This is a genomic window from Desulfogranum marinum (genome assembly GCF_963675105.2).
Lineage (GTDB): Bacteria > Desulfobacterota > Desulfobulbia > Desulfobulbales > Desulfobulbaceae > Desulfogranum > Desulfogranum marinum.
The window spans coordinates 407,501-522,843 of the sequence record NZ_CAXXRO010000005.1 but is presented as its reverse complement, the minus strand read 5'-3'; the positions used below and the strand labels follow the sequence as shown (position 1 = coordinate 522,843).

At 47.6% G+C, this 115,343-nt stretch carries 93 protein-coding genes, 3 tRNA genes, 1 rRNA gene and 1 pseudogene; 46 read left to right on the top strand and 52 right to left on the bottom strand.

The features are described from left to right. Positions 1-60: 60 nt before the first annotated feature. The 21 genes from ftsA to recN form a co-directional block, all read right to left on the bottom strand. Complete coding sequence (gene ftsA, locus ACHZCY_RS22820) at positions 61-1,284, bottom strand: cell division protein FtsA (RefSeq protein ID WP_205220793.1); 1,224 nt, start codon at positions 1,282-1,284, stop codon at positions 61-63. A 6-nt stretch (positions 1,285-1,290) separates the two neighbouring features. Then, the gene (locus ACHZCY_RS22815) at positions 1,291-2,235 is read right to left on the bottom strand and encodes a cell division protein FtsQ/DivIB (RefSeq protein ID WP_319550518.1); all 945 of its coding nucleotides are present in this window, start codon (positions 2,233-2,235) and stop codon (positions 1,291-1,293) included. 16 nt (positions 2,236-2,251) lie between these two features. Beyond that, positions 2,252-3,181, bottom strand: a complete 930-nt coding sequence (murB, locus tag ACHZCY_RS22810) for a UDP-N-acetylmuramate dehydrogenase (protein ID WP_319550517.1) — start codon at positions 3,179-3,181, stop codon at positions 2,252-2,254. Beyond that, on the bottom strand, positions 3,181-4,572 hold the full coding sequence (gene murC / locus ACHZCY_RS22805) for a UDP-N-acetylmuramate--L-alanine ligase (RefSeq protein WP_319550516.1): 1,392 nt from the start codon (positions 4,570-4,572) through the stop codon (positions 3,181-3,183). The genes murB and murC overlap by 1 nt, the downstream gene beginning before the upstream one ends. A gap of 5 nt (positions 4,573-4,577) precedes the next feature. Then, positions 4,578-5,684, bottom strand: coding sequence for an undecaprenyldiphospho-muramoylpentapeptide beta-N-acetylglucosaminyltransferase (gene murG, locus ACHZCY_RS22800; protein WP_319550515.1), 1,107 nt, complete (start codon positions 5,682-5,684; stop codon positions 4,578-4,580). Then, on the bottom strand, positions 5,675-5,887 hold the full coding sequence (locus ACHZCY_RS22795; RefSeq protein WP_319550514.1) for a hypothetical protein: 213 nt from the start codon (positions 5,885-5,887) through the stop codon (positions 5,675-5,677). Before ACHZCY_RS22795 ends, murG begins: the two co-directional genes overlap by 10 nt. After that, the gene (gene murD, locus ACHZCY_RS22790) at positions 5,884-7,269 is read right to left on the bottom strand and encodes a UDP-N-acetylmuramoyl-L-alanine--D-glutamate ligase (protein WP_319550513.1); all 1,386 of its coding nucleotides are present in this window, start codon (positions 7,267-7,269) and stop codon (positions 5,884-5,886) included. The genes ACHZCY_RS22795 and murD overlap by 4 nt, the downstream gene beginning before the upstream one ends. Before the next feature lie 2 nt (positions 7,270-7,271). Continuing rightward, complete coding sequence (gene mraY / locus ACHZCY_RS22785) at positions 7,272-8,351, bottom strand: phospho-N-acetylmuramoyl-pentapeptide-transferase (protein ID WP_205220800.1); 1,080 nt, start codon at positions 8,349-8,351, stop codon at positions 7,272-7,274. Positions 8,352-8,362: 11 nt separating this feature from the next. Further along, entirely contained in the window at positions 8,363-11,380 is a 3,018-nt protein-coding gene (locus ACHZCY_RS22780; RefSeq protein WP_319550512.1) for a UDP-N-acetylmuramoyl-L-alanyl-D-glutamate--2,6-diaminopimelate ligase, read from the bottom strand. 6 nt (positions 11,381-11,386) lie between these two features. Beyond that, positions 11,387-13,096: a PASTA domain-containing protein gene (locus ACHZCY_RS22775; RefSeq protein ID WP_205220802.1), complete on the bottom strand. Its 1,710-nt coding sequence runs from the start codon at positions 13,094-13,096 to the stop codon at positions 11,387-11,389. Positions 13,097-13,242: 146 nt separating this feature from the next. Next, positions 13,243-13,611, bottom strand: coding sequence for a cell division protein FtsL (locus ACHZCY_RS22770; RefSeq protein WP_205220803.1), 369 nt, complete (start codon positions 13,609-13,611; stop codon positions 13,243-13,245). A 41-nt stretch (positions 13,612-13,652) separates the two neighbouring features. Next, entirely contained in the window at positions 13,653-14,549 is an 897-nt protein-coding gene (gene rsmH, locus ACHZCY_RS22765) for a 16S rRNA (cytosine(1402)-N(4))-methyltransferase RsmH (RefSeq protein ID WP_319550511.1), read from the bottom strand. A gap of 7 nt (positions 14,550-14,556) precedes the next feature. Next, positions 14,557-15,045, bottom strand: coding sequence for a division/cell wall cluster transcriptional repressor MraZ (mraZ, locus tag ACHZCY_RS22760; protein ID WP_319550510.1), 489 nt, complete (start codon positions 15,043-15,045; stop codon positions 14,557-14,559). 357 nt (positions 15,046-15,402) lie between these two features. Next, positions 15,403-16,449: a Holliday junction branch migration DNA helicase RuvB gene (gene ruvB / locus ACHZCY_RS22755; RefSeq protein WP_205220805.1), complete on the bottom strand. Its 1,047-nt coding sequence runs from the start codon at positions 16,447-16,449 to the stop codon at positions 15,403-15,405. A 35-nt stretch (positions 16,450-16,484) separates the two neighbouring features. Then, complete coding sequence (gene ruvA / locus ACHZCY_RS22750) at positions 16,485-17,105, bottom strand: Holliday junction branch migration protein RuvA (RefSeq protein WP_319550509.1); 621 nt, start codon at positions 17,103-17,105, stop codon at positions 16,485-16,487. Between the two features lie 109 nt (positions 17,106-17,214). Further along, a complete protein-coding gene (ruvC, locus tag ACHZCY_RS22745) occupies positions 17,215-17,718 on the bottom strand; it encodes a crossover junction endodeoxyribonuclease RuvC (RefSeq protein WP_319550508.1) in 504 nt (167 codons plus the stop codon). Positions 17,719-17,720: 2 nt separating this feature from the next. Then, entirely contained in the window at positions 17,721-18,470 is a 750-nt protein-coding gene (locus tag ACHZCY_RS22740) for a YebC/PmpR family DNA-binding transcriptional regulator (protein WP_205220807.1), read from the bottom strand. 128 nt (positions 18,471-18,598) lie between these two features. Beyond that, positions 18,599-19,210: an SAM-dependent methyltransferase gene (locus ACHZCY_RS22735; RefSeq protein WP_205220808.1), complete on the bottom strand. Its 612-nt coding sequence runs from the start codon at positions 19,208-19,210 to the stop codon at positions 18,599-18,601. Positions 19,211-19,541: 331 nt separating this feature from the next. Continuing rightward, positions 19,542-21,062, bottom strand: a complete 1,521-nt coding sequence (locus ACHZCY_RS22730) for an HDIG domain-containing metalloprotein (RefSeq protein WP_319550507.1) — start codon at positions 21,060-21,062, stop codon at positions 19,542-19,544. Between the two features lie 12 nt (positions 21,063-21,074). Beyond that, positions 21,075-22,121: a thiamine biosynthesis protein gene (locus tag ACHZCY_RS22725; RefSeq protein ID WP_319550506.1), complete on the bottom strand. Its 1,047-nt coding sequence runs from the start codon at positions 22,119-22,121 to the stop codon at positions 21,075-21,077. Next, positions 22,118-23,812, bottom strand: coding sequence for a DNA repair protein RecN (recN, locus tag ACHZCY_RS22720; RefSeq protein ID WP_205220811.1), 1,695 nt, complete (start codon positions 23,810-23,812; stop codon positions 22,118-22,120). Before recN ends, ACHZCY_RS22725 begins: the two co-directional genes overlap by 4 nt. 716 nt (positions 23,813-24,528) lie before the next feature. Between recN and ACHZCY_RS22715 the strand changes: the two genes are divergently transcribed. Next, complete coding sequence (locus ACHZCY_RS22715; protein ID WP_319550505.1) at positions 24,529-25,032, top strand: metal-dependent transcriptional regulator; 504 nt, start codon at positions 24,529-24,531, stop codon at positions 25,030-25,032. Between the two features lie 19 nt (positions 25,033-25,051). Here the strand turns inward: ACHZCY_RS22715 and ACHZCY_RS22710 are convergent. Then, a pseudogene (locus ACHZCY_RS22710) lies at positions 25,052-25,237 on the bottom strand (Rdx family protein); the annotation flags it as partial. A gap of 212 nt (positions 25,238-25,449) precedes the next feature. Between ACHZCY_RS22710 and gspF the strand changes: the two are divergent. Further along, complete coding sequence (gene gspF, locus ACHZCY_RS22705; RefSeq protein WP_319550504.1) at positions 25,450-26,673, top strand: type II secretion system inner membrane protein GspF; 1,224 nt, start codon at positions 25,450-25,452, stop codon at positions 26,671-26,673. Here gspF and gspE read toward each other — a convergent pair. The 13 genes from gspE to ACHZCY_RS22640 all read right to left on the bottom strand — a co-directional run bounded on the left by gspE (position 26,666) and on the right by ACHZCY_RS22640 (position 41,796). Next, a complete protein-coding gene (gene gspE / locus ACHZCY_RS22700; protein WP_319550503.1) occupies positions 26,666-28,390 on the bottom strand; it encodes a type II secretion system ATPase GspE in 1,725 nt (574 codons plus the stop codon). The genes gspF and gspE overlap by 8 nt on opposite strands. Positions 28,391-28,441: 51 nt before the next feature. Then, positions 28,442-30,670 carry a type II secretion system secretin GspD gene (gspD, locus tag ACHZCY_RS22695; protein ID WP_319550502.1) on the bottom strand — a complete coding sequence of 743 codons (2,229 nt, stop codon included), beginning with the start codon at positions 30,668-30,670 and terminating at the stop codon, positions 28,442-28,444. A gap of 105 nt (positions 30,671-30,775) precedes the next feature. Further along, positions 30,776-31,537 (bottom strand): type II secretion system protein N, encoded by a 762-nt coding sequence (locus tag ACHZCY_RS22690; protein WP_319550501.1) that lies wholly within the window; start codon positions 31,535-31,537, stop codon positions 30,776-30,778. A gap of 2 nt (positions 31,538-31,539) precedes the next feature. Next, on the bottom strand, positions 31,540-32,472 hold the full coding sequence (gspN, locus tag ACHZCY_RS22685) for a type II secretion system protein GspN (protein WP_319550500.1): 933 nt from the start codon (positions 32,470-32,472) through the stop codon (positions 31,540-31,542). A gap of 73 nt (positions 32,473-32,545) precedes the next feature. Further along, entirely contained in the window at positions 32,546-33,082 is a 537-nt protein-coding gene (gspM, locus tag ACHZCY_RS22680; protein WP_394713458.1) for a type II secretion system protein GspM, read from the bottom strand. Further along, positions 33,082-34,548, bottom strand: a complete 1,467-nt coding sequence (gene gspL / locus ACHZCY_RS22675; protein ID WP_319550499.1) for a type II secretion system protein GspL — start codon at positions 34,546-34,548, stop codon at positions 33,082-33,084. The genes gspM and gspL overlap by 1 nt, the downstream gene beginning before the upstream one ends. A gap of 23 nt (positions 34,549-34,571) precedes the next feature. After that, positions 34,572-35,621: a type II secretion system minor pseudopilin gene (locus tag ACHZCY_RS22670; protein ID WP_319550498.1), complete on the bottom strand. Its 1,050-nt coding sequence runs from the start codon at positions 35,619-35,621 to the stop codon at positions 34,572-34,574. Further along, positions 35,611-36,291: a prepilin-type N-terminal cleavage/methylation domain-containing protein gene (locus tag ACHZCY_RS22665; RefSeq protein WP_205220820.1), complete on the bottom strand. Its 681-nt coding sequence runs from the start codon at positions 36,289-36,291 to the stop codon at positions 35,611-35,613. Before ACHZCY_RS22665 ends, ACHZCY_RS22670 begins: the two co-directional genes overlap by 11 nt. After that, positions 36,275-36,700, bottom strand: coding sequence for a type IV pilus modification PilV family protein (locus ACHZCY_RS22660; RefSeq protein WP_319550497.1), 426 nt, complete (start codon positions 36,698-36,700; stop codon positions 36,275-36,277). Before ACHZCY_RS22660 ends, ACHZCY_RS22665 begins: the two co-directional genes overlap by 17 nt. Positions 36,701-36,707: 7 nt before the next feature. Next, positions 36,708-37,244, bottom strand: coding sequence for a pilus assembly FimT family protein (locus tag ACHZCY_RS22655; RefSeq protein WP_205220822.1), 537 nt, complete (start codon positions 37,242-37,244; stop codon positions 36,708-36,710). A 29-nt stretch (positions 37,245-37,273) separates the two neighbouring features. Next, positions 37,274-37,735: a type II secretion system major pseudopilin GspG gene (gene gspG, locus ACHZCY_RS22650; RefSeq protein WP_205220823.1), complete on the bottom strand. Its 462-nt coding sequence runs from the start codon at positions 37,733-37,735 to the stop codon at positions 37,274-37,276. Positions 37,736-37,777: 42 nt separating this feature from the next. Then, positions 37,778-40,471: a delta-60 repeat domain-containing protein gene (locus tag ACHZCY_RS22645; RefSeq protein ID WP_319550496.1), complete on the bottom strand. Its 2,694-nt coding sequence runs from the start codon at positions 40,469-40,471 to the stop codon at positions 37,778-37,780. Positions 40,472-40,755: 284 nt separating this feature from the next. Then, positions 40,756-41,796: a molybdopterin-binding protein gene (locus tag ACHZCY_RS22640; protein ID WP_205220825.1), complete on the bottom strand. Its 1,041-nt coding sequence runs from the start codon at positions 41,794-41,796 to the stop codon at positions 40,756-40,758. 352 nt (positions 41,797-42,148) lie between these two features. On the opposite strand from ACHZCY_RS22640, the gene ACHZCY_RS22635 reads away from it, so the two are divergent. Then, on the top strand, positions 42,149-43,222 hold the full coding sequence (locus ACHZCY_RS22635; protein WP_319550495.1) for an esterase/lipase family protein: 1,074 nt from the start codon (positions 42,149-42,151) through the stop codon (positions 43,220-43,222). A gap of 69 nt (positions 43,223-43,291) precedes the next feature. Here ACHZCY_RS22635 and phnE (ACHZCY_RS22630) read toward each other — a convergent pair whose 3' ends face one another. The 5 genes from phnE (ACHZCY_RS22630) to ACHZCY_RS22610 form a co-directional block, all read right to left on the bottom strand. Next, positions 43,292-44,092, bottom strand: coding sequence for a phosphonate ABC transporter, permease protein PhnE (gene phnE / locus ACHZCY_RS22630; RefSeq protein WP_205220827.1), 801 nt, complete (start codon positions 44,090-44,092; stop codon positions 43,292-43,294). After that, entirely contained in the window at positions 44,089-44,880 is a 792-nt protein-coding gene (gene phnE / locus ACHZCY_RS22625; protein WP_205220828.1) for a phosphonate ABC transporter, permease protein PhnE, read from the bottom strand. Before phnE (ACHZCY_RS22625) ends, phnE (ACHZCY_RS22630) begins: the two co-directional genes overlap by 4 nt. After that, positions 44,877-45,641, bottom strand: coding sequence for a phosphonate ABC transporter ATP-binding protein (phnC, locus tag ACHZCY_RS22620; RefSeq protein WP_205220829.1), 765 nt, complete (start codon positions 45,639-45,641; stop codon positions 44,877-44,879). The genes phnE (ACHZCY_RS22625) and phnC overlap by 4 nt, the downstream gene beginning before the upstream one ends. A gap of 127 nt (positions 45,642-45,768) precedes the next feature. Beyond that, the gene (phnD, locus tag ACHZCY_RS22615; RefSeq protein WP_394713465.1) at positions 45,769-46,776 is read right to left on the bottom strand and encodes a phosphate/phosphite/phosphonate ABC transporter substrate-binding protein; all 1,008 of its coding nucleotides are present in this window, start codon (positions 46,774-46,776) and stop codon (positions 45,769-45,771) included. Between the two features lie 254 nt (positions 46,777-47,030). Next, on the bottom strand, positions 47,031-48,359 hold the full coding sequence (locus ACHZCY_RS22610) for a sn-glycerol-1-phosphate dehydrogenase (protein WP_319550493.1): 1,329 nt from the start codon (positions 48,357-48,359) through the stop codon (positions 47,031-47,033). Between the two features lie 774 nt (positions 48,360-49,133). Here ACHZCY_RS22610 and ACHZCY_RS22605 point away from each other — a divergent pair. The 8 genes from ACHZCY_RS22605 (at position 49,134) to ACHZCY_RS22570 (ending at position 55,480) form a co-directional block, all read left to right on the top strand. Then, the gene (locus ACHZCY_RS22605; RefSeq protein WP_205220832.1) at positions 49,134-49,304 is read left to right on the top strand and encodes a hypothetical protein; all 171 of its coding nucleotides are present in this window, start codon (positions 49,134-49,136) and stop codon (positions 49,302-49,304) included. Between the two features lie 244 nt (positions 49,305-49,548). Further along, on the top strand, positions 49,549-49,728 hold the full coding sequence (locus ACHZCY_RS22600; RefSeq protein ID WP_319550492.1) for a twitching motility protein: 180 nt from the start codon (positions 49,549-49,551) through the stop codon (positions 49,726-49,728). Positions 49,729-50,342: 614 nt separating this feature from the next. Next, positions 50,343-50,783: a thermonuclease family protein gene (locus ACHZCY_RS22595; RefSeq protein ID WP_319550491.1), complete on the top strand. Its 441-nt coding sequence runs from the start codon at positions 50,343-50,345 to the stop codon at positions 50,781-50,783. A gap of 283 nt (positions 50,784-51,066) precedes the next feature. Then, on the top strand, positions 51,067-52,212 hold the full coding sequence (locus ACHZCY_RS22590; protein WP_319550490.1) for a two-component system sensor histidine kinase NtrB: 1,146 nt from the start codon (positions 51,067-51,069) through the stop codon (positions 52,210-52,212). A 21-nt stretch (positions 52,213-52,233) separates the two neighbouring features. Further along, a complete protein-coding gene (locus tag ACHZCY_RS22585; protein ID WP_205220836.1) occupies positions 52,234-53,328 on the top strand; it encodes a response regulator in 1,095 nt (364 codons plus the stop codon). A gap of 38 nt (positions 53,329-53,366) precedes the next feature. Next, positions 53,367-53,987 (top strand): hypothetical protein, encoded by a 621-nt coding sequence (locus tag ACHZCY_RS22580; RefSeq protein ID WP_319550489.1) that lies wholly within the window; start codon positions 53,367-53,369, stop codon positions 53,985-53,987. A 5-nt stretch (positions 53,988-53,992) separates the two neighbouring features. Further along, positions 53,993-54,346: a roadblock/LC7 domain-containing protein gene (locus tag ACHZCY_RS22575; protein ID WP_319550488.1), complete on the top strand. Its 354-nt coding sequence runs from the start codon at positions 53,993-53,995 to the stop codon at positions 54,344-54,346. A gap of 57 nt (positions 54,347-54,403) precedes the next feature. Next, entirely contained in the window at positions 54,404-55,480 is a 1,077-nt protein-coding gene (locus tag ACHZCY_RS22570) for a cache domain-containing protein (protein WP_205223882.1), read from the top strand. A gap of 286 nt (positions 55,481-55,766) precedes the next feature. On the opposite strand, the gene ACHZCY_RS22565 is transcribed toward ACHZCY_RS22570, so the two are convergent. The 5 genes from ACHZCY_RS22565 to ACHZCY_RS22545 all read right to left on the bottom strand — a co-directional run bounded on the left by ACHZCY_RS22565 (position 55,767) and on the right by ACHZCY_RS22545 (position 59,172). Next, positions 55,767-55,843 (bottom strand) — tRNA-Met (locus ACHZCY_RS22565). A gap of 182 nt (positions 55,844-56,025) precedes the next feature. Then, positions 56,026-56,102 (bottom strand) — tRNA-Met (locus tag ACHZCY_RS22560). A gap of 55 nt (positions 56,103-56,157) precedes the next feature. Continuing rightward, the gene (locus ACHZCY_RS22555) at positions 56,158-56,616 is read right to left on the bottom strand and encodes an acyl-CoA thioesterase (protein WP_319550487.1); all 459 of its coding nucleotides are present in this window, start codon (positions 56,614-56,616) and stop codon (positions 56,158-56,160) included. Continuing rightward, entirely contained in the window at positions 56,609-57,841 is a 1,233-nt protein-coding gene (locus tag ACHZCY_RS22550; RefSeq protein ID WP_319550486.1) for a cofactor-independent phosphoglycerate mutase, read from the bottom strand. The genes ACHZCY_RS22555 and ACHZCY_RS22550 overlap by 8 nt, the downstream gene beginning before the upstream one ends. A gap of 20 nt (positions 57,842-57,861) precedes the next feature. Next, positions 57,862-59,172, bottom strand: coding sequence for a homoserine dehydrogenase (locus ACHZCY_RS22545; protein WP_319550485.1), 1,311 nt, complete (start codon positions 59,170-59,172; stop codon positions 57,862-57,864). Positions 59,173-59,636: 464 nt separating this feature from the next. Between ACHZCY_RS22545 and ACHZCY_RS22540 the strand changes: the two genes are divergently transcribed. The 6 genes from ACHZCY_RS22540 (at position 59,637) to ACHZCY_RS22515 (ending at position 65,012) form a co-directional block, all read left to right on the top strand. Then, complete coding sequence (locus ACHZCY_RS22540) at positions 59,637-60,311, top strand: adenylate kinase (RefSeq protein WP_205223878.1); 675 nt, start codon at positions 59,637-59,639, stop codon at positions 60,309-60,311. Positions 60,312-60,413: 102 nt separating this feature from the next. Then, on the top strand, positions 60,414-60,998 hold the full coding sequence (locus ACHZCY_RS22535) for a D-sedoheptulose-7-phosphate isomerase (RefSeq protein WP_205223877.1): 585 nt from the start codon (positions 60,414-60,416) through the stop codon (positions 60,996-60,998). Positions 60,999-61,046: 48 nt separating this feature from the next. Further along, the gene (locus tag ACHZCY_RS22530) at positions 61,047-62,006 is read left to right on the top strand and encodes a GSU2086 family protein (RefSeq protein WP_319550484.1); all 960 of its coding nucleotides are present in this window, start codon (positions 61,047-61,049) and stop codon (positions 62,004-62,006) included. A gap of 60 nt (positions 62,007-62,066) precedes the next feature. Continuing rightward, positions 62,067-62,999 carry a hydroxymethylbilane synthase gene (gene hemC / locus ACHZCY_RS22525; protein WP_319550483.1) on the top strand — a complete coding sequence of 311 codons (933 nt, stop codon included), beginning with the start codon at positions 62,067-62,069 and terminating at the stop codon, positions 62,997-62,999. Between the two features lie 55 nt (positions 63,000-63,054). Continuing rightward, entirely contained in the window at positions 63,055-64,638 is a 1,584-nt protein-coding gene (gene cobA / locus ACHZCY_RS22520) for a uroporphyrinogen-III C-methyltransferase (RefSeq protein ID WP_205223874.1), read from the top strand. Positions 64,639-64,730: 92 nt separating this feature from the next. Beyond that, positions 64,731-65,012 carry a hypothetical protein gene (locus ACHZCY_RS22515; RefSeq protein WP_319550482.1) on the top strand — a complete coding sequence of 94 codons (282 nt, stop codon included), beginning with the start codon at positions 64,731-64,733 and terminating at the stop codon, positions 65,010-65,012. A gap of 27 nt (positions 65,013-65,039) precedes the next feature. Here the strand turns inward: ACHZCY_RS22515 and ACHZCY_RS22510 are convergent, their stop codons facing one another. Then, positions 65,040-66,233: a glycosyltransferase family protein gene (locus tag ACHZCY_RS22510; RefSeq protein ID WP_319550481.1), complete on the bottom strand. Its 1,194-nt coding sequence runs from the start codon at positions 66,231-66,233 to the stop codon at positions 65,040-65,042. A 446-nt stretch (positions 66,234-66,679) separates the two neighbouring features. On the opposite strand from ACHZCY_RS22510, the gene ACHZCY_RS22505 reads away from it, so the two are divergent. From ACHZCY_RS22505 to ACHZCY_RS22495, 3 genes are all read left to right on the top strand, one after another. After that, positions 66,680-67,162: a hypothetical protein gene (locus ACHZCY_RS22505; RefSeq protein WP_319550480.1), complete on the top strand. Its 483-nt coding sequence runs from the start codon at positions 66,680-66,682 to the stop codon at positions 67,160-67,162. 520 nt (positions 67,163-67,682) lie between these two features. Next, entirely contained in the window at positions 67,683-69,422 is a 1,740-nt protein-coding gene (locus ACHZCY_RS22500; RefSeq protein WP_319550479.1) for an FG-GAP repeat domain-containing protein, read from the top strand. 415 nt (positions 69,423-69,837) lie between these two features. After that, positions 69,838-71,085, top strand: a complete 1,248-nt coding sequence (locus ACHZCY_RS22495) for a porin family protein (RefSeq protein ID WP_319550478.1) — start codon at positions 69,838-69,840, stop codon at positions 71,083-71,085. Positions 71,086-71,211: 126 nt separating this feature from the next. Here ACHZCY_RS22495 and ACHZCY_RS22490 read toward each other — a convergent pair whose 3' ends face one another. Then, positions 71,212-73,032 carry a response regulator gene (locus ACHZCY_RS22490; protein ID WP_319550477.1) on the bottom strand — a complete coding sequence of 607 codons (1,821 nt, stop codon included), beginning with the start codon at positions 73,030-73,032 and terminating at the stop codon, positions 71,212-71,214. Positions 73,033-73,652: 620 nt separating this feature from the next. On the opposite strand from ACHZCY_RS22490, the gene ACHZCY_RS22485 reads away from it, so the two are divergent. From ACHZCY_RS22485 to ACHZCY_RS22445, 9 genes are all read left to right on the top strand, one after another. Further along, positions 73,653-74,096, top strand: a complete 444-nt coding sequence (locus tag ACHZCY_RS22485) for a HEAT repeat domain-containing protein (protein WP_319550476.1) — start codon at positions 73,653-73,655, stop codon at positions 74,094-74,096. Continuing rightward, positions 74,089-76,068, top strand: coding sequence for an ATP-dependent DNA helicase (locus tag ACHZCY_RS22480; RefSeq protein WP_319550475.1), 1,980 nt, complete (start codon positions 74,089-74,091; stop codon positions 76,066-76,068). The genes ACHZCY_RS22485 and ACHZCY_RS22480 overlap by 8 nt, the downstream gene beginning before the upstream one ends. Then, complete coding sequence (locus ACHZCY_RS22475; protein WP_319550474.1) at positions 76,055-77,068, top strand: polyprenyl synthetase family protein; 1,014 nt, start codon at positions 76,055-76,057, stop codon at positions 77,066-77,068. Before ACHZCY_RS22480 ends, ACHZCY_RS22475 begins: the two co-directional genes overlap by 14 nt. 9 nt (positions 77,069-77,077) lie before the next feature. Continuing rightward, positions 77,078-78,004, top strand: a complete 927-nt coding sequence (locus tag ACHZCY_RS22470; RefSeq protein ID WP_319550473.1) for a divergent polysaccharide deacetylase family protein — start codon at positions 77,078-77,080, stop codon at positions 78,002-78,004. Between the two features lie 2 nt (positions 78,005-78,006). Continuing rightward, positions 78,007-79,281, top strand: a complete 1,275-nt coding sequence (locus tag ACHZCY_RS22465; protein WP_319550472.1) for a glycosyltransferase family 4 protein — start codon at positions 78,007-78,009, stop codon at positions 79,279-79,281. A 145-nt stretch (positions 79,282-79,426) separates the two neighbouring features. After that, a complete protein-coding gene (locus tag ACHZCY_RS22460; RefSeq protein ID WP_319550471.1) occupies positions 79,427-80,563 on the top strand; it encodes a glycosyltransferase family 4 protein in 1,137 nt (378 codons plus the stop codon). Then, entirely contained in the window at positions 80,560-81,177 is a 618-nt protein-coding gene (locus ACHZCY_RS22455; RefSeq protein WP_319550470.1) for a histidine phosphatase family protein, read from the top strand. The genes ACHZCY_RS22460 and ACHZCY_RS22455 overlap by 4 nt, the downstream gene beginning before the upstream one ends. Positions 81,178-81,183: 6 nt before the next feature. Beyond that, positions 81,184-82,335, top strand: coding sequence for a glycosyltransferase family protein (locus tag ACHZCY_RS22450; RefSeq protein WP_319550469.1), 1,152 nt, complete (start codon positions 81,184-81,186; stop codon positions 82,333-82,335). Beyond that, positions 82,332-83,123 carry a DUF2334 domain-containing protein gene (locus ACHZCY_RS22445; protein WP_319550468.1) on the top strand — a complete coding sequence of 264 codons (792 nt, stop codon included), beginning with the start codon at positions 82,332-82,334 and terminating at the stop codon, positions 83,121-83,123. The genes ACHZCY_RS22450 and ACHZCY_RS22445 overlap by 4 nt, the downstream gene beginning before the upstream one ends. Here ACHZCY_RS22445 and ispH read toward each other — a convergent pair. Beyond that, the gene (gene ispH / locus ACHZCY_RS22440; RefSeq protein WP_205223857.1) at positions 83,120-84,040 is read right to left on the bottom strand and encodes a 4-hydroxy-3-methylbut-2-enyl diphosphate reductase; all 921 of its coding nucleotides are present in this window, start codon (positions 84,038-84,040) and stop codon (positions 83,120-83,122) included. The two genes, ACHZCY_RS22445 and ispH, sit on opposite strands and share 4 nt — an antisense overlap. Before the next feature lie 135 nt (positions 84,041-84,175). On the opposite strand from ispH, the gene ACHZCY_RS22435 reads away from it, so the two are divergent. From ACHZCY_RS22435 to ACHZCY_RS22410, 6 genes are all read left to right on the top strand, one after another. Then, positions 84,176-85,492 (top strand): BamA/TamA family outer membrane protein, encoded by a 1,317-nt coding sequence (locus ACHZCY_RS22435; protein WP_319550467.1) that lies wholly within the window; start codon positions 84,176-84,178, stop codon positions 85,490-85,492. An 83-nt stretch (positions 85,493-85,575) separates the two neighbouring features. Further along, positions 85,576-86,226 (top strand): ABC transporter permease, encoded by a 651-nt coding sequence (locus tag ACHZCY_RS22430; protein ID WP_319550466.1) that lies wholly within the window; start codon positions 85,576-85,578, stop codon positions 86,224-86,226. A 79-nt stretch (positions 86,227-86,305) separates the two neighbouring features. Further along, on the top strand, positions 86,306-87,034 hold the full coding sequence (locus tag ACHZCY_RS22425; RefSeq protein WP_205223854.1) for an ABC transporter ATP-binding protein: 729 nt from the start codon (positions 86,306-86,308) through the stop codon (positions 87,032-87,034). Further along, positions 87,024-91,874 (top strand): FtsX-like permease family protein, encoded by a 4,851-nt coding sequence (locus ACHZCY_RS22420; protein ID WP_319550465.1) that lies wholly within the window; start codon positions 87,024-87,026, stop codon positions 91,872-91,874. Before ACHZCY_RS22425 ends, ACHZCY_RS22420 begins: the two co-directional genes overlap by 11 nt. Beyond that, on the top strand, positions 91,871-93,862 hold the full coding sequence (locus ACHZCY_RS22415; protein ID WP_319550464.1) for a DUF6785 family protein: 1,992 nt from the start codon (positions 91,871-91,873) through the stop codon (positions 93,860-93,862). The genes ACHZCY_RS22420 and ACHZCY_RS22415 overlap by 4 nt, the downstream gene beginning before the upstream one ends. A gap of 42 nt (positions 93,863-93,904) precedes the next feature. After that, the gene (locus tag ACHZCY_RS22410; RefSeq protein ID WP_205223851.1) at positions 93,905-95,863 is read left to right on the top strand and encodes a peptide transporter; all 1,959 of its coding nucleotides are present in this window, start codon (positions 93,905-93,907) and stop codon (positions 95,861-95,863) included. A gap of 130 nt (positions 95,864-95,993) precedes the next feature. Here the strand turns inward: ACHZCY_RS22410 and ACHZCY_RS22405 are convergent, their stop codons facing one another. Continuing rightward, entirely contained in the window at positions 95,994-97,724 is a 1,731-nt protein-coding gene (locus ACHZCY_RS22405) for an AAA family ATPase (protein ID WP_319550463.1), read from the bottom strand. 1,045 nt (positions 97,725-98,769) lie between these two features. On the opposite strand from ACHZCY_RS22405, the gene ACHZCY_RS22400 reads away from it, so the two are divergent. Together ACHZCY_RS22400 and aat are read left to right on the top strand one after the other, a co-directional pair. Continuing rightward, positions 98,770-99,426 (top strand): PEP-CTERM sorting domain-containing protein, encoded by a 657-nt coding sequence (locus tag ACHZCY_RS22400; protein WP_319550462.1) that lies wholly within the window; start codon positions 98,770-98,772, stop codon positions 99,424-99,426. A gap of 168 nt (positions 99,427-99,594) precedes the next feature. Beyond that, positions 99,595-100,275 carry a leucyl/phenylalanyl-tRNA--protein transferase gene (gene aat, locus ACHZCY_RS22395; protein ID WP_319550461.1) on the top strand — a complete coding sequence of 227 codons (681 nt, stop codon included), beginning with the start codon at positions 99,595-99,597 and terminating at the stop codon, positions 100,273-100,275. A gap of 208 nt (positions 100,276-100,483) precedes the next feature. On the opposite strand, the gene ACHZCY_RS22390 is transcribed toward aat, so the two are convergent. Next, positions 100,484-102,592, bottom strand: a complete 2,109-nt coding sequence (locus ACHZCY_RS22390) for a RelA/SpoT family protein (protein ID WP_319550460.1) — start codon at positions 102,590-102,592, stop codon at positions 100,484-100,486. 163 nt (positions 102,593-102,755) lie between these two features. Between ACHZCY_RS22390 and rnr the strand changes: the two genes are divergently transcribed. From rnr to ACHZCY_RS22375, 3 genes are all read left to right on the top strand, one after another. Next, on the top strand, positions 102,756-104,960 hold the full coding sequence (gene rnr, locus ACHZCY_RS22385; RefSeq protein ID WP_319550459.1) for a ribonuclease R: 2,205 nt from the start codon (positions 102,756-102,758) through the stop codon (positions 104,958-104,960). 276 nt (positions 104,961-105,236) lie between these two features. Beyond that, entirely contained in the window at positions 105,237-105,743 is a 507-nt protein-coding gene (locus tag ACHZCY_RS22380; RefSeq protein WP_205223848.1) for a hypothetical protein, read from the top strand. Positions 105,744-105,858: 115 nt separating this feature from the next. Further along, positions 105,859-106,614, top strand: a complete 756-nt coding sequence (locus tag ACHZCY_RS22375) for an RNA methyltransferase (RefSeq protein WP_319550458.1) — start codon at positions 105,859-105,861, stop codon at positions 106,612-106,614. Here ACHZCY_RS22375 and ACHZCY_RS22370 read toward each other — a convergent pair. Both ACHZCY_RS22370 and ACHZCY_RS22365 read right to left on the bottom strand, forming a co-directional pair. Then, positions 106,600-107,241, bottom strand: a complete 642-nt coding sequence (locus ACHZCY_RS22370) for an endonuclease III domain-containing protein (RefSeq protein WP_319550457.1) — start codon at positions 107,239-107,241, stop codon at positions 106,600-106,602. The two genes, ACHZCY_RS22375 and ACHZCY_RS22370, sit on opposite strands and share 15 nt — an antisense overlap. Positions 107,242-107,249: 8 nt before the next feature. Further along, positions 107,250-108,338: a 6-phosphofructokinase gene (locus ACHZCY_RS22365; protein WP_205223845.1), complete on the bottom strand. Its 1,089-nt coding sequence runs from the start codon at positions 108,336-108,338 to the stop codon at positions 107,250-107,252. Positions 108,339-108,702: 364 nt separating this feature from the next. Between ACHZCY_RS22365 and ACHZCY_RS22360 the strand changes: the two genes are divergently transcribed. From ACHZCY_RS22360 to ACHZCY_RS22335, 6 genes are all read left to right on the top strand, one after another. Next, positions 108,703-109,035 (top strand): IscA/HesB family protein, encoded by a 333-nt coding sequence (locus tag ACHZCY_RS22360; RefSeq protein WP_369125065.1) that lies wholly within the window; start codon positions 108,703-108,705, stop codon positions 109,033-109,035. A gap of 365 nt (positions 109,036-109,400) precedes the next feature. Further along, complete coding sequence (locus ACHZCY_RS22355; protein WP_205223842.1) at positions 109,401-109,736, top strand: IscA/HesB family protein; 336 nt, start codon at positions 109,401-109,403, stop codon at positions 109,734-109,736. Positions 109,737-109,913: 177 nt separating this feature from the next. Continuing rightward, the gene (gene clpB, locus ACHZCY_RS22350) at positions 109,914-112,505 is read left to right on the top strand and encodes an ATP-dependent chaperone ClpB (protein ID WP_319550456.1); all 2,592 of its coding nucleotides are present in this window, start codon (positions 109,914-109,916) and stop codon (positions 112,503-112,505) included. 228 nt (positions 112,506-112,733) lie between these two features. Further along, positions 112,734-113,021 (top strand): hypothetical protein, encoded by a 288-nt coding sequence (locus ACHZCY_RS22345; protein ID WP_205223840.1) that lies wholly within the window; start codon positions 112,734-112,736, stop codon positions 113,019-113,021. A gap of 284 nt (positions 113,022-113,305) precedes the next feature. After that, a 16S ribosomal RNA gene (locus ACHZCY_RS22340) occupies positions 113,306-114,862 on the top strand. A 241-nt stretch (positions 114,863-115,103) separates the two neighbouring features. Beyond that, a tRNA-Ile gene (locus ACHZCY_RS22335) sits at positions 115,104-115,181 on the top strand. The last annotated feature ends 162 nt before the right edge of the window (positions 115,182-115,343 follow it).

The following is a 115,343-nucleotide window of genomic DNA, read 5'->3' as shown; positions in this document are numbered from 1 at the left end:
GATTAATTGCACTCGAATATACCATTAATTGTTCTTAGACCAAAGGTATTTTAAGGAAATCTATACAATTTGTTTCAACCAATTTTTCAACTTACTCACCATCGTGCTGCTCTCTTTCGGCACGTAGTGATTTGCCTTACTGCCATACAGAACCAACCCTACTCCGGTGGTGCAACGAGGGGAATTAACATCCTCCATTCGACCCTCCATCCCACTGGGATAACCAATCCGCACCGGCAGATCAAAAATCTGTTCGGCCATCTCGACAATATTGGCTAACAAAGCGGTACCGCCGGTTATTACCACCCCGGCATTTATCCGGTTACGATACCCTGAGCCACAGATATTTTTGTTAACCATCTGCAGAATTTCTTCCATCCTGGCTTCAAGAATTTCGACCATCACCCGCTGTGAAACCTTTCTCGGCTTACGGTCGCCCACAGTCGGAACTTCAATGATCTGATTTTCTTTTATCATTGACGACAAAGCACCACCGTACAGGTATTTTAATTCTTCCGCCTCCTGGAGGGGCGTACGCAGCCCCACACTCAGATCACTGGTTAAATTGTTCCCCCCAAGGGCCAGTTCCCAGGTATGTTTGATGGTGCCGTTACAAAAAATGGCCAGATCAGTTGTTCCGCCGCCGACATCAATCAAGACAACACCCAACTCCATCTCATCCCGAGTTAAAACCGCATGGGACGAAGCCACTGATTCCAATACAATCTCTGATACGGCCAAACCGGAACGATTGCAGCTTGTAACCAGATTATGCAGAGCAGTAACATCAGCGGTAACGATATGGACATTGGTCACCAAACGAACACCGGTCATACCAAGAGGATTTTGAATACCAGTATGGTCATCGACCATGTATTCCTGCGGCAGAACATGAACTATCTGCTGATTATCGGATATTTTGACGGTCTGGGCAGCCCTGATAACCGCCTCAATATCCTTTTCCTTTATTTCCTGATTATTAACGGCAATGATCCCTGGAGAATTAAAGCCCTTGATATGATTGCCGGCAATACCGACGTAAACTGTCTCAATATCACACCCAGCTTGATCTGAAGCAGCGGCAACAGCCTGGCGAATCGCCTTGACCGTTGCCTCAATATTGACGACAACACCATTCTTCAGCCCAGATGACGCAGCAGTGCCCACCCCAACCACTTCAATCCTGTCTTCAAAAATTTCGCCGACAACAGCCAGGACCTTTGTTGTACCTATATCCAGCCCGGCTATCAGCTCACCGGATCCACGTACTTCGATTTCTTCCATGCTACCCTACCTGTCAAGTTCAGCTCGAGCGACTAAGACCTTATTTTCCATGTAATCCATCCGGATGGATGCAATCCCTTCTATCTTTTTTTTGCGGTACAGCCGTTCCAGAATTTTTACTAGACGGTAGTACCTGGTATAAATTTTTTCTGTCCCGAAGTAGATAGGAAAAGGCTGATCAACCAAATAAACTATCAACCCCTGCCGATTATCCACATGTACTTCAGATATTGATTGTATAGGGAGAATAGCATTCCCCTTGGCGGCCAGCTTCAGCAATACTAGTGCCGATTCCGCCAAGGTACCTTGAGGCAGTTGGTTTGCCGATTTTACTGTTCCCCACTTAATACCGGTAATGACAGGATAATCAAAATCCTGCCCCAAAAGCAAGGGCGCAAACAACGCCCCCTTATTATTAAGATAAAACAACTTACTGCCGGAAGCATTTTCGATATTCACCAGTGCCAGCGGTCGATGCTCCCTGACCTTGATTTCAATTGCCGATGGCCATCGCTTTGTAAGAGTAACCCGCTCTACCCAAGGCAAACTGCTGATCGCCCTTTCGGCTGCTTTGGTATTCACGGCAAACAGACTCTGCCCCTGCTCAATGTTTCCCTTTTTTAAAATCTGTGGCAGAGCACTTACCCTTTGCCCTTTTACCTGTATGTCGGTGAGTCGAAAAACATCTGAGCGCATGAGGAGCGCATAGGCCCCCCAGGAAAAAAAACCGGCAATAACGCAAAGAAAAACCAGAGTCGCCACGCCCCGTGAGTACCACTTAATCTGTGCCTGACGCTGGGCACCCACAATAGAATGCTGCATTCCCGGCGGCGAGGGATTGTGCTTTTTCCTGGTAATTTTTCTTTTCAAGCGATCCAGTATGCGCACCAATACCCCCTTCTTTTTCTTTGGTGGGCGGGGAGAAAAGCCTCCTGGTGTGTAGGCGACCATACTGTTTCGATATCCTTTAATAAATGTGTACTTCCGGTTCCAGCTGAACCCCTATTTCTGTTTCGACCTTTTCCTGTATAAGTTCCATGAGATTGATGATATCCTGCGGTACGGCACCACCATTATTTATGATGAAATTAGCATGTTTGTCGGAAATTTTTGCTCCACCCAACTGAAAACCTTTTAAGCCAACCGCCTCTATCAATCGCCCGGCTGAATCGTCCTTCGGGTTTTTAAAAAAAGACCCTGCAGATCCCGATCCGCCTGGCTGGTGTAACTTCCGCCAATGGGCGTATTCTCTGCATCGTTGCTGAACCTGTTGTACTTCCCCTGATGTTAACTGCAAAGTACAACCGGTTATAACATATCGCTGCCCTGCTGATTCACGGGGCAAACAAGTTGTCCGATACCCAAAAGTAATCTCTTCTGCAGGCACTTCCCACTCCTGCCCTGTGTGGTCCATCAGCATCACCGAATGCACGATATCGGCCATTTGACTTCCATGGGCACCTGCATTCATACGAATCGCGCCCCCCACTGTTCCGGGAATGCCTGTCGCCCATTCCATGCCGGTCAACGCCTTTTGCGAACAAAAGGAAACCAGCTTGCCTAACCTGCATCCAGCGCCAACACTAACAAAAATATTGCCGGCAGTTTCCCTTTTTCCCGCCACTTGAATTTCCGTGAAACGGTCACCAAGCTGGAAAAACATACCTTTTACATGCCTGGTTACAACAAGGATGTTCGACCCGCCGCCAAGTATTGTCCATGATATGCCTTCTGCTTCTGCCCAGACCAAAAAAGCGGCAAGTTCGCCTCGTGTTTTCACTTTCACCAACGCATCCACCCTACCGCCGACTTTAAAGGTCGAATGAATCCCCATATCCACATGCCACTGCACATGCGAAACGCGCTGCTCTAATTGTCTGCGCTGGTTGCTGGTCATTAATCCCTTCTATTTTTTTCGGTAATAAGGTGCAGCATTTGTTCGCCGGTACGCACAATATTGCCTGCTCCCAAGGTTAACAGCAAATCATTTTCCTGCAAAAGAGGAAGCAGTTCGGACGGTGCATCAATGAGCCTTGGAATATAGAAAGTGTTGCGTTGTCCATGCTTTTTTATTGCTTCCTGCAAGGCCAAAGCAGTTACGCCCTCAATCGGCGCCTCACTTGCCGGATAAATATCAGTAAGAATCAATACGTCCGCCCGGTGGAAAGCTGTAGTAAACTCATCAAACAAGCCCTGCGTCCTGCTGTAACGATGGGGCTGAAAAGCTACCACCAGCCTCTTCTCCGGCCAGGCTTCTCGTACCGCATCGAGGGTTGCCCGAATTTCTGTCGGGTGATGCCCGTAATCATCTACCACCAGCACCCCCCCGGACTCGCCTTTAACCTCTATACGTCGCTCAACCCCTTGAAAACCTTGCAGTGCAGTGGCGATAATGGAAAAATCAATTTCAAGTTCCAGCCCCACTGCGATAGCTGCCAGACTGTTGTAGATAGTGTGTCGTCCCGGCCGGTTGAGGGTTACCTGACCCAATTCCTCCTGCCGTCTCTTGACGGTAAAACTGGTACCACCATCGGCAGAGACAATCCGAGTAGCATACAGATCAGCCTGTTCAGTCAGCCCGTACGTTATGGTTCTTTTATGGATCTCCGGTAGCAACGCAGCGACATTTTTATCGTCAAAACAAACAATTGCAACGCCATAAAAGGGTAATCGGTTAATAAACTCCAAAAAGACATCTTTGATATGCTCTATGTCACGGTAGTAATCCAAATGCTCCAAATCAATATTGGTTACCACTTCAATCACAGGAGACAATTTCAAGAAAGAACCATCGCTTTCATCAGCCTCCGCCACCAGGAACTCACCTTCGCCCAGCTTTGCATTACCTCCCAGGCTTGCAACCTTGCCCCCAACCACTATGGTCGGATCCAATGCAGCCTCACCTAAGATAGTAGCAACTAAAGAAGTAGTAGATGTCTTACCATGACTGCCGGCAATTGCTATACCGTATTTTTTTAACCGCATCAGCTCGGCAAGCATCTCTGCCCGCTGAATCACGGGTATATGTTCTTCCAGGGCTTGAGCGACTTCCGGGTTGTCTTCTGCAATAGCGGTAGAGGTGACGACAACATCAGCACCACCCACCCATTGGCGTTCATGTCCACGATAGATTTTAGCGCCAAGTTGCTCCAGTTTTGCGGTTATATCTGTTACCTGCAGGTCAGACCCACTTACGGTATAGCCAAGATTCAAAAGCAGTTCGGCGATCCCGGACATACCAATCCCACCGATTCCGACAAAATGAATATGTTTTGTTTTTCTGTACATAGCTTTTAATACTCGTTTTGCTTGCCCTGCTTTTTATTTTCAATAAGGCGCAAACACTGTTCCACGATTCGATCAGTAGCTTCCGGCACTCCCATTTCCCGCATATTGGCTGCCATTGCACACAACTCATCTTCCGGCTTGAGCAATAAACTTCGCAGCAACGTTGCCAATTCATCCCCTGAAAGAGTATCCTGGTGTCGTACTAGACATCCCCCTCCATTGGCGTAATATTCTGCATTAGTTTGCTGATGATTATCCGCTGCGTAGGGATAAGGGATCAGCACTGCCGGCAGTCCTACCACGGCAAGTTCAGCCAAGGTTGTGGCACCCGCTCTCGATACCACAAAATGAGCACGCCTGTAAAGCTTTGCCATATCTCTAAAAAAAGGCTGTACCTCGGCCTCCACATCCAAGTCATCATAAGCTCCGGCAACCATCTGGTAATCCTGCTGACCTGTTTGATGTATAACATGGAAGCGGTGTCCTTTTTCTACCATTTTCCTGACTGCTTCAAGAAATAAAACATTGATCCTGTGCGCGCCTTGACTGCCCCCTAAAACAAGTAATGTTAACGGTTCCTGATACACTTTGGAAACTTTGGCTATATCCAGGATTTCCCGGCGTACCGGGTTACCGGTCTGCACGACCTTTGCCGCAGGAAAGCTATCACCGCATGGAATTGAAGTGCAAATAGTATCAGCTATCCTTCCGGCAAGCCTGTTTGCAAGTCCCGGCACAGAATTCTGTTCATGAATGCACACTGGTATAGCCAGTAATTTTGCGGCAACCATCACAGGTCCGGTAACATACCCACCAACTGCAAAAACCAGATCGGCTTTAAATCGTCTTAAAATTTTGATAGCGCTTAGCACAGCTGCGGGCTGTTGAACCAGGCTGCGAGCCTTCTCGATAACCGTTGACCCTTTCAATCCACTGCAGTTGAGTACCACTGTCTCCATATTCGTCCCGGCCAGGACCTGCTGATCAATCGCCCTTGAAGTTCCAATAAACAAAACCTCTGTTTTCGCAACAGCTTGCTGCATTGCCTTTGCCAGAGCTAACCCTGGAAACAAGTGCCCTCCAGTTCCCCCACCAGTAACAACTAAACGCATTCGCCACATCCGCCATGGTGCAATTGCAAGCTACTGCCATCGAGATCCGGAGCAAACATTTTCTCAATTTCCGCCATGGTTTCTTGAAAACACTGCGGACAATAGCCATGACTGACAACAGCCCCTTCGACGAAACGATTGCTATACCTCCATATGCCGTTACGCTCTACCCTGTTGCAGAGACAGCACACTTTGATTGTCATTGCACCCCCTTTTCTTTCTTCTCATGCTGCAATCGATGCACACTCTCCATGAACACCCTTCCCCGCTCTTCATATCCGGCATACATGTCAAAGCTTGCACATCCCGGGGCAAGCAAAACCAAGTCTCCACGCTGTGCACACCTGCGAGCTACCTGAACGGCATCATCCATTGACTCTGCAATGGCAACAGGCACTATATCGCCAAACACCTGCTTCATTTTTTCTGCAGCCTCTCCAAGCAGTATAAGCCGGCGCACTTTTTGTGCTACGACATCGCGCAACAACTGCCAGTCGCCACCTTTTTCTCTGCCTCCCGCGATCAATACCACCGGCTCCGTGCACCCTTTGAGTGCAGCATGCATTGCACCATAGTTGGTTGCCTTCGAATCATTTATGTATCGAACACCTTCTATCACTGCGACTTCAGTCATTCTATGTAGGGGAGGCTCAAATACCTTGAGTCCACCTTGAACCTCCTCTCGTTTACAACCGGCAAGCCTAACTGCAAGAATGGCTGCTGCTGCATTGAGGCGATTAACAGAAGAGGTAAGATGCGTATCTTGCAGGTTATAGGTTTCCTGCCTCAACACCCCGTTCTCCTTGAAGTTCAACTCTACTGCATCTCCGTTAACGACTGCCTCGAACCGCTTGCCTGTCCCAAACCGATAGACGTCAACATTATCCACGCTGGTAATTTCAGCCAAGCGCTGATCATCTCCCCCCAAAATAAGTCGATCACCTGGACGCTGATGGCTGACCAGCTTGAGTTTGGCGTCGACATAAGCGTCTATTGTATGATGACGATCCAAATGGTCTGGCGAAATATTTAAAACCAGGCCGATATCAGGTCTAAAAGCTCCAGCCATGTCCAATTGAAAACTTGAAAGCTCTAACACAACTACACTCGATTGCTCTTTGCTTGAAAAATACTCAAGCAAGGGGGTACCGATATTACCTCCAACAAACACCTGCTGCTGAGCATAAGCCAACAACGAGCCGACTAGAGACGTCACAGTTGTTTTGCCATTGGAACCAGTAACTGCAATTACAGGGACTTGAAATAGTCCGGCGGCCAATCCGAGCTCCCCTACAATCTTAATCCCCTTTTGCCTCACTGCATGCAATACAGGCAGATCAAGTGGGATACCAGGACTGGGCACTACAAAATCAAATGAACTTAAAAATTCTTCTGTATGCCCTCCAAACTCAAACTGCACCCCTTTGCTCTGCAAATCAGCAGTCAAAGCAGCGTCCAGTTGATCTGCAGTCCTTCCTTCAGATACCCCTACGCAAACATCACGATCCAGCAAAAATCGAACAGCAGACAAGCCGGCCTTTCCGCAACCGACCACGACACCTTTCATTCCTGGAAGAAGCAGCACTGTTACCTCAACTTTAAAGTAGCCAGCCCAATCAGGCCAAGTATGATCGAAATTATCCAGAACCTGACCACTACTTTGGGTTCAACCCACCCCTTTTTCTCAAAATGGTGATGAATTGGAGCCATGAGAAAAATCCGTTTCCCTGCTGTGAGCTTAAAATATCCCACCTGAAGGATGACGGAAACCGCTTCCAGCACAAATATACCGCCAACAATGGCCAGCAGTAATTCTTGTTTGGTAATAATGGAAACAGCACCAAGTGTTCCCCCAAGAGAAAGTGAACCGACATCACCCATAAAAATCTGGGCAGGATAGGCATTAAACCAGAGAAAACCAAGACATGCGCCGACCAAAGTGCCGCAATACACGGCAACTTCACCAGCACCCTGGACAAAAGGAATCTGTAAATACTGGGCAACGACCATGTTTCCTGCAACATAGGAGAAAACAAGATACACCGCCCCGGTAATAACAATCGGACCGGCAGCCAGTCCATCAAGGCCATCGGTCAGATTGACGGCGTTGGAAGCACCCACAATCACCAGCACTGCTAAAGGAATGTACCACCAACCCAAATCCGGCAGAATGGCCTTAAAAAAAGGTAAACTCAACACCCCGTCGTAGACTGGATGCAAGATAAGATACAAGCCGACAATAGAAGCACCCACCACCTGTAGCGCTAGCTTTTCCCTGGCTGTCAACCCCCTGGAGTTGCCCTTTCGGATCTTTTTCCAATCATCAACTGATCCGATAATGCCAAAAAAAATGCTAACCCCGAGCAACAACCAAACCAGGCCATTGGTTAAATCAGCCCAAATGAAGGTTGAAAAGATCATGGCCGCTAATATGAGCACGCCTCCCATGGTGGGTACGCCCTGTTTTGAAAAATGTGATTCAGGGCCGTCCTCCCTTATTACCTGGCCGATTTGTTTCTTTTTTAGCCAGGCGATAAAAATCGGGCCGACTATAATCACAAAAAGAAGGGCCGTAATAGAACTGCCAATGGCCCTAAAAGTAATATAACGAAAAACATTGAGCCAGCTGTAGTCGATATGAAGAGGATAGAGAAAGTTATAGAGCATAGCGCATCCCGTTAAAGTTTCAGGAGCTGTTCCAGCTCTTCGATAATAGTTTCCATCCTCATTCCCCGCGACCCTTTGGCAAGAAGCCAGTCATTTTCGGCAACCACTCCATTGGAGATCAGGTGATACAACCAGGTAGCAATAGCCTTGGGATCGGCGAAAATATGAATGCTCGATTCTGCCATACCGCCAGCCAGCGCCCCTTTTGAAACAGTAGTTGCGTATTCTCCGGTAACGGCAAGCTCGTTGTAACCAAGTTCAGCTGCCAGACGTCCTACCTGTTCGTGAGCTGTCTCTGCGAGCTCACCCAGCTCAAGCATATCTCCCAGCGCAGCAATACGCTTTCCCTGCTCGCCAAAAGAAGCGACCGTTTGCAAGGCAGCCGCCATAGAGGCTGGATTTGCATTATAGGTATCGTTTACAACCTGCAGGCCTCCAGGCAACGTAACAGTAACCATACGCTTATCATAGGCAGCATAGGACTCGAGCCCGGTCACGATATCTGCAACAGGAATACCTGCAGCAACAGCTATCGCTGCTGCCGCCGCTGCATTACTCACATTGTGGTTGCCGGGCACCTGTAACGAAACCGGTTTTTTTTCACCCTTGACATCCAGGGTGAAATTGGTTCCCAAATGCCCTTTATTAAAAATACGTGTTACCTGCACAGCAGGTTTGTACCTTCTCCCTGTTGCGGTAACGGCAAACCCGATTTTTTTTCCTTGGTCGCCCTTTACTAATCTGCGAACGTGTGGGTCGTCATAATTAACCACCTTAGTGCTCTCTGGTCGCATGCCGGCAAACAATTCGCCCTTGGCAGCAGCGACCCCTTCAACGGTTCCCAGCCCAAGGAGATGTGCCGGCTGCACATTATTGATACAACCAATATCAGGATCGGCAATGGCTGTCAGCTTTGCAATCTCGCCGAAAGAATTCATGCCCATCTCCAGAATGGCTGCTCTGTGGGCGGAGGTAACCGGCAGCAGTGACAATGGGAGCCCAATTAAGTTATTGAAATTGCCTTCGGTTTTCAGCACCGAGTCTCCGTATGCTTGTTTTTGTCCATCGCAGGCAGCAAAAATAGCAGCGGTCATCTCCTTTACTGTTGTTTTGCCGGAGCTGCCGGTTATAGACGCCACAAGCAACCTCTTTCCCAGCAACCTGCGTCGGTAAGCAGCAAGTGCGCCCAAAGCAACCAGTGTATCAGCAACCTTTATGACAAGAACACCAGGATTGACAGGACCACACTCCCGATCAACCACAACCGCGGCAGCGCCGTTTTCAACGGCTACCTCAATAAAATTATGACCATCAAAGTGTTCACCATGAAGGGCCACGAAGATATCGCCGGGCTGTATTTTTCGGGAGTCGGTTGACACTCGCTTATAGCAATCTTTCCGGCTCCCTGAAACTATCTGTCCTTTGGTCGCAGCCAGCAAATGTTTAACAGACCAAACCAATAACCCCTGTAATGCTTCGAATCGATCATCAAAATAATGTTTTTCACGACCAACTATCTGGTATGTTTCATGCCCCTTTCCGGCAATAACAACCCAATCTTTATTTTCAGCTTGACTACAGGCAAAGCTAATGGCTTCGTGCCTGTCAGTGACCACGGAAAAACTTTTTGTATCTTGTGACCGTTCAAAAAGCTCTTCAGGTGAAACCATGATTGCTCCCGATGCTTGCACACCGGGAATAATATCTTGTATTATTTGCTCTGGATCTTCCGTTCTCGGATTGTCGGAAGTGACTACAATACAATCTGCCCATTGACCAACTATCTTGCCCATTTCGGGCCGTTTACCGCGATCACGATCACCCCCGCAACCAAACACGCAAACTAACCGGCCCCTGCAGAGTTGTTTGACTGTCCTTAAAACATTATCCAGCGCGTCAGGCGTGTGCGCATAATCAACAAAAACTGCAGGCTGTTGCTCTGGGTGTTGTTCATTTAGCACCACTTGTTCCATTCTCCCGGGAACGCTTTCAAGAGCGGCCAACCCATTGCGTACCTGTTGGCAACTCAGTCCCAAGGCATGACTGACTCCCCCTGCAGTGAGCATATTGAGGATATTAAACTCTCCAGTCAAAACAGATTCCACTTGCACCTCTCGATCAACAACGTGAAGGGTACAACTCGTCCCGCTTTTCCCCTGTACTGTTTCAGTGGGCCAGATATCATTTGTAGAGTCCAAACCGCATCGATACACTTGCAAAGACGGGAGAGCATCAGCAAGTCGTGCTCCCCAGTTTCGTCCTTCCGCGTTTTCCCTATTAACGATGACAGCAGCGCCATCAGTTTTGAGATGCAACTGAAATAGACGCTTTTTTACCGCGAAATACTCCTCCAAATCATGGTGGTAATCAAGGTGATCCCTGCTCAAATTTGTAAATGCAGCAACATCAAACAACAGGGAGCCCAATCGCTTCTGATCAAGAGCATGGGAGGAAACCTCGATGAGTACATGTGTCACCCCATTATCAGCCATGCGTCGTAGCGTCTTCTGCAATGTCACTGGGTCTGGAGTGGTAAGGGGTGCCTCTTGCAGCACTGTTGTTTCTTTTTGTCTTACATACCGGTAGTTTACCGTACCAATTACACCAGGAACGTATCCGGCTTCCGCCAATATTTTCTCCAGCAACCATGTGCAGGTTGTTTTGCCGTTGGTCCCAGTCAACCCAATCAGCACCATCTCATCAGCCGGTTTTCCATAAAAAACAGCAGCCAACTCCGCTAAAGCAGCTCGCGGATCGTCAACCAACACAACCAGTTGTTTTTCCCTCGCGGCTTTAACCGGTATAGTGCAACCTTCCTGAGCAACCACCAGGATCGCTCCCCTGGAAATCGCATCAGCGATAAATGTATGCCCGTCTTGATGCACACCTTTTACTGCTATAAAAACACTACCAGGACGCACCTCTTTACTGTTGCAGGTCAAGAGGGTAACCTCTTGCTCCATATCAACATCTTTGCCGTTCAGGACAGATGGCTCAAGTACTGCAAGTATTTTTTTTAGAGTCGGCATGGGTGGCTAAATCTCTTTTTGTAGAGTTAAAGAACACTCATCAACACTTGCCAGAGGTTCTCCCGGCGCCGGATCCTGTGCGACAATTTTTCCGGTTCCACTTATCCGCACCCTGATATTCTGCGTATTGATTCTCTGCAGCCCCTTGCGTAAGCTCAACCCTATCAGCTCCGGCATATGCACGGTTGCGGCAACGGCTGTTTCCACAGGTTCTTGGAAATCAAGTCGCTTGCTAATAAAAAACTGATGAAAATTCTCAGGATTTTTTTGTTGCGGATAGGGTGGTCTCTCCACATGCGGCTTATTCATTAATTGGCTCAGCACATCCTTACCGATATTGGCCAACTTCTCTTTTTTCTTGTTTCCGGGAGATGGCAGCAGGGTGTCTTTTTCAACAGCCATCACCAACATATAACGCGGCATTTTTACAGGTAAAAGTCCCATGTAGAATTCTTGCATCAGATACTGTGACAACCCATTGTTCACGTTTAAGGCTACATGCGATGTAGTAAAATCAACCAACCCTTCCATCTCACCTTTTTTGGGATTTTGATTGCGAAACAATTCTCTTCGTACAATGACCCCTGAGGCAGGGTCAAGAATATGTTCACGCTCCGTAAACTCCTGATCTCTTACATATTCCCTCTTAGTGCCGTGATCATAGATTCCCTCCAGAATATATGGCGCTATTCTCCACCCTCCATTAACAAGACTGGCCAGCGCAACGCTCATTTGCGCGCCGGTCAGTGTGTCTTCTGCGGGACTTCCTGCCGATTCTTTTTCTAATTGTTGATCCTTGGTGTTCGTTCCCCACTGGTCAAGCACATGCTTTTCCAACCCTAACCGCGTTTCAAACTGTTGCAGAGTCTGTTCATCAACACCGTACCTGGGCGCAGCAACGGTGGGAGGCAACATTTTTTTGATTGTCAGGCCTTCTCTGGCTATGGCTGCAGCTTTAGCAATGATCGGCTCAATCAGTGCCTTATGAAAATCGTGCCGATAGACCCTGTTCAACCGAACTTGATCATCAGCCTGCCAGAAATAATTGGGATTAAAAGAGGGGTAGTTCATTACCGCCAGAACCTTACCAGTCAATGGCTCGAGTAAAACCCCCATACCCTTGACGGCTCCCTGTTGATCCAGATAACTGCGAAAACGCTTTTCAAGCTGCTTTTGAATGTCGATGTCAAGGGTCAACACCACATCCGTCGCTTTTCTGCCTAAAATTGGTTGATCTGACAAATCAATCTCTTGTACATCCTCCTTTCTAAAAGCCCCCGGCTGCAGCAGTGTATCATATCTTCCTTCCACCCCGGCCAGTCCAATTCCCTCGCCCACGAAACCCAGCACATGGGATGCGGCAGTATGCGCCGGGTAAAAACGCACCTCTTCGGATTTACAGTAGACCCCCGGCAAATCTGCTTTATTGACCGCCTCCGCCTGCTCTTTATCCAGATCATCTGCCAACTCGATAACGCGTTGACGACTTTTAAGTTGAACTTCCAGTATATCCGGGCTTTCTTCCAACACCTGCCCTAAAAGCGCAGCGGCCTCTTTTCGGTCCTTAATTTCAGCAGGATGGACAAACAAGGAAAACAAGTGATACGAGACAGCCAGTTCCTTCAAGGATCTGTCGTAAATAGTACCTCTTAAAACAGGTTCAGCGAACGATTCGCCCGCTGAAAACCATGCATTTTTATCTATCAAAGCAGCCATTTTTCCACCCAAATCCTGAATTACCACAGGATTTCGGTAGAAAAACACACCGCCTATTATCAGCAAAACGCAAACTATGGTACCAAGGCACCGTCGTCGTCTTCGCTGCTTTATTATTCGTGGAGAAACTGTGCTTACCATTTCACCTACATCTTGTGCACCTGCCCCTGGGAGGGCACGTAAAGTTCCAGACGTGCCCCTGCCAAAGCCTGGATATGGCTTTCCGACGTGAGCTGTGCCCTTTTGGCCAACAGTATCATGTGTGAGTCATCAAGCACTTTCCGTTGCTGTTGTACCTGTTGCAGTGTTTTTTGAGCACGTTGAATCTGCCAACTGAAAAGCTGACTTACACCGGCAACCAAAACCACCGCGGCAATCAAGATAACAGCCAAAGGTCTCTGCAAATGTTTAAGTGGCGAAATCGCCAAAGGTTTACGCCTGACTTTTCGCCTTGCCACGGAAGTAGTACATACCGTTCCTGGTCTATAAGGCCTAACACTTACATTTGTAATCATACTCCTGCCTCCACAGTTCAATGAGAGCTAAAGTCGTTATATTAATGACATCGCGTAGCCACTCTCATCTTGGCACTGCGTGCTCTCGGATTACTTGTTATTTCTTCTTGGGAAGCCTGCACCGGTTTCTTGGTTATCACCTGATACGCATCGCTCTTTGCAAAAGCCTGTTTTACAATCCTGTCTTCGATGGAATGAAAACTAATCATGCAAATCCTAGCGTCTTCTGCGAGCACCTGAGGAGCCGTGCTGATCAACTTCGTTATATTTTCAAACTCACGATTGACCGCTATGCGCAAAGCCTGGAAAACCTTGGTTGCCACATGAATCTTTTTTGGATGATATTTAACAGGGACGGCACGCGAGATTACATCAGCCAGTTGTGCTGTCGTATATATGGGTTCCCTTTCCCTTGCTTCGACAACAAACCGCGCTATGCGACGGGCCTGACGCTCCTCTCCGTAATGATAAAAGATGTCGGCCAACTCTGCCTCGCTCAACTCTGCAATAAGTTTTGCCGCCGTCAGGGTAATGTCCTTGTTCATGCGCATGTCCAACGGAGCATCAGCTTTAAAGGTAAACCCCCTTTCACTACGATCCAAATGAAGCGACGAAACCCCCAAGTCCGCAACTAAACCGTTGATGCGGTCTACACCGATACGATCCAGTTCCTCCTGCAGATGGGCATACGATGCCTGAACCAAAACAAATTGACTGCCAAAAGAAGCCAGCCGCTCTGCAGCAAGCTCTGCAGCATCACCATCCCACTCAAACCCGATTACCTTTGCGATGCCGGGCTCAAAGGTCAACAAAGCTTCGGTATGCCCGCCAAGCCCCAACGTGGCGTCCACATACACGCCCCCAGGCACCGGTGACATCCAGTACAAAACCTCTTGGGTGAGTACCGGAACATGTATTTCTCGGCCTCGATTACCCATAATAGCCTTAAAGAATTCCTAAAGAAGAAAGTCCGGAATTGAAATCCGGAAAACGATTTCTGGTCTTGCGGGTCTGCTCAATCCAAGCAGTTTTATCCCATATTTCGAAATGGTGGAGCATACCGTTCAACACGACATCTTTGTCAATTTCAAATTCTGACCGCAGCGTTGCAGGCACTAGAATTCTACCTTGCTTATCTAACGTACACTCTGTCACACCTGAGATAACGTAGCGGACAAAATCTCCAAAGCCAGGCTCCATCTGCCCTTGCCCAAGGAGCTTTTCTTCAAGTTCTTCCCATTCGGAAACAGGATAGGCTCGGAGGCATTTTTCCCAGTTGGTCACAACAAGAGTCTCTGTATACACTTCGCGTAATACTTCCCTGAATCTAGTAGGAATATTGAGGCGCCCCTTGCTGTCAAGCGTGTGCTCGGAACGGCTGCGAAATCTGTATTCTGAAATATTGCCTTTCAATGCACCTACCGTAGTTACCACGCAACCCTTTTAAACCACTTTACACCACTTATAACCATTTTTTATACCAAGGAGGTGGGTGCGTCAAGGAAATTTCTCAGAAGATCAATGGCTTGTCACCCCACCCTAAACAAAGAGAGCACAACATATTGTATGCCAACCACTCACGAGGCACAAAAATTAATCTAAACGAACATCCTTAACAGTGGCATACAACAGCTTCTGGGCGTGCGATCAGTGATCAACACGTTGATATAAAGATACTTTTTCAGGCGAAGTTGGAGAAAAACAGAAGGGGAGAAAAATCACAAAAAAACGAGGGGGCAAAGTGGGGAAAAATTACCAGCAATAGAAAAACAGTCTACTTAAGGAAGTAAATCAGTCAAAGAGTCGCGACTGCCGCAACGGTGTTGGTGCTGTATAATCAAAATGTTTATAGGCCGCTTCGGTGGCCATCCTGCCGCGGGGTGTACGGATTAAAAAACCAGACTGGATAAGAAAAGGTTCGTAAACATCTTCCAAGGTGTTTTTTTCTTCACACACTGCAGTGGCAAGCGTTTCCAGGCCAATAGGGCCACCCTGAAACTTATCTATCAAGGTCAACAAAATCCGGCGATCCATGTCGTCGAGACCCAACCGATCGACGTTAAGCATATGCAATGCCTTATCTGCGATGGGACCGGTAATAATTTCCTGACCAGCCACTTCAGCAAAGTCGCGAACCCTCCGTAAAAGACGATTGGCAATCCTCGGCGTACCACGAGAGCGCCTGCCAAGCTCCAGCGCTCCTTCCTGGTCGATACTGACTTGAAACAAACCGGCAGCCCGTTGAACAATTGTCTTCAATTCTTCCGGGGCATAAAACTCAAGACGTAAAATCACGCCAAACCTATCGCGAAGTGGCGGGGTCAACAAACCGGTTCTTGTCGTTGCTCCAACCAAAGTAAACCGGGGCAGATCCATTTTGACCGAACGGGCTCCAGGCCCCTGGCCGATGACCAGATCCAGTTGATAATCTTCCATGGCCGGATAGAGTATTTCTTCCACCACATGGTTCAACCGGTGTATTTCATCAATGAAAAGCACATCCCCAGCCTGCAAGCTGGTAAGAATAGCAGCCAGGTCGCCGGGACGCTCAATAACCGGGCCTGAAGTAACCTTGATGTTTGCCTGCATTTCATTGGCAATAATATAGGCAAGAGTTGTTTTTCCCAGGCCAGGAAAGCCATGGAAGAGCACGTGGTCCAAAGGTTCTCCACGCCTGCGCGCCGCCTCGATAAAAACGCGCAGGCTTTGCTTCAACTGTTCCTGGCCGATATACTGATCAAGCCTGTCAGGACGCAACTCCAGCCCTGGCTGTTGATCCGCCTGCAACTCGGAACTTGACACCAGGCGCTTACCGGTGAGGTCTTCTTCAAAATTCATAACTCACCTATTGTCTCTCCAATTACCATTGTCGGTCATGCCAAACCCTGTAAAGCAAGACGGATAAGCTCTTCCACTGCCATGGCATCAGCCCCCTCACCATGCTGTTTCTGTACACGACGCAAGGCCTGCCATGCAAGGTGTTGTGGATAGCCAAGATTAATCAGGGCCGACACAGCATCCTGGACAGCATTCCCCTGAGCGGGACTTCCTGATACCACAGATGGCTGCCCTTCAACTCCAGAAGGCGCTAAACGACCTACCTTCTCGCCCAATTCAACGCACAATCGTTGCGCTGTTTTCTTACCAACTCCGGAAATTGCAGTTAACCGAGCATAGTCCTCCATACTTATCGCCGTGGTCAATTCTTCACTCCCAAGCCCGGAAAGAATTGCCAACGCCAGCTTAGGGCCGATGCCGGATACAGTTACCAGCAAAAGAAATAACTTCTTGGTCTCCTGCTTTTCAAACCCAAAAAGAGTAATTGCGTCCTCGCGGACATTGGTCTGAATCAGCAGAAAACACTCTTCACCGATTGCCGGCAGCAAATCATAGGTCCTGGAAGAGATAAACACCTCATACCCGACACCCTGCACATCAAGTACAATGGAACCAGGCGACTTAGAACGTACAATACCGTTGAGCGAAGCAATCATGAACGTATGGCGAAAATGCCAAAGAAATCAAACCAACATGTCGCCGAGCTTGCTAAAAAAGGACTAGCAACCTCGGCACCAAAATACCCTGTATCAACCATTGCACCTCTCAACAATTCAACCGCTCCCCATATCTTAAATGATGAGCATGGCAAATGGCCACCGCAAGGGCATCGGCTGCGTCACTGGAAGGACTTTTCTCCAACTCAAGCAACACTTTGACCATATGCTGCACTTGTTTTTTATCAGCCTGGCCATAGCCGGAGATAGCCTGCTTGACCTTCCTTGCTGTATAATCAAAAGCCTCCATGGAATGCTGCATAATGGCAACAATGGCTGCACCTCTCGCATGTCCGAGCTTCAGGGCCGATCGAGGATTACGATCGACAAAAACATCTTCAATGGCAGCAACCTCGGGCTTATGGGTAAGAATGACCTCATTCAAACCGTTAAAAATAACAGAAAGGCGTCTAGAAAAGTCCTTTTCATGGGTAGTGCGTATCGTCCCGCATGCGATAAACCCAATATTTTGTCCCTCGGTAGCTATCACCCCATATCCGGTTATTCTGGACCCGGGGTCTACCCCAAGGATACGCACCACCTTTGCCGACACGCTCAGGAAAGAGCCTCTATCAACTCATCCGGGATATCAAAGTTGGCATGCACTTTCTGCACGTCATCATGGTCTTCAAGGTTTTCCAACAATTTCAACAATGATTTGGCAGGCTTTTCTTCATCTACCTCAACCACATTTTTAGGAATCATGGAAATGGTGGCCTCGCTGCATACCACTTTATTTTTCTCGAGTTCGTCAACCACTTCGCTGAAGTCTTCAGGCTCGGTGAGAATCTGGAAGTTATCTTCTTCCTCAACCACGTCTTCTGCACCCGCTTCCAAAGCAATGTCCATCAACGCTTCTTCATCAATACCTTCCTTGTCAACCAGGATAGAACCTTTCTTATCAAACATCCAAGCAACACAGCCGGATTCGCCAAGGTTGCCGCCGCTTTTTGCAAAATAATGCCGAATATCGGCAACGGTTCTGTTCTTGTTGTCGGTCATCGTCTCAACCAGGACAGCCACCCCACCTGGACCGTATCCTTCATACAAAATCTCTTCATAGACCGCACCGTCTAGATCACCGGTACCTTTCTTAATAGCCCTGTCGATATTATCCTTGGGCATATTTTCAGATTTAGCAGCTGTTATCGCACTTCGCAGACGAGGGTTACCATCGGCATCTCCGCCACCCATTTTGGCGGCAATGGTAATTTCTTTAATTAATTTGGTAAAAATTTTTCCACGCTTGGCATCGTTTGCCCCTTTCTTACGTTTAATGGTGCTCCATTTAGAATGTCCAGACACTGCGAAACTCCCCCTCTCTAGTATTTATCTCAAACCATGTAGTTAATGGTTATTTTTCGGTTATTTCCACTTAATATTTTTTTATTCGGCGCCACCTGAAAGGGACACTCCTACACAAAAGCCACTCTTTACTTCTGCACGGCTTTTTGACGAAACCCCCGCCCGAGAATAAAAACCTCTCGGCTTTCTTTACGCGAACTCTTCGGCTTGACCACCTTTACCGTCTGGAAAAAAGCTTTACACGCCTGTACCACCGCTGGAAAGTCTTCTCCCTGAAAGGCCTTTACGTACAATGTCCCGTTTTCATGCAACAGATTCACAGAAAGCTCCAACACTCTGCGCACCAACCGCATCGATTGCTGATGATCTGCATATTGACTGCCGGTTGTCCTTGGTGCCATATCACTGAGAACGACATGAAAACCAGGCCATTTTTCACGAAGCAGGGTAACCAAGTCGTCGGCGTACACATCATAACAGAGCCAATGAATTTCAGCATTGGGTTTTTGACTGGGAAAATCTGTTGGCTGGATATCGACCCCAACAACAGTTCCACGTTCACCAGCCACCTCTGCTGCATACAAACTCCAACTTCCGGGATGGCAACCAAAATCAATAATCCGCTGCCCTTTTTTCATAAACTTGTATTTCTGCTGCACCTCATCAAGCTTATATACAGAGCGAGCCGGATAATTGTCTTTCTTTGCCTTTTTAAAATAAAAATCATTTACCTTACGCATTCTCTCTCCATCTTTTTCTAACCCAATTTCCTCATGAACTTTTTGATTACAAACTCAATTAATTGATATTATTGTTTAAGATTAATTGTACAATTAACTGTCTGTTTTTCGTTTTCAATCAAAAAGTTCTCCCTTCGGGTCAATAGATTTTTCCGCAGGGTCTACGTTACAAACCACTTGCGGTGGTTAACTACCGGAGTCTACCCGGAGTCTTCGCTTACCTGCTGCGCGGCTTGAGCCCTACCCTGCCAAAAACTTTATTTATGAAAAATCCGGGCTGAGTGTCACGGCAACGCTGATGCAAAAAACTTCAACGCCATATGCCGACATTTCATCGTTGACGTGCCCCTGACTTCTCCTGCATATCTTCCGCAATAGACCGAGCCATAGCCAAAGCCTCATCGCGGGTTGTTATCAACTGTTCCATCTGCGCCTCCAGAACCGCCTCCAGAATGACTTTAAAATGCGGACCAGGAACAAGAGCCAATTCACCAATAAGGTCGTTTCCAGTGAGTAACGGCGTCCCGGCAAGAACCGGCGCAACATTCTCCACCTGCACCAATTCCACCTGTGCAAACAATTGCCCTAGCTCCATTTCTATGTTCAGCGGTCGCATCCCCCCCTGACCGGCTCGCGCATCAGCCATGGCCAACAGAAAAAGGCCGGCAAGGTCGGTTCCCATACTTTTAATCAAACGAATACAAGCCTTGGTCGATACGCTACCTGTACGTGCCACGTTAAGCAAATGAAACGGGCGCATGTGATGACTAATTAAATTCGCTACCTTTTCAACAATATAATTACTCCAGCGCTGCCTTTTACCGATTGCCCTGACAATCCGCGCCCCTTCATTATCATGGTTATAAAAGGTTATTCGATCATCCCGACTTTGATCAATAACATGGGTCACCGGCTTCCCTACATCATGAAGAAGAGCAGCCCAAGTAAGTATAGCTGTACAGTCTTCACCAGCCAGATACTCTGCTATAGAATCTTTCCGTTCCGGATACCCATGAGCAGTTGACCGAAGCAACAGCTCCATTTGAGCCAGTGTCTCAATATTATGAAAAAAGACGTCCAAATGATGGCTGGCCGGCTGCTGCATGCCTAATCCTTGGCGTAACTCCGGCAATATCTCCCACAACAACCTGCTCTCAGCCATTTCTTTGAAAGTGGCAGCAGCACGCCCTGACCCCATGATTAAATCAAGCTCATGACAAATTCGCTCAGGAGCGACATGGTCAACAAGGCTTGCCTGACGCCTGACGAGATCACCTGTACTTGACTCTATGTCAAATCCAAGCACGGCCGCAAACCGGAATACGCGCACCATACGCAACGGGTCACGCTCAAAGGCCTGCTCCGATGTTACGCGAATTTTTCGGGCTGCAATATCCGACAAACCTCCGGAGGGATCGACGATTGGCAACAAACAGTTTTTTTTCTCCCAGCCTTGTTCCAACAGAGGATCAAGACAAACGCCAAGGGAGTTGATGGTTAAATCACGTTTATTTAATTCCTCTGCAAAAGTTGCAGCACCTTCTCGAAAGGCTGAAAAATCAACGCTCACTCCGTGGAACACGATCCTTGCAGCATCTTCTTCCCGACCAAGGGGAACAAAAGCCCCACCTGTCTGCTTAGCCACTTCCCCTGCCCACAAATGTGCTCCATCAGGCACTGTAATATCAATATCCCCCGGAATATAACCGAGGAGCAAATCACGAACCGTTCCCCCTGCAAGATACACTGATTGCCCATGTTGCTCCTGCAATGCAGCAAGTTTTTCACATAGCCAGCACGGCAGGACACGGGCTACCTGCTTTCCGGTCAGCGCTCCCTGCCCTTGAACCATAAGAGCTACCTTTTATTCAATCCGCCACAACTGAAGCTTTGACCCAGCAAGCGGTTTATACATTTGAGAGACACGTCCCCTTCCAGTGGTAACAGTCACCTCTGCGGGAATTGCCTCACCATTTACTTTTTTACTGTAGGAAACCACTATTCCGGCAGCAGCATTAACAACTTCCTCTTTACGATGCCCCTCTATCTGCGCGTCACCGAGGCGTAACAATGCGGTAGGACCGGGATGGGTCGTCATTTCAAACAGCCAGTCACCCGGTCTCCAGTAAGAGGCTATCCGATCATTCTCTTTTTCATCTCTACCTACCACCAGCCAAAATTTATCAAACAGTAAAAATTGACGCCCAACGAGCAGCAAATTAACATCATCAACAGAAATATCCTGCGAATCAGGCGTGTAGGCACCAGCGTAATATTTTTCTATCCGCCCACCAAGGTTTCCGTCTGTAAGCATGCAGCCACCGGCCGCATTTGGATAGTCCTTTATCCCCAAGGCTTTAGCCAATGCCATCTGCGGCTTTCTTCCCCTACCCGAAAAACCGTAGAGTTGTTCCCGATCAACAAGACCTTCCTGTTCGGCCCTGGTCGGCACAAGCAACTTGGCACTCAAAGGCCGCAACAAAATCCCGGCGCAGCCTGCATCACGCTCTATGACGCGCAAAGTATCCCTTCTTTGCGACATGGGACGTTGTCCCACCACCTCACCGGTTACCAGAAAAGAAGCGTTATACCGTGCCATCAGTTCCCTGGCCCTGGTCAACATAAGTATCTTACAATCAATACAGGGATTAAAATTTTTACCAAACCCATGGGTAGGATTTCGCAACAGATCCAGGTACCCTTCACTCAGGTTCACCAACTCAACGTCGAGCCCATACTTACGTTCCACCTCTGCGGTATATTCATCTTTTTTTGCAAGCAGGTCATAGTCAAAAAAAGGGGTCACGAATTTCAATGCCACCACCTTAATCCCCTGCGCTGCAATAACCCGGCAGGCAAGAATAGAATCAAGCCCACCGGAAAAAAGCCCTAAGGCTACTGTTTGTTTCACACGCTACTCCTTTTCCGCCTACGTTCGGCCAGTTCTTTTGCATACATCATGGTCTGGCCGGTAGGATCCTCTCCACCAAGCATCCTTGCCAGCTCTACTACTTTTTCCTCTTCATCAAGCCGAACCAATACGGTTTTGGTCCGCCCGTCCTGAATGCGTTTTTCAATCCTGAAATGAAGATCAGCACCTGCAGCGATCTGGGGGAGGTGGGTAATACAAAAAACCTGGTGATGGCTGGAAAGCTCACGAATTTTTTCAGCAACTGCCTCTGCAGCCTGACCACCTATCCCGGCATCGACCTCATCAAAAATGACCGTATCGACCTGATCTCGACGGGCAAGAATGCATTTCATGGCCAGCATCAGGCGTGACAACTCCCCACCAGAGGCAATGCGAACCAGCGGCTTAGGTGGTTCACCTGGATTGGCGGAAAAAAGAAACTCCACCGTATCCCGGCCACTTACCTGTACTCCATCCAGACCAAGCCCTTCCGGAACGGCCATCTGCACTTTAAAAATCGCCTGATTGAAACTCAGGGAAGCTAACTCTGATTCCATGACTCTCCCTAGCCGCAGAGCAGTCTCTTTCCTTGCCTCTGACAGCTCCGTCGCCTTTAACAATGCCTTGGTACTGACTTGCTCGAGTTCAACCTCCAGGTCATCAATCCGTCCCTCAAGCCCTTCCAGCTCTTTCACCTCCAGGCGAACCTTTTCTGCAAACGCAATAACTTCCTCCAAAGTAGGACCATATTTTCTCTGCAGCTGCTTTAACAATGCCAATCGCTCTGCTATAGCTTCCATCCGTGACACATCCGTTGGGATAGTCTGGAGATAACTGCTCAGTTCCTGTTCTATATCACTGATTTCATAGCAGGCTGAAACAGCGCGCTCAGCAAGTTCAGCAACAGAAGGGTCAAGGGTTGTCAGCTGTCCCAGGTCTTTTCTGACCTCTGAAAGGGTATCTAAAATAGTTCCTGAAAAAAGATGTTGCGCCTTTTTGGTAATCTGGAGCAATGCTGCTGATGACTTGAGTTTATCTCGCTCCTGCAAGAGCTGTTCATCCTCTCCCGGCCTCAGTCTCGCATTTTCGATCTCTTCCAGCTGAAAAAGAAGAAAATCTTTCTGCTGTTCTTTTTCCTGTTCTTTTTCAAGTAACTGTCTCAGATCGGTTGAAAGCGCCTGCCACTGTTTAAACAAACGGGAAAACTGCTCTCTCAACGGCCAGAGTTCCCCATAGGTATCAAGAAAATCCAAATGATGACGAGTATTCAGCAGCTGTTGATTATCATGCTGGCTGGCAATATTGACTAAACCATCAGCCAATTCCCTGGCCGTACGGGCAGTTACAAGCTGGTCATTGATATACAATTTGCTTCGCCCTTGACTGGTAATAACCCTGCGGACAATACACGTCGCACCGTTATGCAATGCATGGTTGTCGAGCACGTCCTGCAAAGCACCTTGCTCCTCACGAATTTCGAACAGTGCTTCAATGTGTGCCTGGTCGCAGTCGCTACGTACCCAGGACGAAGAGCTCCTGCCGCCCCCCAGCAGGTGTATTGCCTGCAAAATTATAGATTTACCAGCACCTGTTTCACCTGTTAACACAATTAACCCGGTTGCACGTTCCGACACATCGAGATGAAGTGCATCAACCAAGGCGAGATTTTGTACTCTGAGTTCATGGAGCATGACGACTGACCTTAGGGGTGTTACCTTTTGGATTCATTATATCTATTATTATTACGAAAAGCAGGTGGTCTCTTCCACCCTTGCTGCCTGCCTGAAGAAATGAAGTCACCCCGTATTGCTCATCAATTCAGGTGGTGCCAGGCTCAAAATTTTTAGGAGTAAAGAGGAGAGCGAAGACTCCCGGTAAGCGAAGACTCCCGGGTACAAGTAGACTCCGACAATATGTTATCGGAGTCTACGCCAACCTTTTACTGCCAAAAGACTGAACAAGATGGTACCGCATGGACTGACCGTTGGTGAACGTTGTGAAAATTTACAACTCCATCTATTTATACTCAACATGATGAGGTTGTTTACACGTAGACGAATTGACACAACGTTTATGAGAAATTCGGGTTGAGCGCGTGCTCGCCCTGCTCTTCCATCTAATTTAAGTCCGCAAACGGCACTGTGCTTAAAATTTTATGCTCGTAGCTGAGCCAAGACGCTGTTCTCAACTCTCTGTCTGCTGTAAAATATTCAGCCTACCTCGGAGTATGTTGCTTACCCGCCCGCAAACCAAAGTCCCCACTTCCATGCAGACACAAGATAAGACCGGTCCATCCCTACTTTTTCCATTTTCCCAGGCTCAGGGCAAGCGACATTCCCCTTGACGGGTCCTCCGGCAAACAGTATTTTCGGAGAGATACCTATCTTTTACCATAAAGGGAGTTACCGTGTCTACCAGTCCACAATTAAGCGCCAGTCTTGAGGATTATATTGAAGCCATTTACCATATCATTACAGAAAAGCAGGTTGCGCGTGGAAAAGATATTTCTTCACGGCTTGACGTCAGCGGCCCTTCAGTAACGGAAGCACTTCGAGCCCTGTCTAAAAAAGGTCTCATCAACTATGTACCCTATGAAGTCATCACCATGACAGAAAAAGGACGTGAGGTTGCTGAAGATGTCATTGAACGGCATAACGCATTAAAAAAATTCTTTACAGAAGTACTAGCTCTTGACCATGATACAGCCGAAGAAGGAGCATGCAAGATTGAACATACGGCCCCAAGAGAAATCATCAACAGAATGGTACTATTTATTAAATTCCTTAACGTCTGTCCCAGGGGAGGGGAGGAATTAATTGCCGGATTTGCCAGTTTCTGCCAAAAAGGTGAACTTCGAAGTACCTGTGCTGAATGCATCTCTCAATGCCTTGCCCCCAAGCAGGAACAATAACAGCTGCAGCTGTTTGCTTTTATCCGTTGGCCCGCATCAACCCAATAATTTCATTTGACTCGGGAAAGCGCCCTGATTCTCTCTTAGAAAACAAAAGATTACCATCCAAAGTAACATCAAATATACCGTTTGAACCGGGAATCAAAGTTACCTCAAGCTTTTGGCTGAATGCCTGTTCTAACGCAGCTTCCAAACTGGAAGCACGTGGTTTATAGTTTCATTGCACGCAATATTCTATTGTTACTCGCATACCACCGCCCATTTTTTTTTTGGCAAGACGCCATTGCTCTTTTTATTAACAGCGCGCTATACTAGCATATTGGTTAGCCGGTGCAATGAATATGAAAGAGTTTTTTCAACCACGCACCTTTTTCCGTCACGCTCCTTTATTCACAATTTCGACACCATCTGAGACCTATGCCTGTATATGAATTCACAGCTCTCGACAGCTCAGGAAAAAAGACCAGAGGTATCCTTGATGCTGATTCCCAGACCGCAGCACGGCAAAAAATACGAGCGCAGGGCAACTATCCAGTAGAGATCAAAGAGACTGCTGCCAGGAAAAAGACACAAAAAGCCGCTACACTTTCCTTTCATATCGGCAAAAAAATAACCGCTCAGGAAATCCATGTCTCCACGCGCCAGCTTGCCACCTTACTGGAGGCAGGCATCCCCCTTATCCAAGCTCTTGATGGTCTCGTAGAGCAAACGAATAATCGTTACTTAAAAAAAACTATTGCCCAGATAAAAGATGCCGTCAATGAAGGGAACTCCCTTACCGCTGCTCTTGAAGAACACCCGCGTCTTTTTTCCAAAATCTACATCAACATGGTCAGAGCCGGAGAAGCATCAGGCTCGTTGGATGTAGTTCTCGAACGGCTGGCGGAATTTGGTGAGAATCAGGCTGCTCTTCGCTCAAGGGTCAAAGCAGCATTACTCTACCCCATCTTCATGGCTTTTGTCGGCATCGCTGTCCTGGTTCTTTTGATTACCTTTATTGTCCCCAGCATCACCTCCGTTTTTGAAGGAACCTCGCAAGCGCTTCCCCTGCCGACTATCATCCTCATTGCTACCAGTTCCCTGCTTCAACAATACTGGTGGCTCTTTCTGCTCGTCATTACCGGAACACTCTTTGCCATCACAGCCTTTCTTCGAAGACCGAAAGGAAAAAGAATGTGGGATACATGTAAACTTTCCCTTCCCGGCTTAAGGGATCTGAATATAAAAATTGCCTCAGCTAGGTTTGGCCGAACCCTTGCAAGCCTGCTCAGTTCGGGTGTATCACTCACTGCCTCACTGCAGATAGTAGAAAACATCGTCAACAATAGCGTGCTTGCTGAGGTTATTGAACAGGCAGAACAAGAACTGGAAAAAGGGAAGAGTCTGTCCCAGATTTTTAAGGCCAGCGACTATTTCCCACCAATGCTGGTGCAGATGATTGCAGTTGGGGAGCAAAGTGGGGCATTGGAAAAAATGCTTGAAAAAGCTGCAGACAGCTATGAAAAAGAAGTCGAAGCCAAGATTTTAGCCCTCACCTCAATGATTGAGCCGGTCATGATTCTGGTCATGGGAGTGGCGGTTAGTTTTATCGTTATCTCGATCCTGCTGCCGATTTTTGAAATGAACCAATTGATCAGGTAACGCGGAAGACCTCCTCCAGGGTGGTTTGCCCTGTAAGTATCTTCCTCAATCCGTCCTGACGCAGGGTAATCATGCCGGTTTCCTCCATTGAAAGCGCCTTCTGTTTTATCAACCCAGCATCAGAGGTGGTAAGGGTAAACCGCTTTAGTTCATCGGTTAAGATCATCAATTCAAATATGGCAATCCTTCCTTTGTAGCCTGTTTCAAAGCACTCAGGGCACCCTTTCCCCCTGTACAAACTTTTATCGCCAACGTCCTCTACACTAAAACCAGCTTTCTCCAGATATTCGCTGGTCGGCACAAAAGCCTCTTTACAATGCGGACAAATCTGACGGACAAGCCGCTGGGCAAGGATGGCGTTTACGGAAGAAGAAACCAGAAACGGCTCCACTCCCATATCAATAAGCCGGGTTACGGCACTGGCGGCATCATTAGTGTGCAAGGTGGAAAACACAAGGTGACCAGTGAGTGCTGCCTGAATGGCTATTTCCGCTGTTTCCAGATCACGAATCTCACCGACAAGAATGACATCAGGATCCTGGCGAACAATGGTCCGCAGCCCGCCGGCAAAGGTAAGGCCGATCTTAGCGTTCACCTGCATCTGCGAAATACCGTCCATCTGGTATTCAATGGGGTCTTCAACCGTTATAATATTTATATCCGGACTGTTTAAAATTCCCAATGCGGAATAAAGGGTGGTTGTTTTTCCGCTACCAGTGGGCCCTGTGACCAGAATAATGCCATGAGGTGCTTTAATTAGCTGGAGAAAATGGGCAAGATCATTAGCCACAAGTCCCAATTCTTCCAACGGAAGATAGACGCTTGACTTGTCAAGCAGGCGCATAACCACCCGCTCACCAAAAGCCGTGGGTAAAGTGGAAACACGGATATCGACATTTTTATCAGCAATGCGAATCTCGATCCGTCCATCCTGAGGCAGCCTTTTTTCGGCAATATCCATCTTCGCCAGTATTTTGACGCGAGAAATTAACTTCCCTAAAACATGCCGAGGCGGCGCATACATGTCGTAGAGGATACCATCTACCCTCTTCCGTATCTTGACCCTATTTTTATAAGGCTCAATATGGACGTCACTGGCATTATCGCGCACAGCCTGCGAAAGCACCAGGTTAACGAGTTTAATCACCGGTGCATCACTGGTATCATCCAGCAGGTCGGCTGTTTCTTCTATCTGAGAAAAGATACTGTCCGGATCTTCTTCATGCATATCCTGCATAACCTGATCCGCAGCCTCGTTACTGGTCATGTCATAGGCGGTATTGATGGCTATAAAAATTTCGTTTTGGGGTGCCAGCACCGTCTCCATTCCTTCCCATTGCAAAAGTCGCTTGAGATCATCAAGCTGCTGCACACAAAAGGGCTCAGCAAGGGCTACATACGAACAATAAGGCGTTGCCACCGGAATCATCTTAAAGCGTTTAAGATATCCGATAGGAACCCGCTTCACAAAAAACGGCTCAATTTCTTTTGGCAACTTTTTGACGACTTTCAGATTGCACTGGATGCTTCTTGCCTGCAGCAACTCCTCTTCGGTAATCTGCTTTTCCTGTACCAGGATCTCACCTATCCGCCCCCCCTTTTCCTTCTGACTCTCCAATGCGGCCACAAGAGCTGTTTCGTCCAGCCCAAACTGCTCCTGAAGTATATTTCCGATAGGTTGCATAGCTCCAAACACCCTTCCAGCGTTATCTTTCATACAATCGGCAGAATGCCTACCCTTTCACCCTGCCTATTCATGATCATACTCTTATTGTCCACTGGTGCGAAGATGTTGTATGTTTTCTCTGGCGAGCTGTTTTAAGACATCATAAGGGCTTTGCCGCCACTCATCCTGCTGTTCCTCTCCAGGGTTAAGCTCCAAAACCTTTTGATACATCTCTCTAGCTCCCTGTACATTGCCTTCACGTTCGTAAACGACTCCTAGATTAATGGTTGCATAAGGATTTTCAGGATCAATATCCAAAGCCTGTAGAAAATAGTCCTTGGCCTCTAAAAATTCACTGCGTTGCAGCTTAGCAAACCCAAGATCGGTGAGGGCAGCTGCATGCTCCGGATTTGGTTTCTTCTGAAAAAAATCATCAGCTATTTGCGAAGAACCAGGCTGCACATCTTCCATGACATCACGTTTATTGTAGTAAATCTCCGCCAATTCGGCAGGATTTTCAACTATATGTGGGGTAATGAAGATAAACAGATTTGTTTTGGTCTCGGTCTCGGTTCTGCTTTTGAAAAGCCAGCCTAAAAGTGGAATATCGCCGAGCAACGGCACCTTGTATTCACCAGTACTGGTATCCTGGCCGATAATCCCGCCAAGCACTACGGTTTCCTCATTGTGAACGACCACGGTTGTATCGGCTGTCCGGTTAAAAGTGGTCGGGTTTCCATCACCCAGATCCTTAAGCTTTATCACCTCCACTGCGATTTCCAAACGTACAACGTTAGCCTGATTGATCTGCGGGGTAATGGTCAGGGTCGTGGCCACATCCTTATATTCGTAGTTGGTGTAATCCTGCTGGGAAGTAGTAGTATTTTTACTGGTAATGTAGGGTACATTCTCCCCCACCTTTATACTGGCTTTCTTATTATCGGTGGTTAAGATCTGCGGGGTGGCGATAATGTTTATGTCTTCGTCATCCTTATAGGCGTTGATCACTGCGCCAAGATTGGGAAAATAAACACCGCCGATTTCGATTCCTTCTTTCAAAACGCCCATGGTAAAGCCGCCAGGAAGGACTGGCGGATCGCTGGTAAGCCCTCCTAAAATCCCATAGGCGTTGTCCCCGGACTCACCGCTGAAACCTCCAAACAGCGTACCGGTTTCATCGGCAAAGGTTCCGGATCCGCCATACTGGACCCCAAGTCCAAAATCCTTTGAGACCTGCACCTCCATGATAAGCGCTTCCATATACACCATACGCCTCGGGATATCTAATTTCTTGATCACATCTTCAAGGACCAGGTACTCCTCGCGGGGAGCTGTAATAATCAGGGCATTTGTCTCTGCATCAGCCACTACCTGTATATCAGAGGAAAGCACAGGCCCAGCCTTACCGCCGGTTTGCTTGGTGCCGGTTGCCTGCTTACCCGGCAGACTGGTCAACACCTTGACCATCTCTTCAGCATTGGCGTGCTGCAGGTAATAGACGCGTATCTTACCCTCCCCCCTGGGAACTTGACGATCAAGCTCTTTAAGCAGGTCATAGATCTTATCAATCTGCGCCTTTGGAGCAACAATAATAAGTGAGTTGGTCCGTTCATACGCTATAATTTTAATCGTTTCCGTCCGCTTCCCTTTTACAACCCGCTGTACAAATAATTCACGGATGGATTTTGCCACCGTGACCGCATCTGCATGCTCCAGGGTAATGGTCACGGTTTCCTCACCAATGGACGGCACATCAACCACCTTAATTATTTCCATCAACCTGGAAATATTAGACTGCACATCAGTGATAATAAGCATTCCCGACTCGGCATGGGCAATAAGGACACTGGTTTTAGAGACAAGGGGTGAAAGAATTTTCTTGAGATCATCAGCATTGGAATGCACCAAGGGGATAATCTGGGTGACAACCCTATCTTCCGGTATATCAACATCACCTTGGTACAGAGTGGAAATATTTTTCGATCTGGCCTGGACAGCAGGTACAATTTTCACCACCGTACCACTGGGAATGGTCGTGAATCCGTGGACCTCGAGCACTGATTCGAAAACCCGATAGGCATCTTCTTCGCTGATCCTGGTAGGAGAAATAATGGTTACATTCCCCTTTACAGCCCGATCAACAATAAAATTTTTCCCAGTGAGCTCACTGATATACTTTATAAACAGATTGATATCGACATCATTAAAATCGATGGTAACATACCTTTGCGGTGTTACTTTTTGAGGTGCACCGTTTGCTTCGCCGAAAATGCCTGTAAACAGCAGACAACAACTCAAACAAACCAGAGATAGAATCAATTTCTTTATCATAAAGCCGCACCCGCTCTTCATTTAACAGCCCCTTTCACAGCTCCACCTCGTTCCACCTGGCCATCATCTCTTTTGAGAAAACAACCTGCGACCAAATGATGTTCTTTATTCATTTTCGAGCCCCTCATCAGGCGCCTCATTTTCGTGCCCCTCATCGGGCTCCTCAATCTCCTCCTCAATGCCTTCCTCACGAGCGCCCTCTTCAACCTCAAGGGGCTCAAACGGCTCTTCCACCGCCTCAGGCTCAGACAATTGGGGACGACTTTCCCGAAAGCTAATACGCCTTCTGGGCCTCACAACAGGCACCCTTTTTTCGACAGCTGTACTGCTGACGTTTTGTTGCCTCATTCCGCCCGTTAAGGGTTGAGGAGACGGAGAACCACCACCTTTTCTTTCCTGAATAGTCAACGCTTCAGTACGTCCATCGACCTCCAAGATCACCTTTCCTCTGACAATCTTGCGGATTCTGGCATTTTGCACGCTATCACCTATACGAAAAAGATCCTGCTTTTTTTCCTTTTCATCGATAATAATCGCTCGAGCATCCGTTTCATCGCCCACAACCGTACCGAGAAGTACCAACTTTAATGAAGTCTCTTCATGGTCTTCATCCTCAACCGGTAGTGATTCGCTGTCACTTGCTTCCAACAATGCCTGAAAAATATTTCTACCGGCAATAACCTCGTAATCTGTCGGCAAAACTGAACGAACGGCACCTGCAACGCGTTCTTCATCAACAGATTCAACGACCTCACTTCCTGTAGGAATAAATGCTACCAGCCCTTCTTCAACCCGCTCGTACCATAAAGACACTCCTGCGAAAATCAGGATTGTCAAAGACAGTAAGGTTAGCAATACCCGTATCACGATTACTGCTCCGCCGTGGTTGCTGCAGCCTCAAACAACGAAGACAGCTCACCAAAGGTAATACCGGGATCAGCGACGTCTCCACTAACCTTAAAAGCGGCACCATCATCCTGCAATTGATTTCGAATAGCAGATAAAAGCTGCCCATCTGTTACATGAACAAAAAACTCCGGCCGTGGTAACATGATCCCGGCAAAGCTCAATCCCGATTGGGCATAAGGATGGTTAAGCTCAATGTTTCCGCTAAAGTCAGCTGAAAACAACTCAGACTCCACCTGTCCTCCATCAATAAACAGTTTTTGCTCGTTGCCTGTCACTGTAAAACGCACCTGTGAAAAAGGAAAAACACCATGCCCAAGGATCTTTTTTTTCAGACCTATTTTACCGTTACCGATACTCACTTTCACATCCATATTACCTAATGCTGTGAAGTCGCTTTGCACCTTGCCCTTAAATTGTGCATTCAATTTTCCTTGTATCTCTCTTCCCAAAATTGCTCGTATGCCGGTAACCAAATCAAGCTGCACGTGCTCAATTTGTCCTGCAACGTTAAAAGCATCCAAGCTTGAACCAGTGCTAAAGGTACCGGCAACACGCCCCTGTTCAATCGTCGCCACATAGCCGACTACAGGTTGCATATTCAATAAACTTGCAAATTTCGGCTGCAGCTCCAAGGTTTCAACCTTCAACAGCGTCTTTTGCTCTGCAGATGAAGAGAACTCCAATCCGGTCAAAACCAATTTTCCAGGAAACCCAACCGCTACGTTAGATAATGCTACCCTCGTGTAAGGGAAACGTGCACCAAGATACTCAGGTATCCACTGGTCAAGGAAATCCACAGGAAAAAGTATCCACAACATGAGAACGAGCCCTGCCACGGTAAAGAGAAAATATCCCAGTATACTCCTTCCCCAACGAAGCGTTTTTGCCATCATCAGCGAGCACTCATATACAGTTCTTGATGTTGATCACAACCACCACACATTAGGCACATTCCAAGCATTTACCCTAGTTAACAGCGTTAACAACCTGATCAACGCTGACAATTTGTAAAATCACATCCAGCGTCCCTTTCTCCTTATTGTTCTCCTGAATGGTAATGCGTTTAATCCCGACGAGATTTTGCGGAGATTCAGTAGTTTTAAGAAAAGCAACAAGCTGTTTCAGACTGACTGCCTGTAATTTCATTTCAACCATGCTTTGCTTCAAGACCCCTTCAGCGGCAAGCTCCGAAGGCTTCATATATGCAATTCGCTCTTTGACCTTAATGTCAGCCGCATTTTGCTCTAAAAAAGAAAACAGACTGAACCCACTGGCCCGCTCGTTGAGCAGGGCCGCAATAGAGCGGCTTTTTTGGCTAAAAAGAGCGTAACGCTGCTGCATTTGTTCCATTTCTTCGAGTTGTCGTTGCCGGGTTACAACATTTTTTGTCATTTTTTCCCGATTTTCCATTAAAGGAAAAAGAACAAATTGCAGAAGCAAAAAAAGTACAAGACTGATCCCGGCAATAATGACTGCGTTTTTTTCTCGTGATGTCATCTGCATCAGCTCTCACCCAACTCCAGCTGTATCTCAAAGCGAATTTTTCGAGTCTTTTTATCCGCGGTCGCTGATACGATCTGCACGTCACCATACAGGGGTGACTGCGAGAGAAGACTTTTAATTTGATTGACCGTATTAAAAGTCCCAGTCATCCCGCGCATGCGGATTGCCTTTTGATCTATCACCATTCTAGAGACATGGAGCGACAAGGTAGCAGGAATACGAGCTGAGATATCTGCCAAGAAATCCAACATCCTCTGCTGGTCGGCATATACAGGCATGTTGGTTTCAGAAGACTCCATTTCCTTCAAAGCAACCTTCATCTGCACGTAAGGATCCTGGATACGGGTAGCGCTGGTAAACTGGTTCCGATACAGCTGCTCCATCTGCTGCCGCAATCGATTATTCTTTATCGTTAAACTTCTATTTTCCAGGGCATAGTAGCCGACAATAGAACCTATACAGACAAGGACGGAAGCCGCAACAGCGACTATCTGTTTCTTCGAAGTAAAAAGTGTCTTTTTAGATGCCAGTTCTCCTTGCCGTAAATTAAAATCTGTGTTTTTGCCGGGCCTGTACAGCGAGAGGCTTAACGCCGTTGCAAACTCTCCCGGTGGCATATGCTCGAGCCCCGTTGGAACATTGATTCCCGACAAAGCAAGAAGGTCCACAGGTTCCACGTCCATACCCAGCTGCGCCTTTAAGGCAGCTCGGACCTCTTCACTTTCGACGAAACGTCCGGTTACCAGTGTATGTTCAATATCATCGACCGGGAAGCCAATGGATCGTAAAAATCCCAAAGTTCGCCCAACCGTCTGCTGAAGCGCACCTAATTGTGCCCCAAACACATCGATCTCAGCCCCACCTGACATCGTCTGCGACAAAACAGGTAATTTACGACAGAATTGACAGATACCGTTATGCAGCAACAACAGGGTTGCCTCAGCATCGTCAGCCTCCAAAACCAAGTACCACCCTTCAGGAAAACGGTGCCCGACGAACTCTGCCACTGCGACCGCAGCCGGCACAACAACTCCAGGCTCGGCATCATGTTGCTTTAGGCGTTCAAGGACATCACTCAGCACTCTCTTTTCAACGGCAAAAACCAGGAGAGAGCTACTTTGGTCAGTTGTCCTTAGTACATTAAAATCTGTGACCACCTCTTCCATGGGCCGGATGAATTGATCTTCCAACTCAAAAGGGAGGGTCTGGGTAATATTTTTTTTATCGGAAAAAGGCAGCTCCAAGTTGCGGGTACTCACTGCTGCAAGCGATAGCCCGCAAACACATTCCCCGCCCTGCCAGTCAAGCTTTTCCAGAAGCTCTTCCACCGGTGTAGCTGCAATACCCTCCGTGGATAAGGGAATAGAAGCACTCGACTCAACGACCACGGTTTTCCCCTGTTGTCCTGTCACAACACCTGTGAGACACTCGTCACCGTAATAGAGTCCGAGAAACTTTTTATTCATTTCTATCTCGTTTACTTCTCAATTTATTGTATCTGCCAGTGAACAAGTGTCTGCTCGTGATTTTCCCCACGCAAAAGTACCCCTTTGCCGATACATCTGCCATCTTCGGTTGCAGCCGTAATGGTTAGAGCAAAAGCCTTGGCTGAAACTGTAAGCAGATTTTCATCCAGTGTTATATCTCCAGGAAAACCGCTGACGTTTTTATACCAGGCTGGGTCGGCAAGATTGTCGCTGTTATCCGGCTCCTCCCTGTATACTTGCAACTCGCTTATCATATCCTCGTTTAACTCAGGATTCAACGCGGCCAAAACCGCATCCGGCGCCGTATTCAAATTAATTTTACCGTCATCGCCCGCCACGGTAATATATGCTGCAATGCCTTCATGTTCCTCATCCCCATAAAAAAGCGCAGGTGTCACGCCCTTTACAAACAAAAGCTCTTCTACAGCCAACATGGCCCCATTTCGACACGAATACCCCGGAGAAAGTGATTGATAATATGCATTTTCCGCGCCATTTATCCGTGCATCATCATCTTCATCTATCCAATCACGAATGGCATCAAGTAATGCTTCTACCTGCTGCTCATCATCAATGGCAAATTTACCGGAGAGCAGGAACCTTGTCCAAACCTGTTCGACTTTTTCAAGCTGTTGTTGCTGTTCTTGAGCAGAAGTTGTATTTGTATTGTTGGCTCCATTACCGCCTTGTAAAGGATTCGCCAGCAGGGCATGAATCTGCAATTTCCCAGAAAGATCATTCACAGCGCAGGTAAGTGAGATATCGTCTGTCAAAGAGGTAAGCTGTTCCCCGTCAATGCCGGCCCAACTATCAAGAAGGGAATCATAGGTCGTTGCCTGCTGATCACTATACAAGGCTGCCTGAACAATACTGAGCCCCGAATACACTGCATTTTCCATGGCAAGCGTTTTCTCCACTAGTGCGGCATCCTCAACCTGCCCGTCAACATCAACCAGGAGTTGCATGGTCATGGTAACCAAAAAACTGACGGTCAATAGAGCCAACAGCAAGGCAACACCTTTTTGATCCTTGAGCAAATGCTTATGACTCACCGTCTTGCTCCTCTTTTATACTGCCGGTGGGAAGCCACACCCCTGAGCGAAAAGGAATAACGGTCTTGTGCTCACTATCCTGCCAGAACTCCAACGTAATAAATACTGCTGCCGGCAGTAGTACAGGCTCTTGCTCATTTTCTTCGTCCGGCTTACTCGCCCAGCTGTCATTTTTTTGACCTTCAGCATCCCAATACGTCAATTGCAAAGAGCGAAGTCCGGCACACAAGGTGTACGCTTCTTTCTCACCGCTCTCCTCTGCAAACACTGAAAGTGTATCCGCTCTCAGTAGTTTGAACGAACCAGGATCATTTTCATCTTCTATCACCTCATAGGCAATGGTGGTGCTCCCCTTGTCTGATCGTCCATCGTCAAAAGCCAGGTGCGCCATGGAACTGAAGATCAAACCGGCTGCCTGCCGGCCGTTAATCTCATTTTTCGTCCCTACAAATCCGACCTCACCATCGACTACAGCAGCAGCCAGATCACTCCTCATCCTATCCAGGGTAATACGTGCCTGCCGATAGATATCTTTCTGGTTTGCTGTTGCAGCCAACAGATCCACAGTACTGTTCAAGGCGAATCCAACCATTGAGCTCACCACTGCCAAAATTGAGACAGCAAGCATGACCTCCAGTAAAGTGAAGCCTCTGTTATTGACGTTGGTCATCGGGAACTATTTTTTTAAAAATCGTTGTCTGTACAGTAAGATGCTGTGTTTCATCTTCGGCAAGGGCAACAGTTAAGACCACCTGCTTCAGCATTCCGTCTGTGTCCGGGATCGAAATGTCGTCTTCCAAGACTGGTACCACTTCCGTATTCCAGGAAAATTCACTAAACCCATCTTCAAAGATTCCGCTCTCACTCTCTACCTGTTCAAAATCCTGCAAACGAATTTCCGCCATCTTTTCCTGAGCCAACAAGGCAGCAATCGTATCAAACCGGGCATCAGTGGCAATAGAAATCGTTTGTGACTGAGATCCTAAAAGGCTGACCAGAGCAATTGCCAATACTGCCACCGCAATCATCACCTCAAGCAGCGTGAAGCCTTGTGCACTGGATTGCCTGCTTAAGTTCATAATCGGGTTACCGAAAGGTATCCTCTTCGAGGGAAACATACCCCTGATGGAGTGTGACATGGCCGACAAAAGGAGAAAGTTTAACAGTCATCTCGTCACCGCTTTGCTCCTGAAGATGGATCAGGCACGGCTCAAGATAGCCTTTTTCGCTGAATCGCAAGGAAAATGAGCCAGATTTTTTTTCTTCTGCGGCTGCAAAAGTAATATCTTTGAGCAACACCGAGTCAGGAAGTTGAAGAGCAGGAAGGTGGCTCGACTCGTCATTGACAGCGCTTTCTGTTTCTGTTTCTTTTTCGTCGATAGCCACCACCTCGAAGCTACGAGTCGAAGAATCGTATTGCAACTGGTAAGGACGGGATGTCCGCACCGCCAGCCGTGATGTCTGGGTGATCAGGAGGGTAAGTTTGCGGGTGCTCTGTTTGAGCGGATCGCTAAAAACAAAGCTGGAAAGACGAGGCACAGCAAAGGCCATGGTCACTCCAATGAGCACCATGACCAATATAAGTTCCAGAAGAGTGAATCCCCTTGTATTTCGTACAGGCAATGTACACCTGTAAATATACAAGAAGAGGGTTACTCGATTTCCCAATTGTTAATATCGGCGTCATTACCATCGCCGCCAGGTTCATTGTCCGGGCCATAGCTAATCAGGTCAAAATCCCCGTTTAGCCCTGGGCTTATGTATACAAATTCGTTCTCCCAAGGATCAAGAGGTGTTTTCCCTTTTTCCAGATACCCACCCTCTCGCCATCTCTTTGCCAGTCGACCCACAGAGGGCGGCTCCACCAGGGCCTGCAAGCCTTGCTCGGTTGTGGGGTATTGCCCATTATCGAGTTTGTACAGCTTCAGAGCCTGCTCCAGTGAGCGAATCTGAATGGCTGCCTTGGTTCTTCGGGCCTCTTCGGGCCTATCCATGATTCGGGGTACAATCAATCCGGCAAGGATCCCTAAAATCACCATGACCACCATCAACTCAATAAGGGTGAATCCCTGCATGTTTCCAACGCGCAGGCTCTCCCTGTTCCATCCCTTCATATAAACAATCCTCATTGTTTTCTCTAAAATATCGGCCTGCAGTTACTGCTGCACCCGCATACTCAAAACACTTTTTGTCCGTACAACTCCATATCCTGCCAGCCATACGCCAACCACACTTATGCCCACAGCCTGCCAGATCCCCGTATGCAACGCCAACCATGAAAAACCGACAAACGGCAGCAAGAGCAACCTTACAATAAACCGCATCCATGCTCTGGAGGCAATAAGATCTGCCACCGGCGGGGAAACCGCGTAGTAAAAATCAACGAACTTCCTGCCTGGTTCAACTTGCAGAAGATACGAATCCCTGAAATCACGTAGAATTTCCACCATCGGGTGAAAAACAGAACCATAAGAAGCAGTTGCAATAAAACAGGAATCATCGGTCCTGAAAGTAACTTCATCGCCGTAATATACGGTCCCACCAACAATCGCATAGGCCCGTGCGTAGAAGATTGTTCCAGGCTTGAGGTTTTCCAGAATCGAACTGTATGTGCCGGTGCCGCTCCCGTCTTCGGTTTCGCCTTCTTCGTCAAAGCCGTCGGAGGATCCACCAAACAGTCCGCCTGAATCCTCTTCACTGTCATCATCATCTGCTGCCACAGCCTCGGCCACTAAAAAATTACCTGTGGTCTGCAGTATTTTTTCCAACATGGCTGTTGTTGTATCCACTGCAACAGTAAATTCCACGGAAGACACACCTTCATCCTCTTCATCAGAGGTCTGACATCGTACATAATAAATATAATCTCCGTTTTCTAGTTCGAGATCCACACTGTGGCTCGTGGTATAAGAACTGGAAAAAGATGTCATCGACTCAAAAACCGTGTCTTCTCCTGAATTATAACCACACATGCTTGAAAGGGAGGTAGTAACAGAGAGGGTGAAAGACTCTGTCGTAATCACGTCATCACTGCTCGGATTGGTAATGGAGACGGTGAGGGTATCTTCGTCATCACTGCTCACGCTACTCTTGTATTGTGGATAAGGTGCAATACTGAAAACCACTCCTTTTTTCGTTACTGTCCCTAATCCTGACAGAATCCTGCCCCCGGTCAAGGCACCGGTACGGGTGATTGCCGTCACCGGAGTGGTACTAATATAGCTGCTGGTTGCACTGGCAAGGGAAACGGTTTCCGAGCTCTCTGTGGTACTTGAGAGTTGTGTAACAGTCAGCGTATCGGTGTCATTCTGGTCTGTGCTTGTACCAACGACCACAACTTCGCCGCTATCCAGCACAGAAAGGGCATTGCCGGAGGTATCACCCTCCTCAGAGTCAAGAATGGTCACGGTGACCGTGTCTTCATCGTCGGAACCGTCTTCAGTGCCAGATTCGGCGGCCATGGCCTGCCCTACGAAAAAAGACGAGACACTATCTAAAAGACCATGCAGTATCGACGTTACAGGATGGACAGCTGGTGTCGTCCCCTGCATAACCGTTTCCGTCTCTTCAGCTGTTACCTGTTCTTCATGCACAAACTGCTCAAAAGAATCCAGCACTTCTATCTGCTGGCTGTCTTCATCCCCCTCAACCTCATCAATCAATTGTCCGGATACAACCTGCAAAGAGGATATACGAACAGGCTCAGCCAAAGAACTGTCGGATTGCGCAACAGAATCCGGCGAATCGCTTTCAGTAGTGTAAGTAGCCACCAAAAAGCGACGAATCCCCTCCTGGGTCGCATAACCGGTAACGACGACCTTGTCCTCATTCAGTAGCTCTACGTCATAGATAACATCGTCCTCCGGACCAGCATAAATGGTTGTAGAACCCTTGCTGTTAAAGCTCAAATCAGGTGCACCATCAATCGTAAACCGAAACAGTTCCGCATCAAGCTGGTTGTCGTTTTCCACTGCAGCGGCCAGATAAATCCGCCCCTCTGCAGCAGCGGTTATGCCATACCCTTCCGATATTTCTGCATCGTCAGTGGGGACTGCAACCCCCTCACTACCAAAAGTAGCATCAATAATCCCGTCGGCAGTCAACCTGATCAGGAGCAAAGATGCCACATTGTTTTCCACATATGACCCGGAAATAATGATCTTGCCGCTTTCCTGTATCAAAACGTCTTCGGCCACGGCAGCGTCTCCAACACCAATCAGGCTTACGCCCTCTTCGCCAAAGCTTGCATCCAAGGATCCGTCATCATAGAAACGACCGGCCACAATCACACTACCACTGGTACCTTCGGCTACCCCTGCAATGACAATCTGATTTTCAGGGGTAACGGCAAGAGCGGTAATCTCATCGTGCCCGCGCCCAATCTGCATGACAACCGTTCCCTGATCACCAAAGCTTGGATCAAGGCTGCCGTCTGGAAAGTAGCATGCCAAGGCAAAATCACGATCTGTGTCATTTTCACTGTAGCCTGCGGCAACAATCCTTCCATCGGCAAGCAAGCCAACTGCTAAAATTTCATCATCTGCCCGGCCGATGGATGTCACCACCCTGCCATCAATATTAAATGACGAATCATAGCTGCCGTCTGCCAGGTAACGAATGAGCGAAAAGTCCTGATCTGCAGAACTGGATTTCGAGCCGGCGACAACAATAGCCCCATCCGGCTGCACAACAACGGCAAACCCTTTATTACTTATACCGCCAAATGACTCACTGACCTGCCCATTGTCGCCAAAATCGGTGTCCAGAGTATACGCCCCGTACGATGACTCAATACAAAGAAGGAACACCACCAGTAAAATGCACCAGGTAAGAATATTTTTTTTGCGCATGAGTATAGTCTCCATCTGGCTTTTTAACCTGCACCTTTTCTTTATCATTTTAAGGCCATTACGGATGAACCAAATCCCAATTTTCCGTATAGTATAGCTTATTCAGTACAACATCAAAACCATTTTAAAGCATATTCCATGCCACTCGACAGACATGTCAGGCGCATTTGCACTGCCAAGCCACCCTGCCTTGATTTCAGATAAAACGTGGCTCATACTTGTGCTTTGGGTTAGCTCTCTTTGAAAGTTTAACGAACCTCTTCTTGAGAATCAATCGTTGTTTATCATTTTCCAAAGCTACAAACAGGATACCGGCACTGCTTGCAGTTACGACAAAGCCCACCATGTCCCATCTCGGCAAGCTCTCTTCTGCCTATGGATTCGCCGGCCAGGATACGCGGTAATACAAGATCGAGAACAGTAATATGGTGAAACATACCGCACGCTGGTACCCCTATGACGGGAACCTCACCAATTCGTGCAACAAGAAACATCGCGCCGGGAAGAACCGGTGTGCCGTACACCATATCAGACGCTCCTGCCTCCTTGATCCCCAGCCGGGTAACATCATCCGGATCAACCGACATACCACCGGAGGTGACAATCAATTCCGCTCCCATTGCAAGGCTTTTATGAATTTCCGCTGCTATATGCTGCGGATTGTCAGGGGCAAAGCCAACACTTACAACTTCTGAATCCAATGCCTTGAGCTTATCTCGCAGGACCTGCTCAAAACGATCCTCTATCCTTTTATAATAAACTTCACTGCCGGTAATTACCAGCCCAGCCTTAACCGATCGTAAGGGTTTAACACTGATAACCCCTTGCTCCACGGTGGCTATTGATACCGCGCGGTTGACCAGCCTCCTCCGTGCCACTAACGGAATCAAGCGAGTTGCCGCAACCTGTTCTCCCTTTTGTACTGGGGTATTTGCCTGTAGAGTGGCACACATCACCTCCCCCAGCATATTAAATTGCAGCAGAGCCTCTTTATTTACTTTTAAAATACCGTTACAAGCTGCCTTAAGTGTCATTTTCCCTTCAACAACTTCATCGGCAAACTCAATTTGAGGACCTGCCAAAGCTTTTGCAAGTAATAAGCCCGCCTCATCCTCATGTATCTCTTCGGCAGTTAACCGCAAAACATAAATGTGTTCTTTTCCGAGGCGGCGCAGATGATCAATATCTTCAGCACGAATAATATGCCCCTTTTTAAAGGCACGCCCCTTAAATTCATCACGAACTATCTCCGTGATATCATGGGGAAGAACCATCCCAACCGCCTGCCCCACCGGGATACTTTTTTTATGAGATACATCAGCCATCTAATCGTTCCGCACAAAGTTAATTTTTAAGAATTAAATACAAAAAAAGAGTATAACAACTACAGAGAATTACCAGCGTCAAATGTACCCCTTACCATAAAAAAAGCAACTCACCAGACATATCCAACAGACATATCAACGGATGCATGTACACAAGCATTCACCGGCCCCTAGTTATCACCAAAAATATTACCGACACCTTTAAATCAAAAAATTGACAATGCAAGGGGATGTTTCTTACCATTTTTCAGCCATGGCCTGTTGAACAAAAAAAACCGGGAAGGACAGAGTGGATGTGAAGAATGACCATTCAGCCGAACCGGCACACCTGCAAAGCTGATAGCACATGCCCATGAAAAAAAATCGCACCAAATGGCTAAAAAAAACCTTTTCGCCCCTGAAAATAACAGGGCTGGCCCTGCTGTTGATTGCCTTATGGCAAGTTGTCGGCAACATGCACTCAGAAAACAACAAACAACTACGTCACCAGGTTCGACAAAAAATAGTGGCAACCTTTCCGGAACAAGCAAAAGTTTTTTCTCAAAACATCGGTATATTTCCCTACCTAAAAATGGCGCAAGATGCGCGCCCAATTGACCTCAATCGCCCCTCAGTTGTTCTGGTACACGGACTCGATGATCCGGGAAAGGTGTGGATGAATCTTGCTCCGGCACTTGACACCCTCGGATATAATGTGTGGCTGCTCAATTACCCTAATGATCAACCCATAACCGAGTCGAGCCTGCTGTTTGTCCGCGAGTTGCAGGACCTCAGAAAACGGGGCGTTACCACCATCAATATTGTCTCCCACAGCATGGGTGGCCTTATCTCCCGCGATCTGCTGACCAGCCCAAGTGTACAGTACAAAGAATTACAGGTTGAAGACCGTGTCCCCAAAACGAACACGCTTATAATGGTGGCACCCCCTAACCATGGATCACAGGTTGCCCGGCTCCATTTACTTGGAGAAATCAGAGACCACTTTGTCCGGTTGATGAATGGCGGGGCCAATTGGCTGGATACTTTTTTCGATGGTGCGGGAGAGGCTCAAATAGACCTCCTGCCGGACAGCGTTTTTTTGACGGAACTCAATCAACGACCACTTCCCAAGGAAGTCGATCTGCTCATTATTGCAGGTATCTCCTCGCCCTGGAATAAAGGTGACATTACCCGGATGAAGAACAAGATCAAGAAAATAGTTCCAGAATTCGGGCAACAGGTCGACATGATAGGCGAATTCATGCAGTCCATGATTAATGGCCTGGGCGATGGCCTGGTTACGGTAGACTCAACCCGACTGCAAGGCATTCCACATATCACGGTCAAAGGAACGCATCTGTCGATGATCCGCAACATCACCACGGAAAGCCGGCGAGTTCCGCCGGCTATTCCTGTTATCATAAAAAAACTGGCAGCAGCTCAGTGATACCCCCCCAGCCTGCACCGGCGACCACCTTGGCCTAACGAGGTAACCTGGAATTCTTTTACGCCCACATCATATGATATGTTTACGGATTTTCGTCACCAACAACTCAGCTAAAACAACAACCGTAAAAATACTCAACAAAATGACGGAAACCCTATCCCAGTAAAAAAGATTAAGTGCCGTGTCGAGCACCATGCCAACCCCTCCGGCGCCAACCAGGCCGATAACGGCTGATTCACGTACATTAATATCCCACCTGAAAAGAAAAATAGCCCAGAATGCCGGAACAACCTGCGGCCAATATCCTTTCAAAAAGACAGACGGCCATGGAGCACCTGCTGCCGTAAGTGCCTCCACTGGTCCAGGATTTACCTCTTCCAGTGCCTCAGCAAAAAGCTTCCCCACAAACCCAACGGAGCGAAATCCGATACATACCGTTCCTGCCAACGGGCCCGGGCCGAAAATGGCAACAAACAGCAGCGCCCACACCAGCGAATTAACCGACCTGGATGAAACCAAAATAAGCTTTGCAAGCCAGTTCAAAAGGGGCAGGCGTACGATATTATTGGCCCCCATGATACCCACAGGAACCGCCAGGACAATGGCAAGCAGGGTACCAAGGGTGGCTATGTGCAGGGTTTCCACCATGGCATCGTGGATGCCGCCTGGATAATAAGAGAGATCCAACGGCCACATTCTCCCCAGTAAATCAATTACCTGTGTCGGGGCATCGTAGAGGAATTCAGGAATGACTTCCACCGTACGCAACGAAGCGGAAAGAGCCACTGCAAAACCAAGAAAGACAGTAAACCTGGCCAGCCTCTGGGCCAGGGTAAACCTGTTCCAGGTATGGTTGGAAGCACTACTCATTGAAAAACCTTTTTAATCTGAACGGAAATAAATTCACTGACCATAACCAGGGCAATGATAGAGATAAGAATAGTGGCTAAAAAATCGTAATCAAAGCGCTGGAATGCGGCAAAAAGCGTCCCACCGATCCCACCGGCACCGACAATACCAACCATGGTTGAATTCCGTAAATTGGCATCAAACTGGTAGGAAGAAAATCCGATAAAACGATTGAGCACCTGCGGCAATACCCCATACAAAATCACGCTGATAAAAGGCGCACCGGAAGCACGTAATGCCTCAATAGGTTTCAGGGAAATCTCTTCAATGGCCTCGGCAAAAAGCTTACCGATAAAACCAATGGAGGCGAATATAAGAGTAAGGATGCCGGCCAGAGGACCGAAGCCGACAGCCTTAACAAATAAAATTGCAAAAATGACGGGATGAAAGGAACGGCACAGAGCAATAAATGTTCGAAACACCCATGTTACCCACGACGGCATAAGATTTCGAGCAGCCAGGAGTCCAATCGGCAGCGAGAAAAAAACGCCAAAAGCCGAAGCAATGATGGCAATCTCAATGGTCTCGATCAAATTTTCTACGAGCAGTTTCCACCTTGAAAAGTCAATAGGCACCATCTCACTGAGAAATTGGCCACCGTTACCGAGCCCTTGAATAAACCGAACCCACGACACATCCAAATAGTTCGCCGCATACAGCGCATAGAGAAAGGCCAATGTCCATCCTGCCCGCACCCACCAGTTCGTTTTAAAAGGGGGGCCGTATTTTTGACTTACAGCGGCACTCATTGCAGCCAATCCTCCCCACCATAAATTTCCTTCAGGTGCTCATTGGTCAGTGCCGACGGTGAACCGTCATACACAATCCCCCCTTTTGACAAGCCAATAACCCTGGAGGTAAAACGTTTTGCCAGTTCAACATCATGGATATTTATAATAAGGGGAATACCGCGTTCCTCGGACAAAGCAACAAGCAGTTCCATAATTTCCACACTGGTTTTCGGGTCCAGTGAGGAGGTAGGCTCGTCAGCTAAAAGCACATGGGGTTCCTGCATAATTGCCCGGGCAATCCCCACCCGTTGACGCTGTCCCCCAGACAGACTGTCTGCACGCTGCCTGAAAAAATCAATCAGACCGATAGATTCCAGGAGTTCGAATGCCCGGTCAATGTCCTGCTGCGGGTATTTGCGCAACCAGGCTCGCCAGGGAGAGACATAGCCAAGCCGACCACTGAGAACATTCTCCATCACCGAAAGTCGCTCAACCAGGTTAAATTCCTGAAAAACCATTCCGATCTTTCTTCTTGCCTGCCGTAGCGCTTTGCCGCTCAGCTCCGTAATATTCTCATCACTTACATACACATTCCCTGCTGTGGGGGGGATGAGTTTATTAACACAGCGAATGAGAGTACTTTTTCCAGTTCCTGAAGGGCCGATAATAGCTACACTTGCCTTGCCGCTCACCGTAAAACTTATATCATTCAACACCGGCTTACCGGCTGTGTATTCCTTTACCAGGTTTTCTACCCGAATCGATCTTGTAGACGCCATTCTCAACCTATCTCTGCGATCATGTAATGCAGAACCGGCTGACTGTGTCCCCAGACCGGTCCTGTAAAAAAAGTACATCATGCCCTCTGTATTTTAGCGGGGCATGATGCAGTAAAAAAAAAACAGATTACTGTTTTTGGGCCTTCTTTTTGGCAGCTTTAGCCGCTTCCTTTTCAGCCATCTTTTTCAAACCGGCCTGATTATAGGAAGTGCCTGTAGATTCTGCGATATCGCGGATAACTTTCCAATCTTTTTGATAGGTTACAGGATAAAAACGATCGGCCTTACCAAAGGTCTCCTGCATGGCTGGGGTAAATCGGTAGGAATAAAAAGCATCAACAATCTTTTTCACTAACTCAGGATTCAGATTATGTGCATAGCCAAAAGAAGAAGTCGGAAACTTGGGACTGGTAAAGATTATATTAAAATCATCGGCATTGATCCTTCCGGCATCTGCCATTCGATAAAAAACATCGGAAGCCACCGGGGCTGCATCATAATCACCGTGGGCAACACCAAGGATGGACTGATCATGCTTTCCGGAATACACAACGGTGTAATCCTTGTCCGGGATAATGCCGTGTTGTGGAAAAATAGCTCTGGGCGCAAGGTTTCCGGAGTTGGAAGAGGCAGAGGTGTGAGCAACCCGCTTTCCTTTAATATCTTCCATGGTTTTAATACCGCTGTCTTTCTTGGTCACCAAAATCAGGTTATACCCCTGAAAACCATCCGGGTACCCTTTCACAGCGATGGGTACATAACCGGCAAGGTTAACGGCAAAACCCGTAGGCCCGGTTGAGAAACCGGCAATGTGCAGCCGCCCGGAGCGCATGGCCTCGACTTCTGCAGCATTTGACTGCACGGTATAATAGATAACTCTTTTCCCTGTTGCCTTTTCCAGATACTTCTGAAAATCTGCAAATGCATCTTTGTACACTGCAGGATCTTCAACAGGAGTATAAGTGAAAACAAGCGTTTTGGGATCTTTCCAATCTTCCTCGTTTTTGGGTGTATCGGCAACGAGATCCATATTTTCGTCGCAATACATTTCATCCAGCGTACCGCGATTCTTACATTCTTCTGCGGCGGTTGCCGTGCCGACTGCAAACAGAACCGCCATCAAAAGCGCCATCATCCTTTTCATGCTACCCCTCCTCTGTAAAATTTTGTCAAAGCAACGATTCGGCGAATAACAAATAAAACCTTGCCTTGACCTGGACCAATACCAACAACCATTCTCCTCTTCCTCACACATACCACAAGTGCCTTGTTTACCCCAAACTGCAGCACCAATGTTCCTTTCGGAAAAGAGGAGTAGGCTAGTACTAGCTATTTTCTCTTGGCCCTGTCAACCCAAATTCCCTGCACTGCCATGGAAAGAAAACACTGTCAACTCAACCACTCATCTACCAAGGCATCCAATTGATCAGGAATAATCCCCAGGATCGCCGCCAAATCAAGAATGGTAAAACGCTGACGCATCTGGTTGGCATGGGTGACAATGTCTACAAACTTTTTTCTTGGCAGTGCGATTCCATCATAACGGATATCCTCAAACCGATGCGCCGCACCAGCCTCCAGCAAACATTTTTTGAGTTGAATGGGCGGAACCAGGCCCGGCTGAATGGTCTTTTTAAAAAGCTGCCAGTTTGCCGGTTGCTGCAGATAATCAACCGCCTGTTTTATCCGCACCAACTTCTGTTGGTACTCTTTCTCTACGATAGGGAAAAGACTCCCCCAAAATGCCTGGTTAACCTGCTGCGGCACCTCATAAAAAAAAGGTTTTTCAAGCTGCATCACCTTTTCATATATGGCAGCACTCAAGATGGAGCCGACACCTACTTGTCTGCCATGCAAATCATGCTTTTTGTTATCGCGGATAGCCAGCATATCCAGGGTATGGGAAATAAGATGCTCTCCCCCAGAAGCCGGCGAAGAGGTTCCGGTCATGGTCATGGCAACACTGGAGTAAAACAGCGCTTCAAAAAGTGCCTGCAGGGCAACCGGATCTTTTTTACGAATCTGCTTTGGATTTTCCAGGTAGATTGGTTCCAAATCTTTGAGCAGGTCAACGGCAAACTGGCAGTAATAGTCGCCAAAAAGCAATTGATTGAGTTTCCAGTCGGCAGAACTCACCGATTTGGCAAGCACATCTCCAAGGCCCGAAGCAGTCAATTCCTGCGGAGCATTATTGATAATATCCGGGTTCGCGACCACTGCCCGGCACGCCTCAGCATGAAACAACACCTTGAGGCCGTCGACCGTTGCCGCAACATTGGCGGACGCATACCCGTTCATGGAGGCGGCAGTAGGTACGCTTACGTAGGGCTTCCTTTGTAAATATGCCACCCATTTGACCAGATCATTAATAACGCCGCTACCCACGGCTATATACAGATCTGCTAAAGGAGCATTTTGCATGAGGTAGTCTTTGGTCTGCTCATCGGCAGTCGGCTCCTCACCATCCTTGTCCGGAACAATAAAACAGAAGACCTGCAGCCCGGATGCCTCAAGTTCCCCGGCTGCTTTTTCCCCAGCTTTTTCCCAGGTGCGTTGATCAGCAACAAGCAAACACTTTTGCCCGTCGGTTATGTCTGTCACTATTTGCGGTAGCGCTGTAAAAGCATCTCGGCCATATATCAATTTTTCGGTCGGGATTTGGTGACGCCTGCCGCAGGCGCAATCAAAGGTTGTCCCCAATAAGGTCGTTAAGTCCATGATTCTTTCCATACAAGTGGGCCATCTTGCATAATTGCCTTTTCGTTATGCTTAAAAATTACCATCGGTGGTAAGCCCTAGTCCAGATTTCTCATCAATAAAGTTTTTCGCAGGGCAAGGCAAAAGCCGCGCAGCAGGTAAGCGAAGACTCCGATATTAAACTACCGCAAGTGGCTTGTAACGCAGATCCTGAGGAAAAATCTATTGACCCAAAGGGGGAACTTTTTGATTTAAGCTGAAAACAGACTGTTAATTGTACAACTATCCTTTAAGTAACAATATCAAACATTTAAGTTTCAAATCAAAAAGTTCATGAGAAATTCTGGCTAGCCTGCCTGGTCGAGGAAAAAGGGTTCAGTCCGACAGACTCCTAGACTCCGACATTAAGGATATACCTGTGATAATTTCTTAAGCACGTCTCAACGTTAAACGAAAATTCTGGTTAGTTAAGATACCCCGTAGTGATAAAATTATGATAAGAGGAAACCAACAATCGTCCTTTTTTTCTACAGGACAGTCAACCTCTTCCAACAAGGCCTCCATTAGCACGAACGCACTCTGCCAAAGCAGATATCCTTTACAAAAAAAATAGACTGCGTCCAAATTCCAGCTTTGTGCTATACTGCTTTAAAATTAATAAACTTATTACTGCATGGAGAGCTTATGCTGTTCCGCGCCAAAAGCTTTGCTTAATTCTCCGCGCTCCTCGCTCTTTCTGCCTGTAGCAGTGAACGTTCGCGATTTGAAGAACAATGCACTTCTCCAAATGATGAAATGGTAACCAATCAAGGTAAAAATTGTAACCTCAACCGTTTTCAAAAAACCGACGTTATCCCCTTTCAATACATTTTTGAAAATGATGGTGATCTCGACATTATGGTCGCCGGCAAAGAGTACGAAATAGAGAGTCTCTATGATAGAGACAAAAAGAAAAAAACCACCTAAAAAAACGACAAAATAAAGGGTACTTTGAAAAAATAAATTTTCTTATCAAGGTCAAAGAGCAAGATGCATTTTTCCGCAGGCATATATTTGATATAAGCGTCTCTGCTTACCTCCGAGGATAAAATTTTGAGCGTGACAGCAAAATTGGAAGAAAAAGCATTTTTTCAAGGTGCTCGAAAAGCTAAAAAATCACCCCGACAGACAGAGAAATATTTTCACCTAACTCTTTCAAAGGATCATAAACATGGAATTACATGAAAATCAAGCAGCGCTTGTCCTCACTATTGATGATGCGGGAGAAGTCTCCGTTGATGTCGCAGCACAAGACAGCACATCTTTACCTGCCGAGGTGTGTAAGGTGATTGCAATGAAACTGATCAATGATGAAAATTTTCAAGAAGAAATAATGGGGTCAATCGGCTAGTGCGTTGGCGCAGCCGGACGCAGGATACAAGCTATCTGCAAACGCGATGAGCAGCAGAGGTCGGAAGTCTCGGTTCTGTAGTCCTCTATGCAGGATGGAAAGTAGCCTATCCGCGGGGTGAGATTAAAGGAAGTAACACAGGGTTTGTATATGGCCGGGTACTGTTGAATGGTAATAAAAAATAGCACTCGTCCAGACCAAACATCCTTTGCTGCATCCCGGCAACAGTTAGGCGAAATGACGGCTTCGCAATAACGGTGAAGGTATAGATATACATTACGCTGTTAACCAACATGCACAAAAAGTAATCTAATGCTTGTTTACCTCCATCAATCCGTTAAGCCGTTAAGCCGTTAAGCCGTTAAGCCGTTAAGCTACTCCTAAAAAAAAACAGGATAATAGTGACCGACAAACAGACACCAACAAAACGGTTATTAAGCAAAAAATAAAGCCATGGCATATTGCCGCACTCGTTATCATTACTGTTTGCTACCTTATTTTGCAATGTACCCTCACCGACAAGTCAACCATATCCAAACCAACCCCAAACGCAGGAAAACATAGCACCATTTCTATAGATACAAACAAAAACGGGCCGCAGTAATATCAACAAAATGATTATAAAAAAACACCTGATACTTGCAGCATTGTGTATTCTTATCCCAGCCCATGCTTTATGCTGGAGTGGCAAGGCAATAACCGGGCCCAATAATGATACGATAACCGTTGAACGTGACAGCGAACAAATTACAATACGTCTCTACGGCATAAAGACTCCGGAATTAAGCCAGGCCTATGCAAACCAGACAAACGAAACCATCGCTTCTCTGGTTACAGGAAGACAAATTGCTGTTAACGAGGTAACCATTGATGAACATGGCCAACCTGCTGCTTTGGTGTATATCAGTGGTCAAATTTTGAACAAACACCTCATACAAGAAGGCTACGCCTTGGTGGACACAAAGAACTGCAAAGAGAACTTCTGCAACACCTGGATATCGATAGAAGCATTTTCAAGACTCCAAGGACGTGGGATGTGGGCTGACAAGAATTGATTAAATCTTCAGTTACAGATTTGAGTTATGATAAATCAAGGAGTTATACTTCCTGTGAGCAGTTACAGTCAAGAATGCACACAATAAAATAGTCAACTTGCAGAGTTTCCCCTCGGTTCCTCCGATTTTCGTTCACCGGTATCGCTTACTCCACGTAGTCAAGGGTTGCATTTTTAACAATAAGCCCCTTTTATCTAACATTTCAGACACCTCCCTCTTTATAGACATGTAGACACCTACGTTTTCTTCTTGCATTTCCGGTTTTTTTGAGGCCATATATTATATGGAAACAAAATCTTCTCACCATAACTCTGCCGCTATACTCAATACACATTCACGACATCGTACCGGCAATCCGCTCCATCCAGGCCTGGGAAGCTTCAACACCGAGGCTTCTCATTCTACTGCGCCGACTTGGGATCTCAACCAGATTATAGATAGAATTGACGTTGGCATTGTCGTCCTTGATGTACTCGAATCCGTAATCGAATATCAAAATCCCCTCTACTTTGAGCTTATTGGCGAAGTTGACACCTCAGGTGATTTTGAAAAAATCTATTCCCTTTTCTTTGACCAAAAGGAAGTTCTCGCAAAACGAGGGGTACCAGATACCATTTCAGGAATGGTTAAACACAATGACAAGGTACTTGGGTATTCCATCTACCATATAGCTGAAAGGTACTGTGCTATTTTCATCCGCGACATAACCGAAAGAATGCGCCTTGAGGCTATCGCTCAAGCGGCAAACAGCATAGACAATCTTGGCTTTATTTTTTCCGGCATCCGCCATGAAGTGGGCAACCCGCTTAACTCGTTGAAAATGACATTGAGCGTCCTCAGGCAAAACCTGAACCGATTTTCTCAACAAACGGTTGAAGAGTACGTAGACCGAAGCCTGGCAGATATAGGCAGAGTAGAATACCTGTTGAAGTCACTAAAAAACTTCAGCATGTTTGAAGTTGTCAATGTCACTGATATAATTATTCAAGAGTATCTAAAAACCTTCCAATCACTTGCTGAAGTGGATTTGCGCAACAGGGGGATCCTGTTCACTTTAGATATATCAGCAAGTTTACGAAAAGTACAAATTGATCCACGGGCAATGAACCAGGTTTTACTTAACATCATTTCCAATGCCGCTGATGCTCTTGAAAAAGCCTCTGCTCCGAAAATTCATTTAACCGGCTCCATAAGGGACAATATCCTTTGGATTACCGTCAAAGACAACGGTTGCGGCATTTCTCCTGAACAAAAGAAACGTCTTTTCCAGCCATTTAACTCAAGTAAACCTTCCGGCAATGGTCTGGGACTGGTCATTACCCAAAAGTTGCTGGCTCGAATGGACAGCAGCATTGACATAGAGAGTACAGTTGGGGAGGGAACCTGCGTGACCATAGGATTACCAGTAAGCCAAGAAGACAACTTATAACTGAGAATATCGCTTAGTAGCATGAAATACGTATTAATTGCTGACGACGAAAAATCATTCCTGCTTTCTCTGCAGGATGGATTCAAAATCCATGAGGACAAATTCACCATTTTAACGGCAGGCAATGGGCAGGAAGCTGTAGAGGTCTTGAAAAACAATCAGGTTGATCTCCTTGTAACAGACCTCGAAATGCCCCACATGAATGGGTTTGAATTATTGGCGTGGGCAAGTCGGGAATTGCCCCAGCTACCTGTTATCGTCATGACTGCTTTTGGTACTCCAGAGATCGAATCGCGGCTGGCTCAGTACGAAACCATTCACTACCTAGAAAAGCCACTTGACTTAGACACATTAGAAAAAGCCATATTTGAGGGGCTTGGCAAAGATTCAAAAAGCTATATCCAGGGGATAACACCAGCCAGTTTTTTGCAGTTATTACAAATGGAAAAGAAAAGCTGTACCCTTAAGGTTACCTCTGCAAACAAAATGGGTTACCTCTACATGTTTGAAGGGAACCTCATTGATGCTGAATATGACGAACTGCGCGGAGAGAATGCAGCCCACCAGATAATTTGTTGGGAAAAGACCAAAATCGAACTCGATAATATATGCAGGCGACAGGAGGGGAGAATTAATGCGACCATAGAATCCATACTGTTAAATGCGCACTGCATAAAAGATGAGGGCACACAAGGTGGACATGCCCTATCAAGTGATCCCGCTGGCCCTTCTTTTGCCTTAAAGCATGAAAAAACGAGTGTCACTGTTAACAAAGGTGCCTGGGAAGAGCTCTTTCAGCAAATCAAGGCACAACAAGCAGTAACTGAATGTGCTATTTTTGACCGACATAGCGTTCTCAACTTCCACAATCCAGGAGAATGCAGTCTTCAAAACTTTGATCCGGCTATCTTCCTGCATCTCTCCTTTATCCTCGAAGAAATCCTCAAACAAGGCCCTTGCCGGCTGATGTGCTTCTCAACAACTGGTCGGATCCCATTTTTACTCTTTCTAATCAATGAATACTGCTTGCTGGTCAAACTTCGAGAGGGTTCTCGTGCCCAAATAATCAGCCAGGAGCTCTCCCAAATCATAAAGAGCACAACACATACAGGGTAATTTGTTGCAGATTGCTACCCTAAAGGAGCTTGAAAACAATGAAAGGAATTCTTGACGACCTTAAGGATCTATCAGGCGTCATCGGTGCAGGTGTTTACCATAGTCAAAACGGGATGTTGGCAACCAACCTCCCCGCCATTTTCACAGAACAAAAATTGACCGAGATAGGCAAACTCCTAACAAAACTACTCAGCGCCGGCCGCATGAGTTTTCCCGATCTTACGGATTTATCGTTGCAGTATGACGAATCTGCAATTCTTGCCCGTGAACTAAACGAAACGTCAATTATTTTCCTTCTTTGTGATCCGGATTATAACCAAAATCTCATTACCATGTCGCTAAATCTGCTGCAGCAGGAATTAACAAGCAAGACCGTCGCACCGCCGCCCCCTTCTTCCCCTCAAGAAACTCCCGCCCCCGCCGAAAATGTCACGCCTGTTTTACAACAAATTCAAGAGCAGTTGCCTAAGATCCTTGGTCCCATGGCTGATATTATTTTTGACGAGGTTGTCGAAAGTTGGAGGGAGCAGGGAAAATATACGCTCAAAGACGTAAAAGTGCTGATCCAATTGTTCGAGGAGGAGATCGACAATACTGATCAAATTAGCCGATTCAGAGAAAGCATTGCTCAAGTCACTGCACAAATAGGCGGGAGGTAGAAGGCATGGCCACCGTAAAAGATTTTCTTGCCAGGGTTAATACAATCGAGGGGGTTGGAGGCTGTTTACTCGTCAAAGATGATGGCCATATCCTTGCCCATCTTGTTGATGGCCCTGCTGACTATTCTTCTTTAATCGCTATTTGCAGCAAACAGGCTCTAGCCATCATGGAAACTTCAGGCTTTTCCTTTTTCCGTTCCCTTAGCTTTGCGCAGAGCAAGGGGCAAGGATTGCACATATTCCCGCTCCAGCAATATTATCTCGGAGTCATCCAACAACCGGGTTACCCGGTTGAAAAAGTGATCAGCCAGGTAAACCACCTGCTCAGCCATGTTAAAGCTGGTAGCTCAAAAAAGTAAAATACCCTGAGTGCACTGTTCATTCGTTATCCCAGAAAAATTATAGCGGAGAAAGAAATGGAAGCGAAAGTAAAATTTGGAATATCGCAAAAGTTATCAATTATGCTTCTCATAGTGGCATTGGTCCCACTTATGGCTATCTGGTTCCTGAGTTATAAAAATATTACGAAACTTACCAATGACAAGGTCAATCTAGGGCTTTCAGCTATAAATGAACAGCTTGTTACCTATGTCGATGCCTGGATCGATATGAACGAAAGGATGCTCATTCAGAATGCGTCCCTTGCTTCGATGCAGTCCATGGAAGCTTATCAACAGACTTCGATTTTAAAATCAATTATCAAATATTACGATTGGTCGTATCTCACCTTTACCGTTGACATCAAAGGAGACAATGTCAGTCGAAGCGATGGTAAGCCATTAAAGTATTATGGTGACCGCGCATATTTTAAACAAGTTGCAGCAGGCCAACAGATAGGCAGACAAGTTTTGATCGGGAAGACATCGGGTAAGCCGGCAATGGTATTAGCAACAGGCATTTTTGATGCTGACAGTAATCTAAGAGGTGTCTTAGCCCAGGCTATGACCCTGGCAGAGCTCTCTGAAAAAATTGTTAACAATACAATAGGCGTGACAGGCTTTACGTTCCTGCTTGACGAACATGGTCAGGTCATCGCCCATCCTGATGCAGAAATGACCGAAGCAAGGGTAGACCTGAGCAAGCATCACGCCTTTACCGCTCTGCAAAACGGACAGGCCAAAACGATTTTTGAAAATTTGAATGGAGAGAAAATCGTTGCTGTTGCCCAGAAAACAGCGCAAGGATTCACGATGATAAGTCAACAGAGCTACGCTGAAGCCTATCAACTGATTAAAGCGGAAAACCAAAAAAATCTTATTTTATTCGCGATTACCCTGGCCATGATTATGGTGAGTGCATTACTCGTTTCAAAATGGCTGACCGGGCCAATCCGTAACTTGACTGATATCGCAGACAAATACAGCCAGGGACAACTCGACCTGGAAATAACCGGCCTAAAAAGAAGTGATGAGATTGGTCAACTCAGCCGAGCCATCGAACGTATGGGAACAAGTATTCGTCTGGCAATGAAACGGCTCCGGAAAAAGAAATGATTTTTCTTCACCACTAAACACGTTGTTTGGGCTTCGATTTCTCAAAGGCAAATCAGACAAAATAGACCGAAAGAGTATTGCCGACAAAATTTACTCCTCCCCCAAAAAGGGTATGTAGCTTAAAGCTACATACCCTTTTTCATTTGGCGGCACTGTGCGCCTATCTCTACAGTTTAATTTTTTTTTTTACAACCCTTTTTATTTGGATTGATCAGTCTGCTGGCAATGCACTTAAAAACAAAAAAAAAGGACTCACAGCAAACAAGCCGTAAGTCCTTGAATCTATTGGTAGCGGGGGCCGGATTTGAACCAGCGACCTTCGGGTTATGAGCCCGACGAGCTACCGAACTGCTCCACCCCGCGTTCCGTGCGAGGCACTATATCAGAGACTGAGATATTGTCAAGGGAAACAGTGAACAGGTCACGTTTTCTCTTTCCAAAAGGTACCCTGTACCGAATGGCGCTCATTTAAGCTGTTTTTATTCAACGTGCTTACAAAAAAAAAAAGGACTCACAGCAATTATACTGTAAGTCCTTGAATCTGTTGGTAGCGGGGGCCGGATTTGAACCAGCGACCTTCGGGTTATGAGCCCGACGAGCTACCGAACTGCTCCACCCCGCGTTCCGTGCGAGGCACTATATCAGAGACTGAGATATTGTCAACAATATTTTTAGCATTACACCTCTTTTTGGGGTACCAAGGCTGAAATCTTTTCCATCAACTCGTCGGGAAAGGCAGTGAGCCTGCCTTCTGCATTGATGCAGGCAAGGCTTGTAAAGCCTCTTACAAGCAACTGTTCCCGCCCACCTTCCTCTGTGCGATAGATAGCATAGTGGAAACGGCATGAGACTCTTTTCACTTCGACCAGTGATGTTGCGATGGTCAACAAATCATCGTAGCGGGCTGGTGCTTTAAAACGGATATAACTTTCGGTAATGGGCAGCACACACCCCATCTGTTCCACTTGGCTATACGGTATAGCCCATGCCCGCATCATCTCGGTGCGCCCTATCTCAAAATAACGGAGATAGTTGGCATTATACACCACGCCTGCTGCATCTGTATCACCGTAAATAACCCGGTAGGTCGTCCTGAAAATCGGTTCGTGGAGACTTGCTGAAAAAGATTTAGCCATTATCAACCACCCGCTCCATGAAACGGCTGAAAAATGCTGCGCCGGAAGCCAGCTTCAAGCCATTTTGCTCTATCGCAGTCAACACCTCTTTTTCGGTATAGGGTCGACCGGAAGGATTTTCCACGCCACGGCTATCATACATCAGCATGGGCACAGGCCAGTCTTCATGGGTCCGGCGATGAACAGGTGTATAATGATCCATGGTGACCACAACCCGAAATGGTTCTTCGCTTGCCTCAACTCCTTTGATGATGGGCGCTACAATCTGCCGGTCAAAGTCTTCGATGGCCTTCACCTTTTCAGCTGCCAACCCTTGATGGCCGGTCTCGTCAGGTGCCTCGACATGAACAACCACAAAATCTTTTTCAGCCAGTACCTGCAAGGCAGCCTCAGCCTTACCTTTATAATTCGTATCCAGATAGCCGGTTGCGCCTTCGACTTTTACCACTTCCAGACCACTGAGAACGCCAAGCCCCATCAACAGATCAACCGCTGAAATCATACCGCCATTCACCTTATAACGTGCGGGTATAGTCTCCATTGCCGGCCGCTTACCTTCCCCCCACAGCCAGAGAGAGTTGGCTGTTTTTTTCCCCTCTTTTGCTCGCTGCGCGTTGACAGGATGATTTGCCAGTACTTCAGCAGCCTGTTCCATCAATTTGAACAAAGCAGCATCATGTTTATAGAGATTATAATACGCAGTAACGTCTTGATCCATGTGATCATGGGGAGGGACTGTCTGGAGCGCACTTGGAATAGCGCCCTTATACACAACCAGGTGTCGGTAACTGATCCCGGGATACAGCCGTAAAACCTCAGTCCCGCAGGCTTCCTGTACCGCTTCTATCAGTTGCCGACTTTCCTCAGTGGAAATATGACCGGCACTGTAATCGATCATCGTCACCCGATCACCCAGCCACTCGACATTCACCAGATTACAGCGAAAAGCCAGCTCATCGGCCTCAATTTCTACGCCCATACTGGCTGCTTCAAGCGGCGCTCTGCCGGTATAATATTTCTCCGGCTCATAACCAAGCAGGGAAAGATTGGCAACATCGCTGCCCGGTGGATATCCGTCTGGAACGGTCTGCACAAGCAACAGTTCTCCTTCTTTGGCCAAACGATCCATGGCCGGGGTGGCAGCAGCCTCCATCGGCGTCTTATCGCCGAGCAAAGGGACAGGCACGTCGCCCATGCCGTCGCCGATCAGTAATATATATTTCATATCTTTTCCCCTGGCTCAGGTTACCCCTGTTCTTCTTCAAGAAGACGAATTTTCACAATCGGTGCCACAACAGCATCAAGCGCCTTAATTTCCTCCAACGCTGCCACCACGGATGATTCTTTGGCTGTATGCGTCAACATGACCAACGGTACGGCACTATTTTGCTCGCGTATCTTCTGCACCACCGATTCGATGCTGATATTATGCTGACCAAGGATGCCGGAAATAGCTGCCAACACTCCGGGCTCGTCCCGCACGGTAAAGCGGAAATAGTAGGGCCCGAACAGTTCGTTCATGGGTGTGATCCGGCGGTCCTGAATTTGATCCGGCATATATGCCAGCGGTGGGACTCTGCCCACTGAACCGGAGTTGATATTACGCGCAATGTCAACCACATCTGCAGCCACAGCACTGCCGGTTGGCACCTTCCCTGCTCCCAATCCATACAGCAGCACGTTGCCGACGGTATCACCGGTGAAATGGATGGCATTATAGGCCCCATTAATAGAGGCAAGCAGATGATTCTCCGGCACCATGGTTGGGTGTACTCTCGCCTCGACATGTTCGCCATGGTTACGACTGATCGCGAGCAGCTTGATCCGGCAGCCGAACTCACGGGCCAACTCAATGTCCAGTGGCTCTATCTGAGAAATCCCCTCAGTGGCGATTTCGTTATGGGTGATATTCATCCCATAGGCCATGCACATAAGAATCGCGAGTTTATGGGCCGTATCTATCCCTTCAACATCATAGGTGGGATCAGCTTCTGCAAAACCCTTTTCCTGGGCATCCTTGAGCACGACGTCAAAAGGCACGCCTTCGTCCGTCATCCTGGTTAAAATATAATTGGCGGTCCCATTCATGATACCCATGATGGACAAAATCCTATTGGCAACCAGCCCTTCACGAAGCGACTTAATAACCGGTATGCCTCCACCAACGCTGGCTTCAAAACCGACTTCAACTCCATGTTCAGCAGCAGCACTAAAAATATCATGCCCTTCCTGGGACAAAAGGGCCTTGTTGGCGGTAACCACGTGTTTACCGGCCTTAATGGCTTCCATGACAAAAGTTTTAGCAGGTTCTATGCCCCCTATCAATTCCGCAACAATGTCAATATCAGGGTCATTGATTATCTCTTTGGCATCTTGGACCAAGGTAACATCACTAAAATGATCGGGCAGGACAGTCAAGGAGGTGTCAGCAACTTTGGTCAAGGAAATATCTATCCCCGTTCGTTTCATAATCCGTTCCTGCTGGCTATACAAAACCTCAGCAAGCCCGCTGCCTACCGTACCAAAACCAATTATTCCAACCTGAATTTTTTTCATGGTCAATCAACCTATATTGAGGGTATCTTGAATTGTTAGTAATTTCGTTCGAGATCAAGGCATGTGAAAAATTTTACCACAGGCATATATTTAATATTCCAAGGATAAAATTTTGAGCATAACGCTGAGGTCGGGCGAAATGGCAATTATTCAAGATAGCCTTGAGTTTAAGGGACATACAACCTCGCACGTTTTTTTAATCGCTTTACCATCGGTTGTCAAAAAATATAGCTTGTCTCTTTCTGGAATATAACTTCACTAAACATCAGTCTGGGATTCTATGTTGTTGAATTGGCGACAAGCCAAAGCTCACCTGACCAATCATTTTCATAGCCAAAGCTTTCGACTTGCTGTATACTCGGCGAGTTAATGAGAGACCATTCATTTTTTCCGCCTTGTTTTCTTATTAGAATTCAAGACGTTAGACACTTATTACCATTGAAAAATACTCAAAGGAGACCGGCATGAACATTCTTACTTTCGGCCCTAACGGCAGCGGTAAAGGTACCCAAGGTGCCATCGTAAAAGAGAAATATGGTATCGACCACATTGAATCCGGAGCAATTTTCCGTGAGCACATCAAAGGCGGCACTGAACTTGGTAAGAAAGCAAAAGAATATATTGACCGAGGCGATTTGGTACCAGACGACATTACCATCCCTATGGTTCTGGAAACCCTCAACAAATCTAAAGAAAATGGCTGGCTCCTTGACGGTTTCCCACGTTCTCTTGCACAAGCAGAGGCTCTTGACAAGGCACTGAAAGAAGCCGGCATGAAACTCGACTGTGTCGTTGAGATCGAATTGGACCGCGAAATTGCTAAAGAGCGCATCATGGGTCGTCGCCTGTGTGCCAACGACAATAACCATCCAAACCACATCGCTTTTGACGCCATCAAGCCGGTAGAAAAAGACGGCAAGCTGGTTTGCCGTGTTTGTGGCGGAGAATTGTCCACCCGCGCAGATGACCAGGATGAAGAAGCAATCAACAAGCGCCATAACATCTACTATGATGACAAGACAGGCACCATGGCCGCTGTTAACTACTTCAAAAACCTTGATGGTATCCCTGTGATCTCTGTTGATGGTTCCATGGCCATCAAAGAAGTATCTGATGCTATTATGAAAGACCTGCCGTAAGCAGCCTTATTTCATACATGACAAAAACGTTTCCGTACATAACTTGTACGGAAACGTTTTTTTATTTGACAGCTGCCCTTTTTTCAATCATTGATGGTGGTCATGAAAGCACTTATAGTTTCAAATCTTGTTCAATCCATCACAGCTAAAGAAGCCTTTGCACAAAGCTCCATTGACAAAATCATTGAGCTGACCGAGTGGACCCAAAACACGCTTGAATCCGGCGGGAAATTGCTGATTTTCGGCAATGGTGGCAGCGCAGCAGATGCACAGCACCTTGCCGCAGAGTTTGTCAATCGTTTCCTGATTAACCGCCGTCCACTCCCTGCCTTGGCACTCACCACCGACACCTCGGTTATCACCTCCATCGGCAATGATTTTTCCTTTGACGTTATTTTCGCAAAACAGGTTGAGGCCTTTGGCAAACCCGAAGACCTGGCCCTTGGGATATCTACCTCAGGAACATCTACCAATGTGGTCAAAGCAATGGAAGCAGCCGAAAAGATCGGCATGAAAACCGTTGCGCTCACGGGCGGAACCAAAAGACCCGGCGGAGATCTGGCTGAGATCTGTGACATGGTCTTGAATGTACCATCAGACGAGACCCCGCATATCCAGGAAGCCCATCTTTGGGTCGAGCATATGCTTTGCGAAATTGTTGAAATGAAAATGTTTGCCGACCAGTAGTAATAGTTTCCAGTTTCTTCCAGAAATTCACTCCTCCCACTGTAGACAATGTCTAGATATACTATCGACCCTCTGCAATTTGACAAACTGAATACCTACTCTGTCCATGACCGGCACTCCAAGGTCAGCGTTGACGACTTTGCCGGACCGGTTCACCCGGCAATGACAGTCAGCCAACTGATAAACTGTTTACCCACTCAACTCATGGGCATTGATTTCCCTGAGTTTATCAGCCGGACAGCACTGGCACATCAGCAACAGCACCCAATTATTCTTGGCATGGGAGCCCATGTAATCAAGGTTGGTCTTAATCCGATCCTTATCTCACTTATGGAACAGGGCATCATCTCCGCCATAGCGCTCAATGGAGCGGGAATTATCCATGATACGGAAATTGCCATGGTCGGACGCACCTCAGAGGAAGTTGCCGATGTACTCGGCGAAGGTGCATTTGGTGCTGCCAGAGAGACGGGAGAACATCTTAATACCGCCATCAACCGGGGAGCAGCACAAGGGATCGGGATAGGTGAAGCAGTCGGCAAAATGCTCTGTGAGCAAAACTTCCCCCACAACAAGCACAGCCTCCTTGCTGCAGCCTATAAGCTCAAGGTACCGGTAACAGTACACGTGGCCATGGGCACCGATATTATCCATATTCACCCCAGTGTTGACGGTGGCTCCATCGGCAGTGCAGGGCACCACGATTTCAGGCTATTTTGCAGCCTGATCAGTCATCTCCAGGGAGGAGTTTACCTCAATGTCGGCTCGGCAGTGCTGTTACCGGAGGTTTTTTTAAAAGCCCTTACCGTGGTCCGCAATCTAGGCCACCAGGTGACCCAATTCACCACTGCTAATTTTGATTTCATTCGTCATTACCGCCCTGCAACCAACGTTGTCCATCGTCCCAACCTGGAAGGCGGCAAGGGATTTAATTTCACCGGCCATCATGAGCTGATGCTGCCTCTGTTTGCTGCGGCCTTACTCGATGAAATTGACAAATCTCAGTAGAGCCTGTATATGGCTCCTGTGACATACACCTGATAATAACTCAACACCGGAAGATACTTCATGCGTCCCCTGTTACGTATAGGAACTCGAGCCAGCCTGCTGGCAGTCACCCAATCTACCTGGGTCAAAGATCAGATTGAAAACCAATACCCTGACACGAAGGTTGAACTCGTTCGAATCACTACCAAGGGTGATAAGATCCTAGATGTTCCTCTGGCCAAGGTCGGCGGCAAAGGACTTTTTGTCAAAGAGATAGAAGACGCTCTCCTGGCCGACGAAGTCGACATTGCTGTACATTCCATGAAGGACGTCCCCACCGAACTGCCCGCAGATTTGCATGTCGCGATAATTCCTGAAAGAGAAACGGCAGCCGATGCCTTTGTTTCCGTCCACTACAAAAGCATTGAAGACCTTCCCCAAGGGGCAAAAATTGGGACATCCAGCCTACGCAGAAAATCACAGCTGGCCGCAATGCGTCCTGATTTATGCATACTTGACCTGCGAGGCAACCTTGACACCCGGTTAAAAAAAATGGAGCAAGGAGAGTACGATGCCATCATTCTTGCCGGTGCAGGACTCAACAGACTGGGCATGCAAAAACGTATAGCAGCCCTCTTTACTCCTACCCAAATGCTGCCTGCAATTGGTCAGGGGTCACTGGGCTTGGAGCTGCGCAAAGATGATACAGAGCTCCTCCAGGGATTGCAATTTCTTCACCACGATCACACTGCAACCACAGTCTCTGCGGAAAGAGCCTTTCTCATCCGACTCGATGGCGGCTGCCAGGTTCCTATCGGTGCCCATGCAACCCTTGAGGGCGACAAGGTATGCCTCACAGGGCTTGTGGCAAGTGTTGACGGTACCACCATTTTAAAAGACTCCATCGAAGGACCTGCCGTAGAAGCGGCTCAACTCGGCACTCAACTGGCAGAGATCCTGCTCGACCGAGGCGGAAAGGCTATTTTAGATGAAGTGTACAGCGCCCAAGATTGATTGTTCCTTTGGGTCAGCCTTACTCATGATATACTATTCAACGGTACAGTAACCAGTGACCACACAAAAAACAGACCAGAAAAAACCTGCCGGCAAAGTTTATCTGATTGGAGCCGGCCCCGGCGATCCAGGACTTATTACTCTTCGCGGAAAATACCTGCTCGAACGAGCCGAGGTTGTTGTCTACGATTACCTGGCCAATAAAAAACTGCTCAACTATGTGCCTAAAACCGCCAAATTCATTTATGCCGGAAAAAAAGGTGGCGGCCTGCATGCCTACACCCAGGAAGGTATCAACCAGCTCCTGGTGGACCATGCAAAAGCAGGCAATATAGTTGTCCGCTTAAAAGGTGGCGACCCTTTTATATTTGGACGTGGCGGCGAGGAAATAGAAGAAATTGTTGCCGAAGGGATTGATTTTGAAGTGGTCCCAGGTGTCACTTCCGCAACAGCTGCTGCCACCTACGCCGGCATTCCCATTACCCATCGAGACTATACAGCATCTGTTGCCTTTGTTACCGGCCACGAAGACCCCACCAAAAAATATTCCAATATTCAGTGGGACAAACTCGCCACAGGGGCGGGAACCATTGTTATTTATATGGGAATAAAAACCCTGCCGCTTATTACCAAAAAACTGATCGACTACGGTAGATCCCCCGACACTCCGGTGGCAGTTGTTCGCTGGGCGTCCACCCCGCAGCAACGATCGGTGGAAGGAACCCTTGCCACTATTACGGAAGTCGTGCAGAAAGCAGATATTAAGCCCCCTGCCCTGGTTATAGTCGGTGAGGTAGTCAAGCTGCGCAAGACCATTGATTGGTACGAAAAAAGGCCTCTTTTTGACAAGCGAGTCGTTGTCACCAGAACCAGGGAACAGGCCAGTGAACTGGTTGCCAAGCTTGAGGAACACGGAGCTGATTGCCTTGAATACTCAACCATCCACATAGAGCCGGTCAGCGACTACACACCTCTGGATCAAGCCTTTGCCGATATCAAACAATATCAGTGGATACTTTTTACCAGTCTTAACGCGGTAACGTATTTTTTCAAACGACTGTACCAAAGTGGTCTCGATAGCCGCAGCCTTGCCGGCCCAAAGATTGCGGCAGTTGGGAAAGCAACGGCAGAGGAGCTGCTCAAATACGGGCTGCGGGCAGATCTTATCCCGCAACGATTTACAGGTGAAGGCCTGGCAGAGGCCCTGCTGGAATCAAAGGTCGGCGCAGGATCTAAAATACTTCTTCCGCGCGCCCTGCGTGCAAGTGAAGTTTTACCAGAGACACTGGTCGACGCCGGAGCCGATGTCGACGTGGTGCCGGTGTATCAAAACGTACCGCCGCAAGGCAGAAAAGAAGAACTCCGCGACCAGCTGATTGAAGGCGATATCGACCTACTGACCTTTACCAGTTCCTCGACGGTAACCAACTTTCTCTCCATGGTTGACGCCAAGGACAATGACGAGCTACAGCAGCTGTTGAACAAGGTAACCATCGCCGCCATCGGTCCGATTACGGCAAAAACCGTCACAGAAAGCGGCTTGCAAGTAGATATACAACCCGAGAGTTATACCATTAACGACATGGTAAACACCATTGTTGACCACTACAAGAATAGCCCTGCCAAAGACAAGGAGTAGAAGAGCTTTTCCGTTTAATTGTCGTATTCAACTGGACCCGGTCAAAAAGGGAGTGCCCCTGACAGATGATGACTGTGGTCCAGGAGAAAACGATGAGCATGGAATACGCTGCAGCGTCTGCAGCTCCATCATCACCACTTCCAAGCACACTGCTGTTATTAACAACAGCCACGAACACACCTTTTTCAATCCTGCCGGCATTGTGTTTGAACTTCGCTGTTTCCATGAAGCAGTGGGGGTATATCCGGAAGGAAAGCCATCAAATGCATTTAGCTGGTTTGCCGGATATAGGTGGCAGATGGTACTCTGCAGGAATTGCCATCGACATATGGGGTGGAGGTTCAGCGGCAATGGCCTGTTTTTTGGTCTTATAAAAAACAATTTACGGCAAGACTGAACTGCTATCCAACCTCACGAAAGACCTGTAACCGTTGCTTTATGCAGTCTATGCCTCGCAGCTCAAACTGATCCATCGCCTGCTGATAAGGCTGCAGATTAGCCAGCATTCCATTTATTTTTCCGCCTAGCTTTTGCGGTGTCAATTCGTTCCAGGGAAGATAGTCTATCAATTGCTGATGCTGGAAGGCCTGCGCTCTTATAAGCTGTTCTTTGCGTGGCGTCTCACGAGGGATGATGAGAGAGGGCGTTTTCTGACTCAGAATTTCGCACATGGTGTTATATCCACCCATGGAAATCACCAGATCTGCGGCACCGATCATCTCCTCCATTCTCGGATAAAAAGGGAGCAGCTTTATCTGCAGTTTTCGACCACGCTTTGCTAACTTGCGCCTCATGCTCAGTGGCATAAAAGGACCGGAGATAAGTATACTCTTCCCTTGGCGAAAGATGCCCTCTTCCTGCATTGTCAAAAAACAATCCATAACATCGTAGCCGTCTCCGCCACCGCCGGTGGTTACCACGATCATCTGCTCATTTTTGCCGACACAGAATTTTTTACGAGTCTTGACTTTTGCTTTTTCCCCTGCCACTCTGCGGGGGAGATAACCGGTAAAAACAATTTTCTCTTTTACAGAATCCGGAATACCATATTCTTTAACTGCATCATAAATTGATTTTCGCCCGTAGATCCAGATTTCCGAATACAGTTGATCGAGAAGACGATACACATCTTTATTCACCCAATCAGCCCTGACGGTTTCGCGATCATCCATTATATCGCGCAGTCCCAGAACAGTTTTTGTATGCGGACAGTAACGCTGAATCCACTCCAAAGTAGGGAGTACCTCTTTTTTTAACCCCAGAGGCTCCTTATCAACTAAAAATAAATTTGGGCGAAAGGTTTTCGCAGTGGTAAGAATAATGGACCGACGAATATTTAATGCATGTTCCGGATCTATCCGAATGGAAAGCGATTGGTATTCATCATTTGTTTTTTTTATCATCCCGGGAATACGCACGAAATCGACGTTTTCGGGAAACGAAAATCGCCCGGCAATGGGCGACCCGGTCAGGATCAGGACATTAACGGTTGACTCTCTCAGGTGCCCGGCAATAGCCATGGTACGCCTGATGTGACCCAGACCGTACGTGTCATGGGAATAAATAAGGATATTGTAGGAGTTGGATGTTCCCATCACGGCTCTTTTGTCAATGGTGGTTATTCCACCTGATTGGCCATACACCTCTATACCGATAACAAGGCAATACGAGGGTGTTCATTTCATAATCGTTTAACTCACATTTTACATGAGCATTTTGTCGTTTTTTGAAAATATGAATAATTTCATATTCATACTATCAAAACCAATCAAATATAAAATTGACAAAATACTCACCGAATGTCAGTCCATACAGCACCATCTTCTTCAGTATTCCGGCATTATAAAGTTGAAACCAGGCACCGCCTGAGCTGATGAGAATTCCGGGCTAGCCTAACGTGTACCAGCTGTTCGGGCAACAAAAATCGATGTCATCAAATATGTCATTTTTCTCTCAATAAAAAATCAATTCCAGTATATTATGCGTCAATATATTGTGTATGCCTTGAGGCTTTCAACCTTCCTGCGCAAAGGAAAAAATCATGATCAACCGTATACCCTTACTCCTGCTGTCTATTCTTTTACCTGTTTTTCTGTCCATTGGCTGCGTTGCCAAAGGACCTACCGGTAACTGGCAACAGAACCAGGAGGCGCAAAAACTTTTTACATCGGCCACAATCCTTCAAAATCACACTTATTATTATACCGGCCAAAAAGCTCGTCCCGATGCTATCATTGCCATTGACAATGCCTATAGATTGCAGTCCAACCTTTGGATTCAAATAGCTGTTACCCCAAAACTCATCAAAGAATGGCTGGCTTGGTACAAAAGTGAATTCAGTGCGTACTGTCCCTATCGGGGTGGGTATATAGTCACTCCTGATCAACAAATTGCAGGAATATGGTATTCAAAAGAAATACTTAACACTATTTACTCCCCAGAACCAGGGGTTATCGAGGTGTACCTCCCCTACTCTGCTTCCGGTTCCATGTGTGATCGACGGCGACGCCTTGATGATCTTTGAGCAAGGAGCAATGCAGGCCGGCAAGCAACAGCCCGAATTTCTCAGTGAGCATTTTATCATTTTAAAAAGATATGCTCACCCAAAGTCAGTCCATGCGACACCATCTTGTTCAGTATTACTACCAAAAACTTTGAATCCGGCACCACCTGAACTGATGAGGAATTCGGGCCGGCAGGTTTTCCACTACCTATATTTTGAATATTCCCACAAAGAGTTGCCCTTAAAGGCCTGACAGCAGTGCCTTATCACTGAAATTCTTGCAAGATACCTCTTTCTTCAATCTATAAATCAGGTATACTGACCGCTATATTTAACGGAGGCCTCAAGCAGTAACCAGTAATCCGCCAAAGCCGTTTAAGGAGTACTGAAAAACCGCCTCCTTGAGCAGTGTCACAGAGGCAATGGTCCGCCCTTCTTCCCCTTGGGGAAAGCTGAAAAGGAAACAACCAGGCCGGCTAGATCACTGTTTATATTTTTAAAAATATTTCTTTTATAAAAAAGCAGCAATAGGAGTTCTACAGTGTCCACACACAATTCCTTTCATCTCATCCCTGCCACTCCCATTCCAATACAAGCCTTACGCCTTTCATTTGCAGCCTTACTGGTGGTGATGGTATTCATAAGCTATTCCACTGCTTATGCAGAAAATCCTCCCCCTAAAGGGAGCAAGGTGCTTTTCATGCCGTTTTCCGTCAATGTTCCAGGCTCCTACGCTTATCTTGAAAACGGCCTGAGTTCGGTACTCTCAAGCAGACTGGCCACCCGCGCAAAGATACAGCCCATTGCGGGAAAAAGTACCGGCAAACAACTGGCTACCTTCCTGGAGGGCGGTCAATACAATGCTTTTGGCAAATTACTTGCCAAAACAGATGCCGATTATCTCATATTCGGTTCTCTGGACCGTCAGGATAGTCTTTTTACTCTCACCAGCTATGTTTTTCAAAAATCACCAGGCCGGGGGCCGGTCAAGTTTGAAGAACCTCTTGTCGGTATAAACCAGGCCATGGATGCTGTAGACAACATGTCGTGGAAAATCAGCGGTCAAATATTCGGCCATCCCCAACCGACAAAAGCTAAGGAGTCGCCTGCTGCAGATGGTGTAGCAGCTTTCCATACAGCCCACCCGGACCGTACCTACCGAGAAGGTTTACTGCACAGCACAATGGCAGGACTCGGCATCGGTGGCCGATTCGAGCTGGTTAGCTCTCATCGCAGCGGGCGAATCTATGAGGATGTGAAGGATATAAACGCAGTGGATATTGATGGTGACGGCGTTACCGAGATTCTGCTGTTAACAGATTCTCAACTTCAACTGTACCGGTTTGAAAAAAATACCTTTCATACCATAGGCAACATCCCACTGGATAACCATTTGCGCTTACATTCGGTTACCTTTGCCGACATGGACAACAACGGGATACAAGAACTGTACATCAGCGGCAATAGCGGCAACAGGCCTTCTTCTGCCATTATTACCTGGCAGGGAAAAAAGGCAAAGGTAATACAACGTAATATCCCCTACTATTTACGTGCGGTTTCGCAACCAGGCCAGCCCCCTATCCTCTACGGCCAGGTTGGCACGCCCACCTTGCCAAGCAACGGTGCAATATACGAATTGCAAAGAGACAGCCAAGGGACTTTTACCCGAGTGAAAAAAATCGGCCTCCCAAAAGGCGTTCAGGTATACGATTTTACGGTAGCCGATATAACTGGGGACAAAAGCAAAGAAACAATACTGATTACGCCTGGCAATCGGTTACAAGTGCTTAATGAAGCGGGCAGTGTGATGTGGACAAGTAGCGAACAGTTCGGTGCAGGGCGCAATTTTTTCGGCACCCTCTCAAGCAACGAAGAACGTTCCATAACCGTACCGACCTACATCAAATCAAGGCTTGTTATCACCGATCTGGACGGTGATGGTATTAACGACGTCCTGGTCGGCCGCAACCAGGCAGAGCATGTCCGTTTTATGCCGAGGCTCAGGTATTTTGACGGTGGTACCATAATGGCGCTTACATGGAAAACCAACATGCTCACCCCATTGCTGGAGACCCAAAAACGACCTGATTACATAATTAATTATCAGGTGATGGGTGCTGCCAAGCAACTAGAGGGGCAACAGGATTTTTTCCTTGTTTTCAGCGAAGCAGAAACAAGCTACCCCTTCGCATTCTGGCAGACCAATTCTGCAACCATTAACGGCTATCGCCTGCGATTAAAAGCTGACAGCGACAATCAGCAGCAACCCGCCGACGGATAAATACAAAAATAACACTGATGGGCAACTTGAATGAGTAGCAATTGAATTCGAGCTCAGGCAAACCATTTTCTCGGGTACGATGACTTTTACCACAGGACGGTATTTGGTATCGAAGTCTACCCCTTATCTCCGAGGATAAAATTTTGAACATGACAACGCAAGCACAAGACTCCGTGAGATCTGGCTAAATGGTAACCATCCAAAACAGCCTACTCCCCAAGGTCTAAATAACTGTTTATTAGTCATTATCTCTGCCCACCAACAGGAAAAGTAAAAAAAATTAAACTTTAAGTAAAAAAAACTTGACTCTCCTTGAACAACGTTATACTTTGACAGTGAATCATGACGGAAATTTAGTTTTTTCCTCTTCTAGAGGAAGAGGCGTTAAACAAGACCTTTTAATGAGGAGATCAAGATGAAAAAAGTACTCGCAACAGGCGCAGCACTGCTTATGGCTGGTAGCATTGCTACTGCGGCTGAAATGGACGACCAGTCCGGCGTAAAAATTACCGGTAATGCTCGTGCCCGTGTAATCTACAAAGACAAGTATGATTTCGGCAACACCGACGCTGATGCCAATACCACCATGGATTCCCGTGTTCGTTTTGAAATACGCGGTACCGCAGCAGGCGGCGCATACATTCACGGTCGTATCCGCCTGGCAGAAGAGAAATTTAATGGTACAACTTCCATAGCTGCCGACGACAACATCTATGTTGACAAAGCATACATCGGTATTCCTTTCAATGACGCTTTCACCCTCGAAGGTGGTAAGTATCGTGTAAGCTATGGTAACGGTTTCATGTACGATGATATCGGACTGGCTGGTTTCCGTGGTATCTATGCTGCTGACGGCATCCAGGTAATTCCTTTCCTCGAAGTACAGTCCGAGGGTCAGGTTAATGGCATTCCTCAGGATATTTTGGAAGACAATGATTCCTATCGTTTTGGTGCAGCATTAACCGTCACCAGCATTGAGAACTGGTCAATAGGTGCTATCGCTGCTTATGATACCGACGACCGTGTTGAAACACAAGTTGTAGACAATGCTTTGGTAGATACCGGTAACGGTAATGCTGATGGTTTCTGGGGCTCCATATTTGCAAAAGGTACCATTGCTGACGCATTCGGTATCGAAGGTGAATTTGCCTATGCAGAAAACGGCGTAACCCTTGATAAGGTTCAAGGCGCAGGCACTGACGACGGATATGGTGGTTATGTTCGCGGTAGCTGGAGCATGGATGCCCTGACTCTCGCTCTTGACCTTGGTTTCACCAAAGATGGTTTTGCACCTGACCCATTTTACGGATTCGTAATGCTCGGCGGTGAAGAACCAATTGGTGCATTGTCAATTGGTGGTAGCGCAGTCGATATGTACTGGGCTGGTCTTCGTGTTAACTATGCAGTAACTGAAGCCCTGAGCCTCACGGGTAACTTGGTCTATGCAGATGCAGACACCAACGACGATTTCCCTGCAGATCAGACCGATCGTGTATTCGATGCAATGGAAGTTTCCGGTGTTCTCAAGTATGCTGTATCCAAAGGTTGCACCTTCTCTTGGTACGCAGGCTACCTGAGCCCATCCTACGATGGTCGTCTTGATTCAGTACTAGAAGATGACGGTGCTTTCGGTACCTATGCTAAATTTGATGTAAACTTTTAATCTGAATTACATCATCTAGCAGTTGTACATCTAAAAAGGCGAGCCTTGTACAGGGCTCGCCTTTTTTTATAACTCCCTGCAAAGAAAAAATCCCTTCCACCAAGCTACCAACAGCTTGCGCTTTTATCAGGCAGGCAGAGTCACCACCGCCCTTGTTCCTCCATTTGCCCTGGCCTGTATTGTTAATGAACCATGATGGTCTTCAACAATCCGCTGCACAAGCATCAGCCCCATACTGGTGCCAACGGTTTGGGTTGTAAAAGCAGCTGACTCAGTCCTCTGCTCAAAGCCGAACCCACCAGCCCCAACGCCAGTATCAGTTAGTATAATTTGCACCTCGCCTTCCCCCTCTACTACCTCTACAGTGAGCTCACCTCCGTCCGGCATTGATTCGATACTGTTACGGATAAGGTGTACCAATACTTTCTGGATCAGTTGCTGATCAATACAAAGCACAGGCTCTCTATCTGGAAATATAAGTTTGTGGGTAATAGCATGTTCATGTAAACCAGGGTAATGAAGGAGCATGGATTTGTTAATAACTGAAAAAAGCGGCACAGACGCAAAAGAAGGCTGCGATGTTTCCACAAAACTAAAGAGATCCTCAAGGATAGCTTCAATTTTTTCAGCCTCACTGGTCATCATATTGAGAAACTGCAGCCACTGACTGTCTTCTGTTTTTCTTGCAAGTAAGCGGGCTGTACCACCAATGGAAGTAATAGGGTTACGTATGTTATGGGCTAACTCCGCAGCTACATGACCAACCGCTGAGTATCTTTCGGTTTCGATCAACAGGTCTTTATTTTTCTCCAGTTCACGGGTCATTGCCTCAAGCTCTTTAATCTTCCGGTCCATTTCCATGTACAGATGACAGTGCTCAATGGCCAGACTGGCTTGACTTGCAAAACTCTCCAGCGCCTGAACACGTTCAGAGGTAATGGGTTTTTTGGAAATATAATGATCTGCGATAATGACGCCCAAGGAACGATTGGATGAAAATAGCGGGACCACTACAAAAGAATCTTCCTGCAGCAGACCTATTAATTCCACAGGGACCTGGAACTCACTTTTTCCGTCGACAACGCTGATGGATTGTCTTGTTCGCACCGCCCGAACAAATAGGTGGTCTTCTTCTTTTACGTCAACACAAATAGCCTTAACAATCCGATTTACTTCTGTATCGCTTGCAAGCACGTTACTGCGGGATAGCAAATCCTGGAAATCCAGGTCAAGCTGCTCAAGATTGTGCCAGATGCGGCCGCCGTCCTCCATGCTGCCGGGCCCTATGGCCATCTGTCCTTGGAGCTGAGTACCTTCATCATTAAACAAGGCTAAAAACGCCCGATTAAACTGCAACCCTTCTTCAGCGGTAATACCGACTAAAATTGCCTGCAGAATTTCATCGAGTTCCACCAGGCTCAGGAAAGCGGTATTCATCTTAATCGCAAGTTCATGGGCAAGCTGGAGACGAAAACGTGCCTGCTCCAATTGTTGCTGATACAATCTGTTATTTATCTGGAGACGGCGTTTCTCAAGGACTTTTTGTATTGTGGTCAACAAGTCTGTAAAATGAACGGGCTTGGCAAGATAATCATCAGCTCCAAGGCGTATACAGGAAAGGGCGGTTTGCAAATCGCTGACCGCCGTCAACATCACAATAGAGAGATCCTGGTATTGTTCTCTTAGCTCCGGCAGCAAGCCCATTCCATCGGCATCAGGAAGCCCGATATCCAATAAAACCAAAGCAACATTATGCTCGCGAAGTGCCTGAAAAAGGCCGGCTGCAGAATTTGCAGTAATGGTGGGGAATTGCTCATTAACCAAAAACTCCTGCAACAAGCCGACAATGTCCGGGAAGTCGTCAACGATAAGTATAACTTCATCCCGCTGCAGCAGTTCATCACTTTGCGGCGCCCCTAGACGAGGCAAGTTTTGCGATTTCTTCATTGGAAATGTGCTTTATTTGTAACCAGTTACAAGTGCCTCGTTTTTGAACAGGCGCAATTTTTGGCAGGTAAGCGAAGACACTGCCAGCCTATCAATGCGGGAGATCGTGACCGCCAAAAAAGGTAAGCGACCAACGGAAGACTTCATGGGCTGCCTGTGAGTAGCAACCTTTATTCAATAATTTGCAGAAATAGTCGCGTACCCCTTGGTTCTACTCATGAAAATATGGTGTGTCAAGGATCGTGATTGCATTCTCACATTGCCTCATCAAGGGTCCCATGGTATGCAGAGACAGCTTATCCGATTTTTTCATGAGCATCTTGTCATTCTTTGCGTGATATGAATCAGTTCGTATTTATATTGTTAAAACCTATCACATGAAAAATATATAAAATATACTGACCAAAGATCAATCCATGCGGCACCAGTACCTTTCGTGTTTCGGCAGGAAAAGGTGAGTGGAGACTTGGATAGGAGTCTGCGCTTACCCGGAGTCTGCGCTTACCCGGAGTCTGCGCTTACCCGGAGTCTGCGCTTACCTATTTACTACCAAACACTTTCACCCCGGCACCGCATGAACCGAGGAAAGATACCGGCTAACTGATACGTATCACTCTACTATGCATACACAACCTATTCACGCTACCAAGCAGCCCCAGTCCACTGTCAGTGACGATGAACTGCAAATCGTTATCGCAGATTTTTTGGAAATGGGACATGTTGATAATATTATTGCTCTGTTCAAGCAGGAGCCACGCTGTCATACGTGGAGCGGAACGTTGCTTGCTGACCAGCGTTTTGCCGTCCGGCTTGGTCTTGCAGTGCTCTATGAGCACCTGGTTGTTGAATGCCCCCAAGACGTCCATTTAGCGATTCCCTCTCTTGCAGAGGCTCTCAACAACGAAAAGGAATGGGTTCGGGGGGAAGCAGTTAATCTGCTCGGTATAATCGGCTCAGACCAGGCAATAGCACTTGTCCGATCCATGACCGATGACCCCTCCTTCCAGGTCGTTGAAATAGTTACAGACATAATTGACACAATAAACACAACACCACATGGATGACTACTACGGCAGTAAGGGCCTATTGTCTCGACATATGCCGGGATTTGAGCCTCGAGTTGGCCAAGCCGATATGGCAGCAGCGGTTTATGATCTCCTTACAAGCAACGATGACTTGCCTTTTGGCGAACAAGATCAGGCGCAATGCCTGGCCATTGAGGCAGAAACAGGACTGGGTAAAACCCTGGCCTACCTTATACCGGCAGTTGTAAGCGGTCGCAAGGTGGTCGTTTCCACCAATACCCGCAATCTTCAGGACCAGATTATTAAAAGGGAAATACCCTTTATTCAGCAACATATAGCCCCTGAACTGCAGGCCATGTGCGTTAAAGGTCGGCAAAACTACCTTTGCCTGTACCGATGGCACCAACTTAACACCGAAAAACAATCTTCCTTGCTGGATGGGGAAGAAAAACAAACAATCCATGAATGGGTTGAGGACACCATGTATGGTGACCGTTCAGAACTCTCTTGGCTTCCTTCGAACTCGCCGCTGTGGCAGAAAGTTTGCTGCCTCTCCCATTTTTGTCTTGGCAGTGACTGCCCGGAAAGCAGCCGCTGTTTCCTTAGCAGACTTCGCCGGGACGCAGCTGCAAGTCAGTTGCTTATCGTTAACCACCACCTCTTATTTTCTGATTTAGCTATCCGCAAAACAGGGTATGGAGAGGTTCTTCCTCGCTACGAAGCTGTTATCTTTGACGAAGCGCATCACATCGAAAATGTGGCTTCCAATTTTTTTGGGTACTCTTTTTCTAAATACCAAATAACCGATTTAGTCGGTGATATTGAGCGTAGCGCGTCCACTGCATTAGCCGATACAAACAAAAAACTCACCCTCGCCCAGACCACTTCCCTTACGGCAGCGATTGAATCGTTGAACCTGCAGCTACCAATGGAAAGGGGCAGGTTTCCTTTGGACCAGGTACTGCAGCATAATTCCACCCTTGAAAATATAGTGCAAAGCATCCTTAACGCACTTGAAAAGCTGGGTGCCAACCTGGACAATATACGAGGAGGCGACGAACCATGGGAGCAGTATGCTAATCGTTGCCATGAACTGGCAGCCAGGCTCACTCTGATTACTGCCGACTCGCTTGACGACTGCCCGGCTGATGAACTCCATTATACCTACTGGTTTGAGAGAACGGAAAGAAACATTGCCCTTTTTGCCACTCCCATTGATGTTTCCCAGGAATTACAGTCTACCCTTTACGCATCTGTCTCAGCCTGTGTGTTCACCTCTGCAACGCTGACCACCGGCGGTGATTTTCACTTTTTTTGCAAACGGCTTGGGCTACCGGAACAGACAAAAACGCTCTCGTTCCCGTCACCCTTTGATTATCTCAACAGAACGTTGCTCTATATTCCGAAAAATAATTTTCCAGAGCCTGCTTCACCCGCTTACACGGCAAAAGTACAGGAACAGATAAAACAACTCATTGAAAGTGCTCAGGGAAGGGCGCTTGTCTTGTTCACTTCTTTTAAAGCAATGGAAACGGCCTTTTACAGTCTCAAAGGACACATCCCATATCCGATGCTTATCCAGGGGGAAGCACCTCGGCATGCATTGCTGAATCAATTCAGCAGGGATATCCGGTCCGTACTTTTTGCTGTTTCCAGTTTTTGGGAAGGGGTAGACATCCCTGGAGAATCCTTGAGTTTAGTGATCATAGATAAGTTGCCGTTTGAAGTACCCAGTGACCCTGTTCTTATGGCCAGGATTAACCGCATCAAGGCAAATGGTGGCAATCCTTTTTTCGAATTCCAAGTCCCAAGGGCCATTCTTGGTTTGCGCCAGGGAGTTGGTCGACTGATGAGAGCCACCAATGACAGAGGGGTGATTGCTATTTTGGACATACGACTTTTTACTAAAGGATATGGCCGCCGCTTTCTAAAAAGCCTGCCGCCGAGTCCGCTTACCAGAGAATACCAGCAGGTTGCTGATTTTTTTCGTGACGACAATGATGCCCACTGAACAAGTTTATATTGAAAACCTCAAGAAACATGCGGCTGCAGCCAACATCAGGGTGGAGTCTGCCATACAGGCTGACCTTTCCCATGTTTTGAGCAAATGCGATCCCCTATTGCAAGAGATAGTCAACTATGCCGTATTTAGCGGCGGTAAACGGATACGACCGTTATTGGCCATCCTCTGTTCAAGACTGTGCGGACGAGACGATGACGATCTCTACAGGCTGGCTGCGGCCTTTGAGTATCTGCATGTAGCCAGCCTCATCCATGATGACATCATTGATCATGCCCAACAGCGCCGAGGCAAGGCATCCCTGGTTGCCGAATACGGTTTTTCCTCCGCTATCCTGGCTGGTGACTGGCTCCTTTCTAGGAGTATGCGCCTGGTTGGTAAATTGGGCGGCCAAATCGGTTTGACCATTTTTTGCCAAGCAACCGAAGGCATGGTGGACGGAGAATTTCTTCAGCTTCGCTGTGTGGCCAATCCGGAGGCAACGGAAAAAGACTATTTCCGAATCATTCAATGTAAAACCGGTAACCTCATTTCCTCTACCTGCGAAATAGGAGCACTCTATGGCGGAGCCAGTGATGATGAAAGAAAGGCTCTCTCTCTGTTCGGCGATAAAATAGGCACTGCTTTTCAAGTAGTTGACGACTTGCTCGACTATCAAGGAAAGGCCCGGGAAACAGGAAAAGCAGTGGGAAACGATTTTGTTGAAGGGAAAATCACCCTCCCTTTTATTCGAGCTTATGCCCAGGCCGATGCCCCACATCGAGCATTGCTGCGACAACTGATTACAGGTGATAGGCATTCGCCCCAGGCCTATCAGCAGACACATAAACTGATTGCGTCCCATGACGGCTTCGCTTCTGCAGAAAAAACGGCAAAAGCTCTGATAGAAGACGCAGAACAGTCGCTCCAACTTTTTCACCAGCACCCCGACCAGGAAAGCCTGACCGTACTCCAGGCGCTTGGTCAGTACATACTGCAAAGAAAAAAATAATCGTCCACAATGCTTTTTCTCACTTCCTTACAACGGTTTTTTGCCTGCTTTACCCTCTTGGCTATTCTTCTTCTTTTGAGCAATTGCGGTAATCAACAAAAAAAAGACCAGGTAGCCACCGAGGCTGCACCCAGTTCCCAACTGCCGCACGTGCAGGAGGTTGCTCCTAATGCGTTGCTCATCGTCTTTGAAGAACCTGACCCGCCTCCTCACACGGAGCAACAAGCATCCGTTAGTGTAACAGCCGCAAAGAGCAAACACGTCGTACTTCAAAAAAAGCGTCCCCAGGTTGCAATCATCATCGATGATATGGGCCATCACCAGATATTGGGGGAGCGCCTGTTAGCCCTTGAGCTAAACCTGACCTACTCCTTTCTTCCCTTAGCACCATTTACTGCCACGCATGCGCAAATCGCCCACGAGAAAGGGAGTGATATTCTTGTTCATATCCCCATGGAGCCCAAGGATCCACAATGGAACCCTGGAGAAGGAGCACTGTATCTGAAAGATGACAAGGTCCTTTTACGGACCAAAACCGAGCAATTGATTGGCGTTGTTCCCCATGCCATTGGTGCCAACAACCACATGGGGTCCCTGTTTTCTGAAAACAGGGAGGCCATGCAAACAGTACTCTTAACACTGCTAAAAAAGGGCTTCTTTTATATCGACTCCTTTACCACGGCACAATCAAAAGGACTGGACGAAGCTCAACGTCTCAACATCCCAACTAACCGGCGTCATGTCTTTCTCGATAACGACCATGATCCCAAAAAAATATGCAAGCAGATTAAAAAACTGATTCAACTGGCTCAAAAAAACGGTTCGGCCATTGGTATTGGCCACCCCAACAAAGCCACTCTCGCCGCACTGACCCAATGTAACAGGGAGCTGCTTGCGACAGTTGACATCGTGGGCGCCCACAATCTGGTACAATAACTATGAATGCTCCATCTCTTTCCCCACCAACCCTTGGTATGATACTCAAGGGGTACCCCCGCATATCAGAGACCTTTATCTCCAACGAGATACTCCTGCTCGAACAACTTGGTATTCCGATCAGGATATTTTCCATGCGCCTGCCAAGGGAGTCTTTTTGCCATGATTCGGTAAAACAAATTAAGGCCAGGGTCGACTACCTTCCCACAGATCTTTTCCTTGATTTTCAGAGGCTACTTTTGCAGACAACCCTGTATGCGGTCAACAATCCGGCACGCTTTCTTGAAGTACTCAAAAAAGCAGGGCAACGGTTTGAGCGTACGCGAAGCCTTGGGACCCTCAAACACTTGATGCAGGGCTGCTACCTGACCCATCACCTGTTGGCCAAATCTCCGGAGGTGGTCCACCTGCACGCACACTTTGCCCACTCCCCCTCTTCGGTGGCTCTGTTTTCCAGTATGCTCAGTGGCCTGCCGTTTAGTTTCACCGCGCATGCCAAGGATATCTACACCTCAAACCCTAATCAGCTGCGGGAAAAAATAGAACTAGCTTCAATGGTCATGACCTGTACCAGGCACAATGTCGACTATCTACGGTCCCTTGCGCAAGAGACGCCCACACCAATCCACTGCGTGTACCATGGAATCGACCTGGACCTTTTCACTGCCACAGTAAAAAAGGCTCCCCCTGCCCCTCCCTATAAAATTCTCACCATTGCCCGACTGACCGAAAAAAAAGGTATTCCCCATATCCTGGAAGCGCTGCAACTACTGAAAAAAAAGGGGATCTCTTTTACATTCACCTTAATTGGTGATGGAGACGACAAAGAGCAGGTCATACAGCAGATCTGCGCAAGCGGCCTGCGCAAGCAAACTCGCTGGCTTGGTACCATGCCCCATGCAAATGTTATTGAAGAACTCAAAGCTGCTGATGCTTTTGTCCTTGGGTGCAAAATTGCTAAAAATGGTGATAGGGACGGTATTCCCAATGTCCTGGTCGAGAGCCTGGCAATGGGGGTTCCTGCAGTGGGTACTAATATTTCGGCCCTGCCTGAGATATTAATCACTGAACAAACAGGCTTGGCAGTGCCGGCAAAAAGCTCGACAGCCCTTGCAGATGCCCTGTTACGTATCCTGCAAGACACACAACTGCGTAGCCGCGTCACACGTGAAGGAAAAAAACATGTGCAAGGCCATTTCGACAATAAAGCCCTGATTAGACAACTGGCAGCACTGTACAGAGAGGCCATGCCGCAGTTAGGGTCTGTAACGAAATAAATGAGCCGGTTGATTGACTGCCTTTTCGCCCAATCTCTTCGTTATGTCACAGTTATTTTGGTACAACACCTTAGCAACAACCTTTTAAAATCTATCCGCTTTGTAGTGTTTACGGTTTACGCCTGCTTACTGGAGCTGACATGTAATGCGCATTGCTTTTTACGCACCATTTAAACCGCTGGATCATCCCACGCCTTCAGGGGACCAGATGATAGGCAGAGGTATATATGCAAGCTTATGTAGCCAAGGCCACCAGGTTTTTATTGTCAGCAAATTGCGATGCCGCTGGATCTACTGGAACCCCAGCCATATCCTCCAAGCCCTTATCGAAATAAAAAAAGTTATCCACCGTTTACAAAAAGAACCGGTGGATTGCTGGCTTACCTATCATTGCTACTATAAAGCGCCTGATATCGTTGGGCCGACGGTTACTAAAAAGCTCGGTCTGCCCTATATTATCTGCCAGGGGAGTTATGCCACAAAATTTCGCAGACAGTTCCACACCATCCCAGGCTTTATCCTCAATAAAAAAGCATTATTACAGGCAGATCTCCATATCAGCGATCGCTATCACAACCTGGTCGACCTGCAAAGGATAGTGCCCCCGCATCGACTAACCTATGTGAAGCCTGGTTTAGAACCGGCACGTTTTCGTTTTGATAGAGAGTCCCGGCACAAAATGCATACACGGTGGCAAACCAACAAAATGCCCGTTATTCTAACAGCGGCCATGTTTCGCGCCGATGTCAAGAGTAAGGGGATAGCCTGGGTGATTGAATGCTGCGGCAAGCTTCGTAAACAAGGTTTTTTATTTCAACTCGTCATTACAGGAGATGGCCCGCAGAAACAGTACCTGCACCAATTGGCACGACAGCACCTGGCTGATAGCGTCGTTTTTACAGGCGCGTTCAAACACGAGCAGATGTATCAAGTCTATTCCGGAGGTGACATTTTCGCCTTTCCCGGTTTTCGCGAATCGCTGGGCATGGTATTTTTAGAAGCACAGTCGTGTGGTCTGCCTGTTGTAGCCTGCGACAATGGTGGAATTCCAGAAGTGGTGATCCATAAAAAAAGCGGCTTACTTTCTCCGGTCACCGACAAAAATGCGTTTACAGCCAATATCAAAACCCTGCTGACAAACCAGCAGCTGCGCCGACAGATGGGTAAATATGCTGCTCAGCGCGTCAGGCAACATCATGATAAAGAAAAAAATTATGGAACAATGGGCTCCCGCATCCAGGATGTTGTCCGGCAAAACCATCCACATCTTGCTTCGCCATGAAAACTGATTCCACACAAATAGGTTTAATTCGACATTCCATGACGCTCTGGAACGAAGAAAAAAAAATCCAGGGACAACTGGACAGCCCTCTTTCCTGCAGAGGAAGAGCAATGGCCGAGACATGGGGAGAAACGCTGGGGGCCTTGGGGTGGCAGCGAATCATCTCCAGTGACCTGGGTCGAGCCAAAGACACTGCCGCAATTATCAATCAACAATTGCACATTCCCTGCAGTACTGACGGTCTTCTCAGAGAACAAGATTGGGGTGCATGGACAGGGCTTACCTTGGCCGAAATCAAACAACAGGACAAGGCTCTTCTCAAAGTAGCTCAAAAAAAGGGATGGCAATTCCGGCCCCCAGGAGGAGAATCACGCCAAACAGTTCTCAAGCGCAGCTTAGAAGCGCTCAATCAAGCAAGCCAAACCTGGCCAGGGCAGCGAATGCTTATCGTGTGTCACGAAGGCGTTATAAAATGTTTACTCTATCACCTTTGCGGCCGCGCCTTTTTGCCTGAAGAACCGACTATTCTCAAAAAATACCACCTTCACATCCTTGCAATGCATAATTCAGCGCTTGCCCTTACCCACCTTAATCATTTACCACTTTCAGCCTGAAGCACCATGCGTATTTTAGTATACTGCCAACATGTGCTCGGTATTGGCCATCTTGTCCGAACTTTTGAGATACTCAAGGCTTTAAAAGGACACCAGATCACCCTGCTTCTTGGTGGCGCAGAGATAAACTTGGCCCCTCCTGAGCATGTCACCACTGTTCAGCTCCCACCGCTGATGATGGACGCTACCTTTTCCACCCTCTCCCCCCCCACCGGTGAACCACTTGAGAAAATTAAAAAGCAGCGGCAAAAAATTATCGGCAATTGCTTGCGTGAAGTCCAACCGGATATCCTCCTCATAGAGCTTTACCCCTTTGGCAGAAATGGTTTTCATTTTGAAATTGCCCCACTGCTCGAGCAGGCGAAACAGGAACTTCCTTCCTGCCTCATAGCTTCAAGCGTTCGTGATATACTTGTGGAAAGAGACAACCGAGTGAAATTTGAGCGACGGGCAGTGGAAAGGCTCAACCATTTTTTTGATTTGCTGCTCATCCACAGCGACCCTGCTGTCATCCGCCTGAACGAAACCTTCAGCCGAATGGCCGATCTCAAGATACAAACTGTTTATACAGGGTATGTGCATCGCCCGCCCAAGCAAGAAAAAAGCGTACAGAAAACAACGCCGGCCCTGCCTCTGATAGTTGCCAGTGCCGGCGGCGGAAGTGTTGGCTATGCCTTGTTGGAAGCAACACTCAAGGCGCATACGCTCCTTGCGAGTCAATCTCCATCCATCCTGAACCTCTACACAGGACCGTATCTGGAACAGGAGAAGCAACAGAGGTTGATAAAACTGGCGGGCGACCATGCCCGGATAGCCACCTTCTGTGATGACCTGCCTGCAGCGCTTCGACAAGCAGCCCTCTCTGTTTCCATGGGCGGCTATAACACCACCATGGATGTGGTTGCAGCCGGTTGTCCAGCGCTCATTTATCCTTTCAACCAAAACCATGAGCAACGACTCCGTGCTGAACGGCTCCAACACTATGTGCCAATCACCCTGCTTGAGGCAAAGGATCTGCTGCCGCCTGTTCTTGCCCACCACATGCACGAGGCCTTGCACGTTCCATCGTCCCCGTCAAAACAACCGGCAATGGACGGAGCTAACCAGACAGCGCAAACATTACTGGCAATGGCCAAAGGCAAAAAAGAAACCCTATGAAAAATCTCCCGGCACCGCTTTGGACAGCCCCTCTTCCGCTGAACACCGAAAAAAGCCTGCGTACAATTCTCTCAGCCTATAAAGACACGCCTATTTTTTTTCGTGCAGATGATATCGGTGGAAAAACAGATCCGCTCTTTCATCCGCTGATGGAGCTTTTTCTCACCCACCGTATACCGCTTTGCCTTGCGGTAGTCCCCACCTGGATCGATAGTGCTACCTGGTCTCACTACCAGCAGTACCAACCGCAAAGTAGCCAATGGTGCTGGCACCAGCATGGATACAGCCACACCAACCATGAGCAGGCCGGCAAAAAGGCGGAATTTGGCCGTTCCCGAACTAAAAACGAAGTGAAACAGGATATAGTAAACGGCAAAAATAAACTGGCAAACCTGCTGGGAGAGGCCTTCCACCCCGCGTTTACGCCGCCATGGAACCGATGCTCCTCGCACACATTGGAGACACTTGCGGAACAGCGATTTTACGCAGTTTCACGATCTAAAAAAGCAGCGCCGCTTCCACCTGCGGAACTGCCGGATATACAAATAAACATAGACCTGCATACCCGTAAAGAACAGGACGCTACAACATCGTGGGAAGCACTGTATGCAGAAATAAACCAGGCAGCCGATTCAGGGATCATGGGAATTATGCTGCATCACCAGCTGATGAACCGACAGGGCTTTGCTTTTCTTGATCTGCTGCTCCGGCTTGTGCAGGAGTACCACCTTCCTGCCTGCACCTTTCAGGATATGAGCAACGAAATTCGATCATCATTTTTTCACTAAACGTCAAGATCCGGGATCTGGAAACGTATATTTTCCTCCTCTCCTTCCAGCTCGGTAACAGGGACATCTTCCTCACCAGCCAAATGCTGAATAACCTCCGTGACCAGATGTTCAGGAGCTGAAGCACCGGCCGTAATACCGACTCGCTCAACACCAGCCAGCCATTCTGACGCTATCTCACCGGCATGATCGATGAGATAGGCAGGAGTTCCCTGCAACTGGGCAACCTCCCTCAATCTGTTTGAATTTGAGCTGTTCTTTGAGCCAACGACCAGCACCACATCCACCTTTTCCGCCAACTTACGGACCGCATGCTGCCGATTTGTGGTTGCATAGCAGATATCTGAACGTTCAGGAGCACTGCTGAGTGGAAATCGCTTGTGGATGGCTTCAAAAATATCTTTGGTGTCATCCACACTCAAGGTGGTTTGAGTGACATACCCGACCATACTCTCATCAGCCACGACAACTTCAGCAACTTCCTCGACCGTCGAAACGACATGCACATTACCGGTGGCATGGCCGCAAGTACCCTCCACCTCAGGATGTCCCTTGTGCCCTATAACCAGGACATCATATCCTATTTTATTGAGCCTGCTTACCCTTCGATGAACCGTTGCCACCAGGGGACAGGTAGCATCAATACTCCGCAGGCCAAGCTTGACGGCTTTTTCTTCAACCGCTGGAGAAACACCATGGGCGCTGAAAATAGCAACCGCACCTTGGGGGATGTCTTCAAGTCGCTCAACAAAAACAGCCCCTTTAGTTCGCAACTCATCAATAACATGGCTATTATGTACTATCTCGTGGAGAACAAACACCGGGGCTCCATGACGTTCAAGAGCTTTATTTACAATGGCAATTGCCCGGTTGACGCCTGCACAAAATCCGCGTGGCCTTGCAAGGAATATTTTCATATTTTTCTATCCAACACTAGTATAAATAATTTTTCTCAATTCAACGCAGTGAAAAGTAGCCATATTTCGATGAAAATGCTACCCTTCAGACAGTACCTACTTTTATAGAAAATGCCAATTTAAGGATATGCTTTCATGAACCTTTTCAATAAAACGTTGCTGCTCGCACTCTGCCTTCCAACCATCCTGGTCACAACCCTTCAGGCCAAACCCATGACCTCGGTAAAAAACACGACCATCCGCGATGAAAACCCAAAAAAGCAGCAATCTACCCTCATCTTACCCTATGCTTTTTCTTCGGATTCCATGGGAACCACGATCGGTGTCGGCGGCATGATGAAAGGCTATGGCCAGGATCAATTGCTGCTGGGCTCAACCGCATTTGGTAGCTTTGATTCCGCAGTCGGTTTGTTTCTCGGCATGTGGGACTACAGGCCCTCCTGGTCACAGCGATTGTTTTTCGGCGCACAGGGAATGGTCGGTCACTATCCGCGGCAGCGAGGCTATAGTGCACCTTTTTTTGAAAAGGGGCAAACCCGGCCGGGCAGTAACGACTCTGATAAAGATGCTTATATTGAAGAAAAGGGGTATGACAACTGGACCGACTTTAGGCTCGAGTACGTTCTTCCCTTGGGAAGCGGTCAGGATAGAGGAATGGTCACCTACAAGTTAAAAAACGGCCTGCTGCAGTCAACGCCGGTGGGTGGTGAAACATGGAACCCGATGGAAAACGGTATCACAACTCTCCTGCTCAGACAATATAATCGTTATCGCAGCTTTGACACAGACCAGGGGGAACTTGAAGCAACCACCCACCCTGTTCAGCTAGCTGTTAGCTATGATAACACAGACTTCCCCACTAATCCGTCCATGGGGAGCTCACAATACCTGTCTGTTACCCATGATTTTGGGTGGCTTGAATCGCCGGACGACTGGACATTTATAGAGTTTGAAGCGAGCAAATATTTTTCTCTTGGCCCCTCAGAGTATGCCAGACAACGTATTATAGCCCTAAACTTCTGGACCGGCGATGCACCCAGCTGGGAGGAAACAACCAATGCAGACGGTATTACCACAGTGAGCAACCGACCACCCTTTTATGAAGGAGCAAGCCTGGGTGGTTTTTACCGGATGCGCGGCTTTCCACAAGACAGATTTAATGACCGTTCAGCGATTTACACCACTGCTGAATACAGATACACTCTGGATTGGAACCCTCTGGGCAACATCTCGTGGTTACGCTTTCTGCAAAGCGACTGGATGCAGCTGGTTGGCTTTGTCGAAGGAGGCAGAGTGGCCAATGAATATGATCTCTCAGAATTATTTCAAGACTGGAAAGTAGACGCAGGGGTTGGCCTCCGCTGTTTGTTTGCCGGCTCAGTAGCCAGACTTGATGTAGCAGTATCAGACGAAGGAACAAACATGTGGGTCATGTTTGGCCAGCCCTTTTAAACTGCAGTCCGAATCTTTTCTAATGCATGTTATTCAACCAGGTAATGTGACTGCAACGGCATAACATTCAATAAGGGAAACATATGGAAAGGCTGCCCCCCCTGCCGTTATCAAAATCCATTGAGATCGCCTATAAATCGATTAAGGTGCGTTTTTTTCGCAGCCTAATCACCACAACCAGCCTGGTGTTGGCGGTTGCTTTTCTCTGCTATATTCAAGTCTGCAACAATCTAGCCAATGCTCTTTTTCTGACCGGCGAGCCTACGGCCCTCCAGGCCCTTGTCAAAGCCGGCTTTGACATCACCTCCCAGACAACAGCCATAGGTGAAGATGCCAAACAACAGTGGATAGTTGTCCTTTCCCTCCTGGTTTGCGTGGTAGGTATCGTCAATGCCCAGCTTATGGCCGTCACAGAGCGTTTTCGTGAAATAGGTACAATGAAATGCCTCGGAGCTCTGGACCGCGTGGTCCTGCTCCTCTTTTTAATTGAAGCAGCCATGCAGGGGTTTGTTGGAGCCACTACAGGAGCATTGCTCGGCTGTGTTAGTGGGATTCTCAGCTCCCTGTCTTCTCTGGGAACCGCCTTGTTTGATTCGTTTCCACTGCAAACACTGCTGCTCACCATGCTCAAAGCTACCCTCACAGGCTGCCTGCTCAGTCTGGTTGGTGTTATTTATCCGGCCATTAAAGCAGCGCGTATGGAACCTGTGGAAGCTATGCGGGTGGAACAATGACACCTCTTGCAAAAATATACTTAAACTGTACACACCCGCTTTGCTCAGTGTCCGGTAACCTTTACCTGTAACGAGTATTATGCAACACTCTATCGTCCGAACCACTGACGTCAAAAAAAGTTTTCAGCTTGGCAAACACCAGCTGGAGGTACTTAAAGGTATCAGCCTGACCATCTCAACCGGCCGCTATATCTCCATAATGGGCCCTTCAGGATCCGGCAAGTCTACCCTGTTCAACATGATAGGCGGTCTGGACAAACCTACCTCCGGAAAAGTCTTTATCGATGAAGTTGATATTGCCCAGTTGGACGCCTATGAGCTGGCCTGGTTACGGTGCCGTAAAATAGGGTACATTTTCCAGACTTTCAACCTCATCCCCGTAATGACGGCCCTGGAAAATGTGACGCTGCCCATGACCTTTGGCGGTACGGGAAATGATGAAGCAGTGGAACGAGGTATGGGACTACTCAAGCAGGTCGGCCTGGAAACTCGTTTCAGCCATAAGCCATCGGAACTCTCCGGCGGCCAGCAACAACGGGTAGCCGTTGCCCGCGCCCTTGCCAATGACCCGGCAATAATCCTTGCCGACGAACCCACAGGAAACCTTGATCTCACCACAGGAGAAGAAATCATAGATCTTCTCAAGCAGATGAGTTCAGATCGGGGAGTCACTATTATTTCAGCGACCCACGATTTTAAAATGCTCAACGTATCCGATGAGGTTATCTGGATTCGTGACGGCAGGATTGACAAAATTGAAAAACGTGAAGAATTAAATATCTCTGTAGGCACCATTGATGAGCGTTAACAGCACAGCAAAAACTTGCGACAGCCAAATACGGTTAGTGCCGCGTTCCATGCCACTCTGTATTGCTTCGTTCATTATATCCATACTGTTTTACACTGGAGCAACGTCCGCCTCTCTCCCCCCTTTGCCGCAAGCAGGCAGTTTGCAAACGGCTGTTTCTTTTTTCTCCTCCCTTGGCGATCGATCGACTGCTACTCCCGGTACCATTGCCGCAGCTGAGTATATTGAAAAACGACTGGCTGCAGCTGGCCCGGTGGAATCGGGATATATTGACTTTGCCCTTCCTCTTCGCCGTCACCATGGATCGAAACTCAGCATTGGCAATACCTCCCTTCCTATCCATCCACTTTACTACAATGCCATCACGCCGCAAAACCTTCCTCCAGAAGGCGTACAAGGTGATCTGATCTATGTCGGCAAAGGTGAGCTTGGCGATTTTAATGGTTTGGAAGTTGTCGGCTCGATTGTCCTCATGGATTTTGATTCCGGCCGCAACTGGCTCAATGCGGCTTCACTCGGGGCAAAAGCACTGATATATGTTGGGAGCGACAGAGCAACGCGTCCTCAATTTATAGATAAAATCGAGCTCTCCCCTATTCAGTTTCCCTGCTTTTGGGTAAACGAAACAGAACTTGCCGGCTTCCTTCCCGTACAGCTTTCCCCCAAACGTCAACCGCTTGCCCAAGCCGTCACACTTACAAGTTCCATCCAATGGGAGCGAGGCGCAGGACGTAATCTGTACGCACTTTTTCCCGGCACCGATTCAACCAAAAAAAATCAACTCCTTATTGTCGAAGCTTTTTACGACTCTTCAGTTTTTATTCCCGGTTCTTCCCCTGGTGCGGACGAAGCTCTTTCCATTGCTTCGTTGCTCGATCTGGCCGATTTTCTCCATCACAATCCCCCTCAAAGGCCCTTTCTCCTTGTGGCAACCAGCGGTCATAGTCAGGAACTCGCAGGCATGCGGGAAATGATATGGACAGCCAAGGTTGCCTCCAAAGACCTGCGACAGATGGGGAAAGAAATCAAGGCTGATCAAAAGCTGCGCAGTAGCTACGTTGATACATTGCAGAGTTTTATTGCAGGAAAAACAGAAGAGCTTGATGGCATGAGCCTGCAAGCTGGGTTGCGAGAAACTCTAAAACTCGATATTGACCGTCTTTCAAACGAGTTAATGAACCTTCGCATGGCCGGTGAGACATTTGCGTCAAAAAAACGCATCAAGGTGCTTGCCCAAAGAAGGCTCCTCCTCCGTCAAATCAGCTGGCGCACGAACTTCAACGACCTGAACAAAAACGAGACAACACTCCTTATACCGCTTGCTCAATCGGCAATCGCTACTCACCTTAACGTGCTGTCTGAACTCAACAGCCAGCAAAAAATGCTGAAAAAAAACAGACGATTCCGTTCTCTGCTTGCTGAATTTGAGCCTCGCGCTATCATTTCTCTTCACTTATCGAGCCACGGCAGCGGATTAGGAGCATTTGAACGCGGTTTCATGTACCCGCTTCGCACTAGAATCAATCGAACCGGTGCCTTTCGTGAAATCGATGATGCCCTGCAGCAGGTTGCAGCAGCAACCCCGGCGACCGCACCCATTTTCATATCAACCCTTCGCCCAGACAGGCTTCATCCCTGGCAGGACCTGCTGCCCGATAAGCCGCACTTGGGTGGAGAAGTGAGCTGCCTCGCTGGATTGCCGGGTCTGTCACTCGTCACCACCGGTGATCTCAGGTCAAAATGGGGTACTCCCTTTGACACTGCTGACCATATTGACTGGAGTAAAGCCAGCCAACAGTGGCAATTGGCCAAGTCGCTGATCATGGGCCTGGACAAAGCGGCGGATCTGCCCCTTGGATACATTCGTGACGGGTTTTCCACAGTCTCAGGCAAAGCCGGTCTGCTCCTCCATGGCGAGCTGTTTGCCGAACAACCAGCTCCGGAAACCATGCTGCTCGCCTTCCAGGGACCTGCCCGCTACCACCTGCTTACCGATCTCCAGGGGCAGTTCCTTCTCAAGGGGGTGGCAGATAAAAAACACGTACAGGACAAGGTTATCCTGGAAGGATATAAATTTTCACCTGTGGATGACGGCACCAACTGGGCCATTGACAAAAAACTCACCGGCAAAGCTTCTTATCGAATTAAGATGCAGCGTCAGGCCATGCGTACCGACCTGGTCATGTTTAACTGCAAACAAGTGACCTTCTTTAATCTTCTTGAGCCACGTAGCCTCCGCTACATGACCAAACTACAACTGATTGACGGCCGCAGGGAGGCACCACCGCTACGCTACTGGTACAGCCGTATTGACACCAGGTCCTCGATCATTGCCAGTCTTTTCCTTGAGCCGGGTACACAGATAAAACTGACCCTTTCAGATACGATCCTTAAGAAAAAGATGCTCCTTACCAATTCAGATTCGCTTCATCCGCTGGGACAAGGGTATCTGGTTGACACCCATCCTTCCCTCTATCACACCAATTACCTGACCGCTCGCGACCACTGGGCACTACTCGCGCCCCGAATAGCCAATCTTGAACGCCATGGCATTCATAATGAGCGGATCAAAAATTTACAGCAACAGGGGGTGGCTGCACTTAAAACCGCCCGCCAGGCTCTGCAGGAAAATCAATATCAACTTTTTAGCGAAGCGGCAAACACTTCGTGGGCGCTTGCCAGCCGAGTGTATGAAGATGTAGAAAAGACGCAGAAGGATGTCTTGTTCGGCGTGCTGTTTTACATCGCTCTTTTCGTGCCCTTTGCTTTTTGCATGGAACGTCTCCTGTTCGGCTATGTCTCAATTTACAAACGAATCACGGCCTTTACCCTTATTCTGTGCATCCTCATCGCTCTCATTGCCCAGGTGCATCCTGCCTTTGCTCTGGCCTACAGCCCAACAGTTGTTATTCTTGCCTTTTTCATCATCGGTCTTTCCTTACTGGTCACCATGATCATTCTCCTCCGGTTTGAAAACGAAATGATCCTGTTACAGCGAAGAGCCTCCCATAAACGACCAGTGGAAATTTCTGCCTGGAAGGCTTTTATGGCTGCCTTCTACCTAGGGGTTTCCAACCTGCGCAGGCGACGTCTCAGAACCGCCTTGACGTGTCTGACCCTGATCATCCTGACTTTTACCATCATGAGTTTTACCACTGTCAACACCACGCGCAGGCAAAACAAACTCAACTTTGATGAACAAGGCACCTATCAGGGAGTACTGTTTAAAGACATCAGCTGGACAAAAATGCCAAGGGAGACCTTGTCAACATTCAAATCACTGTTTCATGGACGGGCTTTGGTAGGTCCCAGGGTATGGCTGAGCGCTGAAGACCCGACCCGAGCAGCCCGTATTCAGGTTAATTGGCGGAAAACCCCTTTTCTCTTTCAGGGGCTTACCGGACTTTCCTCCATGGAACCTAAGCTGAGCGGCATTGATTCCATCCTCCTTCAAGGCCGCTGGTTCAACAGTGACGAACCGAATGGGGTTATTATTCCTGCCAGCCTGGCAGAACGAATAGATAGAGATCCTGATAATGCCGATCAGCCGACCCTCAACCTCTGGGGCATGTCTCTCAAAGTAACCGGTATTTTTTCTGAAAAACGCCTTCAAGAATTCATTGATCTTGATGGCGAAATCCTGACTCCGGCTATTTTTCCTTCGGAAAGCATGCGGGAAATGACGGAAGTGGAAAAAGATGCCCTGGAGTCAGGAGAGGATGTACATAATTTCCAAGGTCGCTACCGGCATATAAGTGCCGACCAGGTATTAATTTTGCCGGCCGAAACACTGCTCAGCCTAGGCGGAGAATTAAAAAGCATTGCCCTGACAACACCTCAGCCCATCAGTGATGAAATGCTCACCACCCTGACGGACCGGTTCAACCTGACCCTGTTCAGCAGCGAATCAGATGGGGTTTTTGTCTATAATGCAAGCGACACCATGCAGTATTCGGGTATGCCCAACATCCTTATTCCACTGGTTATATCCATTCTTATCGTCCTCAATACAATGATCAGTTCGGTGTATGAAAGAAAAAAAGAAATCGCGGTCTACACTTCCGTAGGGCTTGCTCCCACCCATGTCTCTTTCCTGTTCATTGCCGAGGCACTGGCCTTTGCCGTGATCTCTGTAGTTCTGGGCTACTTACTGGCCCAAACCAGCGCCGGCTTCCTTGCCGGTACAAGCCTCTGGGAAGGGATTACGGTTAATTATTCTTCCACAGCCGGTGTGGCAGCCATGCTCCTGGTCATGGGAGTTGTGTTGTTGTCTGTTATCTACCCATCAAAGGTTGCAGCCTCCATTGCCATACCTGACGTCAATAAAAGCTGGGTCATGCCCGAAGCCGAGCAAGATGCGCTGACCGTAACCTTGCCCTTTTTAATGCGCTTTCATGAGCATGGGTCCATCTGCGGTTTTCTGCATGCCTATTTCAGCGCCCATCAGGATGTCTCCCACGGTATCTTTTCCACTGGCCCGATCGAGATTATTGATGCTTCAAAAATGGAAACTTACGGGCAACACCGGCTCCCAATGGCCGATGACTGTCTCCATCTGCGAGCCAAAGTCTGGCTTGCTCCTTTTGATTTTGGTATCTTGCAGTGGGTTGATCTCAGGTTTTGCCACGCAAAGGAAGGAGAAGATTTTCTTGAAATTAGTGTTACCCTGACCAGAATGGCCGGTGAGTTCGGGGTATGGCGACGAGTCAACAGTGCGTTTATCCATACCCTTCGTAAACAGCTCCTTGTCTGGAGATCGCTAGACAAGGAAGGCCATGCTCAATATGCCAAGGTCCTTGATCAAGGAACAGCACCCGCTACTACCGAGAAAACAGCATGAATGCTTCTCCCGAAACAGCCCCTAAACCTATCCGCCTGCGGGCGGTACTCCTGGGAACGATGCTGGCCGCAGTCATCTGTGCGCTCACCCCGGTCAACAACATCTATAACCAGGCCACACCCTTAGGAGGAGGTCACTTTCCCCTTGCGCCGTTTTACATCCTCCTCACCACATCCTTGCTGGCCGGAATAATCGCCAGAGTCTTGCCCACAGCACGACTCATAACCGGACAGGAACTTTTGGTCGTCTGGATACAAATGGTCATTGCTTCGGGTATTGCCTACACCGGGCTCACTCGAACCTTTTTCATTAACCTGACGGTTCCCTTTCAATTTGCCACCGCTGAAAACAACTGGCAGGAAACGCTTCAACCACTTTTACCCGACCTCCTCTACCCAGGAGAAGGCGCCATCACTGGCCTTTACAATGGGCTGGCCAATGGTCGTCGTATGGGCTGGCTGGAAGTCATTGCCAATATCCCGTGGCAACATTGGATAAAACCACTTTTGGCCTGGGGGGTTTTTATTCTGCTCTGCTACACCGTCATGATTGCCCTGATCAACCTGCTTTCCCGACAGTGGATTCACAACGAACGTATGAATTTTCCACTGCTACGGGTTCCACTTCTCATGGCGGAAAGTTTTGACAACAATAGTTTACGTTCCTTTTTATTAAACCCCTATCTCCTGTGGGGACTGTCCATACCTGTTACCCTGCATCTGCTCAATGGGCTCAATTATTATTTCCCGTCTGTTCCATCCGTCCCCACCCTGATCCTTGCCGGACCCTATTTCCCCAAGGTGGGAATCCTTTCAGGTTTTATAAAACTTAAGATATATATTTATCCAGTGTTTATAGGTTTTGCCTTTCTGGCTGCCCGCCAGGTTTCCCTTTCCTGCTGGCTCTTCTTTTTAGTCGGCAGCCTGCTCATCGGTCTGCTTGGCGTTCTTGGTTATAATATACCGGCCTCTTCTCTAGGCGTTACCTTTGGCCCTACCCTGGCTCGCCCGGAAGAAACCCAGATGATCGGTGCCTATGGCGTTTTTTTTGTCTTCCTTGTCTGGCTATCAAGGCATCACCTGCAACACATCGTTAAACAGGCCTTTTCCACAGGACCGGTGGCGGTCAACACCGAGTGGTTTTCCATTCGTCTCTCTTTCTGGATAGCAGTGGCCGGGATGGCAGCCATTGTCGGCTGGGCGATTTTTTTCGGTATGCAGCCAACCACGGCCCTGCTCACGGTTTTCGCCTTTTTTATGATCACCCTGGTTGCCTCCAGGATCATATGTCAGGGAGGACTTGGTTATTTTACCCTGACCGCTGCCCCTCTTGACGGATTACTGGTCATCTTTGGCCCAGCACTTTTCAGCAAGGTCGGTCTGCTGATTGCGGCGGTGGCACAAAAAGTATTATTTGTCGATCTCAGGGAATCCCTGACGGCCTCGTTGCTCCATGCACGTGAAGTGCATCACAATATGCATAACAGGCGGTTACTGCTCTTCGGAATCGGCCTGACACTAACAACCGCGGTCATGGTTTCTTTCATGGCCATGCTTGCCCTGTGCTATAAATACGGAATACGGGAACTCCAGCTTGAATGGGCAACCCGAACCTCTTTGGGAGTCTATGAGAATATTGTCCGCCTCAACGATACCGGGATAGAAGCCGGTCACTGGGTAAAAATATTCTCCATCGTCGGGGCAGTGGTGATGGGTATCCTGGTCACCTGTTATCACCGTTTTTATTGGTGGCCCATCCATCCCATTGGCTACCTCACCGCCTATTCGTCTGCCATGCGTATCCTCTGGTTTTCTTTTTTTATCGGGTGGATGTGCAATGCGCTGTGTATGCGCTATGGCGGGGTGGTCTTATTTAAAAAACTACGATTCTTTTTCATCGGCCTGATCATAGGCGACCTCTTTATGGGAGGCACCTGGGCCATAGTCGGTTTGTTCGCTGATGGTAGTTATCAGGTCCTGCCTGATTAGCAACAAAAATAGCAAACACCAGTCAACAGGTAAAACAGTCGCATGTATGATGACAAGGAACTAAAAGAATACAGGGATCTGCTCAAGACTCCTGAAACATTTGAAGAGGGCTTTGATTGGAAAACCGTTGTCGGAGCGATTTTCATCGGTTTTCTCATGATGCCCGGTTCCATGTACCTGCAGTTGGTTATCGGATCTGGGATTGGCCCTGCTGCCCGCTGGGTGACGATTATTCTTTTTGCGGAAATTGCCAAAAGAGCACACACGAATCTGCGGCAGCAAGAAATTTTCATCCTCTATTACATGGCCGGGGCTGCATTGGCATCCCCTTTTCAAGGGTTGTTATGGAGCCAATACCTCGTACAGTCCGATGCAGCCAAGATGCTTGGAGTTGCAGAGTTTATCCCGACGTGGATTGCACCTGGTGCCGGCTCGGAATCCCTTCTGCAGAGAACCTTTCTCCACCGGGACTGGCTTATCCCCATCCTGCTTCTTGTGGGTTCACAGATTATCCAAAGGGTCGACCGATTTGGCCTGGGGTACGCGCTATACAGAATTACTTCAGATGTGGAAAAGCTCCCTTTTCCCATGGCACCGGTCGGGGCATTGGGAACCATGGCCCTTGCCGAGTCTACCGAAGAAAAAAAAACAGGATGGAAATGGCGAGTCTTTTCCATTGGTGCGGTTATAGGGCTGGCCTTTGGCGGCATTTATGTTTTGCTGCCGGTTGTGTCCGGCTTAATTTTTACTGAACCGATACGGTTGATTCCCATACCATGGATTGAGTTGACCAGACACACCGAAGAAGTCCTGCCTGCGGTGGCAACAGGCATCCAGTTAGATCTCGGCCTGGTGTTCATCGGAATGGTGCTCCCTTTCTGGGCGGTTATGGGCGGCATGATCGGGTTAATTATCACGATTTTCCTAAACCCGATCCTCTGGGACAAGGGCATTTTGCACCGCTGGCACCAGGGTATGGGTACGGTGGATACCGTGTTTGCCAATAATTTTGATTTTTACATGAGCTTTGGCATCGGGCTTGGACTCGCCATAGGAGTTATCGGCATCTGGTCGGTCATCCGCTCCTTTAGTAAAAGCGGAGCTGAACGGGGGACACTCAAGGACCTCTTCAACCCACCGGCCGGCAGAGGGGATTTCAACTTCTGGATATCCATTGGTATCTATGTTTGCTCCACCCTGTCCTACGTGCTGCTCTGTATGTGGCTGGTGCCCAACTTTCCCTGGATTTTCTTCCTTGGCTATGGCTTTATCTACACACCGATCATTTCTTACATCACTGCCAGGATGGAGGGTATTGCCGGTCAGTTTGTGAGCCTGCCGCTTGTAAGGGAAGCAAGCTTTATCGCCGGGGCTAAATATTTCGGCTACCAGGGAATTGAGATCTGGTATGCGCCGATCCCTATCCATAATTACGGCGAGGCAACAGTCGGGTTCAGGGAAATTGAACTGACAGGCACCTCGTTGCGCGGCATCATCAAGGCTGAACTGGTAGTTTTCCCGGTGGTCATGATCTCCAGTTTACTTTTTTCCCAGTTTATCTGGCGGCTGGCACCCATACCCTCTGCGAGCTATCCGTATGCCCAAGAACTGTGGCATTTACAAGCCCTGAACACGCTTCTGATGCAGACTTCAACACTGGAGGGCAACTCTCTCTTCTTCCAGGCACTGAAGGCGTCCTATGTGTTTTCCGGCCTGGGGCTGGGTTTGGTCATGTATATGATCCTTAGCGTTCTAGGCCTGCCTGTGTTGCTGATTTACGGGGTGGTCAGGGGACTTGGTCAATCAACCCCCCATGGCATTATCCTGGAAGTTGCAGGAGCCCTGCTGGGGCGCTATTACTTCCACAAACGCTATGGCTCCATGTGGCGACAGTATGCACCTGTCCTGCTGGCAGGCTTTGCCTGTGGTATGGGATTAACAGGTATGTTTGCCATGGGATTTGCGCTCATTCTCAAATCGTTGAGCTACATGGCCTACTGAGAAAGAAACGAGTGATGTATTTAACTGGGATTTCTGATCAGTTCAGGCGGTGGCAGGTTCAAAATTTTTGGTAGTAATACTGAACAAGATGGCGCCGCAAAAGAGATACATTCCTACGGCGCCATCAGTATTAATCTTCTGTTTTCTTCAAGGCATCATTGATCGACACAGCATAGGGGTGATGTTTGCGTAAAAAAACCGGCATAATATTGCGCTCTTTTCGGGCCTGGTCCATGGAATCGTAAATTCCATAATAAACGAACAGAGTTGGAGGCGACGATTTTTTACGCAGAATATAGAGCTGATCCTTAATGTCGTGATACTGATCCTGGACCAGCATCCTTTTCAGGTTGCCCTCTGCGTTGTTGGAGGTCAGCATCATCAATTGAATAGTATACCCTCCACGAAAAGCCTCTGCCAGCCAGCCTGCACTTGCTCGACGACGCTCACGGAAAAGCAGCTCACCGTCCCGCCCCTTATACATCACCTTTTCCGAAGGTCTCTCTACAGGCTCTTGGGCAGCTACTTCGGGAGGAGGCTCGGTAGCGACAACAGGGGGCGCATCAGGAGCCCGCTTTTTGCCCTCCGGCCGGACTATAATGATAGCCGGTTTTTTTGATTCCGCCTTTATCTGGGTAGAGGCAGGAGGAGTTTCCTGAACAACAGGCGTATCAAGAGGTTCAACAATGACATCCTCCTCAATGGCAACGCTTTCGGGTGCCTGGGTGAGTTCAGCCACAGGCGGCGGCACTACCTCTCCATTTTTCTCTTCTGCGAGTTCTTTTTCCGGGTCAGCCGCAGGCACTGAAATCGTTTCCACCGGCGGCTCAACAGCCGGCACGCCGGCTGTCGTTTCGATCGCATTTTCCTGTTCAGGAGGCAAGGACAGAGCAACCGGATCAAGTTGTTCTTCTCCTCCGGAAACCAACATTCCGATCACAAACACCAAAATAATTGCTGCTGCTCCGGCACCAGCAAGCAACTTGTTTTCCTGAAAAAAACCAACTGCACCTTCCAGCTTCTCCGTCACCCTCGTTACCAGGGGAGTCGCATGCTCATCAGTCTCATCGTCAACAGTTACATGATCCAACAGCACCATGAACGATTTCACTGAACAGGAATTCTGCAGTGACTCCTCGGCTAAGATATTGATCATCCGCATATTACCTTGGGAAGATGTATAAATCTTAGCAAGAGCACCATCAGAGAAAAAATCTTCATGCTGGTCTAAAGAAAGCCCGGCGGCCTCCAACCGATACATGAGGTATTCGCTGGTCTCTTCTTCGTCCAATGGCTCGAGATAATGTCCGGCGTTGATATCCACATTGGCACAATAAATCGCCAGTTGCTCTAGGTTTGCATCAAGACCAGGGCGACCGGCAAGAACGATACGCAACACATCGCTTTCCTCGGCCTCACAGATAGATCGCACCAATCGTTCCAGCGTTGCTAGAAAGAGCTTTTCCGCCTCATCGACGATTATCAGCACCTTCTTATTCTGTTGGCGCCGCTTGTCCAATAATCCATGCAGTTCATGCATAAAATTAACCGACTCGTGTCCGCCGGAAGGATGCATTCCAAGATCCAGGCAAATGACGCGTAATAGGTCATCAAAGGAACCTATGGGATTATCAAGATAGACAACATCAGTATTGCCGGGAATCTTATTGGCAACGATACGGCAGATGAGCGTTTTGCCGGACCCTTCACTGCCGATAAACTTAACCAGAGGTTTGCCGGCAATGATATCGCTGATTAAGGCCTTGCAGACAACTTCTCTTTGACCGCCGGGATAGAAGATATTGACATCAGGTTCTTCCTTAAACGGTTCGTAATGTAAGTTAAAATGTTCCAGATACATGGGCGATATATTTAAAATGCTGTGTAAATTTGAGGAAAAAAGCAGTCTCTAGTGCCTAATTTTATCACAAGTCATTCGATTATCAATGACTTAGCATCTCCTGTAAACCTCTTTTTTACCGCTAGGCACTCTTTTCTCTCCTTTTTAGTAATAATATACCTTGTTTTCTCTGTATCGGCTCCTAACAATACTCTTACACAAACTGCCACTGGAAGCTTCTCCTGTTTCACATCCTTGTACAACCTGCATTCAATTATCAATATGATGTAACGCATCGGATTTATATTTTTATCACTTTACCGACAACGTTCCAAACCAAATTAATTTAACCATTTATATAAAAACGATTCTATTACCCCCCTTAAAAAAATATAGTTGCTCCAAACTCGACACCACCAGTCCATGCCATAGTTAAAGCGTATTTTCACAACTGACGTTGGCAAGAACCCTACTTTTCCTTATTTTCGGAAAAAATGTAATGTGCAGAAAAATTATAATTTATAAAAAAAATTTGTACCAGTTCTCCACAAACTCTTTGCGATCAATTTTGCCGACACCACTCACGTCAACCGTCTGTCAAAACAGACACTAAATTTGGATTGTAGCCTGCAGGCCGTAAAATAACCACGGTGCTGTTACCAGCGCCGTGGCCGATGCAACCAAGCGTAGTTTGGCTGTGTTGTTCAAGGTGTCTAGGCAAGGAGCTCGATATAGTCAGCACCGAGATTCATGGCGGCTCAGCCGTCATGAATAAAGACTAATGACTCAGACTCCTCATTTAAGAACCTTTCCATACAACCCTCCTTTATTTTTTCCGTAAAAACGAAAAAAATAAGAAAAAATACGGTTTATTGAAAGCCGAAAGATAGTTTCGTAGATTAACGAGTAGAACGAACTACCGCGAATATTTTTTTCCCTAATAAATCCAATAAATTAAAAAACTTTACTCCACCAGGTCTTTTCTGGCATTATTCCTGCTTGTCCAGCTTACAAACCAATTAATGCTTTTCAAAAATCACAACAAACAATAGCAAAAGGAAAAAGTATGCAAACCTTAAAACAAGTGTTTATTGCAGTAACATTACTTTCTTTACTTACAATTAATGCTTATGCTCTTCCTTCGTCTGGGGACACTGTGGTTCTACAAAATGGCGATTTCGGAACAACTGCCGGTGGTGAATTCGATATCTTTGTCAATGGATCAACTACTCGGAACTACATAAGCTTTTGCCTTGAGAGAGATGAAAACATAAGATATGGTACAGAATATGTCATTTCTAGCATCAGCAATTATGCTGAGTTGGGTGGACTTGGTGGTCAAGATGCCACTGGTAAAGACAGCATAGACGTTAAAACAGCCTGGATCTACTGGAATTACCTTTATGGTAACCTTTCAGCATGGGGTACAGAAGACGCATTAGCCAATCTAGTACAAAAATCAATTTGGGAAATAGAAGGCGAAGGAACCTTTTCCAGTAATGATAGTTTTTTAGACTTTGTGGACAATTTAGGAAGCTGGGAGATAGCTGGTAATGTCCAAGCGATGAACATAGTTAGATACGAAAGCGATGGCGAAACAATAAAAGAGTACCATCAGAGTCAACTCATTGCAGATCCTGTCCCAGAACCAACCACCATGCTCCTTTTCGGAACTGGTATAGCAGCACTCGCAGGCGTAAGCAGGAGAAAAATGAGAAAGTAGCCATACACACTCATCTCAATGTAAAAAGGCAGGCCTTAGGGTCTGCCTTTTTTATTTTATCGACATCCTCGCTTCTTAGGGTGAAATTCCATTTATTCCAGGTATAGTTACCACCAAATATGTTCTCTCTTACAAACAACTACCTGTGTATAAACTTCACCTTTATCCATGCCCGTTTTTCGCCTTATAGATGACCTGATCTTTCCTGCCACCGACCTTGCCGAACCGGAGGGACTCCTTGCCATTGGGGGAGATCTTTCACCGGAGCGATTACTCATGGCTTATACCAACGGCATCTTTCCCTGGTACACAGAAGGGGAACCATTACTCTGGTGGTCACCCGCGCCAAGACTTGTCCTCTTCCCTGAAGAATTTCACATGCCGCGCAGCCTTCGCCGCAGCATCAACAAAAAAAAATTTACCGTCACCGCAGATACCGCCTTTGCAGAGGTTATCACCTCCTGCTCCCAGGCCGGTCATCGCGACCTGGAGGGAACCTGGATTACCGCAGCCATGCAGCAAGCCTATATCCGCCTCCATGAACTCGGCTTTGCCCATTCCATTGAATGCTGGCATGAGGGGAGACTGGCCGGTGGACTCTATGGGGTGTGTATAGACAGCTTCTTTTTTGGCGAATCCATGTTCACCACTATTACAGATGCATCTAAGGTTGCGCTGGCTACCTTGGCCAACAACGCAAACGCCCTTAACATTGCCATTATTGACTGTCAAATGACCACAGAACATCTTGTTCGTTTTGGAGCAAGGGAAATTTCCAGAGAGCAATTTCAGGAACAGCTGGACATACAGATCGACTCGTGCAAGCCGCAAAAAAAATGGCGTCTGTAGAAGCAGGTAAGGAGGGGACCTGCAAACAGACGCCAATCAGGAAGGACATGATTACCAATTGAAGGGTGTTCAGGTCTTCAACCGGTACTGACTGATCCTGCACTGCCATACAATGACCAGTCGAAAGCAGGTTGTTCTCGCCCTGCCATGACTTGTATTATAAGTACCACAATGTGCCTGTCAAGAAAAATTATTCATCCCCCATACATTACATGTCCAAGTCAAAATCATAGCGCAGGGAAGAGCGGGCAAAGTGACGGTTGATTTTTTTGAGCCCATACAGGTTAGGGACAGTAAAATTAATTTCCCAGTCACCGACTTGAGAGACGCCACGCCCTAAATAGACAATATCCGTCACTTTCATCTCCAATGGAGCGACAGAAAGCAACATGAACAATCGATGGCGGTTGACTTCCATAACAATCAGCTTCTGTGATTTATCTATTTTTGTTTCCTTGAGCTTCCACCGTACTTCCACTGCGTCTTCCCGTTGAAACTTAATCCGTTGTAACTGTTCACAATCTTTACGGTGCAACGACAAACCACGCTCACTCAACAGGCCAATAACTCCTTTATCCAACGGTGTCGGTTTACAACAGGCAGAAGATTTCATGACCACCGGGTCCAAAGTAGTAAGATCGACCCGGTTAAAGACCCCGGTGGGCTGATACAAAGTGGGCCGACCAACATACAACCCATTGCGAATCTCGTAAATAAGTTCTCGCAGCCTGACATGCCCTACGCCTAGCTGAAGAAAAAGCTCTTCAAGGGAATCAAGCTTAAAGTATGCCAAGATATCGGCCATCCCCTGTTTTTCAATCACCTCAAAAGGCACACCATAACGCCGCATCTCCTGACGCAAAACAGAAGCGCCGATGTCCGTGAGTACCTTTTCCCGACGTAACCGAAATGCCTTTGCCAACTCTGAACGTGCACGTGATGTTTGGCACTTCCTCTGGGTGTCATAATCAAAATTAACAGGCTTGTCCTGGCGCAGTACCTTGACGACATTGCCATCTCTGAGCTTTGCATGGACATCGACCTTACGATTACCAATCATGGCTCCGACACAAGTATGGCCAATGGCTGTATGAACACGAAAGGCGAAATCAAGCACAACTGAGTTGACCGGGAGACAGACAAGATCACCTTGGGGCGTGTAGGTATAGATCTCTTTTCGCCCTCTGGCCGCAATCAGGTCGCGATACGACACCGAATCCTCGCTGCCGAGGATATCAAACATCTCTTGAATTTCTTTAACAAAACGAACTTTAGCCTTACCGCCCTCATTCCAATCGCGGACAAGTCCTCGTTGAGCCCTACGGGCCATACTTTCTGTGCGGATCTTAAAAAGGTACTTGCGGCCGCCTATATTGCATCGTGCATGAAGCCCTTGATAACCGGAGGGCTTAGGATTGGCTATAAAATCTCGAATGGTTCTCGGGATTGGTGGATAGATGACATTCAATGTGCCCAAGGCAGTGTAGCAGTCTTTCCGCTGGCCAACAAGTACCAACACCTCCTGGGGTGTCTCAATCTCCTGAATAAGGATACGATGACGAAAATCATAGTACCCCCATAACCCCTTGGTTCGTAGTGTTATCTTGCTCTCGATCCCAGCCTTACTTAATGCCTGCTGGGCATTGGCAATGATTTCCAGAGAAGCAGGATCGTTTTTCAGCTTGTTTATCTTGAGTTGCAGCTTATTTCCCTGACGCGGATATTTATATGCCAAGGCAAGGTTATACAGTTCTCGCTTGATATCAAACAGCCCAAGAATGGTTGCCAGGGGAGCATAAATGTCCAACGTTTCTGCTGCTATCTTCTGCCTTTTACGGCGAGGCATGGAAGAAAGGGTACGCAGATTATGCAACCTGTCTGCAAGTTTTACCAGCATCACCTCAAGCCGCGCTGCCGCACCACTAAAAATTTTCCGGTGGACAAGCTTTTTAAAAGTCTGCCGGTCCCCCGAATAATTGGTTACCTTAGTGCATCCATCAACAATCGCTTCCACAGTGGGACCAAAGTGATGGCGAATCGTTTCGTTGGTAATACTCTCAACATCCTCAACCGTATCATGCAACAGCGCTGCTGCCAGCATCTCCGGATCAGTGATATCAAGTTCTTCTGCAAGAATACGGGCAACACTGCACGGATGCATAATGTAGGGATCGCCTGAACGACGCCATTGATCCCCATGGGCATCAAATGCGAAATCCAATGCATCCCAAAAGACTTGTCCCTCAGCACTTTGATCGACAAAGCGCCCCATAACCTCTTTATAAGCAGGAATATCAAAAGAGGATTTATGCATCATAGTTGCCCAAATGGACCTGTTTTTCTGTTTTTATCATCCAGATAGTGTAGGATTAAATTCATGCTTTGCTGCAAGCTTGCCCTGCAGTGTAGCAGATTGTCATTATCCAACAAAGTAAATTCTCCTGCCACAGGCTCCTGAAGACCGACATCAACGATATAAAATGACCAGAAAAAACAATCATCGGCTGCGAAACAAATCCGCCGCCAGAAAGAACCATAGAAAATCACGCTCAACAGACTCCAGCATGCCCCTGATTGAGCAAAAAGTGACGAACATACTGGTCAACCAAAAAAAGCCGATATCGCTGTCAGATATTGCAGCGGCCATACACCTTTCCAGAAAGGAGAGACCTCGCCTGGCTAAGCTGCTTGAAGAGATGACGACCAAAAAAAAATTACAGAAGAAAGGGAAACGGTTCTGCCTTGCCTTCGGTAAAGACCTGGTGCGTGCAAAATTAGACCTTACGGCAAAGGGGTTTGGCTTTGCTACAGTAGAAAACCAGGCCCCCAAAGAAAAAGATATCTTTATTGCTGCTAGAGACCTCAACGGTGCAAGCCATGGCGACACGATACTGGTAGCCATAACGCACTTTGCCAGGGGGCGGAGGGAAGGCAGGGTTATTCAGGTACTCTCTCGAGCCATCACAAGTCTTTGCGGCATTTTCAATGCAAGCGGTACAAGCGGTTATGTAACTCCTGATAACGACAGGCTCCCCTACACGGTGCTTATCGGTAAGGATAACACCTCTAATGCAGAGGACGGTATGGCTGTAGTCGTGGAAATAATTGACTACGGTAACGAACGGCAATCACCACAAGGAAAGATCACCCAAATCCTCGGCGATCCCTACAACACCGAGGTGCAAATAAGGATGGCCATACTGGAGGCCAAGCTTCGCGATCATTTTCCCGATGCAGTTACCGCACAAGCAGAAAAACTTCAGCCGCTTACCACATGCAGCGATGATCGGCAAGATCTGCAGCATATTCCACATGTAACCATTGACGGTGCTGATGCCCGTGACTTTGATGATGCCATAGCGGTAGAACAGACAGCCACCGGTTTTACCCTGTATGTTTCCATAGCCGACGTCAGCCACTATGTTAAACCCGGATCTGCAATAGATCAGGAGGCGTACGCCCGTGGTACAAGCGTTTATCTCCCAGACAGGGTACTGCCAATGCTTCCCGAGCGGTTATCCAATAATCTCTGCAGCCTGGTTCCGGAAAAACCCCGCCCTGCATTTACAGCCATATTACGCTTTGACAAAACAGGCCATCGAATTGATGAACAATATACAAAAAGCCTGATTAAGAGCAGGCGTCGTTTCACCTACTCAACCATTTATCAACTCTTATACCAACAGGACCAGCTTCTTCTCCAGCAACATGCCGACCTTCTGCCCATGCTGGAAAATGCGAAGACGCTCACCACCCTACTCGCAGGGCAAAGAGCTCGACGCGGCAGCCTCGGTTTCAACATACCCGAGCCATCCATACAGGTTGCTCAAGGTAAGGTGACAACCATCACCTTGAGCGAAAGAAATCAAGCACACATGTTAATTGAAGAGTGTATGCTTGCGGCCAATGAAGCTGTTGCCGAAACGCTCGCCACCCATGGCCGCCAGGCATTGTTCAGGATACATGAAAACCCAGACCCGGCAAAAGTAGAGAGCTTTGTCGATGTTTGCAAGGCATTGGCCGTAATCATACCAACAACCGCTAAAACTCCAGCCTGGTTTGCAGAGGTTATTGCAACTACTGCCGGCACCCCCCGTGAGTATGTCATCAACAATCTCCTGCTCCGTACGATGCAGCAAGCAAGATATGCTGCTGAAAACACCGGTCACTTTGGACTTGCCGCAGAGTACTACCTCCATTTTACCTCCCCCATCAGGCGCTACCCGGATTTGATTGCCCACCGAGCACTGCATGCCCTGCTCAGACGCGAAACAGGTGACACTCGTCTGCTCCCACAATCATCCGGCTACAACGCTCTTGTAGAGGCAGGAAAAAACCTTTCTGGTTGCGAACGTAAAGCCATTACGGTTGAACGAAACGTCCATGCCCGGTTAGCGGCGGTCTACATGAGGGACAAAGTGGGGGAACAGTACCCGGCCGTTATTTCCGGGGTCACCTCTTTTGGTCTTTTTGTAGAATTACAGAAAGAGTATATCAGTGGAGCCATTCCGGTTCAAACCATGAAAGACGATTATTATCTTCATGATGCAAAACGGCATCGCCTCATTGGAGAACGGACAAACCGTATCCTCCAACTAGGAGATACAGTGGAGGTTACACTCGACCATGTGGACATTCTCAGTAAACGCATTACCTTTTCCCTTGCTACGGCAGAAGACAACTGAGCAGGTTCTGCTCATTGACCATGGATGATTGCAACTGCAGTTTCTCTTGACGAAGCAGCCTATTTCAAATAAAACCCAGCTTGACTATGCGCATGGCTGACAAACGCTAAGGAGAAGAATGTAAATTCCATCCTGTGGACACCCAATTATCCCCAGACACAACTCTTCGACAAAACACGTAGTATTTTACACAGAGGACAACGACAACATAAGCGTAGTGAATGTCAAGTCGCCCTCTCATCTTATAAGAAAAAGGCTTTATTTCGAGGTATCAACATGGAAGAAACAAGCTGGATAGGCAGCATATTAGGTAACCCTTTCCTACGGGGCCTTCTCATTGGACTCGCAATCGCATTTATTCTCTGGGTAAAGGCACTTTTCAAAATACGTGATCTCAACAGCAACCTGAAAAAATTGCGTGAACATCTGCACACCAAACTGGAAATTGACTCTGAAGAAAACGAGCGCCGTAAAATAGAGACCGACAAACTGAAACAGGAACGAGACAACCTGCGCAACATGGTCCAGGTGCTCAATCAAAAACCTGGCCGACAGGAACTCCGCCAGACACAGGTCTACCAGAAAGCAATTGAAATCATGTTTGAGAAATCACCAGGCTTTGCTCCTGCCTGGCAGATTACACTTAAAGACGCTGAAGAGGAAATCAAACGGGCGGAAAGGGGGATTATTCCTTTCTTTAAACGTATGACCACCAACTCTTCAACACCAGCAGAAAAACCCGGCAAACGTCACCTGGAACTCGAAGAATCAACCGGTAGCTGAGCCTAACATTACCAACTTCCTCTTTTTACCGGAACTCCGCCTTGGAGTTCCGGCAATATCTTTTTTCTGCGCTCCTGCAAACACGACCACCTGCCTCTCGCTTCCCTACCCTACAATGAACGACACACAACACAGCCCTGAACACACGATGATCGCTCTCATCCTGGTACGACCGAAATATCCTGAAAACATAGGCGCTTCAGCACGTATAGCCCATAACTTCGGCATTCAAAAACTGATCGTTGTTACCGACGAACAGCCGGATAAAGACAAAATGCTTAAGATGGCCACGCACAAAGCTGCACACATGATCCATGAAATGGAGATATATGCAACAACAGCGGAAGCAGCCCGTCCCTTTCATTCCATCGTAGCAACCACGGCCAGACAGGGGAGGCAAAGGCCGCAAAAGATGAGTCCACGACGGGTGATGCAGGAATTTGCGCCACTGGTGGCGGGGAACAAGGTGGCCATCATGTTCGGTCCTGAAAATGCCGGCCTCACCAACGAAGATGTCGACCTGTGCCAGTTCACCTCCACAATCCCCACAGCGGATTTTTCCTCGCTCAATCTTGCTCAGGCGGTGGCCATACATTGCTATGAGCTCTACACAGTCCTGCCCGATGTTGTCCACCCTCACAATAAAACCCAGGAATATGCCAACTCATACGATCTTGAAGGCATGTATGAGCACATAGAACAGGCCCTCCTTCAGATCACCTTTCTCCACGATACCAACCAAACCTACTGGATGCGTAATATTCGTCAGTTTTTAAGCAGAATCAGACTGAGGAAAAAAGAGGCCAGCATGATTCGCGGGATCTGTAGAAAATTTATCTGGCATCAAACCAAAAAATCAGATCCCGTATAAAGGGCAGCTGCTGCACGCGGGATTTTTTTTCCGGCAATACTGCTTGCCGACCTGTACCAATAACGCGTGATATTCATTGAACACCTTGACATCAGCGTTCAAATTATCCATGAACAATGCCTGCATTTCCTCGTAACTGGTTGTCTCCCCCACAAGGTTATGCCGACTCAAAACGCGATAGGTATACGTATCAACGACAAAAACAGGAAACTGAGCAGCATAAAGAAGAATAGAATCAGCAGTTTCCTGACCAATCCCTTTGACACTCAAAAGCTGAGCTCGCAATTGTGTGAGTGGCTGCGCTAAAAAACCAGCCACGGTCCCATCTCCATGAGTGACTATGCAGCGACATAAGTTCAGCAGGCGAGTAGCCTTGATATTGTAGTAGCCTGCAGGACGAATATATTCTGCCAGCAATCCGGAAGGCAATTCGACCATCTTTTCCAGGCTGAGCAGCCCTGCGTCCTTAAGCCTTTGCATGGCCTTTTCCACATTGCCCCAGTTAGTATTTTGGGTCAATATAGCGCCCACCATTACTTCAAAAGGTGTTTCTCCCGGCCACCAGCTTTGCGGGCCGAAATGATCCATGAGCCTGGTATACATTTCACTGAGTGCATCTGCGGCCATTGGTTTCTTTAATCCCCCAGACAGATGCCAATTTCACGAGCGGTAAGCACTTTATCACTACTCAAGTCCACCTTTTTTCGCCTGCAGATAGCATCCGCAATGGGTACCGATGTCATTGTAGGCGGGGTCCAGGCTACCATATGATCAAACATTTCCGCCTCAGCCATCCGAACCGCTGCGGCACCGAAGCGAAGGGCAAGGAGCCTGTCAAAGGTCGTAGGAGAGCCGCCCCGCTGAAGATGCCCCAGTACCAGCGAGCGTGTATCCTTGCCAAGCCGGTCACGGATCTCAGCTGCAACCCACTCACCGACACCACCGAGCACCACCTCATCTCTGCCAAGTTCACCTTTACCTTTACTCATTACCTGCCCCCCTTCGGAGGCAGCTCCTTCAGCAACCACTACGATTGAATAATGCTTGTCATGCAATTCATTATCGGCAATCTTTTCGCAAACTGCATCAAGACTAAAAGGGATCTCAGGGATAAGAATAACATCGGCGCCACCGGAGATACCTGAATACAACGCTATCCACCCTGATTCTCGTCCCATCACTTCAACAACCATCACTCTATCATGGGATTTTGCAGTAGAATGCAGCTTATCAATGGCATCGGTAGCGGTGGAAACGGCAGTATCAAAACCAAATGTCCGATCAGTCGCTTCCAGGTCATTATCAATGGTTTTGGGTACCCCGATAACGGGCATCCCTTTCTGAGCAAAACGGTGGGCTATATCCAGGCTTCCATCACCACCGATAGCCACGTGACAAAAAAAGCCCATTCGTTTAAAGTTGCTCAAAATTTTATCCGAAATATCAACTATTTTAATTTCACCTGCAAGATTTTCGACCGGTACTGCAAACGGATTTCCCTTATTGGTTGAGCCAAGAATAGTCCCCCCCACTGGAAGAATCCCCTCAACATCTTCCGGAGAAAGGCGCACCAAATCATCCCGGTCCAATAAGCCGCCATAGCCCGAGCGGCTGCCATACACCTCCCATCCCTTTCTGGTTGCAGATTTAACCACCGCAAAAATTACCGCATTAAGACCAGGGGCATCTCCACCGCCGGTGGATATTAAAATTTTTTCACGCATTCTGTCTGATAATATGAAAATTTTTTTATTTTCTAGATGCACTTCAACTTTGGAAAAGGAGAGAATGCATATTCGACATTACAAAAAACAAAGTGTAGAGACTGGGAACAGTTTTGACAACATCTTTCAACACTTCGCTCTCATTTGCTTCCGATTCACGTCCTCCTCTCCGTATACAAAGAGGACTTCCCTATTTTGACATTCTATGGTAAAGGGCTTTTTCATTTCAGATATACGTAATTTCATGCAGATGACATTGGCTTGTCGCCCTGTATTGACTTTACATATCAACTGCCTTAACGTAATATTTACGTCAGAACACATTCCCTGTAAGGGATAAAGAAAGGAAACTTAGGAGGTATGAATGTTTGAAGTAACGGAATCAGCCATAAAAAATCTCAAATCCTATATGGAGCAAAACAGCATTGATTCTGCTGTCCGCATCGCCTTGATGCAGGGCGGTTGAGCTGGCCCATCTTTGGGATTGGCTCTGGATGAGCCAAAAGATAACGATAAAACGTTTGAAGAAGACGCTATAAAATTCCTGGTTGAAGATAGTCTGTTGACTACCTGCGGTGCAATCAAAGTTGATTTCCTCGAAGCAGGATATAGATCAGGTTTTTCCATAACCTCAACAAATCCAATTGGCGGTGGTGGCTGCAGTTCAGGATCCTGCTCTTCAGGATCGTGCGGTTGATTACAAGGAACCATTTTCTTGTACACAAGCCCCTGCCTCCCGGCAGGGGCTTTTTTTTGATCAAAAGAAAGCCCTGTAACTCCTGGAGGCAGCTAACAAAGTCGTACCACTGGTAACTTTATTTAGCCATTATGCTTGTCCAGTTAAAAACAAGGGGTACATATCCGAGCCCGTTGATTTACTGCCTTTTCGCCCAATCTCTTCGTTATGTTAAAAAAATAATCCTCGGAATATCAAATATATGCCTGTGGTTATTTTTTGATCATGCCTCGACCTTGAACGAAAATTCTTGTAAATCAACAAACTCATATCTCACTATCATGTTTCCCGTTAAATAATTATTTGAGAACTCACAGGAGATACATATGTTTGAAATTACAGAATCGGCCCTAGAAAACCTTACATCTTACCTGCAGCAAAATAACACGGAGTCGGCCATCCGCATTGCGCTGATGCAGGGTGGTTGTGCAGGTCCCGCATTGGGCTTAGCACTAGATGATGTAAAAGATAACGATACCACCTTTCAAGAGGGCACTCTTCAATTTTTGATAGAAAAAGAACTGCTCTCCACCTGTGGGGCCGTAAAAATTGATTTCGTAGAGGCAGAACACGGTTCTGGATTTTCAATAACCTCAACAAATCCCGTTGGCGGTGGTGGCTGCAGTTCCGGGTCATGCGCCTCTGGATCGTGTTGCTCATAGCAAAAATATAATTTCACTAAAATGCCTTTGTCACTTGACAAAGGCATTTTTTTATGAGCAAAAACAAAACAAAAGCCTGGTGTGCCAAAATCTTGACACACTACTTTTCATCCTTACTTTCTCCGATATAAAATTTTTTACCCTCAACCCTCCCATAGGGAAAAAAGGAGAAATACAATGCAACTCGATAAATTCACTCTCAAGTCACAGGAGGCAATTCAAAATGCCCACAACCTTGCCCAAAATGGCGGCAACCAGGAAATACAGCCGGAACACTTACTCAAGGCAATCCTGGAGCAGCCCGAAGGAGTGGTCGTTCCTGTTTTACAAAAAATGGGAATAACGCCAAGCCTCATCCTCAAAGAAACCAATTCCTTAATTAGTGAATTACCCCAAGTCACGGGTGCCGGAGCAAATCAATCATATGCTTCGCCACAATTTCGCACCCTGCTTGAACAGGCATTTAAAACGGCCGCCAACATGCAGGACGAATATGTCTCACAGGAACACCTCTTCCTGACCATGCTCGCCACACAGAATCTCAAGGTAGCATCCATGCTTAAACGCATGGGAATTACCAGCGATAAATTCCTGCAAGCCCTAACTTCAATAAGGGGTAACCAGAGGGTGACTGACCCCTACCCTGAAGAAAAGTATCAAGCCCTTGAAAAATACGCTCGCAATCTAACAGATGTGGCAAGACAGGAAAAACTTGACCCTGTGATTGGCAGAGATGAAGAGATTCGACGTATCATCCAGGTACTTTCCAGAAGAACCAAAAACAACCCGGTCCTGATTGGCGAACCTGGAGTCGGTAAAACCGCTATTATCGAAGGCCTTGCCCAGCGGATAGTCAACGGAGATATCCCTTCAACCCTTGAGGGCAAACAGGTTATAGCGCTTGACCTGGGAGCCCTTGTTGCCGGGGCTAAATATAGGGGGGAATTTGAAGACCGACTCAAAGCTGTAATCAAAGAGGTAGAAAAAAGAGCAGGCGAAATAATCCTTTTCATCGATGAGATGCACACTCTTGTGGGGGCAGGAGCAGCAGAGGGCTCCATGGATGCGTCTAACATGCTCAAACCCGCACTTGCAAGAGGGGAGCTGCATTGTGTCGGCGCGACCACACTCGATGAATACCGAAAATACATTGAAAAAGATGCGGCTCTTGAACGGCGCTTTCAACCAGTGCTTGTTCAGGAACCAAGCGAAGAGGACACCATAGCTATTTTACGAGGCATTAAGGAAAAATACGAAGTGCACCATGGCGTCAGGATACAGGACTCCGCTACCGTAGCGGCTGTATCTTTGTCAAGCAGGTATATAACCGACAGGTTTTTACCGGACAAAGCAATCGATCTTATCGACGAAGCTGCATCACGATTGCGTATCGAAATAGACTCGATGCCGACTGAAATTGATCAGTTGGAGCGAAAAAAAATAAAACTTGAAATTGAGCAAGAAGCCTTAAAAAAAGAAAAAGACCAAACATCTAAAGAGCGCCTGCAAGAACTCAAACAATATCTGGCCAACTTGGATGACGAATTAAAAGCCATGAAAGGTCGGTGGAGCCTTGAACGTGACATTATCCAGTCAATTCGGGATATTAAAGCAAACATAGATGAAGCGAGAATGGAAGAGCAGCGTGCTGAGCGCAGCGGCGAACTCAGTAAAGTGGCAGAAATCCGCTACGGCAAGATTGTTCAACTCGAACAAGACCTTGAGTCCGCAAACAAAAAACTTGCTGATATTCAAGAAAACAATCCCATGCTCAAAGAGGAGGTTTCAGAAGAAGACGTAGCCGCCGTTGTTGCCAAGTGGACAGGAATTCCTGTTGACAAGTTGCTCGAAGGGGAAAAAGAGAAATTGGTTCAGGCGGACAATGTGCTCGCCAAAAGAGTCATTGGTCAAAAAGAAGCCATCCATGCTGTTGCCAACGCGGTTCGCCGGGCAAGGGCAGGTCTTCAGGATCCAGACAGACCCTTGGGCTCATTTATTTTTCTCGGCCCGACAGGGGTGGGAAAAACAGAGCTGGCTCGTTCACTGGCAGAGTTTCTATTCGACTCGGAATCAGCCATGATCCGAATCGACATGTCTGAGTACATGGAAAAGCATTCGGTAGCGCGCCTCATTGGGGCACCTCCGGGCTATGTTGGGTACGATGAAGGGGGCATGCTTACCGAAGCTGTCAGAAGACGCCCCTATGCTGTCATTCTTCTTGATGAGATCGAAAAAGCCCACCCGGACATTTTTAACGTCTTGCTCCAGGTGCTTGACGACGGACGAATGACAGACGGAAAAGGCCGTACAGTTGACTTCAAGAACACTTTACTGATCATGACCTCCAACCTTGGCAGCCAGCTAATTATGGAGATGGGCCAAACAAACCCGGATGAACTGCGCCGCCAGATTGACGATTTGCTTCACCGGCAGTTCAAGCCGGAATTTCTGAATAGAGTTGACGAGTTAATAACATTCCACAGTCTCAGTAAAGAAGATCTGGAACAAATAGTGGACATCCAGATTAAGCGGATGAGGAAAAGGCTGGCAGACCAAAAATTTGAAATAACCCTTAGCAACGATGCAATTCAATTTCTGGTCAATGCAGGCTATGAACCCGCATTCGGCGCAAGACCACTCAAAAGAGCAATAAGGCGCTACATTGAAGACCCCTTGGCACTGGAGATTCTTGAAGGTAGATTCGTAACCGGTGATCATATACAGGTATCAGCGAACCTCGACAATCAATTACATTTCAGTAAAAAGTAATCCCCTCCCAGCTTTTCTAAACAGAAGAAAAGCTGGGCTTTTTAACATTTCACCCAACCGTGAAGATTATTTCGGATAAAAAATCCCCAGTCTCCTTATCCAAGCAAACAATTTAATATGGTTCTCTCAATGAGAAGTAAAACAGAGATTGCCATTTTAAAAGGGTTCGACTAGATAGCGCTTTTGCAAACACTCTACCAGGACACCAAGATAAAAAAAGGATAGAAAATGGCATCAGAAATAGAAGAGCTGACAATCAACTATGAGGAAGACGGCTTAGTAGTAGTAAAGGAACTCGACAAAGAGGTCCTTTCAAAGGGAGCATGGACTACTATCCTCTTTTGCTACCAGGAATACAATAGAACCAAGGAAGAATACGGTCCGGAAAAATACTCGATAAGAAGGTATCAAAAAAGAAATGGTCAGTATATTCCAAAATCAAAATTTAATATCTCAAGCGCTGCACAAGCTGAAAAGATCATTACGACCTTAACAAAATGGACAGCCGACAAATAAGAGGAGGATCATACCTAAGTCCGCGCTTCTTCCCACAATTGACTGCCCCTACAACTGGGTTCAAAGCACCGTAAACCGAAAAACGAACGAACAAGAGCCTTTTTGCTTGACTCAAAAAAGCAACTACTGTATATTTGCCGCTCCGCTGAAAACCACAGCGGCTTTGTGCTGTCACAGCACTTTACCTTGATCTTTGACAACTGAACAGTAAACAAGCGGGCCAATTGATTTTGGTTTTTTTTGAAGTAAGTAAGTCCAATCGTAAGTGATTGTGGCTAGGATATAAACTGGAGAGTTTGATTCTGGCTCAGAACGAACGCTGGCGGCGTGCTTAACACATGCAAGTCGAACGCGAACGGATTCTTCGGAATTCTAGTAGAGTGGCGCACGGGTGAGTAACGCGTAGATAACCTGTCCTTATGTCTGGGATACCCCACCGAAAGGTGGACTAATACCGGATGTTCTTGTTTTTCATAAGCGTAATAAGAAAAGGTGGCCTCTGATTTAAGCTACTGCATGAGGAGGGGTCTGCGTACCATTAGCTAGTTGGTGGGGTAAGAGCCTACCAAGGCATCGATGGTTAGCGGGTCTGAGAGGATGATCCGTCACACTGGCACTGAAACACGGGCCAGACTCCTACGGGAGGCAGCAGTGAGGAATATTGCGCAATGGGGGCAACCCTGACGCAGCGACGCCGCGTGAGTGAGGAAGGCTTTCGGGTCGTAAAGCTCTGTCAAAAGGGAAGAAATGCATAATGATTAATACTTATTATGTTTGACGGTACCTTTAAAGGAAGCACCGGCTAACTCCGTGCCAGCAGCCGCGGTAATACGGAGGGTGCAAGCGTTGTTCGGAATTACTGGGCGTAAAGGGCACGCAGGCGGCCTGATAAGTCAGATGTGAAAGCCCACGGCTTAACCGTGGAAGTGCATTTGAAACTATTAGGCTTGAGTATCAGAGGGGAAAGTGGAATTCCTGGTGTAGAGGTGAAATTCGTAGATATCAGGAGGAATACCAGTGGCGAAGGCGACTTTCTGGCTGAATACTGACGCTGAGGTGCGAAAGCGTGGGGAGCAAACAGGATTAGATACCCTGGTAGTCCACGCCGTAAACGATGTCAACTAGGTGTAGGGGGTGTTGATCCCCTCTGTGCCGCAGCTAACGCATTAAGTTGACCGCCTGGGGAGTACGGTCGCAAGATTAAAACTCAAAGAAATTGACGGGGGCCCGCACAAGCGGTGGAGTATGTGGTTTAATTCGATGCAACGCGAAGAACCTTACCTGGTCTTGACATCCCAAGAATCTTCTAGAAATAGAAGAGTGCTTTTCGGAGAACTTGGTGACAGGTGCTGCATGGCTGTCGTCAGCTCGTGTCGTGAGATGTTGGGTTAAGTCCCGCAACGAGCGCAACCCTTGCCTTTAGTTGCTAGCAGTTCGGCTGAGCACTCTAAAGGGACTGCCGGTGTCAAACCGGAGGAAGGTGGGGATGACGTCAAGTCCTCATGGCCTTTATGACCAGGGCTACACACGTACTACAATGGCCGGTACAAAGGGCAGCGACAGGGCGACCTGAAGCGAATCCCGTAAAGCCGGTCTCAGTCCGGATTGGAGTCTGCAACTCGACTCCATGAAGTCGGAATCGCTAGTAATCGTGGATCAGCATGCCACGGTGAATACGTTCCCGGGCCTTGTACACACCGCCCGTCACACCACGGGAGTCGGTTGTACCAGAAGCAGTTGACCAAACCTTCGGGATGGAGGCTGCCAAGGTATGGCTGGTAACTGGGGTGAAGTCGTAACAAGGTAGCCCTAGGGGAACCTGGGGCTGGATCACCTCCTTTATAAGGATATGCAGCTTAGACTGCAAAGGGATCAACCCCGCTTGTTTTACTGTTCAGTTTTGAGAGATCAAGGATAAGCAGTCATAGGCACACCATCTTTGCACGGACGCGACTGCCCGCATAGATAGGTTATAGCGAGCAATCACGCCTGCACAAATCTGGAGCACCTCTGACGCTTACAAGGCGCTCGAAAAAGAACCGTGTGGCTATAATCTTTGTGAAGATTTTAGATCAAGGTCATGGGCCTATAGCTCAGCTTGGTTAGAGCGCACGCCTGATAAGCGTGAGGTCGGTGGTTCAAGTCCACCTAGGCCCACCAGATCAGAAGTCAGATGACAGAGGTCAGAAGACAGAAAGAGGGTGTGGCTTGGAAGGCGTTGACAACCAGGTTGAGTTTGAATAAGTGCAGCATCCTTGAGGGACGTAAACGTTTTTAAGTGCCTCAGGTTTGTCCGATTTCCTCAGCTTGCCATAGATATGC

Coding starts and splice junctions, on each gene's coding strand:
- ftsA (WP_205220793.1), bottom strand. CDS start 1,284: ATGGAAGAAATCGAAGTACGTGGATCCGGTGAGCTGATAGCCGGGCTG.
- ACHZCY_RS22815 (WP_319550518.1), bottom strand. CDS start 2,235: ATGGTCGCCTACACACCAGGAGGCTTTTCTCCCCGCCCACCAAAGAAA.
- murB (WP_319550517.1), bottom strand. CDS start 3,181: ATGACCAGCAACCAGCGCAGACAATTAGAGCAGCGCGTTTCGCATGTG.
- murC (WP_319550516.1), bottom strand. CDS start 4,572: ATGTACAGAAAAACAAAACATATTCATTTTGTCGGAATCGGTGGGATT.
- murG (WP_319550515.1), bottom strand. CDS start 5,684: ATGCGTTTAGTTGTTACTGGTGGGGGAACTGGAGGGCACTTGTTTCCA.
- ACHZCY_RS22795 (WP_319550514.1), bottom strand. CDS start 5,887: ATGACAATCAAAGTGTGCTGTCTCTGCAACAGGGTAGAGCGTAACGGC.
- mraY (WP_205220800.1), bottom strand. CDS start 8,351: ATGCTCTATAACTTTCTCTATCCTCTTCATATCGACTACAGCTGGCTC.
- ACHZCY_RS22780 (WP_319550512.1), bottom strand. CDS start 11,380: ATGCCGACTCTAAAAAAAATACTTGCAGTACTTGAGCCATCTGTCCTG.
- ACHZCY_RS22775 (WP_205220802.1), bottom strand. CDS start 13,096: ATGGCTGCTTTGATAGATAAAAATGCATGGTTTTCAGCGGGCGAATCG.
- ACHZCY_RS22770 (WP_205220803.1), bottom strand. CDS start 13,611: ATGATTACAAATGTAAGTGTTAGGCCTTATAGACCAGGAACGGTATGT.
- rsmH (WP_319550511.1), bottom strand. CDS start 14,549: ATGGGTAATCGAGGCCGAGAAATACATGTTCCGGTACTCACCCAAGAG.
- ruvB (WP_205220805.1), bottom strand. CDS start 16,449: ATGAATTTTGAAGAAGACCTCACCGGTAAGCGCCTGGTGTCAAGTTCC.
- ruvA (WP_319550509.1), bottom strand. CDS start 17,105: ATGATTGCTTCGCTCAACGGTATTGTACGTTCTAAGTCGCCTGGTTCC.
- ACHZCY_RS22735 (WP_205220808.1), bottom strand. CDS start 19,210: ATGCGTAAGGTAAATGATTTTTATTTTAAAAAGGCAAAGAAAGACAAT.
- ACHZCY_RS22730 (WP_319550507.1), bottom strand. CDS start 21,062: ATGGTTCAAGGGCAGGGAGCGCTGACCGGAAAGCAGGTAGCCCGTGTC.
- recN (WP_205220811.1), bottom strand. CDS start 23,812: ATGCTCCATGAACTCAGAGTACAAAATCTCGCCTTGGTTGATGCACTT.
- gspF (WP_319550504.1), top strand. CDS start 25,450: ATGCCTGTATATGAATTCACAGCTCTCGACAGCTCAGGAAAAAAGACC.
- gspE (WP_319550503.1), bottom strand. CDS start 28,390: ATGAAAGATAACGCTGGAAGGGTGTTTGGAGCTATGCAACCTATCGGA.
- gspD (WP_319550502.1), bottom strand. CDS start 30,670: ATGATAAAGAAATTGATTCTATCTCTGGTTTGTTTGAGTTGTTGTCTG.
- gspN (WP_319550500.1), bottom strand. CDS start 32,472: ATGATGGCAAAAACGCTTCGTTGGGGAAGGAGTATACTGGGATATTTT.
- gspM (WP_394713458.1), bottom strand. CDS start 33,082: ATGCAGATGACATCACGAGAAAAAAACGCAGTCATTATTGCCGGGATC.
- gspL (WP_319550499.1), bottom strand. CDS start 34,548: ATGAATAAAAAGTTTCTCGGACTCTATTACGGTGACGAGTGTCTCACA.
- ACHZCY_RS22665 (WP_205220820.1), bottom strand. CDS start 36,291: ATGACCAACGTCAATAACAGAGGCTTCACTTTACTGGAGGTCATGCTT.
- ACHZCY_RS22660 (WP_319550497.1), bottom strand. CDS start 36,700: ATGAACTTAAGCAGGCAATCCAGTGCACAAGGCTTCACGCTGCTTGAG.
- gspG (WP_205220823.1), bottom strand. CDS start 37,735: ATGAAGGGATGGAACAGGGAGAGCCTGCGCGTTGGAAACATGCAGGGA.
- ACHZCY_RS22645 (WP_319550496.1), bottom strand. CDS start 40,471: ATGCGCAAAAAAAATATTCTTACCTGGTGCATTTTACTGGTGGTGTTC.
- ACHZCY_RS22640 (WP_205220825.1), bottom strand. CDS start 41,796: ATGGCTGATGTATCTCATAAAAAAAGTATCCCGGTGGGGCAGGCGGTT.
- ACHZCY_RS22635 (WP_319550495.1), top strand. CDS start 42,149: ATGAAAAAAAATCGCACCAAATGGCTAAAAAAAACCTTTTCGCCCCTG.
- phnE (WP_205220827.1), bottom strand. CDS start 44,092: ATGAGTAGTGCTTCCAACCATACCTGGAACAGGTTTACCCTGGCCCAG.
- phnE (WP_205220828.1), bottom strand. CDS start 44,880: ATGAGTGCCGCTGTAAGTCAAAAATACGGCCCCCCTTTTAAAACGAAC.
- phnC (WP_205220829.1), bottom strand. CDS start 45,641: ATGGCGTCTACAAGATCGATTCGGGTAGAAAACCTGGTAAAGGAATAC.
- phnD (WP_394713465.1), bottom strand. CDS start 46,776: ATGATGGCGCTTTTGATGGCGGTTCTGTTTGCAGTCGGCACGGCAACC.
- ACHZCY_RS22610 (WP_319550493.1), bottom strand. CDS start 48,359: ATGGACTTAACGACCTTATTGGGGACAACCTTTGATTGCGCCTGCGGC.
- ACHZCY_RS22605 (WP_205220832.1), top strand. CDS start 49,134: ATGGTAACCAATCAAGGTAAAAATTGTAACCTCAACCGTTTTCAAAAA.
- ACHZCY_RS22600 (WP_319550492.1), top strand. CDS start 49,549: ATGGAATTACATGAAAATCAAGCAGCGCTTGTCCTCACTATTGATGAT.
- ACHZCY_RS22595 (WP_319550491.1), top strand. CDS start 50,343: ATGATTATAAAAAAACACCTGATACTTGCAGCATTGTGTATTCTTATC.
- ACHZCY_RS22590 (WP_319550490.1), top strand. CDS start 51,067: ATGGAAACAAAATCTTCTCACCATAACTCTGCCGCTATACTCAATACA.
- ACHZCY_RS22585 (WP_205220836.1), top strand. CDS start 52,234: ATGAAATACGTATTAATTGCTGACGACGAAAAATCATTCCTGCTTTCT.
- ACHZCY_RS22580 (WP_319550489.1), top strand. CDS start 53,367: ATGAAAGGAATTCTTGACGACCTTAAGGATCTATCAGGCGTCATCGGT.
- ACHZCY_RS22575 (WP_319550488.1), top strand. CDS start 53,993: ATGGCCACCGTAAAAGATTTTCTTGCCAGGGTTAATACAATCGAGGGG.
- ACHZCY_RS22570 (WP_205223882.1), top strand. CDS start 54,404: ATGGAAGCGAAAGTAAAATTTGGAATATCGCAAAAGTTATCAATTATG.
- ACHZCY_RS22555 (WP_319550487.1), bottom strand. CDS start 56,616: ATGGCTAAATCTTTTTCAGCAAGTCTCCACGAACCGATTTTCAGGACG.
- ACHZCY_RS22550 (WP_319550486.1), bottom strand. CDS start 57,841: ATGAAATATATATTACTGATCGGCGACGGCATGGGCGACGTGCCTGTC.
- ACHZCY_RS22545 (WP_319550485.1), bottom strand. CDS start 59,172: ATGAAAAAAATTCAGGTTGGAATAATTGGTTTTGGTACGGTAGGCAGC.
- ACHZCY_RS22540 (WP_205223878.1), top strand. CDS start 59,637: ATGAACATTCTTACTTTCGGCCCTAACGGCAGCGGTAAAGGTACCCAA.
- ACHZCY_RS22535 (WP_205223877.1), top strand. CDS start 60,414: ATGAAAGCACTTATAGTTTCAAATCTTGTTCAATCCATCACAGCTAAA.
- ACHZCY_RS22530 (WP_319550484.1), top strand. CDS start 61,047: ATGTCTAGATATACTATCGACCCTCTGCAATTTGACAAACTGAATACC.
- hemC (WP_319550483.1), top strand. CDS start 62,067: ATGCGTCCCCTGTTACGTATAGGAACTCGAGCCAGCCTGCTGGCAGTC.
- ACHZCY_RS22515 (WP_319550482.1), top strand. CDS start 64,731: ATGAGCATGGAATACGCTGCAGCGTCTGCAGCTCCATCATCACCACTT.
- ACHZCY_RS22510 (WP_319550481.1), bottom strand. CDS start 66,233: ATGGGAACATCCAACTCCTACAATATCCTTATTTATTCCCATGACACG.
- ACHZCY_RS22505 (WP_319550480.1), top strand. CDS start 66,680: ATGATCAACCGTATACCCTTACTCCTGCTGTCTATTCTTTTACCTGTT.
- ACHZCY_RS22495 (WP_319550478.1), top strand. CDS start 69,838: ATGAAAAAAGTACTCGCAACAGGCGCAGCACTGCTTATGGCTGGTAGC.
- ACHZCY_RS22490 (WP_319550477.1), bottom strand. CDS start 73,032: ATGAAGAAATCGCAAAACTTGCCTCGTCTAGGGGCGCCGCAAAGTGAT.
- ACHZCY_RS22485 (WP_319550476.1), top strand. CDS start 73,653: ATGCATACACAACCTATTCACGCTACCAAGCAGCCCCAGTCCACTGTC.
- ACHZCY_RS22480 (WP_319550475.1), top strand. CDS start 74,089: ATGGATGACTACTACGGCAGTAAGGGCCTATTGTCTCGACATATGCCG.
- ACHZCY_RS22475 (WP_319550474.1), top strand. CDS start 76,055: ATGATGCCCACTGAACAAGTTTATATTGAAAACCTCAAGAAACATGCG.
- ACHZCY_RS22470 (WP_319550473.1), top strand. CDS start 77,078: ATGCTTTTTCTCACTTCCTTACAACGGTTTTTTGCCTGCTTTACCCTC.
- ACHZCY_RS22465 (WP_319550472.1), top strand. CDS start 78,007: ATGAATGCTCCATCTCTTTCCCCACCAACCCTTGGTATGATACTCAAG.
- ACHZCY_RS22460 (WP_319550471.1), top strand. CDS start 79,427: ATGCGCATTGCTTTTTACGCACCATTTAAACCGCTGGATCATCCCACG.
- ACHZCY_RS22455 (WP_319550470.1), top strand. CDS start 80,560: ATGAAAACTGATTCCACACAAATAGGTTTAATTCGACATTCCATGACG.
- ACHZCY_RS22450 (WP_319550469.1), top strand. CDS start 81,184: ATGCGTATTTTAGTATACTGCCAACATGTGCTCGGTATTGGCCATCTT.
- ACHZCY_RS22445 (WP_319550468.1), top strand. CDS start 82,332: ATGAAAAATCTCCCGGCACCGCTTTGGACAGCCCCTCTTCCGCTGAAC.
- ispH (WP_205223857.1), bottom strand. CDS start 84,040: ATGAAAATATTCCTTGCAAGGCCACGCGGATTTTGTGCAGGCGTCAAC.
- ACHZCY_RS22435 (WP_319550467.1), top strand. CDS start 84,176: ATGAACCTTTTCAATAAAACGTTGCTGCTCGCACTCTGCCTTCCAACC.
- ACHZCY_RS22430 (WP_319550466.1), top strand. CDS start 85,576: ATGGAAAGGCTGCCCCCCCTGCCGTTATCAAAATCCATTGAGATCGCC.
- ACHZCY_RS22425 (WP_205223854.1), top strand. CDS start 86,306: ATGCAACACTCTATCGTCCGAACCACTGACGTCAAAAAAAGTTTTCAG.
- ACHZCY_RS22420 (WP_319550465.1), top strand. CDS start 87,024: ATGAGCGTTAACAGCACAGCAAAAACTTGCGACAGCCAAATACGGTTA.
- ACHZCY_RS22415 (WP_319550464.1), top strand. CDS start 91,871: ATGAATGCTTCTCCCGAAACAGCCCCTAAACCTATCCGCCTGCGGGCG.
- ACHZCY_RS22410 (WP_205223851.1), top strand. CDS start 93,905: ATGTATGATGACAAGGAACTAAAAGAATACAGGGATCTGCTCAAGACT.
- ACHZCY_RS22405 (WP_319550463.1), bottom strand. CDS start 97,724: ATGTATCTGGAACATTTTAACTTACATTACGAACCGTTTAAGGAAGAA.
- ACHZCY_RS22400 (WP_319550462.1), top strand. CDS start 98,770: ATGCAAACCTTAAAACAAGTGTTTATTGCAGTAACATTACTTTCTTTA.
- aat (WP_319550461.1), top strand. CDS start 99,595: ATGCCCGTTTTTCGCCTTATAGATGACCTGATCTTTCCTGCCACCGAC.
- ACHZCY_RS22390 (WP_319550460.1), bottom strand. CDS start 102,592: ATGATGCATAAATCCTCTTTTGATATTCCTGCTTATAAAGAGGTTATG.
- rnr (WP_319550459.1), top strand. CDS start 102,756: ATGACCAGAAAAAACAATCATCGGCTGCGAAACAAATCCGCCGCCAGA.
- ACHZCY_RS22380 (WP_205223848.1), top strand. CDS start 105,237: ATGGAAGAAACAAGCTGGATAGGCAGCATATTAGGTAACCCTTTCCTA.
- ACHZCY_RS22375 (WP_319550458.1), top strand. CDS start 105,859: ATGAACGACACACAACACAGCCCTGAACACACGATGATCGCTCTCATC.
- ACHZCY_RS22370 (WP_319550457.1), bottom strand. CDS start 107,241: ATGGCCGCAGATGCACTCAGTGAAATGTATACCAGGCTCATGGATCAT.
- ACHZCY_RS22365 (WP_205223845.1), bottom strand. CDS start 108,338: ATGCGTGAAAAAATTTTAATATCCACCGGCGGTGGAGATGCCCCTGGT.
- ACHZCY_RS22355 (WP_205223842.1), top strand. CDS start 109,401: ATGTTTGAAATTACAGAATCGGCCCTAGAAAACCTTACATCTTACCTG.
- clpB (WP_319550456.1), top strand. CDS start 109,914: ATGCAACTCGATAAATTCACTCTCAAGTCACAGGAGGCAATTCAAAAT.
- ACHZCY_RS22345 (WP_205223840.1), top strand. CDS start 112,734: ATGGCATCAGAAATAGAAGAGCTGACAATCAACTATGAGGAAGACGGC.